This is a genomic window from Pseudoalteromonas sp. SG44-1, from assembly GCF_014164315.1.
Classification (GTDB): Bacteria; Pseudomonadota; Gammaproteobacteria; order Enterobacterales; family Alteromonadaceae; genus Pseudoalteromonas; species Pseudoalteromonas rhizosphaerae.
The window spans coordinates 173015-255956 of sequence record NZ_JACJEW010000001.1 but is presented as its reverse complement, the minus strand read 5'-3'; the positions used below and the strand labels follow the sequence as shown (position 1 = coordinate 255956).

The 82942-nt window shown below is 41.0% G+C and carries 67 protein-coding genes and 1 other RNA gene (1 of these 68 only partly in view); 23 read left to right on the top strand and 45 right to left on the bottom strand.

Going from position 1 to position 82942, the window contains the following annotated elements:
• From H5187_RS01060 to H5187_RS01035, 6 genes are all read right to left on the bottom strand, one after another.
• Window positions 1-7265: Ig-like domain-containing protein (locus H5187_RS01060; protein ID WP_182797455.1), on the bottom strand; the 7265-nt coding region annotated here is incomplete at its 3' end.
• A 78-nt stretch (window positions 7266-7343) separates the two neighbouring features.
• Window positions 7344-7958, bottom strand: coding sequence for a phage tail protein (locus tag H5187_RS01055; RefSeq protein ID WP_149980776.1), 615 nt, complete (start codon window positions 7956-7958; stop codon window positions 7344-7346).
• 114 nt (window positions 7959-8072) lie between these two features.
• Window positions 8073-8567, bottom strand: coding sequence for a hypothetical protein (locus tag H5187_RS01050; RefSeq protein WP_149980777.1), 495 nt, complete (start codon window positions 8565-8567; stop codon window positions 8073-8075).
• A gap of 137 nt (window positions 8568-8704) precedes the next feature.
• Entirely contained in the window at window positions 8705-9640 is a 936-nt protein-coding gene (locus H5187_RS01045; protein WP_149980778.1) for a formyltransferase family protein, read from the bottom strand.
• 10 nt (window positions 9641-9650) lie between these two features.
• On the bottom strand, window positions 9651-10889 hold the full coding sequence (locus tag H5187_RS01040; RefSeq protein ID WP_182797454.1) for a hypothetical protein: 1239 nt from the start codon (window positions 10887-10889) through the stop codon (window positions 9651-9653).
• A gap of 311 nt (window positions 10890-11200) precedes the next feature.
• Complete coding sequence (locus H5187_RS01035) at window positions 11201-12256, bottom strand: phytanoyl-CoA dioxygenase family protein (protein WP_182797453.1); 1056 nt, start codon at window positions 12254-12256, stop codon at window positions 11201-11203.
• 137 nt (window positions 12257-12393) lie between these two features.
• On the opposite strand from H5187_RS01035, the gene H5187_RS01030 reads away from it, so the two are divergent.
• Together H5187_RS01030 and H5187_RS01025 are read left to right on the top strand one after the other, a co-directional pair.
• Window positions 12394-12906, top strand: a complete 513-nt coding sequence (locus H5187_RS01030) for a hypothetical protein (RefSeq protein WP_182794095.1) — start codon at window positions 12394-12396, stop codon at window positions 12904-12906.
• Between the two features lie 18 nt (window positions 12907-12924).
• Window positions 12925-13722 (top strand): hypothetical protein, encoded by a 798-nt coding sequence (locus tag H5187_RS01025; protein WP_182797452.1) that lies wholly within the window; start codon window positions 12925-12927, stop codon window positions 13720-13722.
• A 127-nt stretch (window positions 13723-13849) separates the two neighbouring features.
• Here H5187_RS01025 and H5187_RS01020 read toward each other — a convergent pair whose 3' ends face one another.
• Both H5187_RS01020 and ssrA read right to left on the bottom strand, forming a co-directional pair.
• Complete coding sequence (locus tag H5187_RS01020; protein WP_182794093.1) at window positions 13850-14602, bottom strand: sulfite exporter TauE/SafE family protein; 753 nt, start codon at window positions 14600-14602, stop codon at window positions 13850-13852.
• A 234-nt stretch (window positions 14603-14836) separates the two neighbouring features.
• Window positions 14837-15193: a transfer-messenger RNA gene (gene ssrA / locus H5187_RS01015) on the bottom strand.
• A 304-nt stretch (window positions 15194-15497) separates the two neighbouring features.
• Between ssrA and H5187_RS01010 the strand changes: the two genes are divergently transcribed.
• Complete coding sequence (locus tag H5187_RS01010) at window positions 15498-17123, top strand: DUF342 domain-containing protein (RefSeq protein WP_182794092.1); 1626 nt, start codon at window positions 15498-15500, stop codon at window positions 17121-17123.
• Here the strand turns inward: H5187_RS01010 and rnt are convergent.
• Window positions 17107-17802 (bottom strand): ribonuclease T, encoded by a 696-nt coding sequence (gene rnt / locus H5187_RS01005; protein WP_145237162.1) that lies wholly within the window; start codon window positions 17800-17802, stop codon window positions 17107-17109. The genes H5187_RS01010 and rnt overlap by 17 nt on opposite strands.
• A 217-nt stretch (window positions 17803-18019) precedes the next feature.
• Between rnt and H5187_RS01000 the strand changes: the two genes are divergently transcribed.
• On the top strand, window positions 18020-18898 hold the full coding sequence (locus tag H5187_RS01000) for an OmpA family protein (RefSeq protein ID WP_145237165.1): 879 nt from the start codon (window positions 18020-18022) through the stop codon (window positions 18896-18898).
• A gap of 40 nt (window positions 18899-18938) precedes the next feature.
• Here H5187_RS01000 and H5187_RS00995 read toward each other — a convergent pair whose 3' ends face one another.
• Window positions 18939-19841 carry a DMT family transporter gene (locus H5187_RS00995; protein ID WP_182797451.1) on the bottom strand — a complete coding sequence of 301 codons (903 nt, stop codon included), beginning with the start codon at window positions 19839-19841 and terminating at the stop codon, window positions 18939-18941.
• 387 nt (window positions 19842-20228) lie between these two features.
• Here H5187_RS00995 and H5187_RS00990 point away from each other — a divergent pair, with 387 nt between their 5' ends.
• Window positions 20229-21428 (top strand): aromatic amino acid transport family protein, encoded by a 1200-nt coding sequence (locus H5187_RS00990; protein ID WP_182794091.1) that lies wholly within the window; start codon window positions 20229-20231, stop codon window positions 21426-21428.
• Between the two features lie 71 nt (window positions 21429-21499).
• Here the strand turns inward: H5187_RS00990 and H5187_RS00985 are convergent, their stop codons facing one another.
• Window positions 21500-24490 (bottom strand): EAL domain-containing protein, encoded by a 2991-nt coding sequence (locus tag H5187_RS00985; protein WP_182717095.1) that lies wholly within the window; start codon window positions 24488-24490, stop codon window positions 21500-21502.
• 360 nt (window positions 24491-24850) lie between these two features.
• Here H5187_RS00985 and H5187_RS00980 point away from each other — a divergent pair, with 360 nt between their 5' ends.
• Window positions 24851-26008, top strand: a complete 1158-nt coding sequence (locus H5187_RS00980) for a chorismate mutase (RefSeq protein WP_149980790.1) — start codon at window positions 24851-24853, stop codon at window positions 26006-26008.
• 70 nt (window positions 26009-26078) lie between these two features.
• Here the strand turns inward: H5187_RS00980 and tyrA are convergent, their stop codons facing one another.
• The 6 genes from tyrA to ffh form a co-directional block, all read right to left on the bottom strand.
• Window positions 26079-27212, bottom strand: a complete 1134-nt coding sequence (tyrA, locus tag H5187_RS00975; protein ID WP_145237181.1) for a bifunctional chorismate mutase/prephenate dehydrogenase — start codon at window positions 27210-27212, stop codon at window positions 26079-26081.
• A gap of 404 nt (window positions 27213-27616) precedes the next feature.
• Complete coding sequence (rplS, locus tag H5187_RS00970) at window positions 27617-27976, bottom strand: 50S ribosomal protein L19 (protein WP_002962189.1); 360 nt, start codon at window positions 27974-27976, stop codon at window positions 27617-27619.
• A 33-nt stretch (window positions 27977-28009) separates the two neighbouring features.
• Window positions 28010-28777 carry a tRNA (guanosine(37)-N1)-methyltransferase TrmD gene (gene trmD / locus H5187_RS00965; protein ID WP_145237185.1) on the bottom strand — a complete coding sequence of 256 codons (768 nt, stop codon included), beginning with the start codon at window positions 28775-28777 and terminating at the stop codon, window positions 28010-28012.
• Entirely contained in the window at window positions 28777-29313 is a 537-nt protein-coding gene (gene rimM / locus H5187_RS00960; RefSeq protein WP_149980792.1) for a ribosome maturation factor RimM, read from the bottom strand. Before rimM ends, trmD begins: the two co-directional genes overlap by 1 nt.
• 17 nt (window positions 29314-29330) lie before the next feature.
• Window positions 29331-29579: a 30S ribosomal protein S16 gene (gene rpsP, locus H5187_RS00955; protein WP_145237191.1), complete on the bottom strand. Its 249-nt coding sequence runs from the start codon at window positions 29577-29579 to the stop codon at window positions 29331-29333.
• Between the two features lie 261 nt (window positions 29580-29840).
• A complete protein-coding gene (ffh, locus tag H5187_RS00950; protein WP_145237194.1) occupies window positions 29841-31220 on the bottom strand; it encodes a signal recognition particle protein in 1380 nt (459 codons plus the stop codon).
• A gap of 273 nt (window positions 31221-31493) precedes the next feature.
• Here ffh and H5187_RS00945 point away from each other — a divergent pair, with 273 nt between their 5' ends.
• The 3 genes from H5187_RS00945 to H5187_RS00935 all read left to right on the top strand — a co-directional run bounded on the left by H5187_RS00945 (window position 31494) and on the right by H5187_RS00935 (window position 34603).
• A complete protein-coding gene (locus H5187_RS00945; RefSeq protein WP_145237197.1) occupies window positions 31494-32300 on the top strand; it encodes an inner membrane protein YpjD in 807 nt (268 codons plus the stop codon).
• A 61-nt stretch (window positions 32301-32361) separates the two neighbouring features.
• Window positions 32362-33630: an HlyC/CorC family transporter gene (locus H5187_RS00940; protein ID WP_145237200.1), complete on the top strand. Its 1269-nt coding sequence runs from the start codon at window positions 32362-32364 to the stop codon at window positions 33628-33630.
• A gap of 136 nt (window positions 33631-33766) precedes the next feature.
• The gene (locus H5187_RS00935; RefSeq protein WP_182797450.1) at window positions 33767-34603 is read left to right on the top strand and encodes a mechanosensitive ion channel family protein; all 837 of its coding nucleotides are present in this window, start codon (window positions 33767-33769) and stop codon (window positions 34601-34603) included.
• A gap of 55 nt (window positions 34604-34658) precedes the next feature.
• On the opposite strand, the gene H5187_RS00930 is transcribed toward H5187_RS00935, so the two are convergent.
• Both H5187_RS00930 and gshA read right to left on the bottom strand, forming a co-directional pair.
• Complete coding sequence (locus H5187_RS00930) at window positions 34659-35267, bottom strand: hypothetical protein (protein WP_145237206.1); 609 nt, start codon at window positions 35265-35267, stop codon at window positions 34659-34661.
• A 141-nt stretch (window positions 35268-35408) separates the two neighbouring features.
• Window positions 35409-36986, bottom strand: coding sequence for a glutamate--cysteine ligase (gshA, locus tag H5187_RS00925; protein ID WP_182717093.1), 1578 nt, complete (start codon window positions 36984-36986; stop codon window positions 35409-35411).
• Between the two features lie 485 nt (window positions 36987-37471).
• Here gshA and H5187_RS00920 point away from each other — a divergent pair, with 485 nt between their 5' ends.
• Entirely contained in the window at window positions 37472-39019 is a 1548-nt protein-coding gene (locus H5187_RS00920) for a PAS domain-containing methyl-accepting chemotaxis protein (RefSeq protein WP_182797449.1), read from the top strand.
• Window positions 39020-39130: 111 nt separating this feature from the next.
• Here the strand turns inward: H5187_RS00920 and clpB are convergent, their stop codons facing one another.
• From clpB to rluD, 3 genes are all read right to left on the bottom strand, one after another.
• A complete protein-coding gene (gene clpB, locus H5187_RS00915) occupies window positions 39131-41707 on the bottom strand; it encodes an ATP-dependent chaperone ClpB (protein ID WP_149980795.1) in 2577 nt (858 codons plus the stop codon).
• A gap of 97 nt (window positions 41708-41804) precedes the next feature.
• Window positions 41805-42530, bottom strand: a complete 726-nt coding sequence (pgeF, locus tag H5187_RS00910; RefSeq protein ID WP_149980796.1) for a peptidoglycan editing factor PgeF — start codon at window positions 42528-42530, stop codon at window positions 41805-41807.
• A 9-nt stretch (window positions 42531-42539) separates the two neighbouring features.
• Window positions 42540-43517: a 23S rRNA pseudouridine(1911/1915/1917) synthase RluD gene (gene rluD / locus H5187_RS00905; RefSeq protein WP_145237221.1), complete on the bottom strand. Its 978-nt coding sequence runs from the start codon at window positions 43515-43517 to the stop codon at window positions 42540-42542.
• Between the two features lie 141 nt (window positions 43518-43658).
• On the opposite strand from rluD, the gene H5187_RS00900 reads away from it, so the two are divergent.
• A complete protein-coding gene (locus tag H5187_RS00900; RefSeq protein WP_149980797.1) occupies window positions 43659-44420 on the top strand; it encodes an outer membrane protein assembly factor BamD in 762 nt (253 codons plus the stop codon).
• An 82-nt stretch (window positions 44421-44502) separates the two neighbouring features.
• Here H5187_RS00900 and glnB read toward each other — a convergent pair whose 3' ends face one another.
• On the bottom strand, window positions 44503-44841 hold the full coding sequence (gene glnB, locus H5187_RS00895; protein ID WP_145237227.1) for a nitrogen regulatory protein P-II: 339 nt from the start codon (window positions 44839-44841) through the stop codon (window positions 44503-44505).
• Window positions 44842-45037: 196 nt separating this feature from the next.
• Here glnB and H5187_RS00890 point away from each other — a divergent pair, with 196 nt between their 5' ends.
• Both H5187_RS00890 and H5187_RS00885 read left to right on the top strand, forming a co-directional pair.
• A complete protein-coding gene (locus tag H5187_RS00890; RefSeq protein ID WP_182797459.1) occupies window positions 45038-45583 on the top strand; it encodes a GspH/FimT family pseudopilin in 546 nt (181 codons plus the stop codon).
• A 75-nt stretch (window positions 45584-45658) separates the two neighbouring features.
• Entirely contained in the window at window positions 45659-46198 is a 540-nt protein-coding gene (locus H5187_RS00885; RefSeq protein WP_182797448.1) for a GspH/FimT family pseudopilin, read from the top strand.
• 89 nt (window positions 46199-46287) lie between these two features.
• On the opposite strand, the gene H5187_RS00880 is transcribed toward H5187_RS00885, so the two are convergent.
• The 14 genes from H5187_RS00880 to murJ all read right to left on the bottom strand — a co-directional run bounded on the left by H5187_RS00880 (window position 46288) and on the right by murJ (window position 64964).
• Complete coding sequence (locus H5187_RS00880) at window positions 46288-46722, bottom strand: type IV pilin protein (protein ID WP_182797447.1); 435 nt, start codon at window positions 46720-46722, stop codon at window positions 46288-46290.
• A gap of 192 nt (window positions 46723-46914) precedes the next feature.
• On the bottom strand, window positions 46915-50070 hold the full coding sequence (locus H5187_RS00875) for a PilC/PilY family type IV pilus protein (RefSeq protein WP_182797446.1): 3156 nt from the start codon (window positions 50068-50070) through the stop codon (window positions 46915-46917).
• Window positions 50071-50507: 437 nt separating this feature from the next.
• On the bottom strand, window positions 50508-53696 hold the full coding sequence (locus tag H5187_RS00870) for a pilus assembly protein (RefSeq protein ID WP_182797458.1): 3189 nt from the start codon (window positions 53694-53696) through the stop codon (window positions 50508-50510).
• 17 nt (window positions 53697-53713) lie between these two features.
• The gene (locus tag H5187_RS00865) at window positions 53714-54196 is read right to left on the bottom strand and encodes a pilus assembly PilX N-terminal domain-containing protein (RefSeq protein WP_182794084.1); all 483 of its coding nucleotides are present in this window, start codon (window positions 54194-54196) and stop codon (window positions 53714-53716) included.
• Window positions 54184-55170 carry a PilW family protein gene (locus H5187_RS00860; RefSeq protein ID WP_182794083.1) on the bottom strand — a complete coding sequence of 329 codons (987 nt, stop codon included), beginning with the start codon at window positions 55168-55170 and terminating at the stop codon, window positions 54184-54186. Before H5187_RS00860 ends, H5187_RS00865 begins: the two co-directional genes overlap by 13 nt.
• 1 nt (window position 55171) lies before the next feature.
• A complete protein-coding gene (gene pilV / locus H5187_RS00855; protein WP_182794082.1) occupies window positions 55172-55732 on the bottom strand; it encodes a type IV pilus modification protein PilV in 561 nt (186 codons plus the stop codon).
• Window positions 55733-55864: 132 nt separating this feature from the next.
• Window positions 55865-56566, bottom strand: a complete 702-nt coding sequence (locus H5187_RS00850; RefSeq protein ID WP_182761222.1) for a LytTR family DNA-binding domain-containing protein — start codon at window positions 56564-56566, stop codon at window positions 55865-55867.
• Complete coding sequence (locus H5187_RS00845; protein WP_182734406.1) at window positions 56563-57603, bottom strand: sensor histidine kinase; 1041 nt, start codon at window positions 57601-57603, stop codon at window positions 56563-56565. Before H5187_RS00845 ends, H5187_RS00850 begins: the two co-directional genes overlap by 4 nt.
• A gap of 38 nt (window positions 57604-57641) precedes the next feature.
• Window positions 57642-58571, bottom strand: a complete 930-nt coding sequence (ispH, locus tag H5187_RS00840) for a 4-hydroxy-3-methylbut-2-enyl diphosphate reductase (protein ID WP_182797445.1) — start codon at window positions 58569-58571, stop codon at window positions 57642-57644.
• On the bottom strand, window positions 58571-59029 hold the full coding sequence (gene fkpB / locus H5187_RS00835; protein WP_182717082.1) for an FKBP-type peptidyl-prolyl cis-trans isomerase: 459 nt from the start codon (window positions 59027-59029) through the stop codon (window positions 58571-58573). Before fkpB ends, ispH begins: the two co-directional genes overlap by 1 nt.
• Window positions 59026-59526: a signal peptidase II gene (gene lspA / locus H5187_RS00830; protein ID WP_145237265.1), complete on the bottom strand. Its 501-nt coding sequence runs from the start codon at window positions 59524-59526 to the stop codon at window positions 59026-59028. Before lspA ends, fkpB begins: the two co-directional genes overlap by 4 nt.
• A gap of 9 nt (window positions 59527-59535) precedes the next feature.
• Window positions 59536-62364, bottom strand: coding sequence for an isoleucine--tRNA ligase (gene ileS / locus H5187_RS00825; RefSeq protein WP_182794081.1), 2829 nt, complete (start codon window positions 62362-62364; stop codon window positions 59536-59538).
• Window positions 62365-62389: 25 nt separating this feature from the next.
• Window positions 62390-63316, bottom strand: coding sequence for a bifunctional riboflavin kinase/FAD synthetase (gene ribF / locus H5187_RS00820; protein ID WP_182717080.1), 927 nt, complete (start codon window positions 63314-63316; stop codon window positions 62390-62392).
• A gap of 109 nt (window positions 63317-63425) precedes the next feature.
• Complete coding sequence (gene murJ / locus H5187_RS00815) at window positions 63426-64964, bottom strand: murein biosynthesis integral membrane protein MurJ (RefSeq protein ID WP_392352530.1); 1539 nt, start codon at window positions 64962-64964, stop codon at window positions 63426-63428.
• Between the two features lie 297 nt (window positions 64965-65261).
• Here murJ and rpsT point away from each other — a divergent pair, with 297 nt between their 5' ends.
• Window positions 65262-65522: a 30S ribosomal protein S20 gene (gene rpsT, locus H5187_RS00810; RefSeq protein WP_145237275.1), complete on the top strand. Its 261-nt coding sequence runs from the start codon at window positions 65262-65264 to the stop codon at window positions 65520-65522.
• A gap of 92 nt (window positions 65523-65614) precedes the next feature.
• Here rpsT and H5187_RS00805 read toward each other — a convergent pair whose 3' ends face one another.
• Entirely contained in the window at window positions 65615-65998 is a 384-nt protein-coding gene (locus tag H5187_RS00805; RefSeq protein WP_145237278.1) for a response regulator, read from the bottom strand.
• Window positions 65999-66107: 109 nt separating this feature from the next.
• Between H5187_RS00805 and H5187_RS00800 the strand changes: the two genes are divergently transcribed.
• From H5187_RS00800 to smrA, 3 genes are all read left to right on the top strand, one after another.
• Window positions 66108-66557 carry a hypothetical protein gene (locus H5187_RS00800; protein WP_149980809.1) on the top strand — a complete coding sequence of 150 codons (450 nt, stop codon included), beginning with the start codon at window positions 66108-66110 and terminating at the stop codon, window positions 66555-66557.
• Window positions 66558-66656: 99 nt separating this feature from the next.
• Window positions 66657-66902 carry a hypothetical protein gene (locus H5187_RS00795; protein ID WP_145237284.1) on the top strand — a complete coding sequence of 82 codons (246 nt, stop codon included), beginning with the start codon at window positions 66657-66659 and terminating at the stop codon, window positions 66900-66902.
• Window positions 66903-67036: 134 nt separating this feature from the next.
• Window positions 67037-67615, top strand: a complete 579-nt coding sequence (smrA, locus tag H5187_RS00790) for a DNA endonuclease SmrA (protein WP_182717078.1) — start codon at window positions 67037-67039, stop codon at window positions 67613-67615.
• Between the two features lie 30 nt (window positions 67616-67645).
• Here the strand turns inward: smrA and H5187_RS24505 are convergent, their stop codons facing one another.
• Both H5187_RS24505 and H5187_RS00785 read right to left on the bottom strand, forming a co-directional pair.
• The gene (locus tag H5187_RS24505) at window positions 67646-67777 is read right to left on the bottom strand and encodes a hypothetical protein (RefSeq protein WP_257325490.1); all 132 of its coding nucleotides are present in this window, start codon (window positions 67775-67777) and stop codon (window positions 67646-67648) included.
• Between the two features lie 98 nt (window positions 67778-67875).
• The gene (locus tag H5187_RS00785; RefSeq protein WP_182794080.1) at window positions 67876-68796 is read right to left on the bottom strand and encodes a glyoxylate/hydroxypyruvate reductase A; all 921 of its coding nucleotides are present in this window, start codon (window positions 68794-68796) and stop codon (window positions 67876-67878) included.
• 169 nt (window positions 68797-68965) lie between these two features.
• Here H5187_RS00785 and H5187_RS00780 point away from each other — a divergent pair, with 169 nt between their 5' ends.
• The 3 genes from H5187_RS00780 (at window position 68966) to H5187_RS00770 (ending at window position 73182) form a co-directional block, all read left to right on the top strand.
• Window positions 68966-70678: a lysophospholipid acyltransferase family protein gene (locus tag H5187_RS00780; RefSeq protein WP_182717076.1), complete on the top strand. Its 1713-nt coding sequence runs from the start codon at window positions 68966-68968 to the stop codon at window positions 70676-70678.
• 163 nt (window positions 70679-70841) lie between these two features.
• Window positions 70842-72455 carry an ATP-binding protein gene (locus H5187_RS00775; RefSeq protein ID WP_182739370.1) on the top strand — a complete coding sequence of 538 codons (1614 nt, stop codon included), beginning with the start codon at window positions 70842-70844 and terminating at the stop codon, window positions 72453-72455.
• A gap of 19 nt (window positions 72456-72474) precedes the next feature.
• Window positions 72475-73182 (top strand): response regulator transcription factor, encoded by a 708-nt coding sequence (locus H5187_RS00770; RefSeq protein WP_182739371.1) that lies wholly within the window; start codon window positions 72475-72477, stop codon window positions 73180-73182.
• A 123-nt stretch (window positions 73183-73305) separates the two neighbouring features.
• On the opposite strand, the gene H5187_RS00765 is transcribed toward H5187_RS00770, so the two are convergent.
• The 3 genes from H5187_RS00765 to H5187_RS00755 form a co-directional block, all read right to left on the bottom strand.
• Window positions 73306-73977 (bottom strand): hypothetical protein, encoded by a 672-nt coding sequence (locus tag H5187_RS00765; protein WP_182717073.1) that lies wholly within the window; start codon window positions 73975-73977, stop codon window positions 73306-73308.
• 227 nt (window positions 73978-74204) lie between these two features.
• A complete protein-coding gene (gene dapE, locus H5187_RS00760; protein WP_182717072.1) occupies window positions 74205-75392 on the bottom strand; it encodes a succinyl-diaminopimelate desuccinylase in 1188 nt (395 codons plus the stop codon).
• 281 nt (window positions 75393-75673) lie between these two features.
• On the bottom strand, window positions 75674-77092 hold the full coding sequence (locus H5187_RS00755) for an MATE family efflux transporter (protein WP_182717071.1): 1419 nt from the start codon (window positions 77090-77092) through the stop codon (window positions 75674-75676).
• A gap of 238 nt (window positions 77093-77330) precedes the next feature.
• Between H5187_RS00755 and H5187_RS00750 the strand changes: the two genes are divergently transcribed.
• Window positions 77331-77984 (top strand): OmpW family protein, encoded by a 654-nt coding sequence (locus tag H5187_RS00750; RefSeq protein ID WP_149980817.1) that lies wholly within the window; start codon window positions 77331-77333, stop codon window positions 77982-77984.
• A gap of 47 nt (window positions 77985-78031) precedes the next feature.
• On the opposite strand, the gene H5187_RS00745 is transcribed toward H5187_RS00750, so the two are convergent.
• Window positions 78032-78568 carry a thioesterase family protein gene (locus H5187_RS00745; protein ID WP_182717070.1) on the bottom strand — a complete coding sequence of 179 codons (537 nt, stop codon included), beginning with the start codon at window positions 78566-78568 and terminating at the stop codon, window positions 78032-78034.
• Between the two features lie 108 nt (window positions 78569-78676).
• On the opposite strand from H5187_RS00745, the gene H5187_RS00740 reads away from it, so the two are divergent.
• Window positions 78677-79168, top strand: a complete 492-nt coding sequence (locus H5187_RS00740) for a hypothetical protein (RefSeq protein ID WP_404674458.1) — start codon at window positions 78677-78679, stop codon at window positions 79166-79168.
• 27 nt (window positions 79169-79195) lie between these two features.
• Here H5187_RS00740 and tyrR read toward each other — a convergent pair whose 3' ends face one another.
• Window positions 79196-80752, bottom strand: a complete 1557-nt coding sequence (gene tyrR / locus H5187_RS00735; protein WP_149980819.1) for a transcriptional regulator TyrR — start codon at window positions 80750-80752, stop codon at window positions 79196-79198.
• A gap of 252 nt (window positions 80753-81004) precedes the next feature.
• Here tyrR and H5187_RS00730 point away from each other — a divergent pair, with 252 nt between their 5' ends.
• Window positions 81005-82942, top strand: the 5' portion of a protein-coding gene (locus H5187_RS00730; RefSeq protein WP_220493209.1) for a CapA family protein. It continues 288 nt past the right edge of the window; 1938 of the gene's 2226 nt are visible here — the first part of the coding sequence; it begins with the start codon at window positions 81005-81007; its stop codon lies off the right edge, out of view.

Genomic DNA, 82942 nt, shown 5'->3' with positions numbered 1-82942 from the left:
GCACTGGAGGTGTTACCCGCCGCATCACTTTGTGTGGCGCTGAGGGTGAGTGTGCCATTATTAAAGCTGCTGACATCAAACTCACTACCACTGATAGTCCATGCCCCAGAGCCATCGGCCGTCACGGTGTGCGATAAGTTATTCGCGCCATCGCTGATGGTCACACTGACACTGGCATTGGCTTCTGCCCCTGAGCCGGTGATCAATACACTGCCATCTTCTACGGCATTGATCCGGCCATCGCCCTCAATCGGGGTGGCGATCGTCAAGGTATTCGGTGCTGTATTATCTAAAACCACCGAGGTGCTGACTGCGCTGGAGGTGTTACCCGCCGCATCACTTTGTGTGGCGCTGACGGTGAGTGTGCCATTATTAAAGCTGCTGACATCAAACTCACTACCACTGATAGTCCATGTACCTGCGCCATCGGCCGTCACGGTGCGCGATTGGTTATTCGCGCCATCGCTGATAGTCACACTGACACTGGCATTGGCTTCTGCGCCAGAGCCGGTGATCAATACACTGCCATCTTCTACAGCATTGATCCGGCCATCAACCTCAATCGGGGTGCTTATCGTCAAGGCATTCGGTGCTGCGTTATCTAAAATCACCGCGGTGCTGACTGCACTGGAGGTGTTACCCGCCGCATCACTTTGTGTGGCGCTGACGGTGAGCGTGCCATTATTAAAGCTGCTGACATCAAACTCACTACCACTGATAGTCCATGCCCCAGAGCCATCGGCCGTCACAGTCCGTGATAAGTTATTCGCGCCATCGCTGATGGTCACACTTACACTGGCATTGGCTTCTGCCCCGGAGCCGGTGATCAATATACTGCCATCTTCTACAGCATTGATCCGGCCATCAACCTCAATCGGGGTCGTTATGGTCAAGGCATTCGGTGCTGCGTTATCTAAAATCACTGAGGTGCTAGTTGCACTGGAGGTGTTACCCGCCGCATCAGATTGTGTGGCGCTGACGGTGAGCGTGCCATTATTAAAGCTGCTGACATCAAACTCACTACCACTGATAGTCCATGCCCCAGAGCCATCAGCCGTCACAGTACGCGATTGGTTATTCGAACCATCGCTGATAGTCACACTGACACTGGCATTGGCTTCCGCCCCAGAGCCGGTGATCAATACACTGCCATCTTCTACAGCATTGATCCGGCCATCAACCTCAATCGGGGTGGCAATCGTTAAGGCATTCGGTGCTGTATTATCTAAAATCACCGCGGTGCTGGCTGCGCTTGAAGTATTACCCGCCGCATCGCTTTGTGTGGCGCTGACGGTGAGCGTGCCATCATTAAAGCTGCTGACATCAAACTCACTACCACTGATAGTCCATGCCCCAGAGCCATCGGCCGTCACAGTCCGTGATAAGTTATTCGAACCATCGCTGATGGTCACATTAACCGTAGCGCCAGAGTCAGCGCCGCTACCTTGTATAAGCACATGCGCATCTTCCACAGCATTGATCCGACCATCTACTTCAATCGGGGTGGTAATACTCGGTGCACTCACGTTAGTATCAATGGTTATTGTAGTACTCGTTCCATTGGTAATATTACCAGCAGAGTCCGTCGCGCGTGCCACAATAGTATGCGAGCCACTCGTCATTGCTGAGCCTACGGTGATACTCCACACCCCACCACTAACAACAGTACTGCCTATTGAGCCATCAACACTTGAAATAAGAGTAATAGTGTCGCCTGTGGTGCCTGTACCTGTAAAAGTAGGTGTTGTATTATTGGTTATATTATCTGTACTCGAAGAGCCACTATCACTGGCTGCAGTTAGATCGGCTGCGCTCGGTGCGCTCGGCGCGGTTGTGTCAATTGTCACTGTAAGTGCGCTTGAGCTACTACTTACATTACTTGCTGAGTCTGTTGCTTTTGCTGAAATAGCATGGTCTAAACCGGCAGTTAAAGTGCTAGTGGTAATTTGCCAATTGCCATCGGTCGCTATGCCAGACCCGATTACAGTTGCTCCAGCACCAACTTGGTCGCTGTAAAGACTAACTGTTGAACCACTCTCAGCAGTGCCACTAAATGTTGGCGTGGTATCGTTGGTAATATTATCCGTAGTAGATAACCCTGAATCAGCAGCCGCATTTAAATCAGGGGTAGATGGCGCACTTGGCGCAACATTATCATTTACCGTTATAGTAAACGCTTTTTGAAAAGTTGTTGTTGCATCGTTACTTTGTACGCACACAATGTAACTTCCTGCACTAAGTGCAGCTTGCGTCTGAATTAAGGTGCCACTGATCTGAAAACTGCTATTGTTTGTGTCAGCGCTACATGTACCGTTTACACTTGCGCCTGAGCTTACAAACGTATAACTATGACTGTCGGTGGTATCTACATCTGAGGTAGTAAGCGCCCCTATATTAGCACCAAGTCCAGTTGATGATTGATTTATACTTGCCGATGAAAGTGAAATATCCGTTGGGGCATCATTTTGCCCAGTAATATTCACTATCGCTTGATTTGTACCCGCGCTGTTTGCTATCCCATCATTAAAGACATAATCCAAAGTCACTGATGATGATGGAGATTCGGAACTATTTTGATAGGTAATGCTTTGTAAAACTGAGTCAACAATTGCAGATGTAGCATTAGCATTAAAGGTCAGTACCAAGGTACCTGAGGAGTTAGTCGTTACCGTTCCGACTGTGGTCGAATTATAAGTAAACGTATTGCTCTGCGTTAGTGCGCCCAATAAGTTATTGTTCGCAAAAACATCTTCAGTACTTGCCCCACCGTTTCGACTAATAGTTAAACTGGCATTATTATAATTACCAATTGCGCCATTAAGGGCATCGAGCTCAGTATCAGCGATAGTCACATCAGAGTCGATAACAATTGCAGAGCCATTTTCAGTAAAGGTTGCACCGCCATTCAAACCACTAAATACGGGGGCGCTATTTGGCTCAACAAAAGTTATTATGGTATCGCTACCACTTTCAGCAACGCTAAAAGCTAAACTTGAGCCTGGTGAATTACTTAATGAGAGCGTAAGTTCAGAAATATTAAAATCGGTGGCATCTGTATCAACTTCTAATGTGCTAGCGCCATTAAATCGCACATTTGCACTTGAAAGCCCTGTCACACCAGTAATCGTTAAGGTATCGCCTACGGCTAGATCGGTGATGGTATCCCCTGATAATTGTGATGCACTGCCAACAAAATTATCGTTACCTGCATTGCCCGTCATCGAATCAGTACCACCGCCAGGGCGGATGGTATCTGCGCCGCTACCGCCAACGAAAGTATCATCACCATTAAAATCGCTGGCTGTGATTGTCAATATGTCACTGGCAAAGGCTGAAGCATTTATTGATAGGGCTGCTGTAATTTCACCGCCACTCGCATTTGACACTGATACTGCTTGACCATTGGCATTAAAGTTGTCAGTTAAGGTTACCGTGGCATTATTGTCTGTTCCTATTGCCACGCCTTCAACAGCAGACACTGAGGTACTGGTAAAATCAAACGCCCCACCATCCATAAGTTTCAGTGTTTCAGTACCCGCACTACCCGTTATAGCAGTATTAAAATTACCAATATTAGCGGCATCAATAGCCACTGTTGCGCCACTAGCTAACGAAAGAGTGCCTATATTTAAAAATCCACCGCCGCTAATGTCTGCACCATCAGTTACTTGTACTTGGTCGGCAACACTATTCTCGCCAATTAACGTGCCCGTGTATGCACTGTTACCAATTGCAAAAATTATGGCGTCGGTTGATGAACCAGCCGTAACATTAGTGGTCCCTGTTGATACGGTGATTGTTCTGGTATTTGTACTGTCATCAGCTACATCGTAGCTTTCAATGCCAGTTAACGTTGTAAAATCACCATCACCGGTGATAGTAATAGTTTCTGAACCTGGCGCTGTTATGGTGCCCGTAAAACTGCCATGCTGGCTGGCCGTCATCGATACTGACGCACCCGAAGCAAGTGTTAAATTAGTCACATTACTAATCGTGGCATTACTGATGTTTGCGCCGCTACTCATAGACAATGTATCAGCAACACTATTTTCGCCGGTAATTGTTCCCGTATAAGCTAGTGTGCCAATGTCAAAAGTAATGGCATCAGTTACGGAGCTAGCTGTTACTGAGTGCCCCGCGGCGCTAATAGATACTGTACGCGCGTTCGTGCTATCGTCATTTAATGTGTAGCTTTCAATTGCTGATACTGTAGCGAAATTACCATCACCTAAAATATCTAGTGTCTCATTACCACTGCCTGATACAGTGCCTGAGAACAATGCTAGCTGTGATGCAGCAATACTTGCTGAACCGCCACTTGCTACCGTCAAGTTTTCAAAGCCGCTAATCGTGGCGCCAGAAATACTGCCACCACTACCAATAGATAACGTATCAGTGCCGGTGTTGCCCGCTAAAATACCGGTTGCGCTAACTGAGCCAATATTGAGAGTATCGTCGCCGGTGCTACCAGTAAAATTTTGCCCTGCAGCGCCAAGGGTGAATGCATTTGGTGCAGATAAAACATACGTTTCAATCGCACTGTTGCCTGTTAATCCATCCGTTGCTGAGCTAATAGTTATCGTTTCTGTGCCTGGTGCTGTAAACGTTGTAAAACTATCGTGCTGCGCCTCAGTCATCAATACACTCGCACCACTGGCAAGAGTTAATGATTCAAAGGCAGATATTGTTGCACCGCTGAGATCAGCACCAGAGTCGGCCTGTAATATGTCGTTACCTGCAGCGCCATTCAATGTACCTGTTACCGTGAAGGCATTAATATTAACGGTATCATCTGCGTTACTGCCGGTTACATTTTGCGCTGCACTACCAAGCGTAAAGGTCATCGCTGTGCCAAGCACATAGGTTTCAATATCAGTGTCGCCAGTGAGCGCTTGATCGCCATTGGCACTAGCGATAGTAAATTGATTTGTACCATTGCCATTTATAGTAGTGAAACTGTCATGCTGCGTTTCACTTAATGTCAATGAACCATTGTTATATGGCGTTAAGGTTTCAAAACCCGTTAAGCTTGTGAACCCAGTTAAGTCGCTCCCGGTAACAACACTGATTGTATCGGTACCGCTGCCGCCATCAGCCGTTGACCCTGTAATATGCGCTGCATTGCTAATATTTAATGTTTCATTGTCGTCACTAAATGTAATAGCTGGGCTTAAATTTGTACCGTTTAAGGTACTAAATCCAGCAGCGGCAGAACTCGCTGAAGTAATATTAGCAACCGAAATTGTCGCTGTACGACTTACACTATTTACAGTGCCATCATTAATTACCACTGTCACCGTTCTAGCGGTTTCATTAGGTGAGCTAGAGGTATTGTTATAGGTTACCGCCTGAAGGAAACTTGCTACTTCAGCAGCGGTGGCCGTTGCCACTGTAATGGAAATGGTATCATTCAACGTAATATCTGCAGCACCAGAAACACCACTTAGCGCATTTTGCGCCGCAGCCGATACATTTAGCCCCTCCAATGCGCCATCTTGGTCATTGGTAAGATTAACAGTTATCGTCGTGATGGTATCGCTGTCCGATTCAGTTACTGCAGCATTTGAGGCTATGTTAACCGCACCATTACCTTCAGAAAAAGAAAGGCTATTGTCATTACCACCTGTGCCTGAATCTAAATCAACCTCAGGCGCAGTATTCACGGTGGCAAAGTTAAAGGTAGTATCGTCGCTAATGCCGGCAAAACTATTGCCAGCTGCATCATCTACTACTGTTGCATCAATGCGAATGGCGTAGTTACGGTTGCCGCTTAAGTTATTGGTTGGGTTAATGTAAATTTTATCATTTGTAATGCCAATACGACCTGCACTTGGGCTAGTCGTCGTACCGTCGCTTTCTGTGGCCACATTAAAGACTTCTGTATCACTGCTACCTGTGACATCGCGCACCGTAATATTGCCCGTACCCAGTGCAATATTTTCACTAAAGTCAATTACGATATCATTGCTTGCTGTTACGTTAGTGTCATTATCATTAGGCGTTGAGCTTGCGCCATCAAATGTGGGGGCTGTCGTGTCGATTGTAAATGAGGTAATAGTTATTGGTGTATTAGAATTACCTGCTGCATCAGTAACCGTAATAGTACAATCACTGTAAGTACCTGCACTTAATGCTGAGCTATTGTCTGTCGCAGTCAAAGTAATGGTTTGGTTACCCGTGCTGCTAATCGTTGTTGAGCTTGATGTACCACAACTACCACCGACTGATAACGTCCCTGTCTCTGTGGTACTAAAAGTATAATTTGGTGTTGTGTCATTGGAGGGCGTTATAACCGCCGTCATCTCTGCCACGGTTGGTGCTGTGGTATCAACGGTAAAGCTAGGAATGCTGAGTGCAGAGCTTGCGTTACTGGCAGCATCGGTCACCGTCACGGTACAGTTATTATAAGTACCGTCTGTCAACGCCGAGCTATTGTCTGTTTGCGTTAGTGTTATTATTTGATTACCAGTACTGCTGATCGTTGTTGAAGTAGAAGTACCACAGCTCCCCCCCATAGACAGAGTGCCTGCTTCGTCAGTGCTAAAAACATAGTTTGGGGTATTGTCACTTGTTGGTGTAGTAACCGCTGTAATTTCGCTTAAAGTTGGCGCGGTAGAATCAGAAACAGTAGGATCATCAACAACCATATTTAAAACTGCTATTTCTTGAAAATCAGCAGAACCATTGACGCCACCGCTACCATTACTCACAGTCGCCCAACTTACTACTATTTTATCTAAGTTACTCCAATCGACATCATTCGACTCCCAAGTCCCAGCTCCTTGTGTAAAAACTTCAAGTTCGCTTGAGCCAAATGTACTCCAAATCAATTCATCACTTGCAACAGCAACTCCCCCTCTGTAACCTGTAACAGTAAAACTATTGTTATTTAAATCATTACCAGTCGCCCTTCGACCTAAATTCATTGACTTAATAGCAAAAAAGTTTGTCGCTGTTAATTGAAACCCACCAGTGGAATCATTAAATGCGTTTCCATCTGCGGTACTGTAAGGAAGCATAGCAGCATTACTCGCTATTACTTTCTCATCAGTATATTCATTACTTCCTTGTAACCCTGTTCCCCAATCAATTGTAAAATCGGTACTTGTTGATAAACCGACTGTTGCTGTGTGATTATCTACTGCACCGCCAGTATTAACAGACGTATAATCTATCGTACTTTGCGCCCACGAGTTTGCTGATACAGCAAGAGCAACTGACACGCCAAGCAAATGTAAAGATTGAGTTATTTTGTTTAATTGCATAGCGTGCACGCTCCATTGTATTGTTTAAATCAAGATAGGCCCGTACTATCTTAAGGTCGATGACAAATGTTTAACGAACTAACTTCTTGATGGGTATATACCTTGTAAAACAATCTGCCAATTTATCACCTGAAATGGGCTGATTATACTCACAGCTCTAGACGAGCCAGTATTTGCTATAGTGACCGTGCCCCCCCCACTTCCGCCATCCACTACAAGTCCACTAATAGGCGTCAAATTAGGAGCAGGAGAAAAACCGGATTGTTTATAATACCCAGAACTTGAATTAGCAGCTAAATAAGTGTCATCGCTAGGTACTTGCGTATTTGCACCGTTAGTTGCAGCATGCATTACACCTGACACTGTCCCCCCCCCAGAAGACGAGAATACGGCACCATGGGTATGCGTTGGTAGTTGGTCAATCGATAATGAAGTTGCTTCGCGTCCTTCTTTCCAGCCTAATCTATAATCCATCCCTCCAGGCTGGGTTCCCATGCCTAAAGGACTACGCCCTCTCAAATCAGGTAAACCAAATGTCGTTCTGGCGTCTCCACCAAAATTATCTCCTAGCAGTGAAAATAATGCGGTATTCTCACTAATAGCTTGTAACTGGCCTGAGCAAAGCGCCAAGCGTTCGATCGCAAAGTTCCCGCCAAATGGTGTCATTGTGCCAATATATGCATCTGTAGCCATGTCTATAATCCTCTTTATTTACATTTTGGTGACTGTCGGACTTCAAACTCTACACTCGTGTCACTCATTACTTGTCATACATAACCTGCGCAATAGCACAGTTTTTATTTCAGCTTAACTGGGCTGAGAGTCTTCTTGCTGTTCTTGTGCAAACGGATCTGCAGAAAAGACAGGAGGAATAAATAACTCAGGTATGGATACTTGGCGAATACTGCCAACCGATGTTTTGTCAAAACAAACTGTACCTAATTCATTTACACTGATCTCCAATGATGGCGATTTATCCGAAGTAGGAAAACGCCAATACAGTTCAGTGGTTTTATAGCGAACCAATACCATTTGCTCGCATTGGTCGAATTCATCGGGTTGCTCACAAAATTTATCGTGATAATTAGCAAGCTTTTGCTGCCCTAAAAACATCAGCACCAACGACCCCATTCCAGGGATTTCAATTACCCCAGACTCACCCGTACCTACGGTTAATTCACCACTCCCTTCTAGCTTTGAAACAACCTGACCTGCCTCTTTATTTGGCAATGCACCGTTGTTGTATGGGTATATCGCTATGTCATAACCATATCGATTAGTCACATTAATATTTATCTTCATTTGCCATCTCACATCTGAAGTTATGTTTTAAGCACTGTTTGACCCTAAAGCCGATAACACCCACACACATCTATTTATCGCCCCAGAAAAAACACTGCTCCCGAATAAACTTAAGTTTTAAACATTCAAACACACAGCTAAAAATCTTTCTGTACTAACGACAGACCTGCCTCTAAACCAAATAACACCGCAAATCGATAGCCATCAAACACTCCTTGTTGCGTGCCAATAATATCTAAGCGCAATGCGCCATCAACGGTCTTAATCACGAGTCCATTTTGCCTATCAACTTCAATGACCATGCCTGCTTGCACGCCAGTCAAAGCGCTATCTACAACGCTTGCTTGCAACAATTGAAATGCCTCACTGCGGAACTGAAATAGTGCGCACCCTGAGTCAACATTACCCGCACGAGCCATGTTTACAACTTGCTTGCTTGTTTGCTTGTGCCAATTGACTATAAGCTGCTGTTGCTCTACTTGCGGCGCGCTCTTACTGCCGTTCCCTTCTTGATTACGCCATTTTATTTCTTGTTTTTCATCTAGTTGACAGAATTTTTCAACTAGCCTTGGTAGAGCCTGTGCAACTTTGTACTGCACACAGTTCATGGTATCGAAGGGGTGAATTTCTATCTCAACATCTGCCGCAATATTGCCACAATCAACCGATTCGGTTACTTGGTGTAAGGTTAAAGCGGTTGTGTTTTCACCATTTCTCAACTGCCAATATAGTGGGAAAGGCCCTCTATAATCAGGTAAAGGACTGGGATGAATATTGACAAGGTGACCTGAAAAATACTGGATTAATGCAGGGCGGATTTTGTGCCTGAACAGATAAATTAAACCTCGGTTAACCGCCAACCTATCTAGCTGTGCAATCAAACCTTTATCATCTGAGCATTTATAAGTGAGCGTTTCTATAGCACTTTGCTGCAACCAATGTTGTAACTGCATTAAGTCATAGTTTTGCTGCGTATCAACTAATACCACACAAGCTAATTGATTGGTTTGTAATAAATATTGCACAACAGGTAAGCTTTGACAGCTGCCTGTAAAAACGGCGAATTTTTGCATTACAACCTCCTTACAACTTTACCGGCACAAACCCTGGTAAACCGCTCAATTGATAATAAAACTGCACCATGTCGCCGCTACTAGCGACAAAGTGGGTATGCTCCACATCACGAGGTTTAGCATCTATGTAAAAAGTCATATCCGGCCTAGGATGAGTTACGCCTGAGTCATATTGCTCAACACCTTCATCAGCAAAGGTGTCTATGTGGGCATATATAGCTAAAATACGCTCCCCCATATCTTTCACACCTGTGGGTAATTTAATCTTGCTTGCAGGAATAACCTTCACGCCATCTTGCAATTCAAGTTCTTGCATATTGAGCAATGTTGATTTATTGATGTTTAATATTTCACCCAACTCCACACGATCTTGCTGTGCGCTAGTATTCGTATTGAGCGAATGACTATATTCCACCTCTTTCCATTGCTGATTAAACTCGGTTTCTCCGATCACCAGCATGCCCCTAACCGACACATTTTGTGGGATCATCCAGCCATCTAGTGTTAAAAATTGCACTAGGTGCTTAGCAATACTGAGCTGCCCTTCCTTGGTAAAACCATGCTGCATGGCCTCTAACACTAATAAATCTATCGATTCTACGGGCTCATACTCGGTTGCATCAGCCGCTTCAATTCGCACTACAAAGTCATCAAGCTGCAAGTCTTTAACTAACTGCTGTAAAGATAATATTGCGCCAGGATGTACATCCACCAAAATGACGTTGATTTGCTGTGATGTAAAAGTATTGCTGTCTTTATAATAGCTCAACAAAGGCAATAATAACGGCGCAAATGGGCCACATGCAGGGTATAAAATGGTGATTGACGGTGAGTGTTTTAGTTTACTTTGTATCGCTTGATCAACTCCCCTTGCATAACCTTGAATGCGATAAACATCCTTTATGGTGTGTTTACAGTTATAAGGAGACATAATTAAGCCAGATGCCGACACATATTGCCGCGTTAACTGCTCTTGGCTGAGCTGCGCCAATGCCATTGATTGTACAGCTTGATCGTACATAGCTTCGAAAGCGTAAACTAACTGAAGGTGTTCAACTTGAGTGTTACTCAATACCAACGTCATCGCATCCACAAAACTTTTTTGCAAAAGTAACTGACGCTGGCCTGTTGTTAATTTAGCTTTCAAAAGAGACTCAAGCTGAGTACGTATCGAATGCTTTAATAACTCATCAACTTGGGGATCCGCGTATTGCAAACTTGCTGTAGGTTGTGAACTTTGCGCTTCCATACTGAAATGTCCCTTTGATATCCAATTACCATGTTAAATCCCATTACGGAATTAATGCTACATTCAGTTAAGAGCTTAGTTTAAAAAATATAAGGTACAACTTTAATTTTCATTTATTTTATATGGCTTTTAAGTTATTTGATTTATATCAAATATCGTAAAAAAACATTATAAAAAATAAATACCTTAATAAATGCGGCTTTTTTTAATTTTCTGAGAATGACACAGGTACGTTAGAAAAAATATTACACCTTATTACACGGCATAATTGTTATTCTTATAAATAACTGCAGGCTTGATTTTGCTTAGTTTTATAATGAGTTCATATTTATATATTGCACAATTCGAGGACTATTCGTCCTATTTGGACAACTACCATGCGGCAGTGTATGTTGCCAAACAATTAAACTGCCCGCTTTTGCAGGCAAAGGCGTACTGTGCCATTGTTGGCAATTAAAATGATGTGGATTGGTGTTTTTAGGTAAGCTAGCAAGCCAGCCGTCTATTTTTTTATGAAAACCAGGAACACAACTAAACGCACCTTGATCAGCGGTAACGTCAGTAAGGTACAGTAACCCTTGCGTTGCAAAGGTGAGCGGTTTATTAAAATTAATATCCCAGTGCAGATTTGGCCCGGGAAACTGCCAACTCAATGTCTCTGGCGGGTTAAAACCAACCCTATCAGTACTTACAGTTAAATTACTTTTACCCCACAGTTGCTCAAAAACATCCCGCACCTGAGGCTGCTTCCGAATAGCTTGCATTGTTATATCATTAAAAATTTGTACCATAACTCCTTGTTTAAGATCATGATTTCGGTACCATGAAGCAGGATTGTGTTTATCCATATTCAAACGTTCATAAATCATATTACAAACGTTTTCACATAGCGTTTTTTCCACCAACTCAGGAATAATAACGTAACCATTATCATCCCAGCTTTGCCACTGCTGTGACGTTAAAACATAATGACGAGGCTGATTTAGTAATATTTTTTGTTGTTTTGGGTCTTTTTGCTGAAAAAATGCTGCTACCTTTTCATTTAACTTACTTTTAACTGTATTTGAAATAGCTATGCCATAACGCTGTTCTACCCAGTTTTCGAACGTTAAAAAACTATCCGATGAAAAAATGAATTCTATCGTCGGTGTGAGCCCTAAGCCTAAAGTATCCATGATCATGACATCAAGCGACCATTCGCCTTCTATTATTTTTTTATCCGCACAGCCTTGTTTTTGTAATTGCGCTTTGTGCCACATTCGTTTTAATTGAAATAGACCTAAGCGCCCAGTTTCTTTATAACAAGGTAGTATGCTCTGCGCTGTTGTGTGCAGAGATGGCACTTTTGCTATCAATTCATTTTGCATAATAACTCCTTTTTCTTGCCTGATTTTAGACAAGCAAAACACCTTAAATTGATTTATTAACGCTAACTAAACTTAGTTAGAATAGAGTGCTATATTACTGTAAGCAACAATTGTAATTGCTAAATACAGGGAGTGGTATGAACACTGAGATTGAAAAAATTCTCGCCTTTGTTACTCATATTGGAATAAAGCACAGGTATCAAACGTTAAACGAAAAGACTTTTTTGCCGGGAATTAAAGTAGCCCAGGGAACTTTACTACTTGATTTAGAAAAATGCCTCTACCCTGGTGACATCCTTCATGAAGCAGGGCATATTGCAGTAACCTCAGAGACAAACAGAACCTGTTTAACCGGCGATATGAAAAACCATGATCACCAAGCCGCTGAAGAAATGACCGCGATTGCATGGTCATGGGCCGCAGCCTGTTACTTAAATATTGCACCCGATGTTTTATTTCATAAACACGGTTATAGAGGCAGTTCAGCTAGCTTAATAACCGCTTTTAGCAATAATACTGGCTTTGGCTATCCGCTGTTGTATTCATGGTTTATGTGCGAACAACCTGATCACCCCAACGGTTATCCAAACATGTTGAGGTGGCTTAGAGATGACGCCTACACACAAGCTCAACTAAAAAAATTACAATAAATACGATAAGGAATATACGTGCTTGATAATAACTTTTCCTCAGAGCAGCTTGCTTTACTATGTGCTGACTTAGCTCAACTAAGATTAATAGCCGATTTAACACTTGCACCTACGATGCCTTACTTTGCTGAAAAACCTTATCCAATTGGCCGCTGTAGAGAAATAAGAGACGAGGTATTTACATTACTACAAGCACAACTGCCGCACACAAACAAACCTGGACTTAGCTTATTAAAAGGTCTTATTGCACAGGGCAATCCTTTACAAAAAGCCTGGGGTTCACTGCGGGATGAGTATTTTCAAAACGCATTTATTATTGGTCCTTGGTATATTGATGTTTCTAACGACACCGTGAATGCCAATAAACCCAGAGTAGAGATTTTGCCTTTAGCGACATCAAACTTTACCCCAATTAAAGATTTTACTCAGTTTGTAAAAATAGCCCGTAACTATTGGAAAGTTGAGGTGTATAGAAATGATGTATGCCCAGCACTTGCGCCTTATATGCCACTTTTATGCGTTGGCGATAACGGTACTAGCTGGCTAGGAGCTGCAAACGACGACATGCTAAACATCGCAATAAACAGCCAATTTACCCAATCAAAAGCAATATTAAAAGTTCTGCCAAGCCCACCAAAAGAAATAATACAGCGCTGGCAATCGCTGTTATTAAACTTCACTCACGACCCTTTATTGATAACAAAAGGAGATGCAATCATCTTTTGTGATGAATACAGTAAAAAGTTACAGCACCCCGATCTAGCACACAGGGATGCCGCTGTGATTGCCTATTCATCGTTACCAAAGTCAGTGTGATTTAGAATATCAGTGCAACACTCATTGTAATGATGTGTAATAGAAAAGCCTGCCCTTGTCCCTGTACTCCTTAGAATTTATAAAGCGCTATGACACCTAGACTTATAGCGCTTTAACAAATTGTTAGCTAAAACGCTTGTAACCCCTGCCATGCCAATTGCAGCGCAAGTAAGGTTAAAACAACCCGAAAAATACGTTTAAACTTCTCGGCAGAAATACGGTGTAATAACTGTAAACCAAGCCACGTGCCAAGCGCACCACTGATGATCATTGCCGCAACTAAAGGCAACCACTGCCAAAACGAAAAACCTACAAAGCCATACAAAATAGCTTTAAAAGTATGTTGCACACTCATACAAGCGGAAAAAGTAGCGGTATATCTTAGCTTTTCATAATTATTAACATACAAACAACTGCCCACTAACGGGCCACTTGCGCCAACAAACATCGATAAAAATGTTGTCACAGCACCAGCTGTACTGCGCCATAAAGCTGAGGTTTCACGCAACTTTGGCGTCACTCCCCATAATAAATAAAGTACAAACCCTGCCACGACAATTTTCATCAATTCAAGTGGAATACGGGTCACAATAGACGACGCAGCAAACGCACCAATAAGCCCACCGAGTGAAAAGTACGCAAACATACTTTTATCAAGGTGTTTAAAAGTCAGCATAAACCTATTGGCATTTGAGCCCAGCTGCACTAACCCATGCACCGGAATAACAATACTCATAGGCAATAACGATGCCATCACCACCAACAACATCAACCCGCCACCAGCACCAAAAGCCGCCGAAATCATCGACGTTACAGCCGATAATATAATAAGCCCAATCACGCTGAGCGGCGTTAATAAATCGCCAGCTAAAAATTCCATATAAGATCACTTGGCAAGTAAAAGAGAATAATGACGTTAACATGAGTAAAAATAAGATGCGAGTACCTAAAGCACCAGTAAAATGAAGCGCTTATTTCAATAAAATAAAAATAAGCGATGAGCTATTAAAACAATAAAACACTTCGCCTTAAACATAAAAAAACCCGCAAAATTGATTACTCAAATTTGCGGGTTTTTTAGGGTTTTTAAATCAACGAATTTAAAAACCGATATTGGTGGAGCTGGGGGGATTTGAACCCCCGTCCGAAAAGCCTCGACCGTCGGTACTACATGTTTAGTATTGTCATTTAATTAACCTTTAAGTCCCGGACAAACACGGTAAGTAAAGGCGAGGCCGCTTAGTTTTAGCGCTTCAACCCCGGCCAGGGTTTCCGTCGCGATCAGGTGTTAGGGTGACACTCCAAAATCCAGTCCACAAGAATACATGGAAGGAGCGCTAGCTAGCCTAAGCTGCTAGAGAGTAGTTATCGTCGTTTGCGATTACTTTAAGTTGCGGCTTTTTAACGAGGCAAACCGCACCTCGACATGCACCTTGGGCTTCTTGAATTCCGTCGAATCCTAATCAGCCCCTGAATTAGTAAACTCATTCAGAGCGTGCAGCCAGTATAACCGAGTAACGCGCTGATACTCAAGGCCCTTTTATGCTTTATTTTATATTGCTATGTAGTTGCTGATTAAACACGCAACAAATGTTACTACCCCCTCCTAGATCAAGCAAATAAATAACATTTACTTAACAATATTTGAAAGTTATGTTCAAATGGTCTGCTACTTTGAAAATGCCTGACTATGGGTTTTAGCCGAGCGGCATATAAATAAAAAATATCTACATCCAAAATAATAAAAACAGGCATATTACATAGGAAATTAATAAATGTCGTTGTTTATACATAACCCTGTAACGGGTTTTGTGTCACTGCTTGAGCACCCTAAAAATAGTGGTTTCCCAGTGACAAGTTCGCAACTTATTGAGTTAATCGAACAGTCTCCGTTTGCTGATTTTGCTATAGTCAGTGCAAATATTGGTAAGCTATTCTCACCGAGCAAAAACTATCAGGATGATTCTTTAATTGTTACTCGTGCACTGGATGCGTCGGTATTCATTCAAGTTGATGAGAAAAATATGGTCGCTGAAGCCACATTAACCACGGCTAAAGGTGGGGCCTTAATGTCGATTGACAAGGCTCGCGAAGCACTCGTTGATGCTGGCGTATTACATGGCATTAGCACTCGTGCTCTGGACAATTTTTTAGGTCAGCAATTTGACAAGCCTGCGGGTGTTTCCTATAGAGCGATTGTTGCTCATGGTCGTAGACCAAAAGAAGGCAGCGACGCTAAATTTGTACGTTTGTGCGCTACAGCACAAGATCGTGTATTGAGTCCACAAGCAAAAGAAGGTGGTAAGGTCGATATGCGCAATTTAGGCGCGATCATCACTGTAAAACCGGGCACTCCTCTAATGCAGCGTGTTGCTGCAACTCCTGGGGAAGATGGTTATACGGTATTTGGTGATGTGCTGCCCGCCATACCAGGTAAAGATCTACCATTACAACCATTTGAAGGCACTAAACTCGATCCAACTAATCCCAATGTACTGATTGCAGATTGTAAAGGTGTGCCTGTCGCCCTCCCTCGTGGCATGCGCGTTGATGACGTGTTGTGTTTTGATAATGTTGATATTGGCACCGGTCATGTTGATTTTGACGGCAGCGTAATTATCAGTGGCGATATAAAAGATGGTATGCACGTGCGTGCCAGTGGTGATATCACGGTATTGGGATTTGTTGAATCAGGCCAGATCGAAAGTGCCAGTGCGGTCACAATTATGCTCGGTGCAATTGGTCGTAAGCGTGAAAATGACGAAGCGTTTACTTGCAAAATTAAAGCCGCTCGGACTATTTCAATTGGCTATGCCCAGTATTGCCATATTCATAGCGAACAAGATCTCTTTATTGAACGACAAGCATTACATTGTGACTTGAGTGCTCGGCGGTTGATCCGCGTTGGTAAAGCAAATAATCCGCGCGGTAAAATTATTGGCGGCAATATTTTAGATGCCATGCGAATTGAAACCGGAGAGCTAGGTGCCCCATCGGGCACAAAAACCCGAGTTTTCATCGCGCAGTATTGGCATGACTTGAGACAAAAACAATTGCAAATTGCCGATTTTGAAAAACTGTTAGCCACTAAATCCGCAGCATTAAAGCAAGCACGTAAAAAAGCAGTTAAAATTCCAGCACCAGCAAAACGACAATTATTTTTAGACAAAATTAGTGCTAGCGAGCAACAAATTAATATTCGTATTGCCAACACCAAACGTAAAAAACATTTAGTAAAACAAAAAATAGCACAGCTTTTAGCTACTAGCCGTTTAAAAATTAATGAGTTAATGCATCCCGGTGTGGAGCTAAAAATCGCAAAAGATTCAAAACACTTTTCGCGTATTTATCCGCCCCACTTAGTTAAAATGAGCGAAGGTAAAATTACTCAGTCGTTTTAACGGCTGAGTCTTCGTTGTCACCAGCTTGCTCTGCATCTTCCGGCACTTCTGCAGCTAAAGGCCAGCCACCCAGCTGTTGCCAACGATTAACTATCAAACAATATAGCTCTGCCGTACGTTCGGTGTCATATAATGCTGAATGAGCCTGTTTGTTGTCAAATTCAATGCCAGCTGCACGACATGCTTTAGCAAGTACCGTTTGACCAAGTGCCAAACCCGCTAATGAGGTTGTGTCAAAACTAACAAACGGATGAAATGGCGTACGCTTAATATTATTACGTTCTATTGCTGCATTTAAAAAACCATGGTCGAACGCCGCATTATGAGCCACTATGACTGAACGTTGACAACCCGCAGCTTTTTGAGCTTTACGTACCACTTTACAAATTTCTTTGATCGCTTCCTCTTCAGATACTGCGCCACGTAATGGCGAGAAAGGATCAATACCATTAAAATCAATAGCGGCTTGTTCAATGTTTGCGCCTTCAAATGGCTCAACATGAAAATGCACAGTATGATCAATACTGAGTAGGCCTTCATCATCCATTTTTAATACTGACACCGCAATTTCTAACAGTGCATCGGTTACTTTATTAAAGCCTGCAGTTTCAACATCAATAACCACCGGGAAAAAGCCACGAAAGCGTTTTGCGAAAAGAGTTTGTTCAGTATTTGCCATAGTATTCTTGGTTTGCCAGAGTAAGCTGGCTATTATGTCAAAAATCATAGTGGCTAGGCTAGCGCTTTACAGATTAAATTAACACTTACATTTAGGCATATAACTTGCTTTACTTAACTAGAACTAGAGCTAGCTAACGACACTTTGATGACTGTTAGCCTCTGTAAATGCAGCTTTTGCCAAGATATTGGCGTAATAAATTGTTGGAGATCCCGTAATGAAGCTTTCAATGCTGTTTATCAGTCTAAGCATTGCAACTGCATGCCTTTCAGATACGGCCAGCGCTGCAATGCGCCAGTACACAGCCACGGCAGATAACTCACAATGGGAAGTTGTAAAAACAACTCGCTTACAATGCCAATTAAATCATGAAGTTCCATATTATGGCGAAGCTATTTTCAGCGCTACCGCGAGCAAAAATAAAGACCTGCTATTTAACTTGGATATGGTTGTCCGTCCTGACAATTACAGTATTGCTGGTTTAAAAGCAGTCCCGCCAATCTGGCGAGCAGGTTTACCAGCACGTGATATTGCTGACATGAAATTACTACGAAAATTTGACGGCGAACTGGGTAACAAAACGGCATGGGAAATGTTGACCGAGCTTGAAAAAGGCTACCAACCTACTTTTTATTACCAAGACTGGCAAAATAGTGCCGATAAAATTGCCGTTGGCTTATCGAACATTAATTTTAAACAAGCCTATTGGGCATTTTTACAATGCCGCGATGAATTACTGCCATACAGCTTTGAAGATATTTCCTTCACGATTATGAATTATCAACCAAATACCAGTAAACTTACTAAATCATCAAAACAACGTTTAGATAAAATTGCTGAGTATTTAAAGTACGATACGACGATTGCGGCTATTTCGATTGACTCATACACAGATAGCTACGGTGGTCGTTGGAACAACTTAGAGCTGTCTAAAAAACGAGCTCAAGCGATCAAAGAATATATGGTGAGCCTAGGAATTGATGAAACTAAAGTTGAAACGCAAGGCTTTGGTGAAAAACGTCACGTAGCGACTAACGATAATATTTTGGGCCGCGATAAAAACCGCCGCTTAGTGATACAAATTGAGAAAATGTAGCTAAAAGAAGTAATGCCTTTTAGCTACATGACGACTGTTGTTAAGGGTTAAGCTTTTTAAACGTGGCTCTTTTTTTCAACCAACCATCACCAAACTGAAACACCGCTAAGCTCAGTAATATGATGGCAGCGCCAATAAGTAATTGTTGATCAATTGCTTCATTATTTAACCAGCCCCCTAAGCCAATCGCAAAGCTTGGTGTGATCAAGGTGGTTAGCGCCACGGTACTAGCTGGTAATTTTTGTAACACATGAAAATAAGCAAGCGAACCAACCAATGAGCCAAACACGCCCAAATACACAATTGACCACAGTGATTTTACTGTCCACGTACTCGTATTGAGCTCACCATCGAACAACCACCAAGTAATAAAAAATAAGGGCGTAACAAATACTAATGCACCAAATGTGGTCGCCATTGGATGAATAGCAATTTTTATTCGCTTGATCATCACCCCACTTAAACTAAAAAAGCACACAGCCATAAATACGTAAGCTAAACCCTGCATTTGCATCAATGAGCCTTGCATGTGTTTTTCACTTACCAAAAATAACCCCAATAGCGCAAATGCTAACGCAATTAGTTTAACAACGCTGAATTTTGGCTCGTTGAGTAATCGCTGTGCTAATAAACCAGATAAAATTGGTGCCAGACCAAACATTAATGATATCAGCCCTGATGGAACTGTTTTAGCTGCCATATAACTCAACAGCATGCCACCATATATGCCGATACTCGAATAACCATACAAAAAACACGCACGACGGTGCCAAGGGACACGAATATTAGCAATCGCCACAACTAATGCAGCCAGCACTAATCCTATCAACATCCGTAACAATACCGCGAGCGTTGGTGTAACAGACTCACTGCTCCAAACAATTCCCAAAGGCGTTGTTGACCAAATTAAGACCATTAAAAAATATGATGCTTTAACGCTCACAAGCGGATCCTTTTAGCAAAGTGGCGATAACAAAGAGAAAGGAGATACAGCACTAACCGCTTTGAAATCGCGGTTAGTAAAAAACAACTTAACCGCAGCGCAGCAATGGGCGCACAACTGATAGATTCAGCCATGGGCGCATGGTTAGGGCTCGGTTAACTTGTTGCATGTAAATAGTATTCTTAATAATAAATTGAATTTATAGAAATAGCAGAACTGGTTAATAAGTCAACTGCTAGAGTGGTTTTTATACCAAAAACTGACTTCACAATGATGGCTTGTAAATCATAAGTTACATTTAATTTCTTTGATTTGTAACAAAACTATTTAAGTTTGTGCCAACTAGTTATATCTTGCCTGCCTCTCACGATGTTTTAGGGGCAAAAAGTGCTTAAAAATAAAACAATAGGCAGCATGTTAATTGTTGCAGGTACCACTATCGGCGCAGGGATGTTGGCGCTACCAATCGCTTCTGCGGGACTTGGCTTTACAACCGCATTAGCATTAATTATTTCAATATGGGCGTTAATGACTTATACCGCATTATTAATGCTCGAATTACATCAACATGCTGATCGCGATGCCACGCTAAATACGTTAGCAAAATCATGGTTAGGTAAACGCGGCCAATATCTGGCTAATTTTTCGGTGATGTTTTTATTCTATGCGCTTTGCTCAGCTTACATTGCAGGTGGTGGTGCGCAACTACAAGAAAAAATAAATAACGGCTTTAGCCTCGATATTGCTCCGCAAGTAGGTTCAATCATTCTAGCGATTGTAATAGGCACAGTTGTTACCTTAGGCACCAGTAAGGTCGATAAGCTAAACCGAGTGTTATTTAGCATCAAAATTGTGGTACTGGCGAGCTTATTTTATATGTTAACCCCGTATGTTCATGGCCAACATTTACTCGAAATGCCCATTGAACAAGGCCTTATTTTATCAGCTATTCCTGTGGTATTTACCTCTTTTGGTTTTCATGGTTCGATCCCATCGATCGTTAAATATGTTGGTTTAGATATTAAAACCTTACGCCGTGTCATGATTGCCGGAGCAGCTTTACCGCTGGTTATTTACATTTTTTGGCAGTTGATCAGCCAAGGTATGATGAGTCAAGCTGAATTACTAAAAAGCTCTGGCTTACCAGGCTTTGTGGCAAGTATTGCCAGTATCGCTAATAACGCAGCTGTTGCCACTGCAGTTAACCTATTTGCAGACTTAGCACTGGCAACATCATTTTTAGGGGTGAGCCTAGGATTATTTGATTTCTTTGCTGATGCCTTTAAAAAAGGAGATGGTAATAAAGATCGGATAAAAACAGCCCTCATTACTTTTATCCCGCCATTAGGATTTGCATTGTTTTACCCACAAGGTTTTATTATGGCGCTTGGCTATGCAGCTATCGCTTTAGTCGTACTAGCAGTGTTTTTACCCGTAGCAATGGTTTATAAGCAGCGTAGCAACGATAAAGGCGGCTATACAGTGCGTGGTGGTAATTTTGGTCTGGCAGTAGCGGCGCTTTGCGGCGTGCTTATTATCAGCGCCCAAGGGCTGCAGATGGCAGGTTTAATCCCCGCGATAGGTTAATGCAAAAAGGCACCTAAATGGTGCCTTTTGGTATTTTAACTAACTTGAGTTAGATTAAACATGTGTTTAACTCAATCATCAAGCTTTGCAAATAGCTTTGGCAAATCTTGCTCTGCTATAGGCGGGCTGTAGTAATAACCTTGCACTATAAAGCAGTTATTGTTTTGTAAAAACTCCACTTGCTCTATAGTCTCAACGCCTTCGGCTACCACATTCAATTTTAGCTTTTGTGCCATCGCTATAATTGCCGCAGTGATCTCCATGTCATTTGGATCATCCGGTATATCTTTAACAAACGAGCGATCAACTTTTAAAATATCAACCGGAAAACGTTTTAAGTAGCTCAATGACGAATAACCCGTGCCAAAGTCATCTATCGATATTGACACCCCAAGCGCTTTTAACTGATGTAATTGCGTAATTGCCGCTTCCACATTACCCATTAGCATACTTTCGGTTAATTCCAGGTGTAACCGCTTAGCCGACACCTTGGTTTTCTTAATAATCGATGCCAATAATGGCACTAACTTAGCATCTTTAAACTGACGAGCAGAGAGATTAATCGAAATATTATTTTCTCGCCCTTGCGCTGCTAATCTTGCTGCAAACTCACACGCTTCTTGTAGCACCCAAGCACCTAACTCAACTATTAAACCTGTTGCTTCAGCTATTGGGATAAACTTGGTAGGTGGGATCATCCCTTCAGTTGGGTGGAACCAGCGGATCAAGGCTTCATAACCGACCACATGCTGAGTGCGACTATCAACTTGTGGTTGATAGAAAATCACAAATTGCCGTGCTTTGATTGCTAAACGCAGTTCGTTTTCAATAAACAGTCGCTCATTTGCTGCAGCATCTAATTCTTGGCTATAAAAGTGATAAGTATTACGCCCTTTTGCTTTAGCCTCATACATAGCTAAATCAGCGTGTTTTAATAACTGGTCTTCTTCTTTGCTATCATATGGTGCCATAGTAATGCCAATACTAGCACTAATAATGACCTCGTTATTGCCAAGCATTATTGGCACATTCAATGTTTTTTGAATCGTGTTAGCAACATCCATTGCATGCTCTTGACGCTCAATTCCACTGAGTAAAACTGCAAACTCATCGCCACCTAAACGGGCAATTGTATCTTCCGCTCGCAGTCGTTTTTTCAAACGGTTAGCAACCTCAACTAGTAGCTGATCGCCTGCATCATGACCAAGTGTATCGTTAATACGCTTAAACTCATCTAAATCAAAATAGAATAAAGCAAACGCATAATGGCCACGCTCTGCAAGCGCCATTGACTTACGTAATTGCATTCTAAAGAAGGTACGGTTAGCCAGCCCTGTTAAGGTGTCGAAATAAGCCAATTGCTCCATTTTCCGCTGGCTTTCTTTAACAAACGAAATATCCTGTGCTGAGGCAACATAACTGGTGATGCTGCCACCGTCTTCGCGAATTGGTGAGATACTGAGCGACACCCAGATTGGCTTTTTATCTAGACCTTGGATCAAAGTATCGCCACGCCAATAATTTCGGCTGCGTAAATCAATATCAATGTCATCAACCAAAATAGCCATTTCTTTGGCGATAATACTTAATAGCGGTGACTGCATAAAGTGATTTTCTTCAAATCCGGTCATTTCTAACATTTTTGGATTGACGTATTCAATCACGAAGTTTTGATCGGTGATGACCACTGCAGTGCCAGAAAAAGCAACCGCTTTAGATAATCGATTTGCGGCTTTTTCGGCAATCTCTTTTTCTGTAATACGCTGATTCAGACCATCAATAAGCTTACGAATTTCAATAGCCATATCGCGAAAAGAGCCATTTAAAGTACCAATTTCGTCTTTATTTTCTTTTGGAAATTCAATTTGTAAGTGCCCTTTGCCAAAGCTGGTTACCGCATGTACTAATGAATGAATACGACGTAACACCAGTTGGTAAAGTGCTTGATGTAATAACAGTGCGACTAAAATGGCATATAAAATAAACAACCCAAAAAACTTCACTTTTAGCTCTTCAAGTGCTGAAAGTGCTGATGAACGTTTTTTGTAAATTCCTATATACCAGTCTAAATTATCAACTTTACGAATATTAATGATGTGCGTTTCACCATCTTGTACAAAAGAGTCTGCGTATTCTGGTAAATGCATTTTGATAGTTTGATTGATCAGCTCTTGTAGATCGCCATTAACAAAATCATGAGTGCGTAGTGGTTTGCCTGCTTTACCGTAGGTTTCGTAAAGATTTTTATTCAGATCAGGATGAGCAAGTAATTGCCCTTGGCTATCAAAAACAAATAAGTGCTGCTCCTTGTCACCGATCGGTAATTGCGAAATAAGCGTATCGAGTGCTAAATCGCTGCCAGTAACACCTAAAAATTCATTTTCAAGATAAACTGGCACCAGTAAACTCACCACCCATTTATGCCAAATTTTATCGTAGTAAACTTTAGACCACACAGCCGAGCGGGTTGGGTTAAGCGCTTCTTTTGCGTAATTAAAACTTTGATTATCAATAAACTGATGAGAGCCTGCAACATTCAGAGCCCAATTAGGTGGCGCAATACGGATAAAATTATCTTTGGTGATTAAATAAAAGTTAAAGAAATCTTGGATCAAGGTAGGCGCTACAATTTTCCATAGCGATTCAGAATCATTAATGAGTTTTTTATAAAAAGGTGAGTACTTATCTTGTGGCATAAAAGCCGCAGATAAACCATCATCAGAGGCACTGCGAATACTGCCATCGGGGTCAAAGCTGAGCTGCGCACTTTGGCTACTGAGCAATTGCGAGGAATTATAAAATAATTGGCTAGAGACGACATTATTCGCTTGCTCCGCAATATTAATTTTGGTTTTCACCAGAGTATTAAACTGACGGATCAGACGTTCGCTGGAATGCTTGAGAACTTCATGTTCTTCAAATACCAATTGTTTTTCTTCTGATTTTAGCATTAACACCGCTGCACAGATCCCAGCAATTAAACAAATTGCCGAAATTAACAGCGAAAGCTTCATACTCAACGAATTTACACCAAAGCGTGATGGTGGGCGTCTATACACCACAGGACAACCTTATTTTTAATAATTATTTTTATTTAAATTCACCTAAATAAATATACCAGATCCCTATTTAGATTTATAAATTTTTCGTTGAAATTACTGAAAAAATCCCATATCAAAAATAAACTATCCTTTGGCGGCGATAAAACCCGCTAGAGTGTTGACTTTATAGCCCACTCTCCATACATTAAGAGTATGAATATAATATTTTCGCAATTACATTTTTCGTTTTTTAGCTTCTTTAGATAGAAGAGGCTTACCTGTTTGCGAGATTAAATCAACCGAATAGCAAAGCCTCCCAATTGGGAGGCTTTTTTGTTTTTATTACCCAAAAGGTAATTTTTTGGAATGAGGAACCCAAAAATGACTAATGATGTACTTAATTCACTTAGACACGATATCAATGAAATTGATTCTGACCTATTAGTGCTATTAGCAAAACGTCGCCGTATTAGCCACGGCGTTGTAGAATATAAGATTGCTAATAATAAACCGATACGTGATGAGGCCCGTGAACTTGCCTTGTTAGAAAAACTCATCGGTTATGGTAAGTCTCTTGGTTTGGACGCTTATTATGTGAATAACGTTTTCCAAACAATTTTAGAAGATTCAGTACTTAATCAACAAGCCATGTTACAGAAGAACTTAAACCCAGATGCTATGAGTGAAACACACCGTGTTGCTTATTTAGGTGGTCAAGGTTCTTACAGCCAACTTGCTTGTCATAAATATTTTAGCCGTCGCCCAGGTAAACTTGTTGAAATGGGCTGCTCTAGCTTTGAACAGATCACTGGTAAAGTTGAAAATGGTCAAGCAGATTTTGGCTTATTACCTATTGAAAACACCAGCTCTGGCAGTATTAACGAAGTGTTTGATTTACTGCAACACGCACAAGTCTCCATCGTTGGTGAAGTAACCCACAGTGTTGAACATTGTTTACTGGTCACACCGGGTACTGAGCTTAGTCAGATCAGTAAGATTTTTGCTCACCCGCAACCATTCGCTCAATGTAGTCGCTTTTTACAAGGCTTAGGAGATATTCAACATGAAACATGCGATTCAACCTCAAGCGCTCTACAATTAGCATTAGATACCCCTAATAGCGCAGCAATTGGTTCAGCTCAAGCGGGTAAGAATGTGGGTTTAGAAGTGATTAAATCAGGCCTTGCGAATCAACGTGAAAATCATAGCCGTTTTATTGTAGTTGCCCGTAAGCCTCTTTATGTATCAAAACAGATCCCGACTAAAACCAGTTTAATTATGGCAACTAAACAACAAGCAGGTTCTTTGGCTGATGCGTTGATGATTTTCAAAGAACATAATATCAACTTAGTAAAACTAGAATCACGCCCTGTGCCGGGTAACCCATGGGAAGAAGTATTCTATGTGGATTTAGAAGCAAACCTGGTTGATAACCATGTTAAGCAAGCACTTGAAGAACTTAAAGAACACACCCAATATGTACGCGTACTGGGCTGTTACCAAAGTGAATCGCTGCAAGCTGTTAGTATAGAAAGTTAAGCGCTAAGTAAAATATAAAAAAGGGCTAAAATTAGCCCTTTTTTATTATCTGTTTTTCACACAGCGGTTATCAATCAAGTACTTTCGCATCATTAGCTTTGTTTAACAGGCTGCGACTTTGCGTTAAAAAATGCGCAGTAGCATCTGAAAAATACGCTTTAGCATCCGCAAATGAATCAATTAAAGCGGCCTTATCACCGGCTTTTAATTTTGCCAAGGTACTTGCAAACGTATCTTGATATTGTGCAAGTAAAGGCTCTACGTTATCAAATTGCGCTAGCATAATGTCTGAATAAAGCTCTGGTGATTGTGCGAATAAGCGCCCTACCATCATCAACTCTAATTGGTAAATCGGTGATGAACAACTGCGGAGCTCTTCGAGGGTATGACCTTGTTTTGCTAAAAACTGGCCGTATACAAAAGTGGTTAAATGGCGCATAACCTGAATAATTTGCATAGCTTCATCGTGCTTTTGCGCATCGAGTTCAACAAGTTGACAGCCCCACACTTGCAGTTGCGATAATAAACCTTGGGCAATCTCATGGTTACGGCCTTCGCAAACCACCACTGTTTGCTTTACCCAATGAGAAATATCAGGACCAAACATTGGATGTAAACCGACTACAGGACCGCTATGCACTGCTTTTAATACTTTTAACGGTGCTTGCTTAACTGAAGTAATATCAACTAATAAACAATCATCATCGAGCTTAGGTAAGGCAGTGACCACTGTTTCTAAGGCATTAATTGGCACACTGATCATCACCAGTTTTGCACCCGCTAATATTTCTTGCGCGTTACTTTGCTGTTCTTTGTCGAGTATTCTAACTTCATACCCTGAGCGGATAAATTGCTGAGCAAACAATTGCCCCATAGCGCCTTGACCACCAACAATCACAATAGGTGATAACTGTGGCGCGCTACATGCTAATTTAGCCTGTTGATTTTGGTAAGCTTCGCGCATCATACGGCGTAGGATATCTTCCACCAATTCAGGATTAACACCTTGGTTAATCGCTTCTTGGCGACGAGCAGCTAATAAAGTAGCTTCACGATCAGGCGCATGCAGTGGCGCACCCGTTTGTTGTTTGATTGCGCCGATCTGCTCGGTAATACTATTACGTCTAGCCAGCAGTGCAACCAACTGGGCATCACATTCATCGATCCCCTCTCTTAACTTATCTAACTCTTTTATATCCGCCACGCGACTACCACCTTAGAAACTGCAATTTCGTACATTTAAATTTACATAAAAGTAAACTAATCAATACGATAAATACTAACAGGATCGCTTAGTTGTTAAAAGGCTAAATAAGCAAAAGAATGAGGGTTTAAGCGTTAAGCCATAAGTTATAAGTTGGCCGAGTTGTATTTGATTTATGAGTAATTCTTGGATGGGTATTTTTTTACTGGACCTCTCTGTGCTCTAATCAAGTTATGGTGATCACTTTAACGTTGAGCGATCTTAATCTTTTAACTTTATCCTTTAACCTCACTAGCCTTCTAATTCGATAACTTTACTCTACCTAACTTACTATCTCTAAAAACCAAAACGGGTTGCAGCCCGAAGGTTGCAACCCGTTTTTTTGCGTTGATAAACAGCGCGTATTAGTTAAGTTTTTCTCTAATACGTGCAGATTTACCAGAACGCTCACGTAGATAGTAAAGTTTCGCACGGCGAACTGCACCGCGACGCTTAACTGCTACGCTATCGATAAGAGGGCTGTGCGTTTGGAATACACGCTCAACACCTTCACCGTTCGAAATTTTACGAACTGTGAATGCTGAGTGAAGACCACGGTTACGCTTAGCGATTACAACACCTTCAAAGGCCTGTAGACGCTCTTTAGCACCTTCTTTTACTTTTACCTGTACAACCACTGTATCACCAGGGCCAAATGCAGGTACGTCTGTTTTAAGCTGCTCATCTTCAAGCGCTTTAATAATATTTTGGTTTACTTTTGCCATTATGTTTCTCACTTTCCTAGGTGTAACTGTCTTCTAGCCACAAGCTTTTTGGTACTCTTGCTGAAATTTCGCGAGTAATACCGCTTGCTCCTCAGTCAGAGCTAGGTTATGCAACAAGTCAGGACGGCGTAACCAAGTTCTGCCTAATGACTGCATCAGCCGCCATTTTGCTATCTCTTGGTGGTTTCCGCTGAGTAATACAGCAGGAACCTGTTTGTCGTCCAATGTTTCTGGCCGTGTATAGTGAGGACAATCTAGCAAGCCATCCGAAAATGAGTCTTGCTCTGCTGACTGGTTGTGTCCTAATACACCCGGCACTAATCGCGCTACTGCGTCAATTAATGTCATGGCTGGTAGTTCACCACCACTCAAAATAAAATCACCAATCGACCATTCTTCGTCAACGTATGATTCTATTATTCTCTCGTCTATACCTTCATAGCGACCGGCAATTAAAATCAGTTTTTTAGAGCTGGCGAGTTCGCTTGCCCCTTGCTGATCTAATTTGCGCCCTTGCGGGGACATATAAATTACTTTTGCACCATCGCCTGCCGCCTGTTTGGCGTCAAGAATGGCTTGTTTCAGTGGTTCAACCATCATTAACATACCTGGACCGCCCCCGTAAGGACGATCATCCACGGTTCTATGCTTATCAATAGCATAATCTCGTGGGTTCCAGCAGTTAAAGTCGATCAGACCATTTTTTACTGCTCGACCAGTTACACCTTGCGTTGTAATGGCATCAAACATGTCCGGGAAAAGGCTGATAACCCCTACCCACAACGAACTCGTTTGACTCATTAAAAGCCAGGATCCCAGTCTACTGTAATTTCTTTTGCATCGTGCTTAATCTCTTTAATAACTGAATCAGTTAAAAACGGAATTAAACGCTCTGCTTGGCCAAATGCATCTTTATTGTTTGCTTTCACAACCAATACGTCATTTGAGCCTGTCTCCATCAGGTCATCAACGATGCCCAAGTCATAACCTTTATCGGTTACAACAGACATGCCAATGAGATCTCGCCAATAGAACTCACCTTGCGGGAGCTCTGGTAATTGCGCTGCATCCATTGAGATTTCTGCATGGGTATAAGCCATTGCTTCGTCTCGATCGTTTACTTGCGCAAATTTAGCGATAAAGCCTTTGTTGTGGCGACGCCAGTCGACCACTTCTAAGGTCTGCCATTTACCTTGCTGCCCTATCAACCACGGGCTGAAATCGAAGATCCCAATGGGATCATCAGTAAATGAATGTACCTTAAGCCAGCCCTTTATACCATATGGGGCGCCGAGCTTTCCTACGACAATTATTGATGAGGTGTTCTCTTGACTCATGGTTACACTTACGCCTATTAAGCCGCTTTACGAGCGTCTTTAACTAACTTATTTACGCGATCTGAAAGAGATGCGCCCTGACCTACCCAGTGTTCTACACGAGATAAATCTAAACGTACTTTTTCTTCTTGACCACTAGCAATTGGGTTAAAAAAGCCTACTTTCTCGATGAAGCGACCGTCACGCGAGAAACGGCTATCCGCAACCACAATTTGATAGAAAGGGCGTTTTTTAGCGCCACCACGTTGCAAACGAATAGTTACCATACCGTCCTCTAAATAGATTGACTGTTTTCATTAATAAGATTTACTCCCCAGTATGGGGAGCTGGGGAATTGTACGAGTTTTTAGCAACAATGCAAGTAAGAAGTGACTCGAAATGACTGTTAAGTTGATTAAACTATGATCTACGCGTTAAATCAGGCTATATAGAACTTTCAACGCATAATTTATCTACAAAAAAAGAGGCTATTTGCCTCTCTTTTTAGTTAACTGACTCGCTACATCAGCATGGCGTCAGTTAAAACATTAAAATTTAGGGCCACCGCCACCCATCATTCCTGGTGGTAACATGCCTTTCATACCGCGCATCATTTTCATCATGCCGCCTTTACCTTTCATTTTTTTCATCATTTTTTGCATCTGCGTAAACTGTTTTAACAGCTTATTGATCTCTTGTACTTGCGTACCAGAGCCCGCTGCAATACGCTTTTTACGAGAGCCTTTAATGATCTCTGGACGCGCACGCTCTTTTTTCGTCATTGAGCTGATGATCGCTTCCATCTGAATAAAGGTTTTATCACCCATCTGACCTTTCACTGCATCAGGCAGGTTTTGCATACCAGGTAATTTATCAAGCATTGACATCATGCCGCCCATGCTTTTCATTTGCTTTAATTGATCAGCAAAATCATCAAGAGTAAAGCCATCACCTTTAAAAACTTTTTCAGCAACTTTTGCAGCTTGCTCTTTATCGACTTTCATTTCGACTTCTTCGATCAATGAAAGTACATCCCCCATACCAAGTATACGCGATGCGATACGATCTGGATGGAAAGGCTCAAGCGCATCAGTGCGCTCACCAACACCCATAAACTTAATAGGCTTGCCGGTAATATGGCGGATTGATAGTGCAGCACCACCGCGCGCATCACCATCGGTCTTGGTTAGTATCACACCGGTCAGAGGTAATGCTTCATCAAACGCTTTGGCAGTATTGGCAGCATCTTGACCCGTCATGGCATCAACCACAAACAAGGTTTCGATTGGGTTAATAGCATGATGAAGATTTTTAATCTCGTCCATCATGTCATTATCAACATGCAAACGACCTGCGGTATCAACTAATACAACATCGATAAATTTCTTTTTCGCATGAGAAATAGCTGCCTTCGCAATATCAACCGGCTGTTGTGAAATGTCACTTGGGAAAAACTCAACACCTACTTCATCGGCCAGTGTTTCCAACTGTTTAATAGCCGCAGGACGATAAACGTCGGCACTGACTACTAATACTGATTTCTTTTTACGTTCTTTTAAGAATTTGGCAAGCTTAGCAACACTGGTCGTTTTACCCGCACCTTGCAGACCCGCCATCATTACAACGGCTGGCGGTTGTGCGTTTAGGCTCAACTCTTCGTTTGCTTCACCCATGGCTTTTTCAAGCTCTTCGCGAACGATTTTAATGAACACTTGCCCAGGACTTAGGCTCTTAGTTACTTCAATACCTACCGCGCGCTCTTTAACTTGTTTAACAAACTCACGAACAACGGGTAAAGCGACGTCGGCTTCTAAAAAAGCCATACGCACTTCGCGTAGTGTATCTTTTATATTGTCTTCAGTAAGGCGTCCACGGCCGCTGATATTCTTTAAGGTTTTACCTAATCGTTCTTGGAGGTTCTCAAACATGTAAAGGTTCCGATCAAACGTGATATACCAATTTCCCAACCAACGTTATTGCCGCAAGTTTAGCACTTACTATTAATAGCGCTGATTTCATATAATCAGTATTATTAAAATTTTAATTAAAAACAGTATACCGTAAATGGTGGCGCACAATACAGTGTTCAAGTGAGCTGTTTGAGTTTCTTTTTACAAACTCTATGCATTTGCCTCACTATAAAATACAATGCCATTACTCTAACAAGGAATATTTGACTCAAATTGAGTGGCCCAAGCACTATGCTGATTATTAGTTTAACTATTATTGCCAGTTTATTTTATATCTTCGCGACGTCTCACGTGCTGTCTCGGTTATTTCACCAACAAGGTCCGAGCCAAAAGCTGACGGTTATCCTCAGCACGGTGGCAATTTTAGCGCACATGTTATTACTGGTGAATTCAGTGTTTCGCGCCGATGGCCAAGATTTAAGTATTGTTAATGTATCACTATTAACCTGCTGGGTGATTGTGGTCTCTGTCACTACGGTGTCATTAAAATTCCCTGCCACATTATTACTGCCTGTTGTCTATGGCTTTGCTGCTTTGCTAACAATTGCCAGCTTATTTATCCCGCATCATATTTTATTGCAAAGTATTGATGTTGAAATAGGTTTAGTCACTCATATTTCGCTTTCCCTGCTTGCATACTGTGTGTTAATTATTGCCACTTTATATGGCGTACAGTTTTACTTTATTGATAAACGTTTAAAACGAAAAGACTTAGCGATTGTGCATAGCCATTTACCGCCATTAATGGTGGTTGAACGCCAACTCTATCACTTATTAACGCTAGGCACGGTTTTGTTAACCTTAGCGTTATTATCTGGTTTTATTTTTCTTGATGGCATGTTTGCTAGTGAATTTATTCATAAAACTGTTTTATCATTAATTGCTTGGGCTATGTTTGCAACGGTGACAATTGGTCACTTAAAGCAAGGCTGGCGTGGGAAACCGGTCGTACTAGCTATCATGGCTGCTGCTTTTGTTTTAACGCTGGCTTATTTTGGCAGTCGTTTTGTGCAAGAGGTGATCCTGAATAAGTTTTAACTTGACTCAGGCAGCTCACTCCCGCTTAATACGCATTGGTTAAATAAAAAAGGATCCTTCTTTGGACGACATCTCTACAAGTGTTTTGTTTATAATACTTGGAATACTCATACTTTGTTCTGCATATTTTTCTGGTTCTGAAACGGGCATTATGTCAATTAACAGAATCCGCTTACGCCACCTTGCTAAAGAAAATCACCGCGCAGCAAAGCGTGTCAACAAACTTTTGAGCCGTCCTGATAGACTTATTGGCCTTATCCTCATCGGTAATAACTTGGTGAATATTGCTGCCGCGCAGGTTGCAACCATTATCGGTATTCGTTTATATGGTGATTTAGGTATCGCTATTGCCACTGGCGCACTAACTTTAGTAGTGCTTATATTTGCAGAAGTTACGCCTAAAACGCTAGCTGCGCTTTACCCTGAAAAAGTTGCCTTTCCTAGTTCGGTGATACTCAAAGGGTTACTAAAAATTCTCTTTCCATTTGTCGTCGTCGTTAACTGGATGACCAATGGCATATTACGCCTATTTGGTATTAGTGCTGCACAAATAGATGAGCACAGCATGAGTAAAGAAGAATTAAAAACGGTGCTGAATGAATCGGGTGCGCTGATCCCCGCGCGTCACCAAAGTATGTTGACCTCCATTTTAGATTTAGAGCAAGTCACTGTCGAAGATATTATGATCCCGCGCAACGAAATTGTTGCCATTGATATCAATGATGACTGGAAACTAATTAGTAAACAGCTTACCCATGCACAACACACGCGAGTACTTTTATATCGCGACCAAATTGATGATGCGGTAGGCTTTATTCACTCACGGGATGCACTGCGGTTATTAACAAAAGAGCAATTTGATAAACCATCATTGCTTCGCGCAGTTCGTGAGATTTATTTTATTCCTGAAGGTACGTCGCTCAATACTCAGCTATTTAAATTTCAGCAATCAAAAGAGCGTATCGGTTTAGTAGTTGATGAATATGGTGATATTCAAGGATTAGTTACCCTCGAAGATATTCTTGAAGAAGTGGTCGGTGACTTTACCACTACGCAAACACGTACTCCAAGTGAAGAAGTTGTGTCACAAGATGATGGCTCATTTTTAGTTGATGGCGGTGCTAACGTACGCGATCTAAACAAAGAAATGGATTGGGAGTTCCCTCTTGATGGCCCGAAAACATTAAGTGGCTTAATTGTCGAATACTTAGAAGACATTCCTGATGCCAACTTGAGTTTGCGTATTGCAGGCTATCCGATTGAAGTTGTTGAAGTAAAAGAGAACATGATCAAACTGGTGCGCATTCAAGCGAACAAGCGCAAAATATAAGCAATATCTGTAGAGTAACCTATGGTTACTCTACTCCCTCTGCTCATCCCCGCAACAAATTTTTTGTTCATTATTCTCTATAAAGTGTTAATTATTAGGCTATTATATTTGTAACTTTATAGATGTGGAAAATGCAATGAAAGATATCTCTATCGAGACCCTGTACACCAAAGCGATTGAAATGCTAATGACCTATGGCCCTCGATTTTTATTGGCAATCTTTGTTTTAATTGTTGGTTGGTGGTTTGTTGGCCGTATTGCCAGTATGGCTGAAAAATCAATGGCAAAGGTAAAATTTGAAGCCGGATTAAGTCATTTTTTGGTCTCCTTCTTATCGGTTATTTTAAAGTTACTATTACTGATCTCAGTCGCATCAATGATTGGTATAGAAACAACCTCGTTCATTGCTATGCTCGGTGCTGCAGGCTTAGCGGTCGGTATGGCATTACAAGGCAGCCTAGCGAATTTCGCCGGTGGTGTGCTGATCTTATTTTTTAAACCATTTAAAATTGGTGATGTCATTGAAGCCCAAGGCTATATGGGTAAAGTGGTTGAAATTCAAATATTTGTTACCGTACTACTCACTTATGATAATGAAAAAATTATTATCCCAAATGGTGCACTTTCTAATGGCTGTGTAAAAAACAAGTTTGCAGAACCAACTCGCCGCGTCGATATTGAGTTTGGTATTAGCTACAGTGATGATGTGCTTAAAGCGCGAGAAGTACTAATGGGCGTGTTAAATAGCTACGAGTTAGTACTCAAAGATGAAGCAAAACAACCGGTTGTGCATGTAAGTCAGCATGGCGATAGCCATATCGGCATGTTGGTCTGGGCATGGGTTGATTCTGAAAATTACTGGCCAGTGTATTTTGGTTTATACGAACGCGTTAAAATTGCCTTCGATAAAGAAAATATTACCATTCCATTCCCACAGCGCGATGTACATATTCATCAATTCCCAGGGAAATAAACTAATACTAAAAAGCCCGCTGTGCGGGCTTTTTAAAATCTTGAATCTTGTCAGATCAGCTAAATAACCTTTCTAACCACCCTTTATCTAAATCGTCTTCACAACGTTTAAGCTGAGCCGCATAGCGACTTGCACGATTTTTTACTTTATTAGCCACTGCCATTAACCACTTTTTATTTTTATAGGTGCCGCGTTTATAACCGCCCCAGCCTTCGTGGTAATTTAGGTATTGCGCGTAGGCATCCCATTTCGAGATGCCATTAACTTTATGAGTCTTATAAACAAACCAGCCCATAAAGTCGATAGCGTCATCAAAATCATCGCGATCTGCGCCGCTATTACCCGTTTCACGAATATAATCAGACCAGGTGGGAGTTTTTGCTTGTGAGTAGCCGTAAGCTGAACTTGCTCGCCCTGTGGGAATAACCCACAAAAAGTATTCCATTGGCGGTGCAGCATCGTGTTTAAAGGAGCTTTCTTGATACATCATGCTCATTAGTACATGTTTAGGTGAGCCCCATTTTTCTTGGGCATCTTTTGCGTCATAGTACCAATCGCTTTTTTCTTCAAAAATTTTACATATATCATTAGGTTGCTTTGGAGGGGCTGTTGCGCAACCAGTTAACAGAGCCCCCAGCGATAAAATAATTAAACTATTTTTCATTTTTTTTGTTGCTCGCTGAACTTTTTATAAAAGTATAAGTCTTATTTTATGAATGCGCAGTTTAGCATTGTTTATCCCTGAAGAATCTTTACGCAGCCAACTTGGGCTGCGTTTTTTTTGCCTGCTTATTTAGCTGCAAACTTACTTAGTGGCAAAATAATCATCTAAAAATGCATTAAATGTTTGATTATCAGCGGCTTTCAACTCGCGTTCAGCAATAACTGACTGTTCTGCTTGTTGTTTTAAATAGCTGTCTGAATACACTTTATATGGCGTATCTTGATGTTGTTGCTGGTAACTTTTTGCCAACGATAAGGCAAAATAACCATTATCAATACCAGACCCTTTCAGTTGACTAACGTAGCGCCCTGAGTATGTTAATTCAGGATCTGCTATCCATTGGCTTAATCGAGTAATCGTTTCGCTGTAATAGCTAACGCCGTAAGCATTATCCATATAGGCTGCAACTTGTTGTAACTGTACGAAGATCTCTGCTCCCCACGTTGCTAGACTGCATAAACTACCAGAGCGATTTAGCATCACTTCTAAAGCGCGACCTTGGCTTACAACCGTATCTAAATTTTCGGTGCTACGCTGTTGCGAATCCCAATCCATTGTTGGAGAATCTTTCAATAAGCAATAAGTTAGAAAAACATCTAGGAAATGAATTTGCTCAATATCAATTCCCGTTGCTGCAAATGGATTTACATCTAGAGCCCTGATTTCAATATACTCAATACCGCCACGTAACAGTGCGTCAGTCGGTGTTTCACCACTTTTAGCATTGCGCTTAGGACGAATTGGCGAATAAAATTCGTTTTCAATCTGCAATACATTTTTATTCAATTGTTTAGGCTGGGCATCTTTATAATCAGCAAGCTGACCATAAATATCTGACGGTGAATGAATCGCACTTTTTAATCCTGCTACATATTCATCTAGTGAGTTATACAGTACTTTTAGTGATGACTGAGCACTGTTGGTATAACCCAAATTACCTAAGCGCAAAGCTGTACCCACTTCAAGATAAAGCGTACCTTTACCTAGCTTTTTAAAAGGAAGATCCGTACTACGCCCTTGTAAAAATGAATTACACAGCGCTGGCGATGCACCAAATAAATAACTGATCAACCATAGTTCTCGTTTGAAGTTACGGATCAGTCCTAAATAACCAGCCGAAATAAACTCTTGTAATGAGCCAGTATCGCCTTTAATCGTTTTTAAACTCTGCCAAAATGACTCTGGAAACGATATATTAAAGTGCACACCGGCAATCGCTTGCATCATGCTGCCATAACGATTTTTAAGACCTTCGCGGTACAAGGTTTTCATGCGTCCAATATTAGAATCACCAAATTGAGCTAATACAATGTCATCTTGATGTTCTATAAAACACGGCATACTGATAGGCCATAATAATTCATCGCCCATCTGTGATAGGGTAAACTTTTGTAAGTCTTGCAGCTGATTTAACGTTTCTTCAGCAGATTCACTAACGGGTGTTATAAACTCTAGTAAAGACTCAGAAAAATCAGTGGTGATATGCCCGTTAGTTAACGCACAACCAACCCCTTTTGGATGACCTTGCTGTGAAATTACACCGTTTGGCTTGATCCGCAACGCTTCTCTTTCAATACCGCGTTGAATGCCTTTAATTGCGTATTTATGCTGTTCTGGGGCTAGCGCTGCTAACGCTTTAGTTAAATCATGTGTAGTCAAAAATGCTTCCTCGAGCCACGTGGCCTAATCATAAGTCAATGGGGGCAAATTGATAATACTCAAGGTTTAATAGTGGCATAACTCTAATTTCCACTATTTTCCAAGAAGGTCACCGTATGTTTGTAAAGCAAACTTGCTGCGGGCAGCCAAGCTATAATAGCCAAATATTTACTAATCTTGCCATTGTAAGAGCTAATATACAATTGCTTTAATGACACCACAGTAATGCAAGATACTGACTAATTAAATGTTTGCTTGTTATGTGCAACTCATTGCTGACATTTACTCATTGCTCGCACTAGAGCAATGATATCTATTTATATATTAAGCTATTACCCGCGCACTTTTTGCAAGTTTCTTTGTTTTAGATCATTAAAAAGCTATTTAATAGCTATTTTACTCCTGTGATCACTGAACCTGCTATCATTACATTTGTATGAACTTTATAATCATCACTAATAATAAAGCATGTTTAAGGACTACCTATGCGTCGGGGTCAGCAGTTAATAAACGAAGAAGTCACCTTTTCAGATCACCAGCAGCTCGTCTCCACTACAGATATACGTGGAGTGATAACCTATGCAAATAAAGAATTTTGCAACATTGCCGGCTTCACCCTTGAAGAACTGATTGGCAAAAATCATAATATTGTTCGCCACCCAGATATGCCTAAAGCAGCATTTAAAGAAATGTGGGGAAAACTCAAACAAGGTCATTCATGGCGCGGCATGGTAAAGAATCGCTGCAAGGATGGCCGCTATTATTGGGTTGATGCATTTGTTACTCCTATTTTTGAACATGGTCAACTCGTTGGCTATCAATCAGTACGAACAAAACCGAGCGAACAACTAAAACGACGCGCACAAAGCCTATACACTAAAATAAATGCCGGTAAATCGTTGTCCTCTTGGCGTGAATGGGTCGGTGTTCGCCAAAGTGCAGCCCTACTGATTGGCTTACTTGGTTTAGTACTATTGGCAGCTTTTGTATCTATTGCTGTTGCATTGATAACCGCGTTATTTAGTTTACTAATTATGCTATTAAATTATGATGAATTAGTTTTCACACCAACAGCACTGAAACAGCTAAAGGCAGTAAATGATTCTGTATCCCGCTATGTCTATGTCGGCCATCATCCATTTAGTATTAGTGAATATAACCAGCAAATGCTTAATGCTAAATTACGTACCGTATTAGGACGAGTAAAAGATACGACTGTCACGTTTACCGGTATTGCGGCTAATCTAGACCAACAATCAGCATTAACTGAAAAAGGCATTGCCGCACAAGGACAACGCCTTGGCCAAATGGCCACCGCAATGTCACAAATGAGCGCAACCATAGGTGAAATATCGGGCAACACTCATCATACCGCTGAAAAAGTAAATATTACTTACCAAAGCTGCACTGATATAAAACTGCACATTGCAGACAATAGTGCCATGGTGTCTGACCTTGCTTTACAAGTTGAACAAGCGGCAAGTACTGCTAATTCCCTTGCAACCGAGGCGGATAAAATAGGTCAAGTAATGACTGAAATCGAAGGCATTGCAGAGCAAACCAATTTGCTGGCATTAAATGCTGCAATTGAAGCCGCGCGTGCTGGTGAACATGGCCGAGGCTTTGCGGTAGTTGCCGATGAAGTGCGTGCATTATCTTCTCGTACTCAACGTGCTACTGCACAAATTCATAGCTCTATTAAAGAAATTCAAGATACCCTGTTTAGCTGGTCCACGGTCATGAAAAACACCAAGGCGCAAGCCGATGAATGTGTAAATACCACCGGACATACCCAAGTTGAACTGGATAGCATCTTCGCGCAAATAAGTGAAATATCGCAACTAGCGACACAAATATCTGCTGCCGCCGAGCAACAACAAACTGTCAGCCTCGATATTAGCGACAACATTACACAAATAAAAGGTTACAGTGACGAGAACTTAACGTTGAGCTTTAATGTCGCTAAAGGTGCTGCACAGCTTGTCGAAGGCTCACGTAAAGTTAACGATATTTTACTGACTTTTAAGGTTTAATTAAGCGCGGCTAAATGATAGGGGTTTATCTTTAATATTTACTTTATAACTTTTTATTCGCAGCGAGTTTAAGGCCAGCATATTCACTGGCCTTAAAACTCAGTTAATCAGTTAGCGTGATGAGAACACTAAACCATTTTCGTCAGCATCAATTACTATCATGTCACCACTTTGATATTCACCTGCGAGTAACTTCTGCGATAATGGGTTTTCAATGGTATGTTGAATAGCCCGTTTGAGTGGTCGTGCACCATAAACCGGGTCAAAACCACTGGCTGCAATTCGATCAAGAGCTGCATCACTTATTTGTAACAAGTAACCCATTCCTGTTAGGCGCTCACGTAACTTGCTTAACTGAATATCTGCAATCTCTTTGATATGTTCATTAGCAAGTGGGTGGAATACTACGGTTTCATCAATACGGTTAATAAATTCAGGTCTAAACTCATTAACCAAAACCCCCATCACTTTTTCTTTTAACGCTGCATAATCGTTGTTACCGGTTTGCTCTTGAATAATATCTGAGCCTAAATTTGAGGTCATGATGATCACCGTATTTTTAAAATCAACAGTACGACCTTGGCCATCCGTTAAACGACCATCATCTAACACTTGCAGCAGAATATTAAATACATCAGGATGTGCCTTTTCGATTTCATCAAGCAAAATTACAGAATATGGACGACGACGAACAGCTTCTGTTAAGTAGCCACCTTCTTCATAACCAACATAGCCCGGAGGCGCGCCAACTAAGCGAGCAACTGAGTGCTTTTCCATAAACTCAGACATATCAATTCGCACCATCGCGCTTTCAGTATCAAACATATATCCAGCTAACGCTTTAGTCAGCTCAGTTTTACCGACCCCGGTTGGGCCTAAAAATAAAAACGAACCGATTGGCCTATTTGGATCTGCAAGCCCTGCCCGTGAACGACGAATCGCATTCGCCACTGCCACTACCGCTTCGTCTTGACCGATCACTTTATGGTGTAAATGTTCTTCCATTTGCAGCAGTTTTTCACGCTCACCTTGAAGCATGCGCGATACAGGAATACCAGTCCAACGTGAAAGTATCTCAGCAATTTCATCTTCACCCACTTGGTTTTTAAGTAAGCTCATTTCTTGCATTTCAGCTTGTGAAGCTAAGTCGAGTTTACGTTCCAATTCTGGAATGCGGCCGTATTGCAGCTCTGACATACGTTGTAGATCAGTGGCACGGCGGGCAACATCTAAGTCTAATCGCGCTTGTTCAAGTTCAGCCTTAATTACTTGAGTACCTTGCAAAGAGGCTTTCTCAGCTGTCCATACTTCATCAAGTTCACGGTACTGGGCTTCAAGATCGGTGATTAGCTCCTGCATCTCAGAACGACGCTTTTGACTGGCGTCATCTTTCTCTTTAGCAAGTGCATTATCTTCGAGTTTTAGCTGGATGATACGGCGCTCTAATTTATCTAATGATTCTGGTTTTGAATCGATTTGTAGGCGAATAGACGAACCCGCTTCATCAATTAAATCAATGGCTTTATCCGGTAGCTGGCGATCGCTAATGTAGCGGTGCGATAAATGCGCTGCGGCAACAATGGCTGGATCGGTAATTTCAACACAGTGATGTAACTCGTAACGCTCTTTCAAGCCTCGAAGAATCGCTATGGTATCTTCTACTGATGGTTCTTCAACAAGCACCTTTTGAAAACGACGTTCTAAAGCGGCATCTTTTTCAATATATTTACGATACTCATCAAGGGTTGTAGCACCGACACAATGCAGTTCACCTCGAGCCAATGCAGGTTTGAGCATATTACCCGCATCCATTGCACCATCAGATTTACCGGCGCCCACCATAGTATGAATTTCGTCAATAAACAAAATCACTTGGCCTTCTTCTTTAGCCAATTCATTAAGCACTGACTTTAAACGTTCTTCAAACTCACCACGGTATTTTGCACCGGCCACCAAGGCTCCTAAATCAAGCGATAACACACGTTTGTTTTTCAAGCCTTCAGGGACTTCGCCATTAATAATACGCTGCGCGAGCCCTTCAGCTATAGCGGTTTTACCCACACCGGGTTCGCCAATCAACACGGGGTTATTTTTAGTACGCCGTTGTAATACTTGAATGGTGCGGCGAATTTCATCATCGCGGCCAATAACAGGATCAAGTTTACCCTGCTCTGCACGCTCAGTTAAATCGATAGTAAACTTTTTCAGCGCTTGACGGGTATCTTCGGCATTCGGATCATCAACTTTTTGACCACCGCGAATAGCTTGTATTGCTGCTTCTATTTTAGTGCTGGTCATATTTAAAGCGCGGAAGATATCACCCAATGGCCCTTTATCATCACACGCTGCTAATACAAATAACTCACTGGAGATGTATTTATCTTTACGCTTTTGCGCGTACTTATCGCATAAGTTGATCAGTGAAACCATGTTATTTGACAACTGCACGTCGCCGCCAACACCTTCCACTTTAAATAGCTTTTCTATCTCTTGCGATAACTTGGTATTAAGTTCATCGGCACTCACACTGGCTTGGGCTAATAACGCACGCACACTTGAGCCACTTTGCTGCAAGAGTGAATACATTAAATGTACTGGTTCAATAAATTGATGATCACGACCAAGCGCTAATGACTGAGCGTCAGAGAGCGCAGATTGAAATTTACTGGTAAATCGATCTAAACGCATAAGGGGTTACCTATTAAAAAAACTAATTACTTAATTAATGGGTATGCTCGGCACTTTGATCAAGGCTTAGGAGAAAATATACTCACTGAATAGACTATTACTTGCGCCAGATCAAAGAAGCCATACGGCCTGTTTGACCATCTCGACGGTATGAGAAGAATTGTTTGCTATTGCTAACTGTACAGTACTGACCACCACTAATATTTCTTATGCCTAGATTAATAAGCTGTGTGGTTGCAAGCAGATAAATATCCGCTAAATATTTACCATCTGCCTGCGCCACAAATGCAGTGTGATGAGATGCTGATTGTTCACAGAAAAGCGCTTTTACTTCACTGCCAACCTCAAACTTTGCAGCACCTATGGCAGGACCTAACCACGCTATAATTTGTTCTGCAGGGCTGCTAAAGTGACGCAAAGTATTAGCGATAATACCCGCATGCAAACCGCGCCAGCCACCATGAATAGCAGCCACCTCATCACCACTTTCACTGGTAAGCAAAATCGGCAAGCAATCTGCTGTCATAATTGCCAGTGGTTGATTTTTTAATCGGGTATACAGCGCATCCGCATCATAATTAGCCTGTGGGTCAAAATACTCATCAACAACAACGACTTCACTGCTATGGATCTGATTAAGCCACACCGGTGCTTTAGGAAGCTGAGCAGCTAAAAGTGCGCGATTCGTTAATACCGCTTGCTGATCATCGCCCACATGTAGGCCTAAGTTTAAACTCATAAAAGGCGCATGCGATACACCGCCCTGACGAGTTGTACTGAGAGCCTCTACATTGGTTGGCGCTGTCCAATTAGGATAAAGCATTAAAGCAGCTTAAAAATCGATATTTGGATTAGCTTTGGTGTCTTCACGAAGTACATGCGTCATGGCAACCATGTCATCAGGAATTGGCGCCTGCCAAGTCATCATTTCACCCGTAATTGGGTGTGCGATACTTAGCTTTACTGCGTGCAAAGCTTGACGATTAAATTCACGTAACATTTGGAACAATTCAGGTGTTGCACCTTTTGGTGGACGTGGACGACCGCCATAGGCTTTATCACCAATCAATGGATGATTGATAAATGCCATATGCACACGAATTTGGTGAGTTCGGCCAGTTTCTAAACGAAGACGTAATCGCGTATGCGCACGGAATTTTTCAGCGACACGAAAATGCGTAATTGCTGGTTTGCCCTGCTCATGCACAGCCATGTGTGTACGCTGCGTAGGATGGCGACCAATTGGTTTTTCAACCATACCACCTGCGGTCATGGTGCCATTACAAATTGCTTCATATTCACGCGTGAAGTTTTCACGCTTTTGTAATGCTTTAACTAAATGTGTTTGCGCCTGAATTGTTTTAGCTACCACCATCAAACCGGTAGTATCTTTATCTAGACGATGCACAATACCTGCGCGCGGAACATTAATGATATCTGGATAATGATGCAACAATGCATTGAGCACTGTGCCATCAGGATTACCGGCACCAGGGTGCACAACTAAACCCATAGGTTTGTTGATAACCAAAATATCATCATCTTCATAAACGATGTTTAATTTGATATCTTGCGCTAGATATTCACGTGGGGCTTCAATGCTAGTTTCAACATTGACTGTTTCACCACCAAAGAGTTTTTCTCTCGGGGTGTTTAAAATTTCACCATCCACGGTGATTTTATCATCCAAAATCCACGTTTTTATACGTGAACGTGAATAATCAGGGAACAATTGCGCCAATACTTGGTCTAGACGTTTACCGCCTAACTCAGTTGGCACCTCGGCTTGAAGAGAAATTTGCTCTGACATTAGTAACTTTACCCAATTTACCAGTGCAAGCTGTGCTCGACTGGGTTAGAATCGCTTTTAATAAAAGCATTATATAATAAGCATAGTTTACTCGGTTTTACCCACTTGGCCTAGCCGAAGACATCGAAGGTAACAAATAAAATGATAAATAGAATAGGGAAACGTGCATTCGCCATTGTTTTTACAGTTTCATTACTTGGTTTAGGTGCCTGTTCGTCAGCACCTGATGCAGAAGATATCCAACGCGTTCCTAATAAATCAGCGCAAGCGTTGTATGATGATGCCAAACAAACACTTGATTCAGGCTTATACGCGCGTGCAATTGAGCTTTTGAGTGCGATTGATTCACGCTATCCGTTTGGCCCTATGTCAAAACAAGTACAAATGGATTTAGTCTACGCCCATTATCAAGCGGGTAATACTGAACAAGCGCTTGCAACAATTGACCGTTTTATTCGCCTAAATCCAAACCACAAAGATTTAGACTATATGTACTACATGCGTGGTTTAGTAAATATTAAAGCCGATAAAAACGCATTCCAAGAGTATTTTGGTGTTGATAGAGCCGACCGTGATGCTAATCGTACCCGTGTTGCCTTTACTGATTTATCAACCTTAGTCAATCGCTTCCCTGACAGTGGCTATGCCCCTGAAGCAAAAAGACGTTTAGTTTGGTTACTCAACAAAATGGCACGTTACGAGTTGAAAGTTGCTGATTACTACTATGAACGTGAAGCTTACTTAGCAGCAGCAAATCGCGGTAAGTACGTCGTAGAGCATTATTCTCAAAGTAGTTACTTAGATAATGCACTGGAAATGATGGAAAAAAGCTACAACAAGCTTGGTTTACCAGAATTAAGTAAACACGCTAAAATGACCCGTGAGTTAAATAAAAAGAAATAAATTAACATATACAAAAAAGGCGCTACTGATTGTTTATAAGTAGCGCCTTTTTTATGTCTGACTTTTAATCTCAGATAATAAATTAAATCGCGTCTTCATCTTCTTCAGCAGTACGAATACGTACCACACGCTCAACGTCAGTGACGAAAATCTTACCATCGCCAATTTTACCTGTTTGTGCTGTTTTAACGATCACTTCAATAGCACGGTCAACATCGTCATCACCAAGGACAATATCAAGTTTTACTTTTGGTAAAAAATCAACCATGTATTCAGCACCACGATAAAGCTCAGTATGCCCTTTTTGACGGCCAAAACCTTTCACTTCACTGACGGTCATGCCAGTAATACCGACATCAGACAACGCTTCACGAACATCATCAAGTTTAAATGGTTTAATTATTGCTTCAATTTTTTTCATTATTAGTCGCTACTCTTATATTCCCAATTGAATCGATTTTAGACAATCCTGCACTTCATAGCAAACAAAGCAATTGAATTACGGTGATTTAATCGTCAGCAATGGTATGATTATATCAATTGGAACAATTATGTTTAAGATAAGTTCCTCAAAGTGCACTGATTTACTCAGCGCCAATCCAGTACCAGAGGTGAACATGAACAAACAACAACATGGCTTTACACTACTTGAGGTGATGGTCACCCTTGCGATAGTCGGAATTTTAGCCTCAATTGCTTTTTGGAATAGCAGCGACATGCTTGAAAACAACCGAGCTGAAAATTATTTGCTGGAGTTAAAACGTAACCTCAACTTTGCTCGCGCAAAAGCAACGGGGACGGATTCACTGATCGTCGTATGCAGTGGTGATACAACTAGAATAGAAAGAGACAGAAAAGTGACCTGCTTAAATGATTGGAGTGACGGCACTATACTTGTATTTCATGATGCCAACGGTAATGGTGATTATAATCCAAAGCAAGGCGAAACTATTCTCAGAGTCATGGAAGAAGTCCCTGACAATAATCAATTAACATTTTCAGGGGATAGTTCATTAAGATTTGATGCAAGTGGCCGTATTACCTCTAACCCTGGTACATTTATCTATTGTCCAAATAAAGATAATGAAAACAATAAAGCACTGACAATCAGTCAATCTGGTACAGCTTTATATAATGGCGATACTGCGAATACCTGTGATTAAATAATATTAGTTGAACTTGCAACTGTTCCAAGCTCAACTAACATTAGAATAGATATTCTCAAAGAGTTCTCATGGATGAGAAAAATAACTCAACGCAATCCCAACTATGGCACCACGCTTATTGAAATAATGGTCGTGTTGAGCATCATCGCGATCATTACTAACCTTGCTCTTTTCCACGTTCAACCTTTCCTTGTAAAAACACGGCTGGAAAATTATACCCAGCAGATAAAAAGAACGCTGAGTTTAGCTCGTAATAAGGCTATTTCTTTAAATAGCCAAATAACTGTTTGCGCTTTAGAATCATCTATATGCGATAGTAATAGCTGGCATCAAGAGCTAACTGTTTTTGTAGATAAAGGTAAAATTGGCGTATTTGGTGCTGATGACACTGTGATTTTCGTCACTGCGGCGATTAATGAATCTGATATGCTCACTTACCCACGTAATGCAGTCACATATCGACCAGATGGCACTCCTAGAGGGTTTAATAATGGTACTTTTGTATATTGTGCTGAATATGAATCTGCAACTCTGCCCGGCCTTGCTATTTCAGTAAGTACGACAGGTAAAACAACCTTAAAAGACACTAAAGAATGTCAAGAGAGTCACTGATCTAAATTATCGGTTCAAAGCTTCCCCAAGCAATTTGTTCAACGCTAACTAGAGTAATTTTGATTGCAATAGACCTGTAAAGTTAACTGTTATTTCCCCCAACATTTACCTGGGTTAGTTTTACCGATTGCACCTGTTGCTGTTTTCAGCCCCGTATCATCAATAGTGAATGATTTACAGTCGTCATCCTGTAATACAGGCCCGGCAACTGGCGTTGCAGTAAAACTAAATGTGCCTTCATCATTGTCCACTTCAACCTTAATAGTATAAAAACCATGCTCTGTTGGTGTTGCCACCCCAAGATTAGCCAAGTTAGTGGTATATTGACGATTATCAACAAAAAATTGTTCTTGTCTGTTTGCAGCATCAAGAAGCGAGGTTATCGCCTCTGTACGTGCTGTACGTTTCACATGTTCAAAGTAACTTGGTAATGCAATAGATGCGATGATACCCAGTATTGCTACAGTGATCATTAACTCTATCAAGGTAAAACCATTTTTTTGTGCTTTTATTAGTCGTGCCATTTACTTCTCATTTTATATCTAGATTGGTTATATACAAAGCCATGCACTGTAACCAAATATATTCACTATCATAGGTCCGTATGTCATTGAATGCAATTATTGGCTGAGTTAAAGCACACTCCCAGCGCCATAAACTCTACACAAGTCATTCATAATAAAACACACAGGTAATTCTGACTAACAATTCCGAGATTATTGAGAAATAATATCTTGCTTATATACATAGGTTTGCCGAACCCTAAAGCCAAACCCCTGAACTGATGTATCACTAATCAATTTTATGTGACCATTTTCGTCAAAGGTAAGCTCTGGTCCTAAAAGCTCTTGAGGTATAAAAGCTTCGCTAGGTTGTTTTGATCCTTTCATTTGGCTGGTATTCAGCCAAGGTCCAACAAGCAGAAACTGACTTTTCTCTGTGACTGGCTCCAGCGTATCATCGCAAAGTTTGTCATGATTTTTATCTTCGCATTGCTCACTCGCTCCAAAGTAGAGCTGTGGTGTATCTGGTAATTCATGGCGGGTTAGATAAGCTAACTGCTCATATACTTTGGTTCCGTAATGTAAATGAAAAGCATACATTGCCCCTTGCCCACTACTATTTATACACTGCTGAGCTTCGGTAGCAACAGCTGGAGTATAACTTGTAAAGTAGGCAATCCCACCTATGACGGTCGCAGCTGCCAAAGACTTTTCACCTAACTTAGGTAAGTTGTAATACCAACCTTTAAAGCGACTCAGCTCCACCTCTAATTGATTAAACCCCTCAATATCGTCGAGTTTAGTCGAAAATGGATCCGAACTGACATCCATTAAATGGTCAATCTTAATCGGTTCTGGTATACCATTGACAAACTTGCCTGTCACAGTATTAATATCCCGAATCATATATAGTTGGTCCTGAACGTCCGAAGCCATTGGTGCTGCACGGTCACCGCTGCCGATTAACACAGCATCGAAGGGGATATCTTCACGTACTTTAAGTTGTTCACCATTATAAAAAACACGGCTAACCCGGCTAAATACAGTCCTAGCAACCATAGGCTGATTTAAGAAACGCCGATTTTGAGCGGCTCCATTACCACTGAGCTCGGCAAGCTTAAAATGTGTCCATAACTTGCCCTCTGGCATATCCACTCGCCACACATTACCTCCCGTATCAGCAGCATAAAGACGATCAATATAACCATCATAATTTGCATCAAATACAGCTACATCGCCAGCAATGCTATCGACACCTTTAAAGCCATTTTCAGGTGTTAACGACCACACTTTTTCGCCAGTACTAGCATCTACAATATAGATTCCTCGTCCTTGGTTATCTGAATGTAAATATTCATTGTCTTTATTTGTGTCATAGCCTGCGGCAAAAATTAGTACAGGCTTATTTTCAAAGCCTGCTAATTTGATATAAGTCACCACAGGTTTAGACCAAGTTTGCCCTAGCTCTTTAAAAGGAGCCCTTCCCCCTTGAATTGGGTTACTCCAAAGAAGTTTCGGTGAGTCTGGTTTCGATATATCAAGTCCATAGTAATTTCGTCCACCTCGACGTTGCCCGAAAAACGCCCAAACACGATCATCATCATTGATAATACCATTACTATTTTTGTCGTCTATAAACAAACTAATAGGACCATCTACACCATAAATTTTACGGTTTGCTTGATTAACTCTGAGGGACTTGAGAATGCCATAAAGGCTACGAGGTATAAATGCCCAGCTTTCAGCTAATGTATCATTTTTATCTTGGAACATATGTAAAAAGCCAGCATTTGTGCCTATTAGAATCCTTATATCTCCGTTACCATAATCAATTGCGACTGGTTTTGAGTGTAGAGGATCACCAAAGATATTACTACGTGACTCGGTTCGATTATCGTTGTTGTTTTCATCATCAACATCGACTCCTCTAGCCCAGTTTATAGTTGCCTCTAACTGTAATGGCGATTCATTAAATAACTCATCAAGCTTACCTACATCAGCTTGTAATTTGGCAAATGTAAAAGGCACTAAACCAGCGAGGGTATCCGTATAAATAGTTCGTTCTGCATATTCTGATAACCAATAATTGACTCCTCCTGCAAGCAACTCCGCTCCATCATTCGGTTCGCCTCCAGGAAGCCAAAAAGTGCGACTATCTTGGTTTATTTTACCTTCATCATCCAAAGCGATATTACCTGTAGCATCGATGATTTGCGTACCAGAGACTTTTAATTTCTTCAAGTTACCCAGCCAACGAGGTCCTAGTTCTGGTCGAAACATTGTTAAATAAATACTATCTAGATGGCGAGTTCTATCAGCGTTATTTGCGACAATAGCAGGTGAAGTAAAATTAGCATCCACATCACGTACCGTTTTCATCGTAGCTGCAAAAGCATCATCAAGTTCATCTATTGATTCAGCTAAAAAATACTGACCGCCACCTTGCTTTGCTGTTTCAATTAATACTTGCTCTGCATAAAGAGGCATAGCAAAACCAAATCCTACTGTGTGAATTTTGATTGTATCTATTATTGTAGTTTCTGGGTAAGCGTCATAGTCATCAATTCCTTGGCCATGTAGAACCTTAGCAACTATCGGTAAGTAAGTATTTTTAAATTTTACAGCTGGATATCCATACATAGCTTGATGTAGCTGTTTAATATCGTTCACTCGGCTATTATCTAACAATGGAAGACTTTCGGTAAGTGATATACCGTCAGTGATCAATACTACATTCACTCGGCTTTCACAGGGCAGAGCAAAGCTGTCTAACAACTTGAAGGGAGAAATATACTGCCCTTTTTTTTGAATACAAATATCAATTAGGTTTAACAGATTTAGGTGATCATAACCTATTTGTCGGCCGTGCAAATAAAGTAAAGCTTCATGTAGCATTTCAGTCATAGGGCTTAAGTTAACTAAGGAAAGAAGATTCCAATTATCTATTGTATCAATAATATCAGCATGATCAGCGCCAAAGCCATGTGCTACATAACCACCAGCAGGGCCTACTAATAAACCATCTATGTTAAGCATATTACTTAAATTTAAGCTTAGTGGGCCAGTCGATTTTATAAGTGCAAAGTCAATATCAGGATTATCATTGATTAGCTTTTTCATCGCTTTCTTTGCCGCTGAAAGCCGTGTCTCTGGGCATAACTTGATTACTCCTAAGAGTCCTTTACAGTGCTTATTACTGTGCATAGGTAAAGCCATACTTAGCGAGTTATCAAACACAAGTAATACCCGTGGCTTATCATTACTTTCTAAATGATAAAGTTCGATATCATCAGCAATGCTAAATTGACTGGTTAAAAAAAGTAAAATGCCTAATAGAAGACTTGTAACTCCATGAGTGAACTGAGACATAGCGACCATCCTATCCATGTGAGAATCTTTTAGATACAAAAACTCATACAGAAGACGTCTCTACATCCTGCTGAGTACTACTTTAGTACAGCATAGAATTTAGATTTAACAACATAAATCAATCACATTTTTGTACAAAAAAAGCACAGTAAATCATTTTTAACTATACCTAATTGATTAGACTAAAATAATATAACAACAGATATTATGGTGTTTTTTAGATTAATTTATCTTCGAGGAATGATGGTTGAGCTAACTCTATGTTTAAGAATAAATGACTTATGGAAGATTATTCAATACCGTTTAACATTTCTAATCTAATACTTTTCATGATGAGAATAAATGTGCATTGCTTTATTCAGACTTACTAAAAGAGAAGAGTAAAGCACGGCTTTGCTACATTTCGTAGCAAGCCGTGTATTTAAAAATACTAACAGCTACTTATGGTTATCATTTACTTCGCGCTTATAGATAAAAGTTTGTTGTGTTTTAAAACCAAAGCCAATTGGTACGGCATCACTAACAAGTTTAATTTTGCCATCTTTATCAAATGAAATACCAGGACCAAGAACTTCTTTGGGTTTAAAAGGATTGCCAGGGTTTTCATCACAGTTATCTGTACAAATAGGCTTTTTAATGCCTGGACCTATTAGTAAAAACTGACTTTGTTTTTTTACATCTACTTCAGTGTCTTTAGGATTATCTGGATCTTCTGGATTATCTGGATTATCTGGATCTTTATTTTTTGGCTCAGCATCACATTTTCCATTATTATTCTTATCAACACACGAAGGTCCTTCACCAAAATATAACTGAGGTGTGTCTGGCACATCATTACTGGTTGTGAAGCTTAATTGATCGTACACTTTAGTACCATAATGTAAGTGAAAAGCATACATAGCACCTTTGCCACCACTTAGTGAACATTGATTAACGGTTTCTGTCGCTGATGCAGGTGTGTAAGACGTATAATATGCAACGCCACCAATAACGTTTGGAGCAGCTAAAGATTTCTCTCCGGTTGCGGGTAAGTTATAATACCAGCCTCGTTTGTTACTGAGCTTCACTTCTTGTGCAGTGAACTTATCAATATCAGCTAAGCTGTTACCAAACGGATCGTTATCTACGTTCATCAAATCGTTCGCAGTGATCGCTGTAGGGATCGCATTATCAATAAACGACTTAGTAACAGTATTATTATCGCGGATCATAAATAGTTGATCTTGAACTGAGGTAGCCGTCGGTTTTGAGCGATTACCACTGCCAATAAGCACCGCATCAAACGGCGTATCTTGACGTGTTACCACCGTTTTACCATTGGTTGTGGTATTTGTTACTTTACTGTACATAGTACGCGCAATCATTGGCTTATAGAAAAAACGACGATCTTGCGTAGCCAAACTATTGCCTAAATCGGCTAATTTAAAGTGGCTCCACGGGTTAGTGTTATCATTAGGATTATCTGAGGGCATATCCACTCGCCATACCGCACCTCCCGTATCTGTTGCATAGATACGATCTACGTAACCATCATAATCTGAATCAAGTGTACTAATATTGGCGGCAATACTGTGCTCACCTTTAAAGCCACTTTCAGGTGTCAACGACCAAACCACGCTGCCCGATTGCGCATCAACAATAAAAATACCGCGACCTTTCTTATCATTAGTGCGAGCAACATTATCTTTGTTAGTATCATAACCTGCACCAAAAATCAGCACGGGCTTGTTTTTATAACCGGTCAAATTAATAAATGACACTGTTGGTTCAGACCACGTTTGCGCTAACTCTTTAAAATCGCCTGTTCCACCTTGAATTGTCCACATTAACTTTGGCGAGTTAGGGTTAGTAATATCTAATCCATAATAATAATTACCACCTCGACGTAAGCCAAAGAAAGCCCAAACCCTGTCACTACCATTCACTTTACCATCACGATCTTTATCATCAAAAAATACCGATATAGGTCCATCAACACCATAGACTTTTGTATCGGCTTGGTTATTGCGAAGCGGATCAATGATTTTATAAAGACTTTTAGGAATAAATGCCCATGTCTCATTAACTTTGTCGTCTTTATCTTGGAACATATGCAAAAAACCTGCATTCGTACCAATCAAAATTCGAACATCACCATCACCATAATCGACAGTGACTGGTTTTGAATGCAGTGGATCGCCAAATATGTCTTTACGTTGATCGCGACGAGAGCCATCTCCGTCTTCATCATCAACATCGATCCCTCTTGCCCAATCAATGGTACTTGAAATATTTGTACTACTTATACCAAAGCTATTTGCAAGGGCCAAAGTGCTCCCCAAGGCTGAAGTAAGTGCATTATTGTTAAACTCTACTAAACCACTACTTCCCGCATCTGTATAGAGTGTACGTTGCGCTAGCAGTGATAAATGAGAATTTACCCCGCCACGTTGTACATTATTGCCATCAGCTTCTTCATTACTTGGCAACCAAAAAGTCTTGGTCGATTTATCAATAAGGCCATCATCATTTAGTGCAGGAAGATTATTTAAACCAACTATTTCAGCGCCTTTAACTTTCAGTTTCTTTAAGTTACCACGCCAACGTGCACCTGATTCAGGGTAAAACATCGCGTAGTAAATTGACTCTCTACTGCGAGTTTGGTCAACGTTGTTACTTGCTAAAGAAGGTGAAGTAAAAGTGTCGTTCACCGACCGGATCTGGGTAATAGTATTCTTTAATGCTTCAGATAGCTGCTCTGAGGTATCAGCATGTAAATACTCACCACCACCCAGCTTGGCAGTCTGATCCAGTAAGTCTTTACCACTTGCGCTCATTCCAGAGCCAAAGCCGATTGCATAAACACGGCCAATATCATCTACTTTTGGTGTATTTGGATATAAATCGATTTTTACATCTTTAGTACCATGGATCACCTTAGCTAATGCCGCTAAATAGCTACCACTTACAACGGGGCCATTGCTATTATTAAAGTAATAACGATGTAAATTATTAATATCACCGTTGCGATTCGAGTCATTCGATGGGTCACCATCGGTCATCAAAATAATATTGACTGAATTATCACAACGCTCAGGCTCACCTTTAACTGGCTCGAAGGGTGATTTATATATACGACCCGATTCAGCGGTAAAGTCACGATCATTCGTATTAGTACCGTAATAAACAGAGCTCCCTGTAATATACAAATAGGCTTCCCACAGGGTTTCCGCTAGAGGTGTTGCACCATCAGCAGGTAATTTTTTCACTTCATCGAGCACAGTTTTACGTGATGAGCCTAAACGCGCCATCACGTACCCACCATTATCGCCATTAAAGCGCATTAGGCCAAAATCAATGTCCTCATTATCGTCAACTAAGTCTGAGATAGCATTTTTAGCAACCCCTAAGCGGCTGTCGGAACATAGTGTATATTTCCCTGATGAGTAATTATAACCACAACTATTACCGGTTTTGGTCGAAAATGCCATACTACCAGAGGTATCGAAAACTATTAGGACACGCGGCTTTTCATTTATTTTAACATTATGATTTACATATAATTCAATGTCTTCAGCATAGCTTTGCATACTCAAGAGTACCGCAATACTGAGTGAAATATTCGTAACTAACTTTTTAAACTTCATCATCTTTACTCACTCACTTAGCCACCAGTATTCAAACTTGCCATTTCCTGGGCGATGCCTGACGTTACTGTTATAGTATGTTTGCTTTTTGAGCCGTACGTTATAGTGCTGTTCACTTGCACCATGTTGCACGAAATGCCAGCTGTAAAATTAAATTTTCGAGGACAAGGTAAATCTAATACACCATTATTTAAATTACTCATTATATTTGTCGTATCGTCAATTTTAGGTAACTCAATAGTGCCACCGGGTATTTGAGCTTGCGTGTATAAAAAATGGCTTGTGCCACCTTGAGTTGCTTCAGTAGCAATGACTTGTTGTACATCACCCATGAGAGCATTTTCTGCTTCTTCGCGCTCAAAGGCTGCATTGGTAATTTTCATATCAACACTACTACTGCTCATCAGCGTCACGGCAATACCTGTAACAGCAACTACCATGATGAGCGCTATAATTAACACCACACCTTGTTGTTTGCTTGCAAATTTTAAATGCGCCATAAGTTTGCCCCCACATTATTTAAACGAATAGTTGTTGTAAATAAAGCCCGACGAAACCGATCATTAAACCTAAGCACTCGTTGATCTGCATCCTCACCCAAAGTATACGTTTGGTTTAGCTGATTTAAATCAGCATCCTCATGAAGAGCTCGCACTAAAATAAATACTTGCACAGTCAGAATACCTCTGCGATTTTCCCAATCTGTTGGTGTCATTTTGCTAATGCTTCGATAGGTATCCACGCGGTTGTCGTTATTGGTATCTAAACCAAATAGAAACCGCATATTTTCAACTCCTTCCATGATGGTTTCAGGATTCATGCCACCATTTGGGGTTAAACGACGACGCATCAGTACTGGTACATCGATATTTTCACCATTAAATTGAAAAGGTTGTTCGTCTATATAATAAACATGATGGCGATAACGCCAAATCGTCGCATTACCGTTAATAGTCCCAGCGGCAATGGGCCCACGTCTAAATTCAGCACGCTCTTGCTCGGCAATAAAATAGTACATGTTGGAACTGGTATCGGCAGGAGCAATTTGTAAACCCTCTAAAAACTTCACCTGTAAAATATCGGTATTATCTTGTGAATCTGGAATACAGTTAAGCTGTGCACCGCCTGTAGATTCAATAGCATACACAGAACGAAAATTACTGTTTGCGCTAAAAACAGGAAAACTACCATTATTAAGACCTTCAGAACAATCCGGAGTCGGATTTGCTAATGTATTCGTGTTTTCTTTCGAAAATGAATCTTCATAAAATGTACCCCAAAAACCTATTTGCTCAATATCACGTTGCATAATATTCAGCGCTAAACGACCGGTTTCTTGTAACTCGCCGATCGTCATCGTATCTCTAGTCGTTACTTTCATGCTGATATAAGTGAACATCACTCCGCCAAGCACTAAACCACCGATAAACAATGCGACCATCATTTCAACTAAAGTGAAACCTTGCTGCTTCATATTAGCTCCTTAAGTAAATGTAACTTTTTAATACCATGATCCGACGATTATTATTATTCTCGCCACACGCTAGCTTTTGGGTATCTGCATTTGCGGTGATCTCTTGGCGCCCTTGCCAACTAACTACGACTTCAATATCAAACGCTTTACCATTACTATTAGCTACAGCTGTATTATCTATACATACAGTTGCGCCGTCTAAAGCGCCGGTATTTTCTCGTGCTTGTATTGCACGGATCCATTGTTGGCGATCTAGAGCAGCTATTTGAGCTGAGCTACATGTGTCGGTGTAACATGTTCTAGACTGCTTAAGTGCTGTGTTACTGGTGAATGTGCCATTATACTGAGTGATTGACGCAACTCGGTCATTTGCTCGTATCCGTTGAATAATGTCATTACCTAAAGCAACTGCTGCTGCTCGTTGCATAGAGTCGAAGCTGGCTTGTTTTGCTTTTGCTTGTAGTGCGACCGCACCGAGCAAGCCAAAGCTTAAAATCACAAACGCAATTAAAACCTCAATTAACGTAAAACCATGTTGCGATGTATGCTTGATGGACCTCATAGTACACCCAATATAAACTATCTGATTATAAGGATATGCTAATAATATGTAGATACAAGATGGGTTAGGATGAACGGTTATATTTGTTGATGAATGGATAACTATGCATTTTTGCTGCAAAATTTAATGTGTTTAAAGATGCTCTTTTACTGATTTATAGGCGCGTCTACTTACTGGTAATAAACAACTACAACCTTCTAATAAAACCACATGACTGCCATCTTCAGCTTTTTTTAGAGCGATTAGCCGGGACAGATTGATCACTATCTTGCGGTGAATTCGTAATAACTGTGTAGGATAATCCTGCTCGAGTTGTTTTAAGCTTTGATCAAGCAATGCCTCACCGTTAGTAAAAACTAAACGCGTGTATTTCTCTTCCGCTATGACATAACACACATCCTCTAATGCCACACTGCGTGTTACCCCCGCAAGCTGATAACTGATTGCCGCTGGACGTTGCTTTTGTAGATGGGCGCGCGTTAAACGGCCTAGTTGATCTATTGCTTTTGCTAAATTTTGCTCCGTCACAGGTTTTACTAAATAACCCGCAGCACTGAGTTGCAATGCTTCTAAGGCATGCTCAGGATGAGCGGTGACGAAAATAATAGCTGGAGGGACAGACAACTTATTCAATTGTGTTGCAACTTCTAAACCGCTCATAGCAGGCATATCAACATCCAGAAATACAATATCAGGAGCCTGCAGCTTCACTTGTTGCAAAGCCTCGTTGCCATTACTTGCTTGTGCTGCATGGTTATAGTCTGGGTAATGAGCAAGTAATCGCTGTAAGCGAGCACGTGCTAATGGCTCATCATCAACTATGAGTACCTTCATGCTTGCTCCTTGGCATTATTAATAGCCAGGGGCAGCACTAACTTGACCCGAAAAATATCACCTCGTGTTGTCATTGTCAGCTTTGCATGACCTTGATAATAAAGATCTAACCGCTGGCGAATATTATTCAGTGCCATACCATTTCCTGAGCGTTTTTGCTGCTGCGACGAGATTGGGTTTTCAACTAAAATGACTAACGAGCGTTTACTAATATGTAACTCGACATAAATTATAGCGCCAGTCAATGAAGGCTCAACACCGTGACAAACAGCATTCTCTAGCAGTGGTTGTAATGTTAAGCACGGAATAGTTATCTCTGGCAATTGCTCCGGTAATTGCCAGTTGACTTGTAAACGATCAGCAAACCGCCAACTTTCAAGCGCAATATATTGCTGAGTCAGTGCGATTTCATCACTTAGTGCAGTCTCTTTCCCCACTCGCATTGCCGCTTGAGATAATGCCGCGAGCGCTAAAATCGCTTGCTCTGCAGCTTGAGGATCATAATGTGTAAGCTCCGCTGCGGTATTGAGGCTGTTGTATAAAAAATGCGGACGAATACGTGCCTGTAAGGCATCTAGCTCTGCGCGAGCCAACGCATTAGTTTGCTGGTCTTTTTCAAAATGAATAGTTAAAAATTGAATAAATAATGCGGTGACTAAAAAAGCGACTAATAAGTTTCTTAAAATAAACTGATAAGTATGTTGTTGTGCAATAAAGTCGCCTCCATAGGTCACTAACAATCCGCTGAAAACCGCCGTTGTAAGTAGTAATGAAGCCATTAAAGCACTTAATTGCCAAGGCTGACTCAAGTGTGCAAGTGGTTTACGTAGTAAGTAAAGCCAAGTTAGACTAGACAAAAATGTGAGATGTAAAAACAGGCTGATCCCGCCGAGGCGGATCCAAATATCATCCGCAGTTGCAGGAGCGAACGCTAGTATAGTGGCGATAACTTGCGCAACGACTAAAGTAGCAAGTACGCCGCGCTCTTTAAACAGCGCCGCAAAAAGCAAAGTATTGGTTTGCACCGACTTGCTCATTGCGCGCTCCTTAAAAATGTCCTGTCAGTACGCTAAGGTTAGCGTAGCTCAACGGGTACAGCAAATACGATATTCTCTACTTCGCCTGGGTTTTCAATAACCTGTTTACCGCCTAGTTCTTTAAGGCGGTTAATCACTTGTTGTACAAGCACTTCTGGCGCTGATGCACCCGCGGTAACACCAACCGCATTGACATTAGCAAACCATTGATCTTCAACATTACTGGCGTCATCAATTAAGTAAGCAATAGTACCCATTTTATCAGCAAGTTCACGTAACCGATTTGAATTTGAGCTATTTTTAGCACCAACAACTAATAACACATCTACTTTATCAGCTAAGTCACGTACCGCATCTTGGCGATTTTGTGTGGCGTAACAAATATCGTCTTTACGTGGGCCATCAATCGCTGGAAACTTACTTCTTAAGCCATCTATAACATCTGCGGTATCATCTACCGATAATGTAGTTTGGCTACAATAAAATAAGTTATTTGGATTTTTCACGTTTAGTTTGGCAACATCTTCAGGCGTTTCAACTAAATAAATACCACCTTTAGCGTTATCGTATTGCCCCATGGTGCCTTCAACTTCAGGGTGACCATGATGACCAATTAAAATACACTCGATACCTTTACGACTAGCGCGGGTCACTTCCATATGCACTTTAGTGACCAATGGACATGTTGCATCAAATACTTTTAAATCTCGACGCTTAGCTTCACTGCGTACAGCTTGTGACACGCCATGGGCACTAAAAATAACAATGCTGTCGTCTGGCACTTGATCCAATTCTTCAACAAACACCGCACCACGTCTTTTCAAACCATCTACCACGTAGCGGTTATGGACAACTTCATGGCGCACATAGATCGGTTTTTCAAAGATATCTAACGCACGTTCAACGATACTAATCGCGCGGTCGACTCCCGCACAAAAACCGCGCGGATTTGCCAATAAAATTTCCATTAGTTACTTACCTTAGCAATATCGGTAACCTCTAAAATATCAACTTCAAAAGTTAAACGTTGACCTGCAAGCGGATGATTAAAATCGATGGTCACAGACTCACCCTGCACTTCACGAACAACTCCTGGTAATTCGGTACCATCAGGTTGAGTAAACGCAATAATAGAGCCAATTTTTGCCGGCGTTTCTGGGCCAAACTTACTACGGTCTACATAGTAAATATTATCTGGGTTTGGTTGACCAAAAGCATCTTCTGGCTCAAGTTCAAATGACTTGCTGTCACCAGACGCTAAACCAAATAAGCATTTTTCAAAGTTAGCCGTTAGACTACCATCACCCATCGTTAATTTTGCAGGCTTATTATGCACTTTGGTTGAATCTGCCGCAGAGCCATCCGATAGCTTAATTGAAAAATGAAAAATAACCTCTGATTTTTCACCTATAACTGCTTGGCTCATGCTTTTTGCTCCTTAGGACTTTCGCCAGTAAAGGCATCAAATAATAATAATGCGGCACCAATACAAATCGCACTGTCGGCAATATTGAACGCAGGGAAATTCCAGCTTTCATAATAAAAGTGTAAAAAGTCAATCACATAACCATGGCTGATACGGTCATATAAGTTGCCAATTGCGCCCGCTAATACTAACGAATAAGCACTGCATAAAATTTTATTAGTGGCAGGTAAACGTTTTAGCCACCAGATCAATAATACGCTGATTGAAATAGCAATAACGCTTAAAAACCAACGTTGCCAACCACCCGCTTCACTTAAAAAACTAAAAGCTGCGCCATAGTTATGCACATAGGTTAGATTGAAAAATGGCAATATATCAATTGATTCGCGTAAATTCATGGTTTTAACAACCAGTGTTTTACTGGCAAAGTCTGCTACTAAAAGTAGCAAACTTAACCAAAGCCACACTAAACCACTTTTTTGGGCTAGTTTGCTCACTTCCTACTCCTATGCGAATTGGCGTGTTTCGCCTTCGCCATCTACATTGCTAACACAACGACCACAAATTTCTGGATGCGCAGGATTTGCACCTACATCATCACAGTAATGCCAACAACGTTCGCACTTTTGTGCGTCGGTAGCTGATACGCTGATGTATAAGCCTTCAATTTCAGTTGTTTGAGTTGCATCTGGTTGTGTATCAACGGCTGTAACAGTAACGTTAGATGTTAAGAATACAAAGCGAAGCTCATCACCCAAAGCTGCTAATTTAGCTGCAAGCTCTGCATTGGCAAAAATATTCACATTAGCTTGGAGTGTCGCACCGATCACGTCTTCTTTACGTGCACCTTCTAACACACGGTTTACTTCATCACGCACAGTAAGAATCGTTAACCAATCGTCATTACTAAACTGGCCTTCGCCAACCGCTTTTAAGCCATCATACCAAACTGAGGTAAACACATATTGGTCACGCTCACCTGGCAGTGCTTGCCAAATCTCTTGCGCGGTAAAGCTCATGATTGGCGCCATCCAGCGCGTCATAGCTTCGGCAATATGATATAGAGCTGTTTGACATGAACGACGGGCATGACTATCGCTTTTCGCTGTGTATTGACGGTCTTTGATCACATCTAAATAGAATGAACCAAGCTCACCAGTACAGAAGTTCATTAGCTTTTGCGTTACTTGGAGCATTTGGTAACTTTCGTAAGCCGCCAAAATTTCATCTTGTAATTGCGCCGCACGGCCAACAATCCAACGATCAAGTTCAACCATGTCATCAATAGCTACTTGGTCAGTTTTAGGATCAAAACCACTTAAGTTAGCGAGTAAGTAACGGCTAGTGTTACGAATACGACGGTAGCGATCCGCAGAACGGTTGAAGATTTCATCTGATACGGTCATTTCTGCAGTGTAATCAGTTGAAGCAACCCACAAGCGTAAAATATCTGCACCGAGTTTATTCATCACATTCTGTGGTGAAATAACGTTACCTAGCGATTTTGACATCTTACGGCCGTTTTCATCCACAGTGAAACCGTGAGTTAGCACTTGACGATATGGTGCATGACCATTAATTGCCACTGACGTCATCATTGATGACATAAACCAACCGCGGTGTTGATCTGAGCCTTCTAAGTATAAATCAGCTGGACCAACTAAATCTTCACGAGCATCAACCACACAGGCGTGCGTTACACCAGAATCAAACCATACATCTAATGTATCTTGCACTTTCATGTATTGCTGAGCATCAGCTTCACCAAGTAAAGTTGCAGGCTCTAAGTCGTACCATGCTTGAATACCGGATTTTTCAACCAGCAGGGCTGCTTTTTCAATCAAAGCTTGAGTATCAGGATGAAGAGCACCGGTGTCTTTATCAACAAACAGTGCAATTGGAACACCCCAGGTACGTTGACGCGAAATACACCAATCCGGGCGACCTTCAACCATGTTTGCTATGCGGCTTTCGCCCCATTCTGGCAACCACTGAGTGTTTTTAATCTCTTTTAATGAATCTTGGCGCAAATTAGCTTGATCCATACTAATGAACCACTGCGGCGTTGCACGGAAAATAATTGGCGTTTTATGACGCCAGCAATGCGGGTAACTGTGCGTTAAGGCATGGTGATGCATAAGCGCATTACGCTCAGTCAGCACATCAACTACACTCGCATTGGCTTTGAATACATGTTGACCTGCAAAAAGCTCAGTGTCAGGTAAATAAACACCATTTGCACCAACCGGGTTAGCCACCTCTAAGCCGTATTGTAGACCTGCCACGAAATCTTCTTGACCGTGGCCAGGTGCTGTATGCACGATACCCGTACCAGAATCAGTAGTAACATGATCGGCCACAATCACTGGTACATTAAAATCGTAAAATGGATGCGCCACTTGTAAATTTTCAAGTGCTGAACCCGTTACATAACCTAATACGTGAAAGTGCTTAAAGCCGTAGCGATCCATTGCATCTTTAACTAGCTCTGACCCTATAATCAAACGCTGCTGCGCGCCGTCATCATCAACTTGCACTAAGGCATATTCTAGTTCAGCATGCACGGCAACCGCACGGTTAGCTGGCAGTGTCCATGGTGTAGTTGTCCAGATCACTGTACTGACTGTACCTTTACCTTCATGATCGGCTTTTAAATCAAAGGCACTAACAACGGCCGCTTGATCAACAAATTCAAAACGCACATCAATCGCTGGTGATTGCTTATCTTGATATTCAACCTCAGCCTCGGCCAATGCAGAACCACAATCAGTACACCAATGCACAGGCTTAGCGCCTTTGTGTAAATGGCCTTTTTCGATGATACGTCCAAGCACACGAATTGCGTTTGCTTCGAAGTCAAAATTCATGGTTAAGTAAGGCTTATCCCAATCAGCAAATACGCCTAAACGTTTAAAATCAACTTTTTGGCCTTCAACTTGTTTTTTCGCGTATTCACGACATTTCTCACGGAATTCTGCAGCCGTGACTTTCACGCCTGGCTTACCCACTTTTTTCTCTACCATTAATTCAATCGGTAGACCATGGCAATCCCAACCAGGTACGTAAGGCGCATCAAAATCAGATAAGGTTTTTGATTTAACAATAATATCTTTTAGAATTTTATTTACTGAATGACCTAAATGGATATCGCCGTTCGCATACGGAGGGCCGTCATGCAAAATAAAGGTTTTTTTACCTTTCTTAGCGTTGCGAATTTGACCGTACAGGTCGTCTTCATACCATGTCTTAAGCATTTTTGGCTCACGTTGTGCCAAATTGCCGCGCATTGGAAACGTCGTTTCCGGTAAATTCAAAGTATGCTTGTAGTCGCTCATTAATCCTAGTTTCCGTATCGGCTACCTAATTTAAACCAAAACACTGTTTAGCGGCAGCAACATCAGTTGCTATTTGTGCCGTCAATTGTGTTAATGTCTCGAATTTTTTCTCATCGCGAAGCTTTTTAATTAACTCCACGTGCATAAACTGTCCATAAATATCTTGCGCAAAGTCGAACAGATGAACTTCTAATAATGCGCGTGTTCCATTAAATGTGGGTTTGTTGCCAATATTTGCAACCCCATACACTGTTTTATCGTTTAACGTTACTTGTACCGCAAACACCCCATTTACAGGGCATACTTGCCGCTTTAACGCAATATTTGCAGTCCTAAACCCTAATTCACGACCGCGTTTCCAGCCATGAATCACTCGCCCTGATATTGCGTAATCATGACCTAGCATCGCTTTGGCTTGCGCTAACTGACCTTCAGCTAATGCTTGGCGGATCAAGGTGCTGCTTACTCTAGCATTTAATTGCCGAAAACTCGCGGTGCTTTTTACATCCATATGAGCCGCGAGGCCCATTTTTTTTAGTAAATTAAAGTCACCTTGACGTCTTTTACCAAAGCGAAAATCATCACCTACGGTTAGCGCTTTGACACCCAACTTGTTGATCAGTATCTCTGTTACAAATTGCTCTGCTTCCATATTGGCAAATTGCTGATTAAAACTAATACAAATTACCCGTTCAACGCCTAACTTTGCTAACAGACCTAGCTTATCGCGTAACCGCGTTAATCGAGCTGGCGCATTATCTTTGGCAAAAAACTCTTGTGGCTGAGGCTCAAATAACATTACCGTACTCGGTAAGTTATATTTTTTAGCGTCATTGAGTAATCCATTGAGTACTTCACCATGACCTAAGTGCACACCATCAAAATTACCAATGGTCAACACACAACCATAATGCTGTGTGCGAATATTGTGGATACCTCTAATTAACTCCATGCCACCTAATGCCTTTGTAAGCGTTATGTACCGAGTAAAATTTCACTTGGGTTACAGAATCACCGATTATACCCAAACCACCTCAAGATGCGAGTTTCAGTTGATTTTTTTAGTCTGATTGAGCACTAACAACGTTTTTTATGGTATTTAGTCTTACCCCGAGTAAAAACAACACTAAAAAGTACACCCCCCCTGCCAGAGCGAGTAAACCTATCAATAAAACAACTTGCTCACTAAAATGCCACTGACGCCATAAAAACTGTGTCGCAGCGTACCAAACTACAGCCCCCATCAATAAAGCGGCGAGCAAACATTTGCAGGTAAACAATAAACTAAAACGCGAAAACTGATAAACCTGCTCTTTGCTTAATTGACGATAAAGCAGATACGCATTACAACTGGCCGACATTGAAGTCGCAAGCGCCAATCCTAAGTAACCTATAAACGGTGCTAACATAATATTAAAAACCATGTTCAACACCAGCGTAATAATGCCAATACGCACCGGAGTTTTAGTGTCTTGACGTGCATAAAATCCCGGCGCTAAAACTTTGATCAACATAAAACTGACAAGCCCAACAGAGTAAGCCATCACCCCTAAACTCACGGCCTGAACATGATCGACATCACCTTGACTAAACGCGCCATGATCAAATAATACAGAGATGATTAACGGGCTAATGATCATCAAACCAATCATCGCAGGTAAGCCTAAAAAGATCACAAACCGCACTCCCCAATCTAAGGTGTGCTGAAAATCGCTGCTTTTTTCGCTGCTATGTAATTTAGATAGCGCAGGTAAAATAACCGTCGCGATACCAATGCCAAATAACCCCAGTGGAAATTCGATTAGCCGGTCAGAATAATATAACCAAGCAATTGACCCTGTCATTAACAATGACGCAATCATGGTATCAAGCAGTAGATTAATTTGACTAATAGATACCCCAAACAAAGCCGGTAACATTAACTTACGGACTTTTTTTACATTTTCGTCTTGCCAGGCCCAACGTGGTTTACTGAGCATTTTCGCTCGGTACAGAAACGGCAATTGAAACAATAACTGCACCACTCCACCGACAAACACACCAATAGCTAGCGAATAAGCACCAACCGAGAATTTATCGTGTAATAAGATTGCACAGGCAATAATCGAAATATTCAACAGCACTGGCGTAAAGGCCGCAACAGCAAAACGATTATAAACATTCATCACCGCGCCACTGAGTGCAACAAGACTTACAAAAAATAAATAAGGGAACGTTAGCTTAAGTAAACTACTGGCTAATACAAATTTTTCACCGTCTGGGCCACCTTGCCACCACTCAATAAACCACCCAGTACCAAATAGTGCTGCAATAATTGGCGATGCAATTACACCGATTATAGTTACAACCAATAAAATAGTACCAAGTGTGCCAGCGGCTTGAGCAACAAACAGCCTGACTTTGTCGTCTCCTTGTTGCTGTTTGATTTCCGACAAAACGGGCACAAATGCTTGCGCAAATGCCCCTTCAGCAAATAAGCGGCGTAAAAAGTTGGGAATGCGATTAGCAAATAAAAAAACGTCGGCGGCAGCACCTGCGCCAAGTAAATTTGCGACAACAGCATCTCGCACTAATCCTAAAACACGCGATATCATTGTCATTGCACTTACAATCATACCGGAACGAAATAATCCTTTTGCCACACTAAACCTGCTTTAAAACCAACGATAAAACCAATTATGCCACAGTCTTTTTTATAAATCGCTCTAAAGCACTAGGCTGAACTCACCGCCTTTGTTACAATAGCGGTATTAACTGTGCTAGAGCGGCAAATTGATGTTCGTTATATAGGAGCAGTTTTTCTTGGTATGTCAAATTTTTATTGACATTCACGATTAAAAAAGGCATATTCCACGGCCTTTAAATTAAGCTTATTTTAAGATTGTTAGGAGCAAACCTTGGCTAACATCAAGTCTGCAAAAAAACGCGCTATCACTAGCGAAAAAAACCGTCAGCATAACGCAAGCCGTCGTTCAATGATGCGTACATACTTCAAAAAAGTAGTTGTTGCTATTGAAGCGGGCGACAAGGAAGCTGCACAGCAAGCTTTCGCAGTTGCTACACCTATTTTAGACCGTTATGCAACTAAAGGTCTAATTCACAAAAACAAAGCAGCTCGTCATAAGAGCCGCATAGCAGCTAAGATCAAAGCGCTATAATTTGTTTTTGCTAGAATATAAAAAACCGGTCTTGACCGGTTTTTTTATATCTATCATTTAACGCTTAAAATTATTTAAACACTGTTGTTGCGTTAAACAACGTCTAATTCTGGATAAAACTTTTTCAACATTGCCGCTATTTTCTTCGGTGTAAATGGTTTTACCACAAATCCTTTAGCCCCTTTATCGATTGCATCTTTAACATTCTCAACCGTTGAGTGAGCCGATACCATAACGACATTAGTTTGTGGGTTTATTTCATTGATCTGCGCGATAATCTCTTTACCATCACCGTCTGGCAACTCAATATCTAAAAAAATAATATTATAATCGGCCGCTTGGCAAGCACTTATACATTGCGCAGCTGTCGACGCTTCTCTAACATTTTCAATACCTAAGTGCATTAATGTTTGATGGAGAAAGCTGCGCACTGTTCCCACATCATCCACTATTAAAATTGAAAGCTGCGTATTCATTGTTGATCCCCGTAGGTTATGAACTAGGTTTAAGTTATTATGCTTAATAACTTTTCTAATTTAATAATCTCATTATAGAGAGCTCTGCTTAAAAGGCCAGATTTGCTTTATGTCAAATAATATAAAAAAACAATCCTTGCTAGGAAAAACGCCTCAACGAAAAAAACCAACGGCACCAACTAACAAGCGAAAAGCGCCTGCTCAGGCAAACGTCACGCAAGCACAAACACAAACTGCTAGTAGTGAATTAGCTGAAACAAAAAAAAGCCGCACAGGCATTATTGTAGCGGGTGTTATTGTGTTTACTATTTTAGTTATCCCCAAACCACAGTTATTAACCTATGAAAAATTAGGATTAGTAACGCAAAGTGTATATTGGCCGGGACTGTTTGGTTATGGCGCCATGTTATTTGACTCAAATTTGCAGCCAAATGCCGATTTAGCGCGTAATAGCCTTTATTTATGTCAAAACAATAAGCAACCAGATACTTGTCAAAAATATCGAGTAACCGAACAAGCCGGCTTTTTTTCTGCATTACAAAAATTAATTTTGGATTAAAAAAACTAATCTGAAAATATAAAATTACTTGGTTGAAAGGTGCGCAAAATATCAACATAATGGCGCTCCTTTTTTCAACACTTGAACAACGATACAACCATGCTAAACGAGCTAGATTGGCTTTTAAATATTATCCTGTTAGCCCTAGGATTAGGGGCGTTTTTTATCAATCAATTAACAATACTGCGTGTAGCGGCGATCAGCGCCTGTGCTTTACTGTTTTTGTCATTTAGCTTGGATTTAATGTCGTCGAGTGTTATTTCAAACATGAGTTTAGTGTTGATAAACACGTTTTACTTGTTCAAGGTTTATACCTTTGGGCAATTAAATGTGCCGCAAAATTAATATCTCTCCCTAGATAATTTTATGTACCCTACCGGGCTTTGCTCGGTAGGGTATTTTTTTGCGCGAATAGAACTTGGGCAGCAAAATGAACTAAGTTAAAATCATCGGCGTATTATGCTACTTTGGGTATCACTATGCCTTTAACTGACTCTGATTTATTTTTAACGTCTATGGAAGACGTTGCTCGCCTAGATCACGATACGATCGAACCATCACAACACTTAACTGGCCCCTCTTTAGCCCAGCAACAAAAACGCAAAGCCGCAGAATTAAATTTAAACATCGATGAAAATTATCTACGTAGTGAATTAGTCGAGCTATTAGAGCCTAATGCACTATTGAGTTATAAAAATGCGGGAGTGCAAGATGCTGTATTTAAAAATCTTCGATTAGCTAAGTATCAGCTTGATGCGACACTTGACTTACATGGCCAAACACTAAAAAACGCACGCCAAGCCTTATTTGAATTTATAACTGATTGCCAAAAAAGTAATATTCGTGTGGTAGTGATCCGCCACGGCACTGGTATCAAAAATAAAAAGATCCCTGGGGTGTTAAAAAGTTATACCAATAAATGGCTACAAGAAATTGACTGCGTATTAGCCTTTCATAGTGCGCTTAGGCATCATGGTGGCAGTGGTGCAAGCTATGTCTTAATTAAAAAAAGTGATGAGAAGAAGAGTGAGAACCGGGAGCGTCATAGTAAACGCTAACCCGGCTTCGATATCAATTGTTGGTTCTATTTATTCTGTTTGGCTTTGTAAAACGGGGGCTTGTTCACTTGCATTAGCTTGATTAAACCATGCAGACACACCCATTAAGACCACTGAAATAACGATAATGCTAAATTTAACGCCTGTTTGATGCTGTTTCATTGTACACCTTATTATTATTGTTAGTGTTTTTTGAATTACCTAGACTAACTAAAATTACAGATGTTAACAAGATGTACTACGCTATTGTCGCTGAACTTTTAATAACCTTTTGTTCTATCAACCTGATTATTTAATTTAAGGCCTGTTTTCATACGTTGTACATTATTAGCAATCTGCTGCGTTACAGTTTCCAGATCAGACAATGCCGCGCAATGGGGAGTCATTGTAACCGCTGAATGATGCCAAAAAGGATGCTCTGCAGCTAATGGCTCTTGTGCAAAAACATCCAATGTTGCTCCTCTTATAATTTGATTATCTAATGCCCAAAGTAAATCGTCTGCAACGACGTGCTGGCCTCGCGCTACATTGATGAGCACGGCATGACTTGGTAGCTGCATTAATAAGTTGCGATTAATAAAGCCCTTCGTTTGCGTGGTTAGTGGAAATAAACACACGAGATAATCAGCTTGTGCTAACAAACTCGGTAACTCACTTGCTTGATGAATACAATTTACTTCGGGTATATTTTTAGGGTTTTGTGAAAATGCACTTACGGTAAAATTATTAGCCAGTAAACGTTTAGCGCAGCTTTGTCCTAACTCACCAAAACCTAAAATCACAACATGATTATGACTATAAGCGCGTTTTGGCAGCCATTGTCGTTGTTGTTGCTTAATCACATAGTCTTTAAGCCTTAACTTATGCGCTAAAATATGGGTAAGCACATACTCTGCCATATCATGAGCTAAATTTTCATCAACGATGCGTGTCACAACGACATTGTCAGGGAGTAAGTTTAAATCAATGCTATCGACCCCTGCGCCAAATGAAGAAACTACTTTTAAATTTGGTAGTTGTGCCCACATATCTGCAGGTGCCAGCCAAGCAAGCACAAATTCAACATCCTCTAAGTTATCACAATCTGGCCACTGTGAAATTTTTACATCGGGTAATTTAGTCGCTAACGCAGTAATAATTTTACTGCAATCACGTCCACTAATCGCAACGAGTACGCTCATGTTATGCCTATAGAGTTGTTGATTTGCAAAGAGTATAACCTTTGTTAAAACATTTAATCTAATCGAATTACTGCTCGGCTCTTTAAAAAGTCACACAACTGCAACCTAATTGTCATGGCAAGCTTTTACTCTGGCGATATATTGATCACCATATGCAAACGAGGTAATTATGATCAGTGTTGATAAAGTAATCGCAGCAAATCTACCACAATTAGAAAACTCACCTAAAGTAAAAAGTTTAGTTAAAAAAGGGTTAGGTTATTTGCTTCACGAACAAGAATTTGTTGCATTTGGTGATGCCTACCCGCACTTACAAGGCATTGAGTTTGTTGAGCAAGTGTTGGATGAACTAGATTTTGATACTCGCTACAAGCCAAAGCAGATTGAGAATATTCCTAGTGAGGGTAAGTTAGTTATTGTTGCTAACCACCCTATTGGCTCTTTAGATGCACTGGCATTAATTAAAGTATTATCAAGTGTTCGTAAGGATTTAAAGGTCGTTGCCAATCGCATGTTAATGTCAGTTACGCCAATGCACTCATTATTACTGCCGGTCGATAATTTATCGGGTGACAGTAAAAAGCAAGAACTCAATAATATCCACCAGCACCTTAAAGAAGCTGGGGCCATTCTCATTTTCCCAGCAGGTGAAGTGTCGCGTTTAAGCCCTACCGGAATTAAAGATTGCAAGTGGAATAGTGGTTTTTTACGGATCGCAAAAAAAGCCAATGCGCCAATTTTACCGATTTTTATTAAAGCCAAAAATAGCCCACTTTTTTATGGCACATCGATGATTTACAAGCCTTTAGCGAGTTTATTACTGGTTAAAGAAATGTTTAAACAACGACAAAAATCATTAGAGTTTGAAATTGGCGCATCGATACCTCCAGAGTCTTATTTAATTGAAAACCTCAAAGACAAAGAAGTAGTCAATCTGATCCGTAAGCAGCTTTATGCACTTACCTCAAAGAAAACCTTACCGCTTAAAACACAAGCACCCATCGCCTCCTCAGAATGCCGCAAGGAACTAAAAAAAGCCATCGAACAGTGTGAGCTATTAGGCACAACTCAAGACGGCATGCAGATATACCTTTATCAATATCAAGGCAGCTCAGCGATTTTCAGAGAGCTTGGCCGGTTACGAGAGATTTCGTTTCGCACTGTTGGTGAAGGCAGTGGTAAGCGTCGTGATATTGATAAGTACGATATGGATTATCAGCACTTGGTTTTATGGGACGGCTCACAACTTGAATTGGTTGGCGCATACCGACTTGCTTGTGCTCAAGCTATTATTGATAAACACGGCCGCAAAGGTTTATATACTGATAGCTTATTTTCTTACAGTGATGCAATGACTCCTTACTTTGCTGCAGGTATTGAACTGGGTCGCAGCTTTGTACAACCTAAATACTGGGGTCGTAAAAGTCTTGATTATTTATGGTATGGGATTGGCGCGTTTGTGAAAAATTATCCTCAGTATCGCTACCTCTACGGCGCAGTCAGTGTCTCGAACGCGTTGCCAGAACCTGCCAAAGCCATGTTAGTTCATTATTATCAGCATTATTACGGCGCTAAGCAGGTTATTGCTACACCTAATAATGAGTTCAAACTCACAGAGCAGCAACTCATACAGTGCGCAAATCTATTTAGCGGTAATGATGTCAAAGAAGACTTTGTTGAGCTCAAACATGTGCTCGCAAACATGGGTGCCCAAGTACCCACTTTATTTAAACAATACACCGAACTATGTGAGCCTGGCGGCGTACAGTTTTTAAGTTTTAGTGTTGATCCTGATTTCAATAATTGTATTGATGGCTTAGTGCTTGTTGATCTTGAAAAAGTAAAAGCAGGCAAAGCAAAAAGATATTTAGGAAAGAACTAAGAACGCAAAGGTGTATAAAATAACAGCGACCAGCCATCTAGCTTATTTACTAAACCTACTTTTGATCCGTAACGTGAATTTGCGCTCGCAGTATGCTATCAAAAGTAGTTTTTATGTGCAGATATGATAAAGTGGTTGTACACAAATTGTTGACAGAACAGCTATGAAAAGGTCCCTGCTATTTTTAGCTTTTATCATTATTTTTTCGGTAGTTAGCATTCAATTATTGGTGATACCTCATTTTGAAAGTAACGTCAGATACCCTACTGAAAAATGGGCTTTAGAGTTTTTAACATCAGGCTCTACGGATCTTCTTGCACAACAATTACAATCCATACCTAAACACCAGAGAATGGCCTACTTACAAAACATACAAGCTAATTTTGGCTTTGAACTTACTTTACAAGACTATCAACAAAATGATTTTTCAAGTGAGCAACAATCTTGGCTCGCAGAGGATAAAATTTGGGGTGATCCGCAAGCAGATTTAGCATATCGAAAAATAGATGACGAACAGCTATTAGTAATTGTAAAACCCAATACGGTTCCTAAGCATCTGATCAACGAAGCGCAACGTTGGATGATGGGCTCTTTTTACCTACTGAATAATATGCTGATGCAACACCCACAGCAGAGCTGGCCGTCGATAATTGATTCGCTCAGTGATGCTTTTACATATCCCGTTGCACTGATGACATTGAGTGAGTTAACTTACACAGAGCAACAAATAGCCCAATTAAAAACAGGAGCTATTGTGACCATATCAACTGCGGATTCTGATTTTATTGGCTATCCCGCTGACATTGCCGTACAGCGCATCAAAAATAGCGATAAAGTAATTGTACTTGGCCCTTTTAGCCCTCAACTAAAGGGCAAAGTGGTGTACATGTTAAGTATCTTTTATTTTATATTCGGCTTTTTTCTGCTTATACCAATTATAATATGGTTAATTCCTGGCTGGCGCTCTATGTTATCGCTCAATAAAGTGGCGATATTACTTGGACAAGGTAAATTTGATGCTCGCGCTAAGCTAATTCGTTTTAGCCATCTAAACCACTTGTCCAAAACGTTTAATACCATGGCCGAAAAAATACAACGCCTTATCTCTTCTCATAAAACTCTGATCAATGCTGTATCACATGAATTGCGAACTCCCATCGCACGCATTGAATTCAATGTTGAATTACTTAGAAATAGTACAACCAATGACTATCAACTAGGGCAACTAGAGCGGATTGAATTATCTTTGAATGAACTAAATTCATTAGTGTCAGAAATGCTTACACATGCTCGATTTGAGCGCGAAATACCCACTCTTACATTTGCAACCGTTGAACTTAATCATTGGATAAAACAAGAGTTAATCTGTTGGCAAGAAGCCAACCCTGATACTGAGATTGTTTTACTTGAACAAGGCGTTTGCCATGCAATGATTGATAAGTTTTATATGAGCCGTGCATTAAGTAATTTAATGCGCAATGCCATAGCGTATGGAAGAAACCATATTCAAGTAAGCTATGAACAAACCGCAAAAGGCTGGCTGATTTGTGTTGCTGATAACGGTGATGGTATTCCTTTACCCTGTGCTGAGAAGGTATTTGAACCATTCTATCGAGAAGATCAAAGTCGTAATTTGCAAGTCGGTGGAACCGGACTAGGCCTTGCAATCGTTAAACAAATTTTAGGCTGGCATGAAGGAACCGCGAGTGTTGAGCCATCCAGCTTAGGTGGTGCATGTTTCATACTAAATTGGCCTGCCAAACGCACACATCGATAATCCACATAGAGAACAAGAAATGAAAACAAAGATTTTAGTGGTAGAAGATGATTTACCGCTCGCTGAGTCAATTCAAGAGTATTTAACGATTGAAGGCTATCAGGTTGAAATAGAATCAAATGGCAAGCATGCGGTCTCCCGTATTCTTCAGTGGCAGCCAGCTCTGGTGCTGCTTGACGTTATGTTACCGAACAAGGATGGCTTAACGGTATGCCGCGAAGTAAGGCAGTCATACAGCGGCTATATTTTGATGTTTACTGCACGAGAAGAAGAAATTGATCAGGTTGTAGGGCTTGAAATTGGTGCCGACGATTATTTATTAAAGCCGGTGAAACCTCGCTTACTACTGGCAAAAATTAAAGCTTTTTTAAGACGTGGACATCCCACAGATCCACTCGCCATAAAGCCACAAACGAAAGAGTCTATAACGTTTGGGCAATTAATCATTAATACGCACAACCGAACTGTCTCTTTAGCAACGCAACATATCCAGCTCACAGACGGCGAATATGACCTACTGCTACTGCTTGCTAAAAATGCAGGAGTTATTCTGTCACGTAGTGACATTGTTGAAAAAATAAAAGGTTATCACTATGATGGAATTGAACGTGGTGTTGATAATCATATTAGCCAGTTACGCAAGAAGCTCGGTGATAATGCGCGTAACCCAATAAAAATTAAGACTATCCGTTCCAAAGGCTACTTATTTGTAGTTAGTGCGTGGTAGTTCTAGGTGGATATGGCGCTATATCTCCAACATGGGAGTAGCGCCTTTGAGAGACTTGGACTGTGGATAATACATCTATCTCAGCAACTATTTCACACTAACCAGAGGAGTTTTAATCTAAAGTTATTCTTCAGCCATTACTCGTTTACCATTACTATCGACAACTAATAAATATGAAGCGCCAAAATTACCCGCACATAAATCGATAGCCTGATTGGCAACTTTTAGGCCATTAGCACAATTACTCACCGCTAAGAACGCTGTGACACTGCCCTTTTTTGTAGTTAATACTTTTTTATCATCAATTGACACATCATACTCGCCGTTGGCAAATAAACGCACATTAAATACATCTGCAGTATTATTTTGTTTTTTATCAATGACAGACAAAGCCCGCTTACCTGAAGATTGCCAAGCAATTACCCATAAATCGTCGTTATTACTCAAAGTTGTATTTATGCGTTCCTCTTTATTCGCATTGATACTATCTTTAACTCCCAAGTTAATCATGTTATTGATTACTTTATAACTGTAGTTATAGCGACTACCCACAGCATTGGCCTCTACATCGCCCGCAGCGATGTTATCACTATCGAATAAACCACTGTAGCCGGTGCTAATACTCCTTTTTTTGACATGAAAGTCAGCCATATAATCCAATGAATTTATGAAAGACATATTTGCTTGATGGGTTAATTTATCATCTAATTCATCCGTGCTTTCACCACATCCACTTAAAGCAGCTGCCACACCAAACAACAGTGCAATACTAAATCCTTTATTACTGGTGCTCATAACAATCTCCATAATGTTTAATTTTATCAACGCTAAAAACCGCACTAAACGCTGTTATTACTTTAATAATTTTTTATTAATCAATTACTAAGTATTTTATTTCGAATAGCGAAATTTACTGAAAAAATGTTAGCATATCCTTTACGAGACATCTCTCAGCGCTTGTCGGACATTGTCAGAAATTGTCTGTTTATAATGAACAGTTTAATGATGGCCTTGCGTTATAGTCAGCTGATACGGCTAAATACCTGCTCTAAAAGCTGTGTATATATTTTCTCAATTTTTAGTAAGTCATTAATAGGCACATGCTCGTTAACTTGGTGGATGGTATTATTTCGTACCCCGCATTCAATCACTTGGGTGTAGTCATTGGCAAAAAACCGCCCATCAGAAGTTCCGCCACTGGTACTTAATAAAGGATAACTGCCTGTCACATTAAAAATAGCTTGTTCAACTTGAGTCAATAAACAGCGACGCGTTTGATGACTCGTATAAAAAGGCTCACACGGACGCTCCCATTCCACACTCAGCAAAGCTTGTAAATCGTCTAACGCGAATTGAATCTCATTTTTTATATCACTGCTTTTATAACCATGGCTATAACGAATATTAAATGTCATTTCACATCGTGCTGGCACCATATTATCGACCACATTTGCAATATTAATCCCGGTTATTTGCAAGCTCGTATGTGAACTTGGCTCGTCACGCTGCCAAGTTATGCTAGTCAAGCGCTTGATTACTTCTGCACTAAGATGAGCTGCATTGATGGTGTTTTCTGGATAAGCAACATGCCCTGCTTTGCCGTTGATCACTAACCGCGCAGAGAGTGCACCTCGACGGCCATTTTTGATTGTATCACCAACATGCAAATGACTGGTTGGCTCGCCGACAATGCAGCCGTCAAGTTGGATGCCCTGTTGCGCTAAACGCTCGGCAATCAGTAGTGAACCATATTCCGCCTCCCCTTCTTCATCAGAGGTGATCAACCAGTAAAAAGTACCTTTTTTTGCAGCTACGTTAGCTAGTAATGCACGACTGGCACATAACATGGCGGCAACGCCCCCTTTCATATCAGCAGCGCCTCGGCCATAAATCGCGCCATCAATAATATCACCTGAAAATGGTTCTGCTCGCCACGCCCCTCCAGATGCGGGGACCACATCAATATGCCCCGAAAAAGCATAGCGTGGCCCATCACCAAAGCTTACTTTAGCTATTAAGTTAGTAACATTATTAAAGGTAAACTGTTCACAGTTAAAGCCAAAGTCTGTTAACTGCTTTGCTAACCAGTCTATTGCCCCGGCTTGCTGTGGTGTAACAGATTTAAATTGGATCAGCTTTTGAAGGTAACTGACCACAGTATCAGTGTGGATTGCATCATTCGTGGTGTGAGATTGGATAGCTAAAGTCATAATTAACACCCTTATTAAGAGAGAGTGTATTCATTACAACCTGAATTTATGACCGCTTTATGAAACACGGATTATACTAATCGTTTTAAGTTACTGACCATTTATAGCGACAGAAAAATACAGTGATAACAAGGCAGAGATTTTGACATGTAGTTGTTCTCGGCAATTGCTCCTGCATTGCTCTACCTCTTGCATCCATGCAGTCTTAAATGAAAAATTACTAACGCAGTTAGCGCTTTATTTAGCGCGCTAGAATGGTTAAATATTTAAGTCGATTGGTATTAGTGTGCACCTTCTTCGATGAATGCTTCTTGGCTAACTTTAGCGATATCTTTATCATCTTTGGTCAATTTTGTTTGTTGCCAACGACCACGACAAAACCACAAATACGATAGCGATGCGACGATCACATTGGTGACAGCAAACGAGTACCAAATGCCGTGATCGCCCAGATGTGTGTGTTTTGACAAAATATACGCCACCGGAAACTGTACTACGCATTGAGAAAACAGCGCCAACAACATCGCATTAAGCATGTTCCCTGATGCTCTAAATGCAGCCACCACACATAATTGCACGCCTATTCCGCCCCAAGTTAAGCACATAACACGAATAAACTGTGCGCCTTTGGCTATCACACCTTGATCATCGGGGATAAAAAATGCCACTAAGTAAGGTGCAAATATAAATGCAATCGCCCCAATAAAAGACAAACCACATAATCCCCAAAGTACCGCCAACTTAGTAATTTGCTCTGCTCGTTGCGGGTTACCTGCGCCCATGTTTTGTCCGACCAAGGTCGACACAGCCATCGAGAGTCCCATAGCCGGGATCATCACCATCTGTAATATATTTGAACCAACACCATAAGAAGCAATGGTTTGAGTGCCAAAACTAGCCACTAAAAAAGACATGATAATCAAACCAAATGCACGCGCTGACAACTCCACAGAGCCTGGTGCACCTAAATAAAACGCTTGTTTGATATAACTGTAATCAGGAATGAAACTTGATAATTTTAGCTTAATACCATGGCGACCACGCATAAAAATAACAATGCCAGCAATGGCTGCCAAACTTTGTGTCACCAATGTAGCCAGCGCTGCCCCCATCACCCCAAGACCTGTAAAGCTGCCATAACCAAAAATAAATAATGGATCGAGTACAAAGTTTAGCAACACGGTTACGGAAACAATGATCAATGGCACCTTGGTTTGGCCAATACCCCGCATTAAGGCTTGAAACATGGCATAAATAAATACAAATACCACCCCCACAAATGACACATGCATAAATTTTAAAGCATCGTTATAAACGGCATCTTCAACACCCAGTAAATGTAAAAAGTAAGGCGATAGCAAATAACCGATAACTCCTAAAAAAATGGCTGTCACAGTCACCATTAACACTGTTTGCGCGGCCACATGGTTTACTTTATCTTGTTGGCCAGCCCCCATATATTGCGCTGACAAAATTGCCCCCGCCATCGCAAGTCCAGAGCCAATCGCAATCACTAAAAAAGTCACCGGCATACTTACTGACACCGCTGCAACTTGTGCCGCCCCTAAGCGACCAACCCAAAACGCATCGGTTAATTGATAGGCAGATTGTAAAATGTTGATAAGAATAATAGGAACTGCAAGTTTTAACAGTGCTTTGCTAATAGAGCCAGACAGAAAAAGATGGTTGGTTTCGTTCATTGTATACCCTTGCTTTAAGCAGCAATTATAACTTATTTTCCTGACCTATTGATGAATAGCAATAAAAAAGAGTGCACTGTCAATCGATTTTAAACGTCAATTAAGTAAACCTTAATCTAAATCAAACAAACGCTGCGCCGTTTTATACCCTGTTATAAAGCTTGATCTAGAACAGTTTTATATTTTTTTTTTGGCTGATAATAGCGTCAATTCAAAAAAGTAGTTCTCGGAGAACAGCATGAAAAAACAACTTAGCGCAGCGTTACTCACCTCACTTTTAATCGCGTCTCCTTTCGCGAGTGCAAACTTAAGCGTTAATGTCGGTGCTATTAATGTTAACCCTGACAATAGCAGCTCAGCGATCAATGAAGATCCAAGTTTAGGCTTAAAAGGTAGCTCGGATACACAACTAGGTATTACAGTTGACTATGCATTTAACGATCAGTGGGTTCTAGAATTGGTTGCTGCAACACCCTTTTCTCATGAAGTTAATGGCGCAGGTGGTTTAGCTGGCAATAAAATAGCAGATATTAAGCAATTACCGCCGTCACTAATCGCTCAGTATCACTTTTTAGAAAGCACTTCAGCATTTCGTCCGTTCGTTGGTGTGGGTATTAACTACACAGTGTTTTTTGATGAGCAACCTTCAGCTGCACTAAAAACAGTACTGGGTACCGATAACGTTGAAGTCAAGCTTGATAATTCATTTGGTTTTGTAGCCCAAGCAGGCTTCAATTACATGCTAGATCAAAACTGGGGCGTACACGCAATGGTATCAATCATGGATATTGAAACCGATGCAACTGTGTATGCCGGTGGCAAGCAAGCCCTCACTTCAACAGTAAAAATTGACCCTGTAGTTGCCATGTTAGGGGTTAAATACGCTTTTTAAGCATGCTCTAAAAAGGCCTGATGGCCTTTTTATCTGTGTGTGTAAAATCAGCTGGGAAGATTTGTTATTTTTTTCTGCTCTAACATTTCTTTCCAGTGTATAATTTCCGCTGGTAATATAGGCACAACACCGTCGAAGTTTACCGCCTCTAGCATTTCTTCTACGCTGACGACACCTCGCTTGCGCTTAAACACACCTCTTACATAGGCGATCGCATGCAAGCCACGCTCGGAATGAAATTTTTGCTCAATATAAAAATACTTATGATCCCAACCCACTAAGCGCGTGCTAATGGTATAGCGTTGCATTGGCTTAATATCACGAATATAAGTAATGGCCGTGGCGTTAACGATAGGAAACCAACGTTTTTTCATAATCGTTTCAAGCAAGCCAACTCGCTCAGTCATCCAAGTGCGAGCTAAATCCATCATTGCTAAATAACGAGAGTTAGTAAGATGTAAATTAATATCACAATCACTTGGCAGCGCTTTGTAATCTATATCCACAGTGTCTAACAATGATTGATAATCACGGTTACGTTTGATTTTAAAAAATAATAATAAAAGACGAAAATATAAGTTCACAATAAAGGTCTTACCAGTTAACAATTTTGTGAGTGTAGCATAGCGTATTGCATTGGAGAATATTCTGCTCTACTCTGAAATTCTCTGATTATAAATAATAGTAGAAAAATGATGAAAAAATCAGTTTCTTATTTAAGTGTGGTATTAGCATTGATGAGTACCAGCGCGATGGCCGACTTTAACTATCCAGGCGAAGGAAACGTACGTTATCCAACTGGGGTTGAAAAGCCGTTTCAATTTGGGTTTGCTTGGCAGCAACAAAATAGCAAGTTTACTATAGGTAAAAAAAGCTATGATATGCAATTACCTGAATCCTATTCCATTGCTATTACTTTAGCAAAAGACGAGCAACAAGTGTGGGTGCAAGAATTTAATAATGGCTTTATTGAAGGATTCAGCTGGGAAATTGGCGAACACACAATCAAACTTGAAAAACGTCAATATAAAGGCGCGGTAAAAGGGGATTATGTTATCAGTTTAGATAACAAAGATTACTTTTTTGCCCGTAATAACATCAGTATCTTAATTAAGTTCACCGCTGAGGGTATCGATACTGTCGCTATTGACGGTGTAACCAAAGATATGGGTACTAAGCAATAGTACCCAACACTGTTGATTTGAGTCAGTTTACACTTTTACCGTTTTACGATTAATGCCGTAATCACGTAGCTTATTTGCAACTGCGGTATGACTTAACCCTAAACGCTTAGCCAACTGTCTCGAACTTGGGTAAGCAGGGTACAACTTACGTAATAATGTAGCCTCAAAACGCTTTACAGCTTGATCGAGCGAGCCCTCAAAATCAGACTCCAAGTACCCTAAATCATGGGTAAATGTAGGTAATTGTAAATGCTCAACACGCAGCTCGTTATCATCTAATAACGAGACCGCACGGTATATCGCATTTTCTAATTGGCGGACATTGCCCGGCCAAGGATAATCTTGTAAAAACGACAAACATTCTGCAGATAGTTCCGGAATTGCATGACCATTTTGCTGCGCATATTTTTGAATAAAATGTTCTGCAAGTGGCCCTACATCAGCTTTACGATCACGTAATGGAGCAATTTCTAAAGTCAGTACATTGATCCGATAATATAAATCTTCTCTAAACGTACCCTCTTGTACCATCGCGGGTAAATCTTTTTGCGTGGCGGCGATAATGCGTACATTTACTTTTACTTCGTTCTCATCGCCAACTTTGCGAAATGTCCCATCTTGTAAAAAGCGCAGTAACTTAGTTTGAAGTTGGGTAGACATTTCACCCACTTCATCTAAAAATACCGTGCCACCATCCGCTTGCTCTAATACGCCGCGTTTTGGCGCTGCATTTTCTTCATAACCGGCATAACCAAATAATTCAGACTCAGCAACATCATCAGGCAGTGAAGCGCACGATAAAGCGATAAAAGGTTTCACAGAACGATTAGATGCATAGTGACAAGCGCGTGCCAGTAACTCTTTGCCGGTACCGGTTTCACCAGTGATAAGTATCGGAGCTTCAAGTTGCGCCATTTTACGCGCTTCACGAACCACACGACGCATCGCAGTGCTAAAGTTGTGAATAGTTGCAAAGCTTTCTTGACCATAACGACGAAACGCACTTACCTGCTGACCTAAACGGCTTTGTGATTTGATGTTGATCACCGCACCGGCTAATACATCACCTTCGTTGCCTTGTGGTACTGCGATTGGCAAGATATCCGCGATAAAATCTTCACCAGCCACCTCAACCCGGGTTGTTTGTCCCAGTACTTCTTTGCCTTCTAACCAACGGGTAAAGTTAAAGCCTTTCAATAGATTATTAATATTTGAACCAATAACTTCTTTTTCAGTTAACTGTAAGTCTTTACATGCAGCATCGTTGCAAAGCCTTACCCAACCTTTGGCATCAATTGAGATCACACCATCTGGTAGCGCACGCAACAATGTGTTGAGCTCATTATGCTCACGCTCAGAAGGTAAAAAAGCGGTGGTACGTACATCCTGCACACCATCAATTAATCGAATTGAGGGCATGATTTTTTGAAACTGCTCAAATTCAATCGGTGGAAAACTCACATACATACGACAGTTAATTGAATCAACTTCAATACCTTTTAAATCAACGCGATAGTTGACTAAAATATTGAGTATTTCTTGAGCAATACCGATGCGGTCTGCACAATGGATATCTAAACGCATTTCACCCTCAAAAAGAGAAAACCTACTATGTCGCAAATAATACGCTAACTACCCATCGCTGGGTAGTCTATTGTAAAGATTTTTGGACAAATGATACTAACCATTATTGCAAAGACTTTTTATGGCAACTGACTATAATTTAGTATGAATGATATTAGAAAAATTCAAATACTTGGCTAATATCATTTCCACAAAAAATCCGTATAATGAAAACATATTAAAAAATGTAACTACAGTGATAACGAGGCTTGTTTGAAAATTAAAAAATATAAACTCTTTTCTATTCTCTGCTTAGCCCTAATTATCGCTGGCTGTAAGGTTGAAGACCCCTATGATACAGGCGAAACACAAGCCCAAAAGAGCGATGCACAACTGCGCGATGATTATTTAAAAAAAACGTTTAATGGTGTAATCACAATAACCGATCAGCAAGCTAATAGTGTGGCTGGCATCATGGTTGAGTTTGCAGGACAGCAGTATCAAACAAATGCCAGTGGGCAAATTAATTACTCAGGTATTACAACAGGTAACCATCGGTTAATGATCGCTGATGAAAGTTACTTCCCAGCTGTCGCTACAGTCAAAATTACTGCTGATAACGCTCAGCAACAGCTGACCCTAACAGCTAAGAGTAGTAACTCGGTTAGCCTGCTATTTGCTGGCGATACTATGTTTGCACGACGCTTTTTAGATCCCTCTTTGGCAACTATGACGGCTGCGATCCCTGATGTCGCAGGGGCACTTATTCGTCCAGCAACAGCCAGTGAAAATGCTCAAGCATTAACACATTTTGTCGCACCATTTTTTCAAGCTGCTGATTTTTCATCAGTAAACTTAGAGACACCGATAACAAGTAGTCCTGAAGCAGCACATCCAACAAAAGAGTTTAGCTTTTTTTCATTACCTGAGACGCTAGATGGGATCAAAGCCATTGGTATTGATTACGTCGCACTAGGAAATAATCATGTGTATGACTTTTTAGAAGATGGCCTCAATGATACTTTGCTTGAAGTAGATAGCGCTGGCCTTGCTCACAGTGGCGCAGGGAAAAACATAGCCAGTGCTTACCAAGCAAAGTTCATGGATGTGGGAACACTCACGTTAGGACTTTTTTCAGCGACCTCCATTACAGGTAAAGAACATGCAATTACCTATGTTACCGATGCCACAAAAGGCGGTGCCGCAGATTTAACAGAAACAGAATTAGTCTCCAACTATCTTAATGATGCAGTGCAAAATAGTGATTATGTAATTGCCCAAATGCATGGTGGTGATGAATACACTTATCAACCCAGCGGTTACATTAAAGGCAGGTTTAATTCTTTATCCAAACAACAAACCAATTTATTAGTTGCTCATCATCCGCATATTGCCCAAGGCTTTGCAGTTTTTAATGGCGTACCTGCCATTTTAGGCTTAGGCAATTTTGTGTTTGACCAAGACCGCTTAGAAACGCTGCTTGGTGTTGCGGTGTTAGTAAATGTAGACAAAGATGCATCTCCTATGACGAAGCGCGCTTTTGCTTACCCTATTTATGTTGAAGGGTATCAGCCTAAATTTACCAATGGTTTTTTGAGTGATTATTTATTACGACGTCTGGCTGAGTTTTCTGATAATAACATTACCTTGATCCCACGAGATGGTTATGCCGATGTATTTTTCACCGCAGATCAAGCGACTGTTTCTCAGCACACGGAAACAGTTACAGTTACCCCAAATCAAAGCATTCTAGATTTACGCAACTTTGCTCCATCAACAAAAGCATTTTTATCTAAACTTGAAATTATTGACGGATCGCCAAGTGATGTCACTTTAGGGCGCGATTTAATGATTTTCGGTGACTTTGAAGATTGGGATAACGATGATGAACAACTAGAAGTTGCTCGTTGGGATCACACCGGCGACAGCGTAACGCCTTGCTTAAGTGGTGCTCGTTCAGGCGCGCAAGGCTTATGCTCTGCTCGCACCCAGTTTGATAACACGCCATCGCTGCTCCCATTTAGACAAACCATTCGTGCAATGGAATTACCTAATGATGATGGCTCAATTGATGTCTTCAAGGAGTTTAGTTTGTTTGGTTACAGTAAAGCTGAAAACGCCGGAAAACTAGACGCAAAAATAGTTTATACCACCGCTGAGGATGGCCTTGAATTTTCTACTCAATTGGTCGATATTGAACCGGCTGGTAAC

Excerpts from the sequence above, each read along its gene's own strand:
- H5187_RS01055 (WP_149980776.1), bottom strand. The coding sequence starts at position 7,958 with ATGGCTACAGATGCATATATTGGCACAATGACACCATTTGGCGGGAAC.
- H5187_RS01050 (WP_149980777.1), bottom strand. The coding sequence starts at position 8,567 with ATGAAGATAAATATTAATGTGACTAATCGATATGGTTATGACATAGCG.
- H5187_RS01045 (WP_149980778.1), bottom strand. The coding sequence starts at position 9,640 with ATGCAAAAATTCGCCGTTTTTACAGGCAGCTGTCAAAGCTTACCTGTT.
- H5187_RS01040 (WP_182797454.1), bottom strand. The coding sequence starts at position 10,889 with ATGGAAGCGCAAAGTTCACAACCTACAGCAAGTTTGCAATACGCGGAT.
- H5187_RS01035 (WP_182797453.1), bottom strand. The coding sequence starts at position 12,256 with ATGCAAAATGAATTGATAGCAAAAGTGCCATCTCTGCACACAACAGCG.
- H5187_RS01030 (WP_182794095.1), top strand. The coding sequence starts at position 12,394 with ATGAACACTGAGATTGAAAAAATTCTCGCCTTTGTTACTCATATTGGA.
- H5187_RS01020 (WP_182794093.1), bottom strand. The coding sequence starts at position 14,602 with ATGGAATTTTTAGCTGGCGATTTATTAACGCCGCTCAGCGTGATTGGG.
- H5187_RS01010 (WP_182794092.1), top strand. The coding sequence starts at position 15,498 with ATGTCGTTGTTTATACATAACCCTGTAACGGGTTTTGTGTCACTGCTT.
- rnt (WP_145237162.1), bottom strand. The coding sequence starts at position 17,802 with ATGGCAAATACTGAACAAACTCTTTTCGCAAAACGCTTTCGTGGCTTT.
- H5187_RS01000 (WP_145237165.1), top strand. The coding sequence starts at position 18,020 with ATGAAGCTTTCAATGCTGTTTATCAGTCTAAGCATTGCAACTGCATGC.
- H5187_RS00980 (WP_149980790.1), top strand. The coding sequence starts at position 24,851 with ATGACTAATGATGTACTTAATTCACTTAGACACGATATCAATGAAATT.
- rplS (WP_002962189.1), bottom strand. The coding sequence starts at position 27,976 with ATGGCAAAAGTAAACCAAAATATTATTAAAGCGCTTGAAGATGAGCAG.
- trmD (WP_145237185.1), bottom strand. The coding sequence starts at position 28,777 with ATGAGTCAAACGAGTTCGTTGTGGGTAGGGGTTATCAGCCTTTTCCCG.
- rimM (WP_149980792.1), bottom strand. The coding sequence starts at position 29,313 with ATGAGTCAAGAGAACACCTCATCAATAATTGTCGTAGGAAAGCTCGGC.
- rpsP (WP_145237191.1), bottom strand. The coding sequence starts at position 29,579 with ATGGTAACTATTCGTTTGCAACGTGGTGGCGCTAAAAAACGCCCTTTC.
- ffh (WP_145237194.1), bottom strand. The coding sequence starts at position 31,220 with ATGTTTGAGAACCTCCAAGAACGATTAGGTAAAACCTTAAAGAATATC.
- H5187_RS00945 (WP_145237197.1), top strand. The coding sequence starts at position 31,494 with ATGCTGATTATTAGTTTAACTATTATTGCCAGTTTATTTTATATCTTC.
- H5187_RS00935 (WP_182797450.1), top strand. The coding sequence starts at position 33,767 with ATGAAAGATATCTCTATCGAGACCCTGTACACCAAAGCGATTGAAATG.
- H5187_RS00930 (WP_145237206.1), bottom strand. The coding sequence starts at position 35,267 with ATGAAAAATAGTTTAATTATTTTATCGCTGGGGGCTCTGTTAACTGGT.
- H5187_RS00920 (WP_182797449.1), top strand. The coding sequence starts at position 37,472 with ATGCGTCGGGGTCAGCAGTTAATAAACGAAGAAGTCACCTTTTCAGAT.
- clpB (WP_149980795.1), bottom strand. The coding sequence starts at position 41,707 with ATGCGTTTAGATCGATTTACCAGTAAATTTCAATCTGCGCTCTCTGAC.
- pgeF (WP_149980796.1), bottom strand. The coding sequence starts at position 42,530 with ATGCTTTATCCTAATTGGACAGCGCCAACCAATGTAGAGGCTCTCAGT.
- rluD (WP_145237221.1), bottom strand. The coding sequence starts at position 43,517 with ATGTCAGAGCAAATTTCTCTTCAAGCCGAGGTGCCAACTGAGTTAGGC.
- H5187_RS00900 (WP_149980797.1), top strand. The coding sequence starts at position 43,659 with ATGATAAATAGAATAGGGAAACGTGCATTCGCCATTGTTTTTACAGTT.
- glnB (WP_145237227.1), bottom strand. The coding sequence starts at position 44,841 with ATGAAAAAAATTGAAGCAATAATTAAACCATTTAAACTTGATGATGTT.
- H5187_RS00890 (WP_182797459.1), top strand. The coding sequence starts at position 45,038 with ATGAACAAACAACAACATGGCTTTACACTACTTGAGGTGATGGTCACC.
- H5187_RS00885 (WP_182797448.1), top strand. The coding sequence starts at position 45,659 with ATGAGAAAAATAACTCAACGCAATCCCAACTATGGCACCACGCTTATT.
- H5187_RS00880 (WP_182797447.1), bottom strand. The coding sequence starts at position 46,722 with ATGGCACGACTAATAAAAGCACAAAAAAATGGTTTTACCTTGATAGAG.
- H5187_RS00875 (WP_182797446.1), bottom strand. The coding sequence starts at position 50,070 with ATGTCTCAGTTCACTCATGGAGTTACAAGTCTTCTATTAGGCATTTTA.
- H5187_RS00870 (WP_182797458.1), bottom strand. The coding sequence starts at position 53,696 with ATGAAGTTTAAAAAGTTAGTTACGAATATTTCACTCAGTATTGCGGTA.
- H5187_RS00865 (WP_182794084.1), bottom strand. The coding sequence starts at position 54,196 with ATGGCGCATTTAAAATTTGCAAGCAAACAACAAGGTGTGGTGTTAATT.
- H5187_RS00860 (WP_182794083.1), bottom strand. The coding sequence starts at position 55,170 with ATGAAGCAGCAAGGTTTCACTTTAGTTGAAATGATGGTCGCATTGTTT.
- pilV (WP_182794082.1), bottom strand. The coding sequence starts at position 55,732 with ATGAGGTCCATCAAGCATACATCGCAACATGGTTTTACGTTAATTGAG.
- H5187_RS00850 (WP_182761222.1), bottom strand. The coding sequence starts at position 56,566 with ATGAAGGTACTCATAGTTGATGATGAGCCATTAGCACGTGCTCGCTTA.
- H5187_RS00845 (WP_182734406.1), bottom strand. The coding sequence starts at position 57,603 with ATGAGCAAGTCGGTGCAAACCAATACTTTGCTTTTTGCGGCGCTGTTT.
- ispH (WP_182797445.1), bottom strand. The coding sequence starts at position 58,571 with ATGGAAATTTTATTGGCAAATCCGCGCGGTTTTTGTGCGGGAGTCGAC.
- fkpB (WP_182717082.1), bottom strand. The coding sequence starts at position 59,029 with ATGAGCCAAGCAGTTATAGGTGAAAAATCAGAGGTTATTTTTCATTTT.
- ileS (WP_182794081.1), bottom strand. The coding sequence starts at position 62,364 with ATGAGCGACTACAAGCATACTTTGAATTTACCGGAAACGACGTTTCCA.
- ribF (WP_182717080.1), bottom strand. The coding sequence starts at position 63,316 with ATGGAGTTAATTAGAGGTATCCACAATATTCGCACACAGCATTATGGT.
- murJ (WP_392352530.1), bottom strand. The coding sequence starts at position 64,964 with ATGACAATGATATCGCGTGTTTTAGGATTAGTGCGAGATGCTGTTGTC.
- H5187_RS00805 (WP_145237278.1), bottom strand. The coding sequence starts at position 65,998 with ATGAATACGCAGCTTTCAATTTTAATAGTGGATGATGTGGGAACAGTG.
- H5187_RS00800 (WP_149980809.1), top strand. The coding sequence starts at position 66,108 with ATGTCAAATAATATAAAAAAACAATCCTTGCTAGGAAAAACGCCTCAA.
- H5187_RS00795 (WP_145237284.1), top strand. The coding sequence starts at position 66,657 with ATGCTAAACGAGCTAGATTGGCTTTTAAATATTATCCTGTTAGCCCTA.
- smrA (WP_182717078.1), top strand. The coding sequence starts at position 67,037 with ATGCCTTTAACTGACTCTGATTTATTTTTAACGTCTATGGAAGACGTT.
- H5187_RS24505 (WP_257325490.1), bottom strand. The coding sequence starts at position 67,777 with ATGAAACAGCATCAAACAGGCGTTAAATTTAGCATTATCGTTATTTCA.
- H5187_RS00785 (WP_182794080.1), bottom strand. The coding sequence starts at position 68,796 with ATGAGCGTACTCGTTGCGATTAGTGGACGTGATTGCAGTAAAATTATT.
- H5187_RS00780 (WP_182717076.1), top strand. The coding sequence starts at position 68,966 with ATGATCAGTGTTGATAAAGTAATCGCAGCAAATCTACCACAATTAGAA.
- H5187_RS00775 (WP_182739370.1), top strand. The coding sequence starts at position 70,842 with ATGAAAAGGTCCCTGCTATTTTTAGCTTTTATCATTATTTTTTCGGTA.
- H5187_RS00770 (WP_182739371.1), top strand. The coding sequence starts at position 72,475 with ATGAAAACAAAGATTTTAGTGGTAGAAGATGATTTACCGCTCGCTGAG.
- H5187_RS00765 (WP_182717073.1), bottom strand. The coding sequence starts at position 73,977 with ATGAGCACCAGTAATAAAGGATTTAGTATTGCACTGTTGTTTGGTGTG.
- dapE (WP_182717072.1), bottom strand. The coding sequence starts at position 75,392 with ATGACTTTAGCTATCCAATCTCACACCACGAATGATGCAATCCACACT.
- H5187_RS00755 (WP_182717071.1), bottom strand. The coding sequence starts at position 77,092 with ATGAACGAAACCAACCATCTTTTTCTGTCTGGCTCTATTAGCAAAGCA.
- H5187_RS00750 (WP_149980817.1), top strand. The coding sequence starts at position 77,331 with ATGAAAAAACAACTTAGCGCAGCGTTACTCACCTCACTTTTAATCGCG.
- H5187_RS00740 (WP_404674458.1), top strand. The coding sequence starts at position 78,677 with ATGATGAAAAAATCAGTTTCTTATTTAAGTGTGGTATTAGCATTGATG.
- tyrR (WP_149980819.1), bottom strand. The coding sequence starts at position 80,752 with ATGCGTTTAGATATCCATTGTGCAGACCGCATCGGTATTGCTCAAGAA.